The following is a 113,883-nucleotide window of genomic DNA, read 5'->3' on the forward strand; positions in this document are numbered from 1 at the left end:
AACATTACTGTTTCTTCCAGACCCGGTCAAATCGGGCTTTCCGACCCAGCCACCCTGACGCGACTCAGTGACCGAACCTCACACAGAGCGTGTGATTCGGCTCTTAAGACTTGCTAGGGGGTTCGGAGCGTCCGGCCGCTTTCGCGTCCCGCACTCGCTCCAACAAGAAGAACATTACTGACCTTCGCCCGCTCAATGCAAATCGGGGTCCCCGCCTGGATCCGCGTGTTCCGGCGAACCCTCTCGGCGACTCACCACTCACACCAGTCACAGCCGTTCCGAACCCCCGGCTCGCCGTCAAACTCGGCTCCCCCGCGCCGACCGCCAAGATCCACGCGCGCCAGTTCGAGCCACGAACCACCCGGTAGTTGCAACGACGTACACCTGGACAGGCCTCACGTCGTACGGGCCCTAGCTATTCGCTTGTCATCCACCGGCAGGTCGATGCCGTTGGGGATGGGCAGGACCGGCTAACCAGTCCTGCCCATCGGTCCAGCACCGTCCGGCAGACGCCTCTCGGCGAGTGGCCGCTCGTAGCGGCTGAGGTTGAGGCCCGGGGTCATGCTCCGGACGGCATCAGGTGTAACCCGGCTACCGCGCGCACTATTCCCTCGGATCCACCTCGGCTGCCCGGGGGCGATCCGCCGTTCTGCCGCTCCCCTGACGGTTACCGCGAGGGTTGGGGTGCCTCGCAGTCGACCTTCGGGTTGGCGCCGATGTAGTTCAACGGGCCGGCCACGATCGTGACCAACGTTGTCCCCACCTTCGCGCAGGTCGCGTCAGACCCCGCGAAGTAGTTCCTCTGAGCGGCGGCCGCGATGCCGATCAACAACCAGATCAGCACGATCGCCGTGACCACACGTGAGGTGGTCGTGGTAGTTCGAGTGCGCATGTCCCCTCCTCGGTGATGGCGCACCCCCGTGTTCCAATGTGCTCCGACCACCTACCGGTACCCGACTTCTCCGAACCAAAGCACCGCCGGGTGCCCGACCTCGTTAAGCGTCCACGACCTCGTAGTACGGCTTGATCCGTGTGTTGATGAACCGGCCGACGCTCTCCGCCGCCATCAGCTGCTTGTGCACCAACTGCGGCACCTCCAGGTACCGGTACAAGTCCCCACTCACGAACTCCACCTCGAGCGTCCCGGTCTCCAGCTCATACCCCACCGATCGCACACTCGACGACTGCACATACCGCCGCTTCATGCCCCTCCAGTCACTCAGTCGCATCAGTTCCCCGCTGAGAACCCATCCACGAAGCGATCCAGTCCCCCCTCGCCTGACGTCTCAGAGAATCCCTCGCCGATTGTGCCGCCGGTCTGATCGCTACTGAGCTTTCGAGCTAGATAGCGGTGCTCCGAGGCAAGATTTTCGATCGGAGGTTTGAGCAGGAGTTGGTTCTCGTTGGTCACAGCCGATGTTTCCGCCAAGCTGCGAAAGGGTGCAGATGAGCAAGCACTGAACCGGTCGCGGCCAGCGCATTGCCGAAGCTCGCGGCTGTTTCGACGAGCATCTGCTGCAGCTCATCTGAACCGATGATCTCGACACTAGGGTCCGGCACCCAAGCGGTTCTCGAACGACAGAATATTCGCACGTCCTCGTCGCCGGTCGCGTCGAACTCTAGAGTGCGCTCAATGCCTTGAGAATAAAGATCCACTTCTACAGAGCGGCGCGCACGTAGACCGGCGATGAGATCTGGGAGTTGCTCCATGAAGGCCGACATATCGTACTCAATATCCAACCCCCAGTCGCTCTTGCCGAACCCACCGATATGGAAACGGCAGTCCCCGTCGGCGATGACACTGCATGCTTCGATGACCAACGACTCGTAGCTCGCGTCATGTACGAGGCTTGCTGAGGTGGCCGCAGGATGATGGTGCGTTGGTGCGCATGTCAACGACACGGTGAAGCCCATCTAGCTCATCCCTTCTACGGCCCGACAATCGGGAATGCAGTCTTATACAAGTCGCCCTGACCGTGAATGAGCGTAGCTGCTCTCGCTGGAACGACGGTCCCATCCGGCATGATGACTCGCCCAAGACCATCAGGGATTCGAACCGACCTGGGACCGGCACCTGGCACGTGAACGCTCTTCAAGAAGTCGGCAGCGGCTTCGTTGTCGAGCCACTGACCTTGCTGATTGCCGGTGCTGCGGGCACGGTCGGTCAGCTTTCTGGCATTTTTATCTCCGGCGCCATGCGTCTTGAAAGTGTGACCGAATGTGGGCCCGCTCCGCCAACTCCAGTTCGGGTCGCATCCTGAATTGGTGTTGTGCACCAGAACTGGTGTTGCTCCCGCAAGTACGAAATAGGTCGAGAGGTCGTCAACGCTGAGGTTGTAGGCGAGGGCGGATCTTGGCAGATCCGCCTTGAAACGACCCACGACCGCGCTTCGGCCATCTGTCGTGCGGAGCCGATCTCCAGCACGCAAACGATCAGCCCGGCTATACCGCCGGTCGGCTTCGCTCCAGAACGGGTGATCGTCAGTAGTCGTGAGGACATCCCGATTGATCTCCAGGTCGAAGAGGTCGTCTGAGTGGGTCCAGGTAGCCGTGACTATTCGAGCGCCGCTGCTGCCGGTCTCCGGGTCTTCGGCATGGACCTGATCGCCCGCTCTAATCTGGCTGATCGGTTTGGTTGAGCCGTCGGCCATCAGCACCGCTGTGCTGGCCGCGAAGCTGCAGGCCTTCCCGGCGGTACGACCGAAGCCCTTCGCGGTTCGGAGGACCGGCAGACGGCTGGTGATGGCGATCAGTGCGAAATCGGCAATCAGGCGAGAACAGTTCCCCTTCTTCGCGCAGGCTTCCGCGCTGAGGATTCCATCACTTACTCCGGCGATGGTGCCGGTGACCGCGGCTGTGGCGAGTGCGAAGGGAACCAGCGGTGCACAGACGACAGCCACTGTGCAGCCGACAGCGACTAGCAGAGCACCTGTTGAAACCCCGCCACCTATCTTGGACACCTTCGTGAGGATCTCGTCGCGGGACCACATCCCACTGAGATCACTGAAGGACAGTGGATTCCCGAGTCCGTATCCATAGGGCTGGTCGCTGGCGCCTTGGTCTGGGGAGAGGAAGAGGGCGGTGGTGGGGTCGTATTCGCGTTGGCCGAAGAGGTAGGTGCCGCCGGGGAGACGGAGGCCGCCGGCGTAGCCGAGGCCCGCGGCGGCGGGACCACGCGGGGCGCCGTACGGCTCGAAGTCGTGGTGGGTGGTGCCGGTCATCAGGGTGGAGCCGGTTGGGCCGGTCACCATGGGGGTGGCTCGGCCGCCGGCCAGGCTGGCGAGTACTCCTTCGCCGTAGATGTACCGGGTTGGGCCACTGGCCAGGATCTGTGGGGAAAGCGGGTCCCATAGGAAGCGGGTGGCGGTGCCCTTGGTGGTTTGCGCGATCCGGCGGCCGTCGCCTGCGTGCTGGTAGGTCGTCGTGACGCCGTCGCGGATGGACGAGACGGGCTTGCCGGCTGCGCTCCAGGTGTACGTCGTGGTGCCGTCGGAGCGGAGGTTGCCGTCGGCATCGAGTTGGTTGGCGCGCGACTGCGGCCATTCGATCGGGAAACGGCTCGGGAGGCCGATCGAACCAACCGGCTCGCTCCCCCCGCCGAAGCCGAACCACGTCGCGCCCGAAGGGCGTTGTTCCCAGGTGCGGTTGCCGCTGCCGTCGTACGCGTAGCGGATGAAGTCCTTCGTGTCCGGCGCACACTTGTCGACGGCGTAGCAGACCTGGGTCAGGCGGCCCGACGGGTCGTACTCGTAGGCGGCGGTGCCGGCCTTCGAGTCACTCGTGCGGACTACCTGGTTGACGGCGTCGTAGGCGTATTCGAGCTTGCGTAGCGCGGAAGCACCTCGGGTGACAACCGTCGATACGAGGCGGTCGCGTTCGTCGAACCGCTGTAGCTCGGTCATGCCGTCGGCGTGCTGAGTGGTCGCCGTGCCGCGCGGGACGTCGTAGCGGTAGGTGGCCAGTGGTCGCCCGTCCACCTTGACCTGGGACAGGCGGTCGAGCAGGTCCCACGTGTAGGACTCGGTGTGGCCCGCGGCTTTGCGGGAAAGGAGGTTGCCGACGGCGTCCCACTGGTACTCGATGGCGCCGCCCGGACCCTGCGCGGACTGCAGCCGGTCGAACGAGTCGTAGGCGTAGGTCGTTTTGCCCGTGCCGTCGGTCTGCGACGTTCGGCGTCCGAGCTGGTCCCAGGTGAACGAGACCGCGGGTGTCCCGTCGGAGTACGTCACCTTCGAGATGAGCCCGCGGCGATCCAGCGCGAAGCTCGCGGCTTTCCCGGAGGGCAGCGTTGTACGGATGAGACGGCCCGATTTGTCGTAGCCGAACTTCCACGTGCGGCCGCCGTACGTCACCGTCAACGGACGACCGGCGCCGTCGTACGACGTCTGGTGGGCACGTCCGCCAGGATCGACCTGTTTGACCACGCGTCCACTCGGGTCATACGCAATGGTGGCCTCGGGCAAGTTCGCGTCTGGGCCTTGTACAGCGACGACCTGGTCCGCCTCGTCGTACTTCAAGGTGGTGGTTCGGCCCGCCGCGTCGGTGGTGCCGACAAGCCTGCCGCGGCCGTCGTACTGCCGTTGCACCGTCGCGCCGCCTGGGCCCACGATGCGCTCGACCCGGCTCTCCGCGTCATACGAGATCCGCGTGACGGCTCCACGTGGGGACTTGACCGAGGTGATCCGTCCCCAGCCGTCGATCTCGTACGAGGTTTCGAGGCCGGCTGGATCGGTAGTACGGATCAGGTCGCCATCGGTGTTGAAGGCGAACCGGGTCGTACGGCCGAGTGGGTCTCGTACAACGGTGGCGAGCCCGCGAGCGTCGTACGTGGTGGTGACGGTCTTGCCCGCCTGGGTGATGGAGGTGGGATTACCTCGACCGTCATAGCTTGCGGCGATGGGCCGACCGCTTTGATCGACTTCGCTGGTCTGGTCGTTCGTCGCGTTGTAGCCGCGCCGTACGACTCCGCCCGCCGCGGCTACCGATTTCGTCACCCGGCCGCGGACGTCGTACGCCTGGCGCGCGCCATTGCCCTGACCGTCGAGGACGTGCGTGAGGTTGCCCGCCGCGTCGTAGCTGAACCGGACCGCGATACCGGTCGGATCGGTCTGGCCGACGAGCCAGCCACGCTTGTACTCATTCAGCCAACGGGCGCCGGTTGGATCTGTCATAGTCGACGTACCGCTCAGGGCGACGCCACTTTGCACCCAGGACCAGCGCATCGTGTGCCCGTTGCCGTCGGTCTGCGACTCCACCCGGCCGGACGCGTCGTATTTCGTGGTGATCTCCGGTGTGGACCGGTCCCCCGTCATCCGACTGGTGAGTCGGCCGGCCTCGTCGTACCCATAGCGGGTCTTCAGCCCGCCGGGTGACGTGACCTCGGTCAAGCGGCCATCCTGATAGCTGTACCGAACGATGCGCGGGTCCATCCCCGGCGCGGACAGCACGACCGACGTGATCAGACCCGCGGCGTCGTACTGGTACCGCAGAGCGCGTCGCCCGTTGCTGACGGCAACAACCTTGCCGTCGCGTTGATCCACGGTGACGCCTTGGCCGTTGCGGTCGCGGATACCGGTCAATGCCCCGGCCGCCGAGAAGGTCATCGCCATTCGCTCGTACGTCGTGAGAGTGAAGCCGATCGCGGTACGAACCAGGTCGAAGCGGGCCGGGCCACGCTCAATCACGTACGACGGGCCGGCGCCCGCGCGGGTGAAACGGATATTGCGGCCATCCGCGGCGTGGTAGATCAGCGACGCGCCGGCGCGCTCGATCGTGAGGTGATCGGAGTACGACGCACGCCAGCCTTTGCCGTGCACGCCGCTGTCCGGCGCGTTCGAGTTGTACGTGCGGTCGACGGACAGGGCCACACCGAGACCCGGCGCGGCAGCATCGGTGACTACCTCGGTGAGCGCGCCTGTGAGGGTGTTGACCGGATCGGCCTGCATCGCGAAAGGGCCGAACAGTCCGCGGGCCTGCTCGTGCGGAAGCACCCACTCCGGCGCTCCGGCGTAGATCAACGCGTTCCCGGAGGCGGCGCCCTTGCCATTCGTCAGGGAACCACCAAGAAGGCCAGGTGGCGCCGCGACTTCGCAGTCGAGCGGCACCGTCAGGCTCCACGTGAGCGATTGGGTGGCGACCGGTTTCGGCCGGGGATGGTTCTCGCACGGCCAGGCTGGGATCTGCCAGGTGAGGGCGTCGGTAGTGCGCAGGACGCAGTAGTCGGCACTTGCGCGGAACGTTCGAGCCTGGAAGGTGAAGGTGACACCCGTGCCGGCATGACCGAAACCGCCGTCGGACGCGATCATGCTGCCCTCGGAGATCAGCTCACCGTCGGCAAAAACCTTCACGTCCGTGTGGATGCAGGTGTCGACCGCCATCGCCGGAGTGACGCCGACCAGTTGGACGGCGACCATCACCAGCGCGATCAGCGGCGCAACGACACGCATCTGCATAGTTCCCCCGTTGTGTGACGACATCAGAACTGAGTGTGGTCAAACCTGCACCTCAATGTCCATCCCGTTCCACGGACCTGTGGATAACTCAAGCAGCAGATGAGAGGCCGGCCCGTGTACGTGCCGAGCTGATGAGCCGGCTCAACTCTTGCGAATCGATCGTCTCCAGCCTGAGGTGCACTTCTTCGTCGATGGTTCCCGCCGCCGGAAGTGTCAGGGCCAGGCAGGCTCTGGCCAACTCCCGTGCCTGGCGCGCAGGCACGTCACCGGCCAGAACGCGGGCGAATGTCTTCGGGAATCGGTGCCGCAACGCGAGGGCCTCCCCGAGATAGCTTGACGCGTGCTCGTCCCCCGATTCCATATGTGCATCGAATTCCCGGACGCACGCCTCAGGCAGGGCCGGGCAGCCCTCGCCGCCCACCACCGTCATCTTGCCTTTCCCTGGCGGCGGGTCTGGCGTTGCATTGAGATCGGCGTAACGCAAGGCGATCCGGAGGAGCTGTATCTCGGCGGCGGTGGACTCGGCGTACGCGGCTGCGGCGGCAGCGAGGATCTGGTCGGCTCGTGATTTTGTATCGGACATGCTAGTGAATATACGAGCATTCAGAGGCCGATTATTCGTTATCCACAAGGAGATTTTGGCACTGCGCGCCTTCCGGATGGCCTGTGGATAAAGGGCTCGCGCGATCTTGCGGTTGAGGCAGGATGGGAGGTCTACAGAGGAGGAGATGTGATGAGTCAGGTTGTGCCGACTGTTGGGCTGACGCATGGCGCTGAGATGCCGCGGCTGGGGCTGGGGACGTCGCCGATGTCTGACGATGAGGCGGAGCGAGCTGTCACGATCGCTATCGAGGCGGGGTATCGGCTGATCGATACCGCTGAGATGTACCGCAATGAGGTTGGTGTCGGGCGTGGCATCAAAGCCGCGCAAGCGAAGCGGGAAGAGCTGTTTGTCACCTCGAAGTTCAACAACGAGCGGCACAGCGTTTCCGGAGTGCGGGAAGCGTTCGAGGCCAGTGCCGAGCGGTTGGGCCTGGAGTACCTGGACCTCTTTCTGATCCACTGGCCCAATCCCAAGCAGGACCAGTACGTCGACGCCTGGCGTGGGTTGATCGAGCTGCGGGAGGCCGGCTTGGTGCGCGCAATCGGGGTGTCCAACTTCAAGCCGACGCACCTGCGGCGATTGATCGACGAGACCGCGGTGGTTCCCGAGGTCAACCAGATCCAGCTCAGTCCGTATTGGATCAGGAATGACGCTCGCGCTTTCCACGATGAGCACGGGATCGTCACCGAGGGCTGGAGTCCGCTTGGTAAGCGCACCGATCTACTCGAGCATCCGAAGGTCGCGAAGATCGCTGACGCGCATGGCAAGACGCCAGGTCAGGTCATTTTGCGTTGGCACGTTGAGCTCAACGTCGTACCGATTCCCAAGTCGCAGGATCCGCGCAGACTCACGCAGAATCTCGACGTTTTTGACTTCGAGCTCACCGAAGACGAGATCGCTGCCCTGTCGGCTCTCGATGGCTTGGCGACGGAGGTGGTCGACTCCGATTCCTTCGGCCACTAGGCGAAAGCAGCCCCAGGCGACATCAACCGTAGGCAAAGAGCCCTGGACGACATCAGCCCCAGGAGAAAGCTGGATTAGGCGCGATCAGATGGTGGCGATGTAGTAGGTGTTGAAGCTGTCGGCTTCGATGTGCCGAGCCTGGATCGAGGTGAAGCCGGCGTCGCTGAGCATCTGCTGCGCCTTCTGTTCACCCCACACCGTCCCGAGGCCGTCACCGCCGAGGGAGAGCGACACGGTCATGCAGTGCATCGTCGACACGGAATAGAGGAACGTGCCGAACGGATGCTCAACGTTGTCCTCAAGCTGACTCGACGCCTGGATATCGACCATCAGGAAGACGCCACCCGGCCGGAGCGCAGCGGCGATCGCGGACAACACCTCGGCCGGATGCGCCTGGTCGTGGATCGTGTCGAAGGCCGTGATCAGGTCGTACCGGTCGTGCTCGGCCAGCGATGCGACATCCTGAACCACGAATTCGGCATTGCTCAAACCGAGGCGCGCGGCTTCCTCCTTGCCAGCGGCGACGGCCTCCGCGGAGAAGTCGTAACCCACGCAGCGACTGCGCGGGAACTCCTGCGCGATCAGGTTGATCGCATGCCCACTCCCGCAACCGAAATCCGCCACGTCGAGTCCGTCCCGCAATCGCTCGGGCAGACCCGGAACGAGCGGCAGCACCTCGTCCACGAGAGACGCGTCGAAGACGGCACCACTGTCCTCGGCCATCAACCGATGGAACTCGCTGTACGACGAATAGGGCACGCCACCGCCAGTGCGGAAACACTCGGTCAGTTGCGATTCGACGCTCGCGAGCAACGGGATGAACTGCGTCGCCGCCGCGAGGTTGGCCGGACCCGCCGCACGTGTGAGCCAGCCAGCGTGTTCCGCCGGGAGCCGGTACGTGCGCGCGATCGGGTCGTACTCCAGCACCTTCGCCGTAGTCATCGCACCGAGCCACTCGCGCACGTACCGTTCTTGTAGATCGGCCGCACCAGCGATCTCGTGACTAGTTGCCGCCGGCAACTCCGCCAAGGTGTCGAACAGCCCGACCTGGTGTCCGATGCTCATCAGCAGTGCGAGCATGCCGTCGTTCAGCACCTCAGCCATCCGCGCGCCGAACTCCTCCGCACGAACGGCGTCCAAAGCAGACGATGTGCTCATGACGTCTCCTAAAGTCAGGGAAAACTAAGTCCCCCGAGCATCCACTGCCCGGCCGATCCCGAGCATCGGTGAATTCACCTAAATCGAGGCGCGCCGGCGAGTGGCGAAGGCGGCGGCCTCGGCCCGGTTCCGCAGACCGAGTTTCGACAGCACACTGGCGACGTGGTGCTCGACGGTCCGCCGACTCAGGTAGAGCCGGGCAGCGATCTCCGGATTGGACGGCCCATCTGCCAGCAGCTCGAGTACGTCGAGCTCTCGCTTCGTGAGCAGCCCCAAGCCCTTCGGCCCGACCCGCGCCGCCGCGGCTCCGGCCGAGCGCAACCAGCCCGCAGCCGCGTCGGCATCAGTCGCGGCGCCCAGATCCTCGAAGACGGTCAATGCCATCCGTGCCTCGACGATCGCCGGCTCGGGCTCCTCGACGACCAGTGCCGCCGCGAAGGCCATCCGCGTACGAGCGACCTCGAGCGGCATCTCCAGAATCGAGAAGTGTGTTCGAGCCGCAGCGAGGTGAGCGCACGCCTCGGCCAAGTCCATTGCCGCGAGCAAAGCACGGCCGGTCAACCGCTCGGCGCGAGCCGTGATCAGCGCGCTGTCCGAGTGGGTGGCCAGCTCGGCGAGATACCGGCCTTCGCGAAGCGCGCCGTCAACGTCTCCCGCCACCAAACACGCCTCACCAAGCGCCTCGCGAAGCCGCGCCTCCTCCAGGAAACGTCCTTCGACCTCACTCAGCCGCTGCCGCGCGATCGAAACCGCCGTCGAGATCTCGCTCGTAGCCAGATACCCGGCCACCAGCACCGGCAGTACGACCGCGCGGTCCTCGAATCCCGCCAGCAACTGACGAGCCTCTTCCACTCGCCCCTGCGCAAGACGCAAGTCGGCGAGGTACGCAAAGGCCTCAGCCCGTACGGCGGGTAGCGCGTCGCGGGCCAAGTCGACGGCTGCCGCCAACTCTGTCTCTGCCCGCGCCCAGTCCCCGGTCGAGACGAGCACAGCGCCGTACGACGCTCGGCAGGTCGCGTTGAGATAGGGACAGCCGTACCGCTCGATGAAGGTCTCCAGCGAGCGGTTCCACTGGATAACCCGGAGGTAGTCGGCCCCGTGAACGCAGGACCGCATCAGCAGACAGCTCGTGAGAACCACCGTGTCGAGATTCGCGCCCTCGCCACCAAGCGCGCCCGCGAGCGCCTCGTCCAGCAGCATCCCGCCGTCAGCGATCCGGCCGAGGTCGACGTACGCCGAACCGCGCATACTGAGCGCGCAAAGCTCCAAATCGCGATCGCCCGCGCGTACGGCGACCTGGTGCGCGCGCTCTGCCCAGGCGGCTACCTGGAGCGGGTCGTCCTCGGAGCCACATTTCGCGAGCAAGACCCATGCCGAGAGGACCGGCTCTTCCAGGCCTGCGGCGAGCCGGGCCGCTCGAGCCGCCCAAGCGCGTGCGACCGTGCGATTCCCGGCATTCGCCTCGTACAACAGGCTGAGGCCGATGGCGACTCCAACCGCCTGTGCCGGGTCTGACCGGGAGAAGCCGGCGTACGCGCGCTCCCAATAGGAGAACGCCTCGCGGACGTTCCCGAGCCACCAGTGCGCGGTTCCCAGGCCGAAGTGGCCCTCGGCGGTCTGGTCGATGTGCACAGCCTCGCCGAACGCAGTACGCGCCGCCACCCAGTCCCCGTTGGCAAGCGCCGTTCCGCCCGCCTCGAGGAGAGCGGCCGTCTCCGTCACTTTTCGACGGTACTCCCGACTCCGCAACCAGGACAGCCCCGGCCCACCGAAGTGGACCGGGGCTGTCAGGAGCCAGCTAGACCGTCAGCTGCAGCCGGAGGTGCTGCCGCAGCCTTCGCAGACGTAGCAGGAACCGCTGGGGCGCATCTTGGTTCCGCAGGTGAAGCAGAGTGGGGCGTCCACCGAGGTTCCGGTGATCAGCTCGAACATCTCTGCCGTGGTGCGGGCCTCGCCCTTGACCGGCTTGGCGGCTGCCGCGTCGACCGAGGGGTCCGCCGCGGCGTCGGCCTCGACCAGGTCGGTGACCGGCTCGATCGGCTCGACCGCCTTCAGCGAGTCGGCTTCGGACAGCTCGGCCGGGGCCTCGTACGACCCGGTGTCGAGCTGGCGGGACCGCTCATCGGCCGAGTAGATGCCCAGGGCGGCCCGGTCCTCGAAGGGCAGGTAGTCCAGGGCCAGCCGGCGGAAGATGTAGTCCATGATCGACTGCGCCATCCGGACGTCCGGGTCGTCGGTCAGACCGGCCGGCTCGAACTTCAGGTTGGTGAACTTCTGGACGTAGGTCTCCAGCGGCACACCGTGCTGCAGGGCGATCGAGACCGCGATCGAGAAGGCGTCCATCACACCAGCCAGGGTCGAACCCTGCTTGCCCATCTTCAGGAAGATCTCGCCGAGGCCGTCGTCGGGGTAGGACCCGGCAGTCATGTAACCCTCCGCGCCACCGACGCTGAACGAGGTGGTGCGCGACGGGCGGGACTTCGGCAGGCGCTTGCGGGTCGCGCGGTACTCGACGACCTTCTCCACGATCTTCTCGGCCGTGGCGGCGGTGGTGCCGCTGGAGTCCGAGCCGTTGGCCTTCGCGGTCTTCGAGTCCGACAGCGGCTGGCCGACCTTGCAGTTGTCACGGTAGACGGCCAGCGCCTTCAGGCCGAGCTTCCAGCCCTGGAAGTAGACGTCCGCGATCTCCTCGACCGTGGCCGACTCCGGCAGGTTGACCGTCTTCGAGATCGCGCCGGACAGGAACGGCTGAGCCGCCGCCATCATCCGGACGTGACCCATCGGCTTGATCGAGCGCTCGCCCATGGCGGTGTCGAAGATCTCGTAGTGCTCGGTCTTCAGGCCGGGAGCGTCGACGACGTGACCGTGCTCGGCGATGTACTCGACGATGGCCTCGATGGTCTCCTCGGTGTAGCCGTGCAGGCGCAGGGCCCGCGGCACCGTCTGGTTGACGATCTGCATCGAGCCGCCGCCGACCAGCTTCTTGAACTTGACCAGCGAGAAGTCCGGCTCGATACCGGTGGTGTCGCAGTCCATCATGAAACCGATGGTGCCGGTCGGCGCGAGCACCGAGGCCTGCGCGTTACGCCAGCCGTTCTTGGTGCCGATCTTCAGCACGCCCTCCCACTCGCGGGTGGCGTGGGCCTGCACGTCCTTGTCGATCTCGTGCACCGTGCGGATCGCGTCGTTGGCCGCGGCGTGCTTGCGCATCACGCGGGTGTGCGCGTCCTTGTTCCGGGCGAAGCCGTCGTACGGGCCGACAACACCGGCGAGCTCGGCCGAGCGACGGTACGACGTACCGGTCATCAGCGAGGTGATCGCGCCGGCCAGCGCGCGGCCACCGTCGGAGTCGTACGCGTGGCCCGTCGCCATCAGCAGGGCGCCGAGGTTGGCGTAGCCGATGCCGAGCTGACGGTAGGCGCGGGTGGTGTCGCCGATCGCCTCGGTCGGGAAGTCCGCGAAGCAGATCGAGATGTCCATCGCGGTGATGATCAGCTCGACGGCCTTGACGAACTTCTGCGAGTCGAAGCTGTCGTCATCGGACAGGAACTTCATCAGGTTGAGCGACGCCAGGTTGCACGACGAGTTGTCGAGGTGCATGTACTCCGAGCAGGGGTTGGACGCGGTGATCCGGCCCGTCTCGGGCGTGGTGTGCCAGTCGTTGATGGTGTCGTCGTACTGGATGCCGGGGTCGGCGCAGGCCCAGGCGGCGTGGCTGATCTTGTCGAACAGCTCGCGGGCGTCGACGGTCTCGATGATCGAGTTGTCGATCCGGGCCCGCAGGCCGAACTCGCCCTTCTCCTCGACCGCGCGCATGAACTCGTCGGTGACCCGGACCGAGTTGTTGGCGTTCTGGTACTGCACGGAGGTGATGTCGCGGCCGCCGAGGTCCATGTCGTACCCGGCGTCGCGGAGGACGCGGATCTTGTCCTCCTCGCGCATCTTGGTCTCGACGAACTCCTCGATGTCCGGGTGGTCGATGTCCAGCACGACCATCTTGGCCGCACGGCGGGTGGCGCCACCGGACTTGATGGTGCCGGCCGAGGCGTCCGCGCCGCGCATGAAGCTGACCGGGCCGGAGGCGGTACCACCGGAGGACTGCAGCAGTTCCTTCGACGAGCGGATCCGGGACAGGTTCAGGCCGGCACCGGAGCCGCCCTTGAAGATCAGGCCCTCTTCCTTGTACCAGTTGAGGATCGAGTCCATCGAGTCGTCGACGGCGAGGATGAAGCAGGCCGACACCTGCTGCGGGGACGTCGTACCGACGTTGAACCAGACGGGCGAGTTGAAGCTGAAGTACTGGTGCAACAGCATCCAGGTCAGCTCGTGCTCGAAGATCTCGGCGTCGGCGGGAGTGGCGAAGTAGCCGTAGTCCTCACCGGCCTTGCGATAGGTCTTCACGACCCGGTCGAGCAGCTGCTTGAGGCTGAACTCGCGGTTGTCGTGGCCGACCGCGCCACGGAAGTACTTGGTGGTGACGATGGTGGAGGCGTTCACGCTCCAGAAGTCGGGGAACTCGACCCCGCGCTGCTCGAAGACGGTCTCACCGGTCTTCCAGTTCTGCTGCACGACGTCGCGGCGCTCCCACGTCACGTCGTCGTAGGGGTGCACGCCCTCGGTGCTGAAGATGCGCTCGATGGTGAGTCCCGCGGACGCGTTCTTGCGCCCCCGGAACCCGGCCGCCGACCTTTTGGTCGACCCCGAGTGGCCGGTCACCGTCTCTGTCATGGTTGCTCCTCGACTCGTCTGTACTACTGCTGCGGTCTGTCGGGACCGCCCCGTTGGGCATAGCAAGGCACTGCTGTACTGCTGGTACTCCCCGTTAACGTCTGTGGTGTTCTTTGGGTACGGCGCCCGGGCGAGACGCCTGGCGAAGCCCTAGGTGCGGGCCGTTGGCTCCGTACCGGCGGGCTCTTTCTCCGCCCGGAGCAGCGCGATCTCGGTCTCGAAGTCGTCAGCCGACTCGAACTGGCGGTAAACGCTCGCGAAGCGCAGATACGCCACCTCGTCGAGCTCCCGCAACGGGCCGAGAATGGCCAGGCCCACCTCGTGCGCCGGCACCTCCGGCGACCCGGCGCCCTTCAGTGCGTCCTCGACCTGCTGGCCGAGTCGCGCCAGGGCGTTGGTGTCGACCGGACGGCCCTTGCAGGCCTTGCCGACACCCCGGATGACCTTGTCGCGGCTGAACGGCTCGGTCGCACCGGACCGCTTCACCACTGTGAGCTGCATCTGCTCGACCGTGGTGAACCGCTTCTCGCACACCGGGCACTGCCGACGCCGGCGGATCGCTCCACCGTCCTCGGCGACCCGGCTGTCCACCACCCGGGAGTCCGCGTGACGGCAGTAAGGACAGTGCATCGCGAACCACTCCTCCCGAGAGCTGATCGGTCGTCCCACGAAGAGGTCACAACCCGGTGCGGCGCCCCGCTAGCGGTGCCGTCTGGGGATAAACCTGGGGACAACCTGTGTATGGCCTGTGCGTAAGCGACCACAACCTGTGGACTAACTTCACCCGTGTAACTACTACATCTAGGGATACCGTACGCCCGGCCACCGACAGAAGCAAGAAAGCCCCGGAGCCCCGCGTGAGCTCGGCGTGTCGTTACCGAGGCAACATATTCGGGCACGTTCCGAGACCGATTCGGGCTGATTTCGAGACGGGAATACGGCTATCGCGGGCCGTGTTCAACCTGCTACGGCGTATCCCAGCGCGACGCAGGCGGAGCGCATCACCCGGGCGTCGGGCAGTCCCGAATCGGGCGCGCGGAAGAACTCACCGTGCGCCAGGACGTCGCGTCGCCAGGTCCGAAAGCGGCCCGGGAACGGTCGACCGCAGGCCGCCACCATGGACGGCGGTCTCGAAGGCGGGAGCCACGAGTTGCCCGGTGGTCGCATCGAGGTCGTGAAGCAACTCGAAGAGCTCGCCACGGGGTGTCAGCCGAACGAATCCGCTCGGCTGACACCCCAGCTCCACTGCCACGTCACAGGCACGCGCGAAGACGGACTCCTCGTCATCCGGCGACCAGATGCTGATCGACAGATGCGGTGGCTGTGGATGAAGCGCGTCGTTCGTCACTACTTCATGCTGGCCGACCACCAGGCCGTCAGCGGTCGCGAAGCGCCTTTGCCTCGGCGATGATCAGCCGCCGCTGGTCGGCCGCGATCCCCCGCGTGGCGGGAGTTGCGGCATACGTGGCGAGGGCGTCGTACCGGCCGGAGCCGAGCATCGAGGTCATCGTCGCGACGGCGTGCGCGGGCGCCTCCGAGGTGAGGATGAGGTGGGCCAGACCGGTCCGGGTCGCGATCACCTCGAACGAGGACTCAACACCGCCGACCTTGATGACGTGACGACCCGCGGTTTCGTACGCGAGGGCGATCGTTTGGCCGTTGGCGACCGGCTTGCCGTCGAAGGTGATCTCCTGGCCGTCAGCCGCGTCCACCGCGATCGTCACCGTCTGGGCACGATCGAGCTTCGCGCCGGGTGCCGGGCTGAGAACGGTTGCGGCCGGGCGCTGCTTGAAAGCGGCGTTCCAGCCGGCGAGCTCGGCCGGGCGGTTCGTGATGATGCCGTCGACGTCCGCCTCTTCGAGGAACTTCCAGCTGGTCGCGTTGTCGACGGTCCAGACGTTCACCGCGACGCCTGCCGCATGCAGGCCTGCGACGATGCCGGGCTTGGTGCGGAACGCGGTCTCCGACGGGTTGTACGCCGACAGGCCGAGGTCCTTCGCGATGGCGACCGGGTCCGCGTCCAGCGTGCTGCGCAACAGGCCGAGTGGCAGCTCCGGGGCGAGCTCGCGCATCCAGACCAGGTGCTGCGGCTCGAAGCTCTGCACGAACACCCGACTGCTCATGCCCTTCGCACGGATCTCCGCGACGATGCGCTCGACCTGTGCCTTGGTGTGCGAGCCCTTGACCTCCAGCAGCAGGTTGCCGCCTCGGGTCTTCAGGCCTTCGAGCTGGCTCGCCAGGGTCGGGATGCGCTGACCGACGAAGGCCGGGGCGAACCAGGAACCAGCGTCGAGCCCGGCGAGTTGCGCCGCGGTCAGGTTTCGCACCGCACCGGAGCCATCCGTGGTGCGGTCGACCGTGGTGTCGTGCAGGATCACCGGCACGCCGTCCTTGGAGGGCTGGACGTCGTTCTCGATCCACTCGGCGCCGGCGCGGCGGGCCACCTCATCGGAGGCCGCGGTGTTCTCCGGTACGGCGGACGAGGCGCCGCGGTGGGCCCAGATTCGCAGGGTCTCCCCCGGCTTGCGCACGAACGACTCGCGGGCGAGCGGTGTCACCGTCAGGTCGTCGAACGAGACGGTCGAGCCGTTGACGAGCAACGCCTGCACGCCTTGCGGAGTGCGCTGCACCTGCGTCGTACGCAAGGCCTCGCGGCCGTCGACGTACCAGACGCCACGGGTACCGCGGACCTCCACGGCGACGCGGACCTCCTTGCCGGTGCCCACCTGGACCGGGGAGGGAGCCGTGTTGGTGACGTTCCACGCGTTGGCGGTGGTGCGCTGGGCGAACTCAAGACCGTTCGAGGCGGTGGCGTTGTTGCGTAGGGTCGCGATCGACCAGGGCACGACGCCGCTCGGGGCGAGATCGAGGCCGAACGCCGTCCACCGGGCCGCGTCGACGGCCGACTCGAACCGGAGCCGGGCCTCGATCCGGAAGTCGGTCAGCGGCGTACCGAAGGTGATCCGGCTCAGCTGGCTGGAGCTGGTCGACGTACCGATCAGGCGGCCGTTCTCGACCCGCCAGGTTCCTTCGGCGGCGGTCCATCCGGCGGGCAGACCGGGACCGTCGAAGGTCTCACTGACCGTCGGGGCCGTCGCTGCCGCTGCCGCAGGCGCGGTCGCTTCCGCGGGGGCGGTGGGGCTGGCGGTGCCGGTGGCGCTGGCCGTGGCGGCAGGTGAGGCGGCGAGCAGGGTCGTCACGGCGGCGGTGGTGACAAGGAAGGCGGTCGCGGCGCGGACGGGACGGCGCCGGCTCGTGATGGGAGAGGTCATGACGACTGAACGTAGGAAAATCACAACAACAGCGCCAGTGTTCGTCATGAACCAACAGCAAACTGTCCCCTACATGCCACACCCGACCCAACCACCCATCAACGCGACACAACTCAACGCCGGCGCGGCACGGCGCGGCTCAGCGTCTGGTCGGCGCGGCTCAGCGTCAGCTCGGCTGGCCCGACGCGGCTCGGGCTCGGCGGCGACTAGCGGAACAGGGGGACTTGCAGGGTTTCACCCGGGACCACGTCGGTGACGGTCATGATGCCGTTGAGTTCGGCGATCTGCTCGACGACCATGCGCGGGTCTTCGCCCGGGTTGGTCTGCTGCGCGATCGACCAGAGGGACTGACCGGCGCCAACCTGCACCGGGACCATACCGCTCATCTCCGGAACGCCCGTCCAGACCCCGGCGACGCGCAAACCGAGCACTAGCACGGCCGCGCCGAAGATCAGCACCGACACCATCGTCAGCACGACTCGGCCCCGGCGGGTCAGTTGCAGCGCGGCCGGTTCGGCCGTCGGCTGTGGGCCGACCTCGGCCCCGGCGCACGCCCGGGCGGGCATCCGCTCGGTGGTGGACCCGTCGATCGCGCGGCGACGGCGAGCCTGCCGGGCGCCGTCGACCTCCGGCGTCTGCGTAACCAGCGCGAGTGCGCTCATCGGATCCTCCAGACCTCGTTCTGCGGTGTTGATCCCTGTCTATCGGGTGCCACCGACAGTTTTTGCCGGCTGCACCTCGTTCGACCGGCCCGAACACCTGTTCGATCGAACGTGTGTACGAATGATTAACCGAATCCCACCCCGGACGCAACCACCCCGAGGTGAGACACGCCGGCTACAACAAACCCGAAACCCGGATCTATACCCCGACAGTCGAACAGATGGACGAAGCGACACGCCTTCGAACAGATGTTTGAAGAATCTCAGGATTCGGTCTACGTTTTGACTGTCGACAAATCATGGCCGGTGGCGATTTACCGCCGGCCCGATCCGAGGAGGGGCCACGGATGGCCAGGACGCCGAGCGGTTCGAGCAGCGGTTCGCGCAAGGGCGGTCGTGCCGGTGCGAAGGGTGCGGACGACCAGACCGTGACCGAACTGCCGGACGGCCCCGCCGACGCGACCGGGCTGACACCGCGGCAGCGCCGGGTGCTTGACGTCATCCGCGAATCGGTCGACAGCCGCGGCTACCCGCCCTCGATGCGAGAGATCGGCGAGAAGGTGGGACTGACCAGTTCCTCGTCGGTATCGCACCAGCTCCGCGTGCTCGAGCAGAAGGGCCTGCTACGCCGCGATCCGAACCGCCCACGCGCCATCGAGGTCCGTTATCCGAACGAAGTGGCGGACGCGGCCCGTCGCGGTTCGGTCGCCTCAATCCGCCAAACGGCGTACGACGAGACCGACGCCGGCGACGCGCACCCGGCCGCTGCGTATGTGCCGGTGGTCGGCCGGATCGCCGCCGGTGGCCCGATCCTGGCCGAGCAGCACATCGAAGAGGTATTCCCGTTGCCGAGGGCAATGGTCGGTGAGGGCACGCTGTTCATGCTGCGGGTCAAGGGTGAATCGATGATCGAGGCCGCGATCTGCGACGGCGACTGGGTCGTGGTGCGCCAGCAGCCGACCGCCAACAACGGTGACATCGTCGCGGCGATGATCGACGGCGAGGCGACGGTCAAGACCTTCAAGAAGACGAAGAACGAGGTCTGGCTGCTACCACACAACCCGGCGTTCGAGCCGATCGACGGCACCGACGCGACAATCCTCGGAAAGGTCGTAACGGTTCTGCGGCGTGTCTGACATCTCAGACGCCGAGCAGAACCCCGGGAGTTCTGTCACGATAAAATCATGCCGACCGTTTATGACTTCAGCGCCACCCGCATCGAAGGTACCGAACAGTCCCTCGACGAGTATCGCGACCAGGTCATACTGATCGTGAACACTGCGTCGCAGTGCACCTACACCCCTCAGTACGCGGGGCTGCAGAAGCTGTACAAGACGTACCGCAAGCAGGGCTTCACGGTGCTCGGATTCCCTTGCGACCAGTTCGCGCATGAGGAACCAGGTGACGAGAACGAGATCGCGAACTTCTGCTCGACGATCTATCACGTCACCTTCCCCATGTTCGCCAAAATCGACGTTAACGGCTCCCGGGCCCACCCGCTGTACAACTGGCTCAAGCGTGAGCAGGGTGGGCTGCTGGGCGGCCGGATCAAGTGGAACTTCACCAAGTTCCTGATCGGCCGCGACGGCAACGTGATCGGACGCTACGCGCCCTCCAACACCCCGGAGAAGCTCACCGACAAAATCACCGCCGCCCTAGCCATCCAACCCGCGCCCCGCGACTAATACCTCGGTCGCCGGCAGTACCGCAGTCCGCACCACCCACCCGCCTGCGGACTCTTGCTCGACGCGTCCCTTGTCCACCGCGTCCTAATCCCGGCCTCCCACGGCCACGACCCCGGGCCGCCCCCCAACCCACCCAGGTCGCCTTGCCGTTCCCGCAGGCGTTCAGTCCTTCCGGCGGTCCCCCTCCGCCACCCCAGGCGGTCGCCGGGCGATCTGCCCGGCACGCCTCGACGCGCGTATTCAGTATCGACGAGCTGATGCGATCAAGAGCCGATGCCCTGCGTCGACAACGACAACCTCAACCTCGGTGGCGCCACCAAGGTCACTGAGCGGGCCCGCCTGTCGGAACTCACCGGTCACTCAGCGGTCCCTGCGAGCCCGAGCGCCATGAAACATCCCCCGCGCCTCAACCGGCGAGACAGCCAGGCAGGTGTATGCGGGCAACCGATGCAGCGCAGGTGGCCGAGAAGCCAACGGTCTGCAAGTTCCTCGATCACTGGTCCTGCGGATAGTGGTCGAACCATGCCCCCAACTCACCTGGGACTCCCGCAATCCACCCACTTAGCCCATTGCGCCAACTCCGCCCAGGGCATCGTCGCGGTTAGTGGGTCACGGAGGCGGGATCTATGTCGAGGCGGAGTCCTCGCCAGACGGGGTGGCGGAGACGGCCGTCGGCGCCCCAGCCGGAGTAGGCGACTTCGGCGACGAGGATCGGGTCGAGCCAATGGGCGCGGCGGCGGTCGGCTGGGGGGATGGTGGAGGCGGTGAAGGGTGGTTTGGCGATCTCGAGGTCGGCCAGTTCGGCCAGGAGGACCTGGAGGGTGGTGAAGTCGAGGCCGGAACCCACCTTGCCGATCAGAACGAGATCGCCGGACTCGTCGTACGACCCGCAATAAAGGGATCCGATGCTGCCCGAGCGATTGCCTTCGCCGGGATGCCAGCCGCAGAGGATGACGTCTCGCGTCAGGATGTGTTTGACCTTCACCCAGTCGGAACTGCGCTTGCCGGCCAGATACCTCGACGCGCGGCGTTTCGCGACCACGCCTTCGAGGCCGGTATCGCCCGAGACGGCAAGGGCCTGCGGGCCGTCGGTCCAGGTGGGTGGCAGCTCCCAGAACGGGTCGTCCAGGTCCAGTGATTCCAGCAGGCCGCGCCGGTCGTCGTACGTTGCCTCTAGCAACGAGCGGCCGTCCACCGCGAGTACGTCGAACAGGCGCACGGAGACCGGCACCTCGGTGATGAGGTGCACGAGCTGGCGCGGATCGCGCACGTGCATTCGCCTTTGCAGCAAGCCGAATGACGGCGCGCCGGTTTCGTCCAGGGTGACGATCTCGCCGTCGAGCAGCAATCGCTGACCGCTGAGGCCGGCTAGTTCGGGATACCCGCCGGTGATGTCGCGGCCGTTGCGGGACCACAGGCGGCAGCCGTCGGCGTCCACGTCGGCGATCACACGGACGCCGTCCCACTTCATCTCGTACGACCAGCCGGGCCCCTCGGGCAGCACGCCGGGCACTGCCATCATCGGCAGCAGCGGCGGATTCGCGGAGGGCCCGGGCGTCATGTGTCCTGCAGCCTCTTCAACGCGCCGAGGACCTTCTCCCGGTCGGCGGTGGGCCACATCGGCGGCAGCGAGGCCCGCAGGAAGCTGCCGTATCTCGCGGTGACGATGCGGGGGTCCAGGATCGCCACCACGCCACGATCCGTCGTACGCCGGATGAGGCGGCCGGCGCCTTGGGCGAGCAGCAGCGCGGCGTGGGTGGCGGCGACCGCCATGAAGCCGTTGCCACCGGCTTCGTCGACGGCTCGCTGCCGCGCGGCCATCAGCGGCTCGTCCGGCCGCGGGAACGGGACCCGGTCGATGATGACGAGATTGCAGGTGGACCCTGGTACGTCGATGCCCTGCCAGAGCGACAACGTACCGAACAGGGAGACCTCGGGGTCGGAAACGAACTCGCGGGACAACTCCCCCAGCTGCGCGTCACCCTGGCACAGCACCGTCAGGTCCGTCGCCTCGCGGACGGCGGCCGTCGCGGCCTCGGCGGCCCGGCGCGAGGAGAACAACCCGAGCGTGCGCCCACCGGCGGCCGTGATCAGGTCGATGATCTCGGTGAACTGCTTCGTGCCAAGGCCGTCACGATGTGGTGGCGGCAAGTGCTTCGCGATGTAGAGAATGCCCTGCTTCTCGTACGCGAAGGGGGAACCGACGTCGAGCCCTCGCCACGGCAGCGGCCCGGTCGGGGAATCGTCCTCGATCTCGGGCATGTCGTCGTCGGTCTCGATCCGGTCCGCCGGGCGCAGGCCGACCTGGCGGGCGATGGTGTCGAAGTCGCCGCCGAGGGTGAGCGTGGCCGAGGTGAGAACGACGGTTCGATCGTTCAGCAGCAGTTCGCGCAGCAGGCCGGCCACCGTCAGCGGGGCGATCCGCAACTCCCGGCCGAAGCGATCCCGGTCGACCAGCCAGACCACGTCGTGCGAACTCAGCGCAGCCACCCGCTCGGCGACGTCGAAGATCTCCTTGACCGCGCCGCGGCTCTGCCGTTTGGCGCCGTCGGGATCGTCGTCCTTGTCGTCGTTCTTCTTGCCCAGATCCGTGTAGAGCGCGCGGGCGGCATCCCGGACCAGCGCGGCGGCCTCCAGGACCACGCCGTTGGCCGCCTCGATCCGGCCCTCCCGAGTCTCGTCGAGCGCGGCGCGCAAAGCGTCGGACGCATCCTCGAGGTCGTCGGCCTTGTCGTCGTCCACGAAACGCCTCGATCGCTTCGCGGCCCGCTCGACCATCTGCGGCGACAGCTCGGCTCCGGCCGCGCCCGTCACCCGGGCCGGCAGCTCGTGCGCCTCGTCGATCACCACCACGTCGTGCTCGGGCAGCACCGTACGGTTCTCGAAGGCGTCGATCGAGAGCAGCGCGTGGTTCGTGATGACGATGTCGGACTTCCGCGCCTCCTCCTTCGCCTTCTCCGCGAAGCACTCCTGGCCATACGGGCACTTCTGCGCGCCGAGGCACTCCCGCGCGCCGATCGCGACCTGCTGCCAGGCCTGGTACTGGTGGCTGGGCGCGTGGTCCCGATCGCCCGCCTCGCCGTCGAGCAGCTGCTGCTCGGCCCAGTCGCGCAGTTCGATCACCTGCTGGCCGATCGGACCGGCCGGCGGGATGTCGATCAGCATGCCGTCATCGTCGGGAGCGCCCTCGCGGATGCGATGCAGGCACGCGTAGTTGTTGCGGCCCTTCTGGATCGCATACGACGGGCGGCGCGACAGCAGCTTCTCCGTGGCGTCGAGCAGCGCGGGCATGTCCCGGTCGACCAGCTGGGACTGCAGCGTCAGCGTGGCGGTCGAGACGACAACGCGCTTGTTCTCCAGGGAGTGCAGCAAAGCTGGGACCAGGTAGCCGAGCGACTTACCCGTTCCGGTGCCGGCCTGCACCAGCAGGTGCGATCCGTCGGCCATCGAAGCCGTCACGGCCTGGGCCATGGCGACCTGTCCGGGGCGGCTCTGACCCCCCAAGCCCGCGACCGCGGCCTCCAGCAATTCACCCACATCGACTACCACCGGATAACCCTAGCCCGGATCACCGACAGTTCCTGCCAAGCCCCCGACAGCCCTGTGGACAGCGCCTGGAATGACGAAGGGCGAGCCCGGATGGGCTCGCCCTTCGGCGGTTCAGACGACGGCGCCTCGATCTGGGTCGAGGTCGCGGTCGCGCTGCTGGACCTTCACACGGGGCGGCGGAGCCGGGTAACGCTTCTCCAGTTCGATGAACAGCGGGGTCGCCGTCAGGCTGGAGGAGTACGTACCGACCACGATGCCGACCAGCAACGCGAGGGCGAAGTCGGCCAGCGAGTCGCCACCGAGGAACAGCAACGCCGACAGGATGAACAGCGTCGCGATACCGGTGTTGATCGTCCGGGGCAGCACGTTCATGATCGCGGTATCGGCCACGGCGGGCAGCGAATCCGTCGCCCGGGCGCTACGGGTCTCGCGAATCCGGTCGAACACGACCACCGTGTCGTTCACGGTGTAACCGATGATGGTCAGCATCGCGGCCAGGAAGATGCCGTCGACCGGTTTGCCCAGCCAGGCGAACAGACCGATGACCACGGCCACGTTCTGCACGAGGGCCAGTACGGCGCCCGCGCCGTACGTCCAGCGGAAGCGGATCGCCAGGTAGAGCAACTGGGCGAGCAGCGCCACACCGAGCGCGATGAGGGCCTTGGTTCGTAGTTCGTCGCCGAGGCTCGGGCCGATGTTCTCGTTGCGGATCAGTTCGGTACCACCGGCGACCTTGGAGATCTCGGTCCGGATCTTCTCGATCTCGTCACCGCTGATGTCGCTGACCCGGACGGTGATGTCGTCCACGTTGGAGCGCTGCACGACCGCGGCCGGGTAGCCCGCCTTGGCGACGGCCTCACGGGCCTGGTCCGGGCTGATCGTCTGGGTGGTGCTGACCTCGAGGATCCGGCCGCCGGTGAACTCGATGCCGAGGTTGAGCCCTCGAATACCGACACCGGCCAGCGCGATCACGACCGCGGCCAGCGTGATGAGCAGCCAGCGACGGCTGTGGCTCATCAGGTTGGGCCGACGGCTCTCGAGCCAGATACGGACCTTGCCGTGGCCGGCGATACCGGAGAGTGCCGGGCGCTTCTTCACCGCCTTGAGCGACATCAGGAACTCGGACACCACCCGGCTGACCACCAGGGCGGACAGCAGCGAGGCGATCACACCGAGGCTCAGCGTGACACCGAAGCCGCGGACGGGACCGGCGGCCAGGAAGAACAGCAGACCCGCGGCCAGCAAGGTGGTGATGTTGGAGTCGGCGATCGCCGACAACGCGTTGGAGAAACCACTGCGCAGCGAGCGCAGCAGACCCTCGGTCCGGCCCTCGGTGTAGTCCTCCCGGGCTCTTTCGAACACCAGCACGTTCGCGTCGACGGCCATACCGATGGCGAGCACGAAACCGGCCAGACCCGGCAGGGTCAAGGTGGCGCCGAGCGCGACCAGGGCGGCGTACGACATGGCGGCGTAGGCGACCAGCCCGATCACGGCGGCAATGCCGACCAGGCGGTAGGCGAAGATGATGAACAGCGCGGTCAGGCCGACGCCGATGATGCCGGCCCATGCGCTGGCCTGGATCGCGTCCTTACCCAGCGACGGACCGACCGTGCTGGACGACATCTCCTCGACCGGCATCGGCAGCGCGCCGCCCTGGATCAGGGCGGCCAGGTCCTTGGCCTGGGCCTCGGTGAACGAGCCGGTGATGGTGCTGCGGCCGCCGCCGAGACCGATGTTGCAGAGCTGGGTCCCGCCCTGGGGATCGACCTGCGGCGCGGTGATGACGGAGTTGTCCAGCACGATCGCGACCTGGCGCTTCGGCGCGCCGACCGGCTCACAGGCCGCCTTGCCGGTGATCTTCGCCCAGATCTTGCCGCCGTCGTCCTTGAAGTTCATCTCCACGAACCAGCCGGCGCCGAGGTTGTTCTGATCGATCAGGCCGCTCGCGCTGGAGACCTTCTCACCGGTCATCGCGGGCTTGGCCAGCTTCAGTACGCCCTGGCCGTCGTCGCTGGGCAGGTAGATATCGCCCGGAGCGGGTTTGGCCGGCTTGGCCGGCACGATGTCCAGCACCTCGTGGAACGTCAGCTGGGCCTGCTGGCCGATCAGCTTCGCGGCCTCGCGCGGGTCCTCCACACCGGGCAGCTCGACGATGATCCGGCGCTCACCCTGCTGGGTCACGGTGGACTCGGCGATACCGAGCGCGTCGACCCGCCGACTGATCACGTTGACCGCCTTGGCGGTGTTCTCGGCGTTCGCCTTGACCGTCGGGGAGTCTTGGGTCTCCAGGACGATCTGGGCGCCTCCCCGCAGGTCGAGGCCGAGTTGGGGCTCTTTCGTCGTCATGACGAAAGCCGAGGCTCCGAGCACGATCAGTGCGAACAAAGCCCGGAACAAAGACGCGCGGTTCACTAACATCCTCCCGGATGTCGACGGTGGGTCACCCATCGGCAGGCGGGCAGCCGGTACGGGAACGCACAGTGTACGAGGCGCCCGGGCCGCCGCCACAACCCGTTCGATCGCGACGATAAGGCCGGGTGGTGCCAGCGGCACCAGAAGTCATTGACGCGTCAGGCGCGCGAGGCCTAACTTTCCTGCCAGCTCACCGCGTGATCACGCGAGGACTGAGTGTGATCGCCTGTCCGCCCGACAGGCGACCGTTCCCTGAGGAGGAACATGCACCGCCGTATCCGCCTGACCCTGGCCACTGCCATCGCCCCGGCAGTCGCTCTCACCGCCCTCACCGCCGGCACCGCTGCCGCCGGCCCGGTCTCCGACCCGGGTTCCGGCCGCATCATCCTCGTTCAGCCCGCAGCCGCCGAGAAGGGTGTCGCCGCCATCAAGGGCAGCTACATCGTGCAGCTGCGCGAAGGCGCCCGGATGCCGTCGATGAAGGCCGCGCTCGGCATCAAGCCGCAGCACGAGTACACCTCGGCCGTCACCGGCTTCGCCGCGAACCTGACCCCGGGCCAGCTCGCCGCGCTGCAGCGCAACCCGGACGTCGTGGCCATCTCCGAGAACGTCTACATGGAGAAGGTCGTCGACGCCACCCAGGTCAACCCGCCGTCGTGGGGTATCGACCGGATCGACCAGCGCAACCTGCCGCTGTCGGCGTCGTACACCTACACCCGCACCGGTACCGGGGTGCACGCGTACATCATCGACTCCGGTATCGACCCGAACCACCCGCAGTTCGGTGGCCGCGCGTCGTTCGACTTCAACGGCATCGACAGCAACAACACCGACTGCAACAGCCATGGCACCCACGTGGCGGGCACGATCGGCTCGGCGTCCTACGGCGTCGCGAAGAACGTTCGCCTGCACGGGGTCAAGTGGTTGAACTGCAGCGGCGGTGGCACCGCCGCGGCGGCGATCGCGGCCGTCGACTGGGTGACGGCCAACGCCATCAAGCCGGCCGTCGCGAACGCCTCGTGGAACTACAGCGCCAACTCGACGCTGGAGGCGTCACTGCGCAGGATGATCAGCTCCGGCGTCTTCCTGGCCGCCTCGGCCGGTAACACCGGTGCGAACTCCTGCGACCGCCTGCCGCGCAAGATCGAGACCGCGCTCGTCACGGCGTCCTCGACCCGCACGGACGCCCGGGCCTCTTCCTCGAGCACGGGCGCCTGTGTTGACATCTACGCGCCGGGCGACTCGATCGTCTCCACCCTGCCTGGTGGCGGCACTGGCACCAAGAGCGGTACGTCGATGGCGACGCCGCACGTAGCCGGCGTAGCCGCGCTCTACCTGCAGACCAGCCCCAGCGCCACTCCGGCGACCGTCAAGAGCTACATCGAGTCCGCTGCCACCCCGAACAAGGTGACCAACGGCGGTACCGGCGGCACTGTGAACCGCCTGCTGTTCTCTAACGGCCTCTAGTCCGCCAGGCCGTTAGCAGGTGTCTCTTCAGACACCAAGGCCTGTACGCCGGGACCGCCCTCCCGGCGTACAGGCCCGCCGGATTTCCGTCGACAGGTGAGGATCCGTTGTGCACAAGCACCAGGAACCACCGCTCGAGCGACAAACCCGCGCCGGCCAACGGCGCCCGTCTGCCCGCCCCCAGCCATCACCTCAGCCCCGGCCGTTCTGGCGTCAGTTGTTGCCGCCGGCCCCTTCTTCCCGGGTGACCTCGTCCAGGCCGTGCTCGATGGCGTAGCGCACCAGCTCAGCCCGGTTGTGCAACTGGAGTTTGCGCAGCGTGTTCTGGACGTGGTTCTCCACCGTGCGATGGGACAGCACCAGGCGCGCGGCGATCTGCTTCGCGGTCAGGCCGCGCGCCACCAGCCGTAGTACCTCGGTCTCCCGTTCGGTCAGCTGCGGCGCCTTCGGTTCGGCCTCGAGCCGGTGGTACTCCCCCAGCAGCAGTCCGGCCAGGCCCGCGCTGAACACGGCGTCGCCCTCGGCCGTTCGCCGTACGGCGTCGTCGAACTCGTCCAGCGATGCCGACTTGACCAGATAGCCCGAGGCGCCGTTCTTCACCGCCGCGAGCACATCCGCCTGCTCGGCGCTGGCCGACAGTACGAGTACGCGGGTGTCCGGCAGCGCCGCGGTGATCTCCCGGGTGGCGTCCACGCCCGAACCGGTACCGAGCTGGAGGTCCATCACCACCACGTCGGGCCGGGTGGCCAGCGCGATCCGGACCGCGCTCGGCGAGTCGGCGGCGGTCGCGCACACCTCGTAGCCGCGACTGCCCAGATCCCGCGCGACACCTTCGCGCCACATCGGATGGTCGTCCACGATCATCACCCGGGTCATGCCTTGCCCACCTTCATCTCCCACTCGGTTCCTTCGCCGGGCGCGGTCCGGACCTCGGCGGTGCCACCGAGATCCGCGATCCGCCCGCAAATGGACTGACTCACGCCGAGACGGCCTTCGGCGGCGGCCTGCGCGAACCGCTCGGACGTCGTACCGCGGCCGTTGTCGCGGATCGACAGCATCACCTCGCCGGGCAGATCCTCCACCACGATCCAGGCCCGCGCGGCAGGGCCCGCGTGTTCTCGTACGTTGCCGAGGGCTTCGTTGACCACGGCAACCAGCTCGCTCGCGGTGTGCGCGTCCACCAGGACCTGCCCGGCCGGTACCACCACGTCGACGGAGGTTGTGGCCAGCGGCAACAAAAGCGCGCAGAGGTCGACCGTGCCCTGGCTGCTCACGGTCGGCCGCCCGGTCATCAAGGTACGCAGGGCAACTTCCTGCTCGGCCGCCAGGCCGGCCAGCTCGGCACCTTCGCCGCCCATGGCCTTGCCGCGCCGCTGAACCTGCGCGAGCACCTGCAGTACGCCGTCGTGGATCGACCGGCTCAGGCGGATCCGCTCGGCCGCGGCGGCCTCGGCCGCGATGGCCTCAGTCAACCGGATACTCGCGCGCCGGGTGGTTGTAGCGGCGTACCCGACAACAAGTCCCGCAACCAGCAGGAGCTGTACGGCGTTGAGCACCCGGACCCACTGATCCGGCCCGACCAGTAGCACCAGAGCCAGGCAGATCCCCGTAGCGCCGAGCAGGCCGCCATCCCGGCCGCGGGCGATCGCCAGCGCGACGACTGGCCCTGCCACCCAGACCGAGGTGAGAACGGATGCGCCGTTCTGAATGTGCGACAACGGTTGCGCCAGCAAAGTCCCGGCCATACAGGCGATGGTCACCACCAGGTCCAGTACGGCGAACCGGGTGTTGCGGCGGCCCCAGCTGCGGCTGTAGCCGATCGAGACCACCACGGTCCAAGCCGCCATCACCGCCAGCAGGGCGATCGCGCCCGTAGGCCGGTAAAGGCCATCCCAGCGGGTGTAGACGCCCAGACAGGCAAAGAACCAGGTGATGACCCGGAAGACCACCAGTGCGCGCCAGAGCGGTCTCACCAGGTCCGTGGAGGTCATGGCGTCAGTCTGCCGCAGGACGATGGCCGCCACCTGCGTAGGAATACCTGGGTCGGACCGCAAATCCTCCCCTCCGGCAGCGGAACTTTCCTGCGGACAACGGTGGACAGGTTGGGCCGGAGATCTTCAACAGGGCTGTTTTTCGCCGTACTGTGCCGGGAAATAGCACCACGCTCGGGGGATAGCAGCGTCACGGACCGTCACATGGATCGTGACCTCTACGAGCAGGGGAGGCACTGTGCGTAAAGCAGCGGCCGGGCTCTTCAGCCTGGCATTGGCCACTACGGTGGGCATGGGCGTCGGGACCACCGGCGCCGCGGCTCCACCGCAGGACAGCGGACCGGCGGGCGCGGCGGCCCAGAAGGCCGGGCCGGACGAACTGCCCAGTCCGCTCGAGGACAAGCGGCGGGAATTGCGGGAGCGGGCCCTGACCGACCTGCTCAACGGCAAGGGTAAAGCCGAGCGCCGCAACGGCAGCACCGTGATGAAGGTCGGCGTGAAGGCCGGCGGCAAGAACGCCAAGGGCGTGAAGAACCGGGCCGGCCTGGTCGACCAGTACGTCGAGCTGCAGCGGGAGAAGTCCGACCGCATCTTCGTCGTACTGGCCGAATTCGGCAACCAGCGGCACCCGAGCTATCCCGACGTGGACATCGCGCCGGCGATCCCGGGTCCGGCGACGTTCGAGGGACCGCTGCACAACGCGATTCCGGCGCCCGACCGGACGGTGGACAACTCGACCGTCTGGCAGGCCGACTACAACCGCGCGCACTTCGACAAGCTGTACTTCGGCGTCGGCGCCGGCGTCGAGTCGGTCAAGACGTACTACGAGCGGCAGTCCTCCGGCCGGTACACGGTCGACGGCAAGGTCACCGACTGGGTGAAGGTGCCGTACAACGAGGCCCGCTACGGCCGGTCGAACGGGTTCCCCTGCGCGGCCAACGTCTGTAACAACACCTGGTTCCTGGTCCGCGACGCGGTCAACCAGTGGGTCGCCGACCAGAAGGCCGCGGGCCGGACGACGGCGCAGATCACCGCCGAGCTGAAGACCTTCGACCAGTGGGACCGCTACGACCACAACGGCAACGGAAACTTCAACGAGCCCGACGGTTACATCGACCACTTCCAGATCGTGCACGCCGGTGGCGACCAGGCCGACGGCGATCCGTGGCAGGGTGAGGACGCGATCTGGTCCCACCGCTGGTACGTGCAGACCACCCCGATCGGCGGCGGCGGTCCGACCGGCAACCCGCTCGGTGGAACCCAGGCCGGTGACACCGGGCTGTGGGTCGGCGACTACACGATCCAGCCGGAGAACGGCGGCCTCAGCGTTTTCGCGCACGAGTACGGGCACGACCTCGGCCTGCCGGACCACTACGACACCTCCGGCCCGGCAATCGAGAACCACGTCAACTGGTGGACCTTGATGGCTCAGAGCCGGGTCCGTGCCCCGTCCGACGGTGGTCTGGGCGAACGCGCGGCCGACCTCGGCGCGTGGGACAAGCTGCAGCTGGGCTGGCTGGACTACGAGATCGTGCTGGCAGGCCAGAACCGCACGCTGGAGCTGGGCCCGCACGAATACAACACGAAGAAGGCCCAGGGGCTGGTCGTCGTACTGCCGGACAAGCCGGTGACGGAACAGCTCGTCACGCCGTACGCCGGTGCCAAGACGTGGTGGAGCGGCTCCGGCAACTCCTTCACCCACACGATGTCGCGGCAGGTCACGTTGCCCGCGGGCGCGGCGTCCCTGACGTTCCAGGCGAACTGGGACATCGAGGACTGCGGCCCGGACCCGTGTGACTACGCGTACGTCGAGGTGGACTCGGGCTCCGGCTACAAGCCCATCGCCGGCAACATCACCAAGGCCACCGAAGGCCACGGCATCGACGGTACGTCGGCGGGCTGGGTGCCGGCCACCTTCGATCTGTCGGCCTTCGCGGGTAAGACGATCGGCCTGCGGTTCCGGTACGCGACGGACCCGGCGGCCGGCGGCAAGGGCTTCTTCGCCGACGCGATCACGGTGACCGGTAGCGCCGGCCCGGTGTTCACCTCGGGCGCCGAGACCTCGCCGGAGGGCTGGACCCTGAACGGCTTCAGCTCGGTCGGCTCGACCCGGACGTTGCTGTACGACAACTTCTACCTGGCGTCGCACATCAACTACGTGTCGTACGACAAGTACCTGAAGACCGGCCCGTACAACTTCGGCTTCGCGAACAGCAGGCCGGACTGGGTCGAGCACTTCCCGTACCAGGACGGGCTGCTGCTCTGGTACTGGGACACCTCGCAGGAGGACAACAACACCAACGAACACCCGGGCGAGGGCCTGGTCCTGCCGATCGACTCGCACCCGGTGCCGATCAACCGGATCGACGGCACGCTGTGGCGCCCGCGCGTCGGCGGGTACGACGCTCCGTTCGGCCTGGAGAAGGCGGACTCGTTCACGCTGCACTTCAACGGGCAGCCGAGCTACATCCGCGGCCAGGCGGCGGTGCCGACGTTCAACGACAGCCGGCAGTACTGGTTCCCGGAGCAACCGATGGCGGGTGTGAAGATCCCGAACAACGGCGTCAACATCAAGGTGCTCGAGCGCAACGGCACCACGATGAAGGTGCGCGTCTCGTCGCGTAACTGACGTCTGAACGCAGCAACGGCCCCGGGAAAGAGCTTCCCGGGGCCGTTCCTTACGTGCGGTGGATCAGCGCGTCGCGGTGGATCAGTGCGTTGCGGTGACCTCGAAGGGCGCGAGCTCGCCGGCCAGGTCCGCGTGTACCCGGGCGTGGATCAGCGTGCCCTCGCCGGTGTGCTCGAGCTGGTCGACCGTGCCCTCGGAGTGCACCCGCGAGACCAGGTCGCCGCGCTCGTACGGCACCAGCGCCTCGACCGTGACGTCCGGCCGGGGCAGGTTCGCCTCGACCAGCCGCTTCAGCTCCTCGATGCCCTCGCCCGTCCGGGCCGACACCAGGATGCTGTTGCGCTCGCGGTGCTGCAACGGGGCCAGCGCCATCAGGTCGGCGGCGTCGGCCTTGTTGATCACCACGATCTCCCGGACGTCGGCGGCGCCGATCTCGGCGAGCACCTCTCGTACGGCGGCGATCTGGGCCATCGGGTCCGGGTGCGAGCCGTCCACCACGTGCAGCAGCAGATCCGCGTCCGCGACCTCCTCCAGCGTGGAGCGGAAGGCCTCGACGATGTCGTGCGGCAGGTGCCGGACGAACCCGACGGTGTCGGTGAACGTGTAGACCCGCCCGTCCGCGGTCGTCGTACGGCGGGTGGTCGGGTCCAGGGTCGCGAACAGCGCGTCCTCGACCAGCACCCCGGCACCGGTGATGCTGTTCAGCAGGCTCGACTTGCCGGCGTTGGTGTACCCCGCGATGGCCACCGACGGGATCGAGTTGCGGCGTCGTTCCTGCCGCATCGTCGTCCGGGTGCCCTTGAGCGCGGAGAGTTCCTTGCGCAGCTTGGCGATCTTGGTGTTGATCCGGCGCCGATCGGTCTCGATCTTGGTCTCACCGGGACCACGGCCACCGATACCGCCGCCGGCCGCGCCAACGCGTCCACCGGCCTGGCGGGACAGGTTGCCACCCCAACCACGCAGGCGCTGCTTCATGTACTGCAGCTGGGCCAGTTCGACCTGGGCCTTGCCTTCCTTGCTCTTCGCGTGCTGCGCGAAGATGTCCAGGATCAGCGCGGTCCGGTCGACGACCTTGACCTTGAGCTTGTCCTCGAGGTTCCTCAGCTGCGCGGGCGCCAGCTCACCGTCGGCGATGACCGTGTCAGCGCCGAGGGAGGCGACCAGGTTGCGCAGGTCGGCCACCTTGCCACTACCGATGAAGGTCGCGGGGTCCGGCTTCTTGCGGCGCTGGATCACACCGTCGAGCACCTCGGAACCAGCCGTCTCGGCCAGCAACTTGAGCTCGGCGAGCGAGTTCTCCGCGTCCTCCATCGACCCTTCGGTCCAGACGCCGACGAGCACCACGCGCTCGAGCAGCAGCTTGCGGTACTCGACCTCGCTGATGTCGGCGAGTTCGGTGGACATACCCACCACACGCCGAAGTGCCTGCCGCTCCTCGAGCTCCAGGCCCTCGATACCGGGGGCGTCCCGCTCATCCCGGCCGGGGCCACTGCCACCGCCGAAGCCGTCCACGCCGTCGATCCGGCCCGCGTCGTCGTCCTCGTCGAGCTCGTCGTCGAGGTCCACATCCACCTCGGCCCCGGTGTCATCCAGGTCCAGGTCGGTGTCATAAGAGTTCGGTTGCGTCGTCATATACCTTCCATCGTGGCACGGGCCGACCATACGAGCGACCCAATTCCGGGCTACCGCCCAGCAGCCCACCCTCCCACCGCCTCCGCGAAAGCGGAACAGACCGCGCCAGAGCAAGCCCTTCTTCCAACACCCAGTACCCCTCCCCCATTCCCCCACCGCGCCGAGGCGAGGCGGGCGAGGCGGGGCAGGAGGGCGCACCGAGCTGTCGCACGGGCCGATGGCACGCTGAGCGACCGCACTGGGACACCTCGCGGGAGCCGAGCATCCCAAACCGTGTCCGAGCATGGGTAATAACCCCTGCTCAGACACCGTTACCCCTGCTAGGACCCCACTTCCCCTGCCAGGAACCCCGGCACCCCCGCCAGGACCCCGCTTGCGTTGCCAGGACCCGCGTGGCGGGTCCTGGCGGCCTTCTCAGTGGTCCGGTGGAGCCGACCGCGAGGGTGTCAGGGGAGCCAGGTGCGGGAGAAGGTGCCTCGGGCGTGGATGACGGCAGGACCGGTGAGCGTGAGGTGGTTGTCGGAGCGCCAGGAGACGGTTACGGCGCCGCCGGGCACGTTGACGCGATAGGTGGTGGGGGCGGACTGGCCCGCCTGGAGGGTGGCGGCCACGGCGACGGCGCAGGTTCCCGTGCCGCAGGAGCGGGTTTCGCCGACGCCTCGTTCGTGGACTCGCATGGAGACCTCGTTCGGGCCTTGGCGGGTGACGAACTCGATGTTCACGCCGTTCGGATAGGCCTCGGCCGGCGTCCAGCGCGGCGCCTCCGCGAACGGGCCCGGATCCGCGAGGTCGTCGACGAAGGCGACCGCGTGCGGATTGCCCATGTCGACGTGTACGGCGGGCCAGTCGTGGCCGTTGGCGGTGACAACGATGCCCTCGGTACCGGGAATGAGCGGTTCGCCCATGTCGGCGGTGATGGTCTGGTCGTCGTTGTAGACGATCTCCTTCACGCCGGCGCGAGTACCAACGCGTACCGGCTTCGAGCCGACCAGACCGGCTTCGGCGAGGTAACGCGCGAAGACGCGAATGCCGTTGCCGCACATCTCGCCGATCGAGCCGTCGGCGTTGCGGTAGTCCATGAACCAGTCGCCGCCGTCCTCGACGTACGACTGCTTGGCGCCTTCGATCACCCGCAGAACGCCGTCGGCGCCGATGCCCGCGTGGCGGTCGCAGAGGAACCGCACCAGGTCGTCGTCCAGATCACCGTGGACGAAGCCGTCGGGATCGGGAAGCAGGATGAAGTCGTTCTCCGTCCCGTGGCCCTTGAGCCAGGGAAAGGTGTCGGCGCCCATAGGCCGATCCTACGGGCGCCGTCCGACAGCCGAATCACGAGGAGCGACGTCAGTAGTGGCACGACCCGGTGAAGGCGCCACAGCCGTTTGCGTTCGTCGATGAAGGCGTTGACGAGGATGCGATCGGCATGACCAACCGGCCCGTCCGAGCGCCTGACCGTGCCTCGGTGCACGTAAACCTTGGAATACCGGTCGGTGGGGAGATCGGTTGCATCTCGTACCGTTTGGGGCATGAAGGAGGAACTGGTCGCGTATTTCTTCGAGCGCGACGACGCCGACGAGACCGAACGCCGCCTGCGGTCCGACGGTATCTCCGCAGGTCCGGCGCGATCGCTTTCACGGCGAGGACGACGACGAGGACCACCCGTGGACGGTCATCGTCACCCCGCCGGTGAGCGGTACGGCGCGGGTCCGGCTGGAAGAGCTCGCGAGCGAGTACGACGGCTGGCTGGCGGCCCCCGACGAGGAGGCCGCCCCCAGCGAGCAAGCGCCGGCCCTACCGACCGGTCCGCGCCGCTTCAAGAACCCGCGCTGACAGGGCCCGGGCTCAAAACAACGGGCAGAGGTCAGTTCGGCCAGAGCTGCCAGACGGTGCCCGCGGCGCCACCGCCACGGCGTTTCGGTTCGGCCGCCGCGAGGAATCCGCCGTGCGGCAGGAACTCGATCGCCGTCGCGGCGCCGATCTCCGCCGCCGAGGTCAACGCGTCGCCGGCCAGGACGAGGTTGTGCCCGAGCGGCTTCAGCCCCGCGTCGTACTGCTTGATGAAGTCGGGTTCGGCCGTCACGTTCGCGGTGTTGCGCTGCGAGGCGCGCGGCGCGGCGAGCGCGTCCGGCAGGGTCATGCCGAGGTCGACCCGGTTGACGAGGGTCTGCAGCACCGTGGTGATGATGGTCGAACCACCCGGCGAGCCCAGCGCGAGATACGGCTTGCCGTCCTTGAGCACGATCGTCGGGGACATCGAGCTTCGCGGCCGCTTCAACGGCTGGATCCGGTTCGGGTCGGCCGGGTCGTAGACGGCGGTGAAGTCGGTCAGCTCATTGTTCAGCAGGAAGCCCCGGCCCGGCACGGTGATACCCGAACCGCCGGTCTGCTCGATGGTAAGCGTGTAGGCCACCACGTTGCCCCAGCGGTCCGCCGTGGTCAGGTGAGTCGTCGAGAGGCCTTCCACGTCCGGGCGCTTGTCGGCGATGGTGCCGGCGGCGCAAGGCGTGTACGAGCCGTCAGGCGATCCGGCCTTGACCGGCTTGGTCGCCGCCTTGGCCGGGTCGATCAGGCAGGCTCGTTCGGCGCCGAAGCCCTTGGACAGCAGTTCCTTGGTCGGCACGTTCGAGAAGGCAGGGTCACCGACGTACGCCGCGCGGTCCGCGAACGCCAGAGCCGACGCCTCCAGGTAGTGGTGCAACGCCTGCGTCTGCGTCATCTTGCCGAGGTTCTTCGTGGCAAGGATGTTCAAGGCCTCACCGACGGTTGTACCGCCAGAAGAGGACGGGGCCATCCCGTAGACGTCCAGGCCCCGGTACGACATCTTCGTCGGCTCCTGCTTCAAGAGCTTGTACGCCGCAAGGTCGGCCGTAGTCAGGTGACCCGGCATCACCGGCAACGTCGTGCCAGGAGTCTTCGGCGGGTTCTGAACGACGTTCTGCATCTCCTGGGCCAACGGGCCGGAGTAGAACGCCGACAGGCCCTTGGCGCCGAGAAGTCGGTACGTCTTGGCCAAGTCCTTATTGCGGAAGGTGGAGCCCACAACGGGCGCATCACCGTTCGGCAGGAACAACTGGGCCGTCGGAACTACGGCGGCGAACCGGGCCTTGTTGTCGAGAGTCTGGTTGCGGAACGTCTGGTCCACCACGAACCCGTCCTGTGCGAGTTTCGCCGCCGGCGCAAGAGCCCTACCGAGCGAGAGAGTGCCCCAACGCCGAAGGGCCGAGTCCCAGGTCGCCGGAGTGCCTGGGACGCCTACGGAGACTCCTGACGTCACTAGGTCTGGGAAGAACTTGTACGGCTGGCCGGTGGCCGGGTTGATGAACGCGTTCGACGGCATCGCGGCCGGGGCCGTCTCGCGACCGTCGAGCGTGTGCACCTTGCGAGTCTTGGCGTCGTAGTAGACGAAATATCCGCCACCACCGATACCGGCCGAGTACGGCTCGGTGACGCCTAGAGCCGCGGCAGTCGCCACAGCGGCGTCAACCGCGTTTCCACCCTTGCGCAGCACGGACAGACCGACAGCCGTAGCGTCCGGGTCGACCGAGCTGACGGCTCCACCGAAGCCGATCGCGGTCGGGTTTTTAGGGGCGGGTTGCGGCGGTCCGCCAACTGCGGCGGCTCCCGGGCTCAGACCAGCCACCACGAGCGCGCCCGCGCTCAGGGTGGCGGTGACGGTCAACAGGGCGGGTCGACGGATTCGCACCGGATCCTCCACGACATCGGGGACGGGACAGCACCCTGCCTACCCGTTCCCGAGCCGGATATCCAGTCCTAACCAGGCTTACACGACGCCAACAGCCGCTGCAGTACGTCGTCCGACCAGCCGCCGCCGACAGGAACCTGGGCGACAACCCAGCGATCCCCTTGCAGGACCTGACCGATCTGGCGCCCGTTCGGGTAGGTGCCGAGGTGGAAGGTCCTACCGCCGGTTTGGACGACCCGAACCCCCTTCAGGGACTCGGCCTGGTCCGAAACCGACAGCACGAGCTTGGTCGCCGTACTCGAGCTGCTGCTGGTCCGCTCGCTTGAAGGCGCCAGGACGACTCGCTCCGCGTTGGCGGGTTGTTCGACCGTCCAGCCGGCTGGGACCAGGTCACAGCCCAAGCCGGGCCAGGCCTGCTTGTTCGTCACCAGGTCGACCCCGGCCGCGCCGAACATAGTCGTAGCGCTCTCGGTGCTCATGGCCCGGTTCGGCGCGTCCGACGTACTCGCGCCGGGTGTGGCCTGACCAGACTGCGCGTCGGCGGCGACCCCCGCGTCGCCTCGATCCCAGCCACCCACGCTCTCGTTCACCATCAGCGCGACGGCGCTCGCGGCGGCCAGGCACAGTACGCCGGTCGCCCGCCGCCGGGTCTTGATCCGGCGCAGCGCGCGGCGGCCGCGGGCCACGTCGGCGTCGACGTCCACGGGCGGAGCAGCCGCGACCGCCTGGTCCGCGAACTGCTCGAGCAGCTTCTTGACCTCGTCCACTCAGGCACCTCCCGTCGCAGGATCGGTCATCACTTCACGCAGGCGTTTCAGCGCCTTCGCCGTCTGGCTCTTCACGGTTCCCTCCGTACAGTCCAGGATCCGCGCGCAGCTGGCGACGTCGAGATCCTGGAAATAGCGCAATACCAGTACCGCCCGTTGCCGGGGCGCCAGCTCCAGCAGGGCACGCCGGACCGCGAGCGTGTCGGCATGATCGATCTCCCCTGCTGGTCTCGGTTCGAACTCCTCGGCGGTCATCACCTCCGGCCGGCGCACCGCGCGGCGGCGGTCGTCCAGGAAGGCGTTGACCAGGGTGCGATGCGCATACGGCCCGGCGCCCTCGTGGCGAATCCGGTGCCAGTGCACATACACCTTGGTACAGGCGGTCTGGACCAGATCCTCTGCGGTGTAGACGTCGCCCGCGGTGAGCAACATCGCCGTACGCATCAGCCTGGTCCGGTCCGCGAGCAGGTACTCGCGGAATTCGGCCTCGCGATCACCAGGTCGCATCGGTGGTCCCCGAACCCGTCGTCTCGACTACGCTGCGCGGGCCCTCGGGGTTGCCTAGGACTTTCGTGGCCTGCGCCACCAAATCGGGCGCGTCGTACCGCAGCCAGCTGATCCGGTCGTCCTTGCGGAACCAGGAGTCCTGCCGGCGGGCGAACCGCCGGGTGGCCTGGGCGGTTCGCTCCCGCGCCTCGGCCTCGGAGATCTCGCCGTCCAGCAGCGCGATCACCTGGGAGTAGCCGAGCGCGCGATTGGCCGTACGGCCCTCGCGCAGGCCTTCGCCGAGCAGCCGCTCGACCTCCGCGACAAAACCCTGCTCGAACATCCGGTCCACCCGCTGACCGATCCGTACGTCGAGCTCGGGCCGCGGTACGTCGAGCCCGAGTTGCACCGCGCCGGGATAAACGTAGTGGTGCTCGGGCAACGTGGCGACGTACGGCTGGCCGGTGATCTCGATGACCTCCAGCGCGCGCACGATCCGGCGGCCGTTGCTCGGCAGGATCTGCGCGGCCGCGGCCGGGTCGAGGTCGGCCAGGCGGCGGTGCAGTGCGCCCGAGCCGTCGGCGTCGAGCTCGGCCTCCAACCGCTGCCGCACGGCCTCGTCGGTGCCGGGAAAGACGAAGTCGTCCAGAATCGCCCGGACGTACAGCGCGGAGCCGCCCGCGAGCACCGGCACCTTGCCCCGGTCGAGACAGTCGTCGATGGCGGCCCGGGCGAACTGCTGGAACTCGGCCACCGTCGCGGTCTCGGTCACTTCCATGATGTCCAGCAGGTGGTGCGGTACGCCACCGCGCTCCGCGACCGGGATCTTCGCGGTGCCGATGTCCATACCGCGGTAGACCTGCATGGCGTCGACGTTGATCACCTCGCCGTCGAGTCGTTGCCCTAGGGCAACGGCCAGGTCGGATTTGCCGGCCGCCGTGGGACCGACGACCGCGACCACGAGAGGTACCACCATCGGACCAGTGTGACAGTCCCCTGCCGCGATCGGGTCGCGGAGTGTCAACTCCACGTATATGTCGGCAAGCGGCTCTTGTGCACCCGGGCCGGGGTTGGATAGACCCAAGGGGAATCACCTGACCCTGGCGGCCGCGGTCCCGCGGCAGCCCAGTGATGGACAAATCGGGAGGCACCAATGACGAACGAGTTCGACGAAGACCCCACCAAGCCCGGCGAGGGTGGCACCGGCGACTCCGGCGGTGACGTCGAGGGCGGCACCGGCGGCCAGGACAGCGGTGGCGACGTCGAAGGCGGTTCGGGCGGCGGCAGTCAGGACAGCGGCGGCGACGTCGAGTAGTCCCACGCCGCGGTGGGGTCCCACACATTGAGCGTTCGCGGTGGCAGGATGCCAGCGCTAGCTCTCTGTACATGACTCACTACCGAAGGAACGGAGGCCCGCCATGGGCATCTTCGACAAGTTCAAGGACAAGGCCGATGGTCTGAAGGACAAGGCCACTGACCTTGTCGACGGCCACGGCGACAAGGTCGGCGACGGCCTGGACAAGGCCGGCGACTTCGTCGACGAGAAGACCGGCGGCAAGTACGGCGACAAGATCGACCAGGGCGTCGACACCGCCAAGGACCGTCTCGACGGTCTGGACGGCCAGGACGACGACATCAACAACGGTCCGGCTCAGCCGGGTCAGCCCGGTCAGCCGGCCTGATCGCTCCGATCGCGTACCGGCGGCCGTGGGATCAGGTGGTCCCGCGGCCGCCGGCTGCGTTTCCAGGCATCTAGGCCCGCGTTCATTAGGGTGGCCGGGTGGATCGCTTCCAGGTCATTCCGGCCGCCTATGTCATTCTCGTCCGCGACGACCAGGTACTGATGCTGCTGCGTGCCAACACCGGCTACATGGACGGCTACTGGGCCGTGCCTGCCGGGCACGTCGAGCAGGGTGAGCCGGTCGAGCAGGCCGCCGCCCGCGAGGTGCTCGAAGAGGTCGGCGTGGTGATCGACCCGGCCGACCTGCACCCGGTGACCGCGATGCACCGGACCGGCGCGAACGGAGATCCGATCGACGAGCGGGTCGACTTCTTCTTCACCGCGACCAACTGGACCGGCGAACCACGGGTGGTGGAGAACGAGAAGGCCGCCGAGCTCGGCTGGTTCTCCTTCGATGCCCTGCCCGATCCGGTCGTACCGCACGAGGCGCGCGTGCTCGCGCTGCTCCGGTCCGGCTCGGTCCCGCCGGTGATCAGCCACGGGTTTTAGTTCACCTGGGGTTTGGACCGAGGCTTGCGACTGGCCACCATGTAATGACTAAGGTGCGCGGGACTTCTCATCGCCCGGAGGCACCCGCTCATGACCACCCGTCGTACGTTGCTGCAGGCCGGCTTGCTCGGCGCCGGCCTCACCCAAGTCCCCGCCCTCACCGCCTCAGCGTCTCCGGGGACCACGGTTTCGGGCCAGGCTCCGGATGTGAACGACCCGCGCTTCACGTTGGCGGTGATTCCGGACACGCAGTACCTGTTCGATCAGGACCGGGGTGATTCGGCTCCGCTCGTCGCCACGATGAAGTACCTGATCGAGAACCGCCGTAGCGAGAACATCGTGTTCACCGCGCATCTCGGCGACGTGGTGGAGAACGCGCTGGCCTCGGAGTTCGCCCAGGCCGATCCGGTCTTCCGCCTGCTCGACAATCACCGCGCGCCGTACAGCGTGCTGGCCGGTAACCACGACATCGACTCCCGCACGGACGACCGCCGCGGCGATTCGCCGTACCTGCGCACCTTCGGGCCGCGGCGGTTCCGCCGGATGACGACGTACGGCGGCTCGTCGCCGGGTGGGTACAACTCGTTCCACGTGTTCACCGGTGGCGGGCGGCAGTGGTTGCTGCTGGCAATGGACTGGCGTCCGTCGGACCAGGGTTTCGCGTGGGCCCGCAAGGTGATCGCGGACCACCCGCGCCTGCCGGTCATCCTGACCACGCACGACCTGGTGTACGCCGACGCCGGTCCGGCCGAGCTTTCCGAACACGGCAAGCGGATCTGGGCGGAACTTGTCGACGGCAACGACCAGATCTTCCTCACGCTGAACGGCCACTACTGGCCCTCCGGCCGGCTGACCCGTCGCAACGCCGCCGGACATGACGTGCACCTGCACATCACGAACTACCAGGACCGGTACTACGGCGGTGGCGGCATGGTCCGGCTGTACCACTTCGACCTGGCCCGCAACGTGATCGACGTGGAGACCATCTCGCCGTGGGTCCTCGGTCAGCCGGTGGGACGCCGAACCGCCCTGGAACAAGGCGAGATCGAGCTCACCGATGACGTGAATCGCTTCAGTGTGCCGATCGATTTCGAGCAGCGGTTCAGCGGTTTCGCCCCGGTGCCCGCTCGTCCCGCTCGTCCCGCGGCACGACTGGTGGTGCCGGGCACGGTGGCCTACTGGAGGTTCGACGGGTCCGCCTCGGATCGGGTCGTCGACCACTCCGGGCGGGGCAACCACCTCACGCCCGTACTGCTGTCGTCCGACGGCGGGCCGGTCGCGTCGAGTGAGCACCACCCGGACCAGCCGGGACACGGCAGCTGGTTGTTCCGGGGTGGGAAGCGGCCCGCGCGCGGTGGCTACCTACGTACGGCGGACAACGCGCCGTTGAACCGGTTGGCCTTCGAAGGCGGCTACACGATCGAGGCCTTCGTGAAGCTGGCGGACGGGGATCACGCCTGGCAGGGGCTGCTCTCGCGGATGGGCACGGGCGCCAACGCGGGTAAGACCGGCGGCGATCCGGCCGAGCCAGTGGTGAACCTCGGTTTCTCCGGTGGCCTTCAGGCGCAGTGGGCGGTGTTCCCGGCGGATCGCAACGACATCTGGACGAACTGGAGCCACGAACTACGGGCGAACGAGTGGTTCCACCTGGCGGTGGTGAACGACGGCCGGGTCAGCACGATGTACGTCGACTCCTCCCCCGTCCTGCGGAACCCCGCCACCCGGTCCAACGGCCTGAGCACCACCGGCGAGCACTGGCTACTCGGCGCCAACCACTACGACCGGGTGGTCGAACAGGGCTTCGCCGGCTGGATCGGCGACGTCCGCCTGGTCGACCGCCCACTCTCCCCCCGCGAGTTCCTCACCGCCTGAGCTGACCTTTTTTTTGGGGAGGCGTCAGCGGTTGCGGATGAAGGCCTCCACCGCCTCGAGGCGGTCCCGCTCGACCGGGCCCACGGCTGGATCGGCGGCCCGGGCGGCGAGGGCCGCCGGAAGTTCGGGAGTGGGGTCCGGGGCAGCCTCGAGGTACGACGTGAGGCAGTCCCGGACCAGCGCGCTGACAGCCGAATACGCCGGGTCGAAATGAACCTGGCCCAGGATGATCGCGGTGGTGGCGATATCGAATCCCGGTGACCGTTCCGCCGCGTTCCGCCAGTCGATCACCATCGGGCCTGCGCCGGTCAGAATCACGTTCTCGGGATGGAAGTCGCCATGAACCAGCGAGAGGCCCGGTCGACCACTTGGCACGGGGAGGGCGTGCAGGCGGTTCTGCAATTCCGCGAGAAGTTCGCCCACCTCCCGGCTGCCCAATCGTCCGGAAAGCGCCGCCTGTAACAAGGTGGGACCGTCCAGGCGTTGCATCAAGAGATCCGGGCCGTCGGCAACGAACACCTCGGGCACCGGATAGCCATGGGCGGCGGCGTACCGCATCAGCTCGGCCTCGGGCGCGACGTCACCGCCCGCGCGGTACCGGCGCAGGACCCGGTCGGCGCCGACGGCGTACACATCGGCGTCCCGTCCTGAAGCGAAGGGCTCCGCGTCGGCCGGCATGGGTTGCGGTGGGTCAGCCGACCTGGCAGCCGCCGGTGGTGGCGGGGGCCAGGGGCTTGGCGCCGAGGGTGGGCATGCCGAGCATGACGCCGGGGCCGGTGGCGGGTGGGAGGCCCAGGGCGGCTTCCCACGCGTCGCCCGCGCGGGTGCGACGGACGGAGCCGAAGGTATCGGCGACGAGGTGGTGGGGGGCGGCGTACGTGACCTCGACTGAGACCATGTCGCCGGGCCGGGGCTTCTCGACGCCCTCGGGCAGCGCGAAGTGGACCAGCCGGTTGTCCCGGGCACGGCCGGACAAACGGTGCGTCGCCGCGTCCTTGCGCCCTTCGCCCTCGGCGACCAGCACCTCGACCGAACGGCCGACGATCTTCTTCGCCTCAGCCCAGGCCATCTCGTCCTGCAGCGCGACGAGTCGCTCGTACCGCTCTTGGACGACCTCGCGCGGGACCTGCTCCTCCATCGACTCGGCCGGAGTGCCCGGGCGCTTCGAGTACTGGAAGGTGAAGGCCCCGGCGAACCGGGCCTCGCGGACCACGTCGAGCGTGCCCTGGAAATCCTCTTCGGTCTCGCCGGGGAAACCCACGATGATGTCGGTGGTGATCGCGGCGTCGGGCATCGCGGCCCGGACGTCCTCGATGATCTTCAGATAGCGGTCGCGACGGTAGGACCGGCGCATCGTCTTCAGGATCTGGTCCGAACCGGACTGCAGCGGCATGTGCAGCGACGGCATCACGTTCGGCGTCTCGGCCATCGCCTCGATCACGTCCGCGGTGAAGTCACGCGGATGCGGCGAGGTGAACCGGACCCGCTCGAGGCCCTCGATCGAGCCACACGCGCGCAGTAGTTTCGAGAAGGCGTAGCGATCGCCGAACTCGACGCCGTACGAGTTCACGTTCTGGCCGAGCAGGGTGACCTCGAGCACGCCTTCGGCGACCAGCGCCTCGACCTCGGCCAGCACGTCACCCGGGCGGCGGTCCTTCTCCCGGCCGCGCAGCGCCGGCACGATGCAGAACGTGCAGGTGTTGTTACAGCCGACGCTGATCGAGACCCAGGCGGAGTACGGCGACTCGCGGCGGGTGGGCAGCGTGGACGGGAAGACGTCGAGCGACTCGAGGATCTCGACCTGCGACTCCTGCTGGATCCGCGCGCGCTCCAGCAGCACCGGCAGCGCACCGATGTTGTGCGTGCCGAAGACGACGTCCACCCAGGGCGCCTTCTTGGTGATGGTCGCCTTGTCCTTCTGCGCCAGGCAGCCACCGACGGCGATCTGCATACCCGGTTTGCGGGCCTTCACCGGCGCCAGATGGCCGAGATTGCCGTACAGCTTGTTGTCGGCGTTCTCGCGGACCGCGCAGGTGTTGAAGACGACGACGTCGGCCTCGTCACCATCGGGCGCGCGGACATAACCCGCGTCCTCCAGCAGCCCGCGAAGGCGCTCGGAGTCGTGGACGTTCATCTGGCACCCGTAGGTGCGGACCTCGTATGTACGCATAGCAGCTACCAAGAGTACGGGACGTACTCGACGCCCCATCGCGTCTATCCGGTGTAACCCACTACCGGAGGTACTCCCTTGTTGAACGTGCTGCTGGCCACCGCCTTGGTCGCCGCCACTCCTCCCACGCCCATCCACTGGACCGAATCACCGACCGGCGTCGAGTCCGCGGTGCTCTACACGGCGGAAAGAGCCGGTACCGAGCTCTGGAGCGTCGGAATCGAGCTGGAGGCAGGCCAGGAGGGCAGTATCGCCTTCCACCCGCTTGCTCTCCGCTGGACCGGCACCAAGTGGCAGAAGACAAAGTCGGCAGTGCCCGACGGACGCCTCGACGACGTACTGGTGAAGTCCCAGAGCGAGGTGTGGGCGGTAGGCGCCACCGAGCAGGCTGGGCCGCCGTGGCAGCGTCCGGTGCTCCAGCGCTGGAACGGGTCCGCGTGGAAGCGTATTGCCACGCCTCCGCTCGCTGCACACCTAGACGGACAGCTGACCGCCATCGCGCCTAGTCGCAACAACGGCATCCTGGTCGCCGAGTACGCGCAGGACGAGTCAGGCGAAGGATTCCGCACCGTACGGCGCTACGCCGACGGCAAGTGGCAGGCACTTCCCCGGCAGGGTCTGCAGCACGTGGCCTACGTCGACGACCTGCACGAGGTCTCCGCGACGGAGATCTGGGCAGCGGGTATTGGCGGTGTCGCCCGGTACGACGGGAAGAAGTGGACGGAGGTCGAACTGCCCATCAAGATGCAAGAGGGGCGTCAATTCGAGGTAGCGCAGCTGGTAGTCCGTGCACCTAACGACATCTGGGCTGTCGGCGAGAAGCCGAGTGAGACCTTGTGGCGCCAACCGCTCGCACTGCACTACGACGGCACGGCGTGGACCGAAGTGGCCGCACCTGAGATCACGGGCCAGTTCCACGACCTGGAGTTCGTTGACGGCAAGGCGTTTGCGGTCGGCGGTAACCCGAACACGCACGAACCGCTCATCGCGGAGCTAGTGGGTAAGGAGTTCGTCCAGACGACTTCACCCGCGTCTGGTTACCTGCACGGATCGGTCCGCGTCGGGAAGTCCCTGCGGGTGTTCGGCGTAGCCACACCTGGCCCGGGTGAGTTGGCCCGGCCGTTTGCCGGAGTCGGCAAGCTGGGGAGCTAACTCCACCCCTGTTGGGGTCTTGCGCCCACTGATCGGACGGGCGAGCCGCAGAAGACTTCGGTCATGACGAATCAGCCGAAGTCGAGCGGCCTCGCCCGCCGCCAGTTCCTCGCCGCCACCACCGCCGCGGCGGGAGCAGTCGTCGTCACCGGCGGCCCGCTGCTCAACCCGCCCCGCGCCAACGCCACGCTCGCCGGCGCGGCCGGTCGTACCGTCACCGCCTTGATCCACGCGACGGTGATCGACATCGACACCGGCCGCCGCCTGCGCGACCACACGGTGCTGCTCAGCGGCGATCGCATCACCGCCGTCGGCCGCGAGGTCCGGATCCCCCGCGGCGCCCGGGTGATCGACCTGACCGGCAAGTACGTCGTACCGGGCCTGGCCGACATGCACGCGCACGCCCTCTCGACCGAGCGCGTCGACCTTCCGCTACACCTCGCCAACGGCGTCACCACCATTCGGATCATGTCCGGCAATGCCATGGTCTACGACTGGCGCGACCGCGTCGACGCCGGTTCGCTGACCGGCCCGCGCATGGTGGTCGGTTCACAGATCGTGGACGGTGATCCGACCCTGTGGGATCCGAACCTGCTGCCGGCGGTAGTCGTGACGGACGAGGCGTCCGCCCGGGACGCGGTACGAAGGCTCAAGGACGAAGGCGCCGACTTCATCAAGGTGTACTCGCGAGTGAGCCCAGTGGCCCACAGAGCCATCCTGGACGAAGCACGCCGACTAGGGCTGACCGTTGCCGGGCACGCGCCCGACGCTGTGCCCGTAACGACAGTAAGCGACCTCGGGCAGCGCAGCCTGGAACACTTGCATGGAGTCGCCTGGGCGGTCTCCAGCCGCGAACGCGAGGTACGGCGGCTAGTGGAGGCCATCCGGGTCCAGACCGGCGACTACAACTCGTGGTTCCGGCAGATCCACGCGCCCGAATGGCTGGCTGCCAACACGTTCAGCCCTGCTAGAGCCTCTGCCGTCTTCGCGACCCTCAAAGCCAACCGCACCCGCGTCGTACCGACGCTGACGATGCACCGCGTGCTGGACATGCCGGACACAGCTCTTCCTGACCCCTCGCTGCTGAGGTATCAGAGCGCTGACACCACTGGCACCTTCGATTGGGTCCTGGAGAACTTGTACAAGGCGAACCGCCCAGCCGACGAGATCGCGCACCAGCAGCAAATGTGGGAGTACCGGCAACAATTCGCCGGGGAACTCTTCCGCGTCGGTGTACCCGTACTGGCCGGCACCGACACCGGTACGCCGTACTCCGTGCCGGGGTTCGCGCTGCACGAAGAGCTGGCGCTACTCGTCCAATCAGGCGCTACTCCCCTGCAGGCTCTCCAAGCGGCTACACGCGAACCTGCGCGGTTCCTGGGCCAGCAAGCCGGAAAGGTGGCTGCAGGCAAGCTTGCTGACCTCGTCGTCCTGGCCGCCGATCCCTTGGCGGATATCCGCAACACCCGGCGCATCGATTCGGTGATCGCGGCGGGCCGGCTGATCGATTCAGCCGAACGGTTGCGCATGTTGGCTGACGTGGAAGCGGCCGTGCAGGAACCAGGTCAGGCCACGGCTGCCGTCGGTTGTTGCGGAGGGCGTCCAAGTACGCACAAATGAGCTGAATCCTGCGGGCTGTGACCACCTCGTCACAGCCCGCACGGCTTCGCCACAGATCGTTACCACCGTGGAACCGGGTATCGCTACGGCTCACCCCCCGCCTCGGCTAGGTTCCTGCCATGAGCGATTCGGATGCCGTCGGAACAGCTGCGACGACAGGTCTCGTCCAGTTGTCGGACGTGAACAAGCATTTCGGCGACCTGCACGTGCTGAAGGACATCAACCTGTCCATCGGCAAGGGCGAGGTCGTCGTCGTGATCGGCCCGTCCGGTTCCGGCAAGTCGACCCTGTGCCGCGCGATCAACCGGCTCGAGCCGATCGACTCCGGCACCATCACCCTGGACGGTAAGGCGCTGCCCAGTGAGGGCAAGGCCCTGGCCCGGCTCCGCGCCGACGTCGGCATGGTGTTCCAGTCCTTCAACCTCTTCGCCCACAAGACGATCCTGCAGAACGTCACGCTCGGGCCGATGAAGGTCCGCGGGCATTCCAAGGCCGAGGCGGAGAAGAACGCCCGCGCCCTGCTGGAGCGCGTCGGGGTGGGTGTGCAGGCCGACAAGTACCCGGCTCAGCTGTCCGGCGGTCAGCAGCAGCGGGTGGCCATCGCCCGTGCGCTGGCGATGGACCCGAAGGTGATGCTCTTCGACGAGCCGACCTCGGCGCTGGACCCGGAAATGATCAACGAGGTGCTCGACGTGATGGTCGGCCTCGCGAAGCAGAGCATGACGATGGTCGTCGTCACGCACGAGATGGGATTCGCCCGCAAGGCCGCGAACCGTGTCGTGTTCATGGCCGACGGCCAGATCGTCGAAGAGGCCGAGCCGGAGAAGTTCTTCACCGATCCGCAGACCAAGCGGGCGCAGGACTTCCTCTCGAAGATCCTCACCCACTGATCCGCCTTTTCGTTGAACCTGAGCAGTCCCGATATCTGGAGGAAATCACCATGCGACAGCGCAAGATCGCTGCTCTGGGCGCGATCGTCGCCCTGGCAACCACCGGCCTGACGGCCTGTGGTGACGAGTCGGGCGGCGGCGCCGGCTCCGGTGGGGGCGAGAAGATCGTCATCGGCGTCAAGTTCGACCAGCCCGGTCTCGGGCTGAAGGAAGGCGCCAAGAACACCGGCCTCGACGTCGACGTCGCGAAGTACGTCGCGAAGGAGCTCGGCTTCTCCGAGGAGAACGTCGAGTTCAAGGAGGCCCCGTCGGCCCAGCGCGAGGACCTGCTGGCCAACGGCCAGGTCAAGATGATCTTCGCGACCTACTCGATCACGGACAAGCGCAAGGCGAAGGTCGACTTCGCCGGCCCGTACCTGGTCGCCGGTCAGGACCTGCTGGTCAAGGCCGACAACACCGACATCACCGGCCCGGAGACCCTCAACGGCAAGAAGCTGTGCTCGGTCACCGGCTCGACCTCGGCGCAGAAGGTCAAGGACCAGTTCGCCAAGACCGTGCAGCTGCAGGAGTACGACGGTTACTCGAAGTGCGTCGTGGCGCTGGCCGCGGGCGCGATCGACGCCGTCACCACCGACAACACCATTCTGGCCGGATTCGCCGCGCAGCCGGCGAACCAGGGCAAGTTCAAGGTGGTCGGCAAGACCTTCTCCGAGGAGCGCTACGGCGTCGGCCTCAAGAAGGGCGACAAGGAGACCTGCGAGAAGGTCAACGCCGCCCTGAAGAAGATGGTCGACTCCGGTGACTGGCAGAAGGCCTTCGACGCCAACCTCGGCGCCGCCGGCCTGAAGCTCGACCCGGCCCTCAACCCGCCGAAGACGTTCGACGCCTGCGCCTGATCCTGAACCGATGGGGAGGAGCCACGTGCTCCTCCCCATCGTCAGGTCTGCGTCACATTCCCCTGCAGGAGAAGCATGGATCTGATCTCCGAACTGTTCTCCGAGTACGACATTCTCGGGGCGTTCAAGCTGACCATCTACCTGACGCTGCTGTCCGCGGTCGGGTCCCTGGTGATCGGTACCGTCGTCGCGGTCATGCGGGTCTCACCCGTGCGGGTGTTGCGCCTGATCGGTAGCGGCTATGTCAACATCGTGCGGAACACGCCGCTGACCCTGGTGATCGTGTTCTGCAACCTCGGTCTGTTCCTGCAGCTGGGCGTGGCGCTGGCGAACAAGTCGTCGGACACCTTTCTCGTCACCAACAACTTCCGGCTGGCCGTACTCGGCCTGTCGGTGTACCACGCGTCGTTCGTCGCCGAGGCGATCCGCAGTGGCGTCAACACCGTTCCGCTCGGTCAGGCCGAAGCAGCCCGCGCGATCGGCCTGCCGTTCGTGAAGACCCTGTGGTACGTCGTGCTGCCGCAGGCCTTCCGGGGCGCGATCGCGCCGCTGGGCAACGTACTGATCGCCCTGACCAAGAACTCCACCGTCGCCTCGGTGATCGGTGTGACCGAGGCGTCCGCGGTGATGAAGGTGATGATGGAGAACCGGCCCGATGTGCTGTTCGTGGTGTTCGGCGTCTTCGCGGTGGGCTTCGTGATTCTCACCCTGCCGGTCGGCATCCTGTTCACGTCGATGTCGAAGCGCCTGGCGGTGAAGCGATGAGTGCGAGTGTTCTGTTCGACGCCCCCGGACCGCGGGCCAAACGGACCTATCTGGCTGTCGGTATCGCGAGCATCGTCGCCCTGCTGCTGGTGCTGTGGTTCGTACTGATCAAGCTGGACGAGAAGAACCAGCTCGAACCGGAGCTGTGGAAGCCGTTCCTGACCGGCGAGATCTGGACCGCGTACCTGATTCCCGGCCTGATCGGCACGCTCACCGCCGCGGCCATCGCGACGGCGCTCGCGCTGGTGCTGGGCGGTCTGCTCGGTGTCGGCCGGTTGTCGTCCCAGGCGTGGATCCGCTGGCCCTGCGGTGTCATCGTCGAGTTCTTCCGGGCCGTCCCGGTCCTGCTGATGATGCTGTTCGCCTACAAGCTCTACGCGGTCTACAACCTGTTCCCGTCCGACCAGCTCGCGCTGGCCGGCGTGGTGACCGGTCTGACCCTGTACAACGGCTCGGTGGTCGCGGAACTGGTCCGCTCCGGCGTGCACTCGCTGCCGAAGGGCCAGAACGAGGCGGCCCTGGCGGTCGGTCTCACCACCGGCAAGACCATGCGGCTGGTACTGCTGCCGCAGGCGATCACGGCGATGCTGCCGGCGATCGTCGGCCAGCTGGTGGTCATCCTGAAGGACACCGCCCTCGGCTACATCATCACGTACGAGGAACTGCTGCGTAAGGCGGAGCAGATCGGCAACTTCAAGTCCAACCTGGTCCCGGCACTGATCTTCGTCGCCGCGATGTTCATCCTGATCAACTGGGGTGTTTCGGTACTGGCCAACAAGGCCGAACAACGCACCCGCCGTCGCGGTCGCGCCGCCGGCGGCCCGATCGCCCCCGACCAGATCGACCAGGCCGCGGTCGAGGTCTCCAAGGCCAAGGCCAACCAGACCGGCCACGGCGGCATGGGCACCAGCAGCACCTGACCGCCGCGCCGGTATACAACTCATCGGGCGCTTGTGACCCGGCGTGTCGCAGTTCATCGGACCCTTGTGACCATCTCGGTCACAAGGGTCCGCTGCGTTGTCAGCCCAGGAGGTGCGGTACGTCGAAGGTGCCGTCGGGGAAACCGGCCTTGGCGAGAGCGGGCGCCGGGTCGGCCAGAACGCGGCGTACGTCGGGGTGGGCGGGTTTGACGATGTCGCGCAGGTAGGACCAGACCGTGGCCGGGATGGCCTTCTCGTTGTCCAAGGCAACCGCCAGTCCGACGGTCTCGGGATCATCCGGGTAGTGCGCGATGTACCCCGCGGGCTGGCCGTCCACCTGAACGACGTAGAGCCCGTACGGCGTCGTACCGTCGATCGTGGCGAGGAATTCCTGCTCCGCGGGCGATGCCGCCGACGGCAACTCGGCGTACTCCACCGGCTTGAACGCCACCTCGGACGCCGCGACCCGGGTGGCATCGCAGAAGTTGCCGAGGGCAATCTCGACCGGGATGACCCGTGCGGCGGCTTCGTCGAACGACACCCACTCGTACCGGTCGTGCTCGGGGTCCACCAGGTCGATCGTGACGTCAGCCGGTACGTCGCACCCGAACACCACCCATCCCCCGGACAGGTCCACCGGCCACAAGGGAAAACCGGACAACCCGGCCTCCTCCGCGAGCTCCCGCTCGGCCGCGGCGAGTACGGCCTCGCCCGGCTGGCGACAGCCCGCGGGAGCCGTCCAGGCCCAATCGCCCTCGTAGTCGGCACCACGCTGGGCCCGGTGCAGCAGGAGGTACTCGTAGCCGTCGCCACCCGGTCGCCGTACGACGACGGTGGTGCCGCGTGGGTTGTCGCTTGCGATCTCGAGGCCGTCCCAGGTGCGGTCCGTCACCTGAGCGTGCCGAAGGAGTCGCGGAGGATCTCCAGCGCCTCGGTCGTTTCGTCCTCGGTCAACGTCATCGGCGGCGCCATCCGCAGGACGTTGCCGTAGAGACCACCCTTACCGATCAGCAGGCCGCGGTTCTTGGCCTCCTGCTGGAGCTTCGCGGTCTTGGCCGGATCCGGCTTGGCGTCCCCGGCGTTCACGATCTCGGCCGCGAGCATCAGGCCCTTGCCCCGTACGTCGCCGAGCTCCGGGTATTCCTCGGCGATGCCGCGCAGGCCGTCGACCAGCTGCGCGCCGCGCTTGGCCGCGTTGGCCTGCAGGTCGTGATCGAGCAGGTAGTCCAACGTGGCCTTGGCCGCGGTGGTCGAGATCGGGTTACCCCCGAAGGTGGACAGCGAGTTCGCGCTCAGGCTGTCCATCAGGGAGGCGCGGGCAACGACGCCACCGATGGCGAAACCGTTGCCGAGGCCCTTCGCGAACGTCATCGCGTCCGGTACGACGTCGTGGGCCTGGATCCCCCAGAAGTGTTCGCCGGTCCGGCCCCAGCCGGTCTGGACCTCGTCCGAGATGAGCAGGATGCCGTACTCGTCGAGAACCTCCTTGAACGCGGCGTACAACCCGTCGGGCGGGGACGCGAATCCGCCGACACCCTGGATCGGCTCCAGGATCATGCAGGCCACGTCACCGGAGGTGGTGGTCTCGATGACGTTGCGCAGGTCGTCGGTGCAGACCTTGATGTACTCGGCGTCGGGCATATCCCGGAACGGGCTGCGGTACCGGTAGGCGCCCTGCACGTACTGCACGTTGACCGGCGACAGGCTGCTCGCGGACCAGCCCCGGTTACCGGTGATCGCCACGGTGCCGAAGGCCCGGCCGTGGTACGAGTTGCGCATCGCCAGCACCTGGTTGGACCGGCGGTTCTGGGTGGCGAGCAGCAGGGCCGCCTCGTTCGCCTCGGTACCGGAGTTCGCGAAGAAGACCTTCGCGTCGGGAATTCCGGACAGCTCGGCGATCTTCTCGGCCAGCTCGATCTGGCGGCGGATCAGGTACACCGTGGAGGTGTGCGCGATGCCGGAGGCCAGCTGCTCGCGGACCGCGTCGGAGATCTCGGCGATGTCATAGCCGATCGCGTTGGTCAGAATGCCGGCGAAGAAGTCGAGGTACTCCTTGCCCTCGCCGTCGGTGACGCGACGGCCCGAGCCGGACACGATCTCGATCGGCTCGTCGTAGTACAGCGCGAGCCAGTTCGGCATGACGGCCTTGTGACGCTCCCAGAGCTCCGCATGAGTCATGAGGCCAGCTAACAACATGTCCGGGGTTGGGCGGTAGAAGGGCCTATGGTTTTGCCGTGACCACTCCAGGCGTACCCCATGTCGAGATCGAATCCGTCGAGCAGTTCGACAAGATCATCGCGGCCGGTGCGGCGACCATGGCCGGCTGGCGCGTGCAGTCCGTCGATCTGACCGAACGGACGGCTGAGCTGCTCGAGCTGGATCCAGCCGGCTCCTTGTTCCTGGGCGACCGGCTGGAGCCGGAGGCGGAGGACTGGATCCGCGGCGGTGGAGGCCTGATCTTCCCGACCATCCCGTCACTGCCGTTCGACCCGTACCGCGGCCGCCTGTACGACGCCGAAGAGCTGTACGCCGGTATCGACGACAGTTACGAGTCGACGCCCGACGCGCAGATCTACGCCTGGGCCCGGCAGGCCGCGGACAAGGGCGACGTCAGCCAGACCCTCGCGGCGGCCCTGCACGACCACGCGATCGCCGACGCCTTGGAGGAACAGCCCACCGAGAAGCGCTGGATCGGCGTCATGGGCGGCCACGGCATCGCCCGCGGTACGGCGACCTACCGCGACGCCGTACTGCTCGGCCGCGGTCTAGCCCGGCAGGGCCACACCGTGCTCACAGGCGGCGGACCCGGCGCGATGGAGGCCGCGAACCTCGGAGCCTCCCTGGCGGCGTACGACGACCCCGCGCTGGACGACGCGCTCAACCAGCTCGCCACCGTTCCGTCGTTCCGGCCGTCCGTGGCCGACTGGGCCCAGACAGGACTCGCCGTACGTCACCAGTACCCGGGTGACGGCGGTGTGGCCGTTCCTACCTGGTTCTACGGGCACGAGCCGCCGAACGTCTTCGCCGGCTGTATCGCCAAGTACTTCTCCAACGCGCAGCGCGAAGACGTTCTACTGAGCCGGGCTCGTGGCGGCATCATCTACCTGCCAGGAGCCGCCGGAACGGTCCAGGAGATCTTCCAGGCGGTTACCCCGAACTACTACGGCGACGACGCCACCCAGATCCCACTCATCCTCGTAGGCATCGACCACTGGTCCGTCGACCTGCCGGTTTGGAACGTGCTTCAGTGCCTCGCAGCCGACCGCCCAATGGCCCGCGCCGTACACCTGGTCGACTCCATCGAAGAAGCCACCAAGCTCGTCGGCTAGTGCCCTTGTAGCCAGGCTTGCACGGTGTCCAGCCAGGCGTCGACGTCCTCGACGGAATAGCCCTCGCGGAACCGGACGGGCGTGAACTGCACGTTCTGCACGTCCTGCACGGTGATTGGCTGGGAGGTGGGTTGGCCGGTCACGGTGGCCATCACCCGGTCGACGAACTCGTCCACCTCGGCCGGGTCGTAGCCCTCCTGGAACCGGACCAGGTTGAACTGCGGCCGCTGCGGTCCATTCCCCGCGCCCGGGCTGGGAACGACACCCGGTCTTGGAAAAGGGGGATACTCCGCCGGGCGCTGGGCCTGGTCCTTCGGCAGCCAGGCCTCGGCCAAGACCAGGAAATCGTCCACCTGGTCGGCGGCATAGCCCGCACCGAGCAACGGCCGGCCGAAACCGGCGTTCCGAAGCATCCTCACGGTCACGGACGGGCCCGCGCTGCCGTCGATCGTGGCCAGTAGCCGGTCCACCAGCTGGTCGACCTCATCCCGGTTATAACGCTCACCGGTACGACGGACGGCGAATTCGGGGCGGAGCACGGCTCAGTCCCCGGAGGCGGCGAGCTGGCCGCAGGCGCCGTCGATCTCTTGGCCACGGGTGTCCCGGACGGTGGTGGGAATACCGTGCGCCTCGAGCCGCCGGACGAACTCGCGCTCGTCGGCCGGATCGGAGGCGGTCCACTTGGACCCGGGTGTCGGGTTCAGCGGGATGAGATTGACGTGCACCCAGCCCCAGTCGCCGCGGGCGGCCAGCTTCTCACCGAGCAGGTCGGCGCGCCAGGCGTGATCGTTGATGTCGCGGATCATCGCGTACTCGATGGAGACGCGGCGCTTGGTCTGCTGGGCGTAACCCCAGGCGGCGTCGAGGACCTCGTCGACCTTCCACCGGTTGTTGATCGGCACCAGCTCGTCGCGCAGTTCGTCGTCCGGCGCGTGCAGGGACAGCGCCAGCGTGACCGGGATGCCCTCGTTGGCGAGCTGGTTGATCCGCGGCACCAGGCCGACGGTCGACACGGTCACGCCGCGGGCGGAGATGCCCAAGCCCTCCGGCGACGGCGAGGTGAAGCGGCGGACGGCGCCAATGACGGCCTTGTAGTTGGCCATCGGCTCGCCCATGCCCATGAAAACGATGTTGTTGACCCGGCCCGGTCCCCCGGCGATCTCACCGCGGGACAGTGCACGGGCGCCGTCGACGACCTGCTCGACGATCTCGGCGGTGCTCATGTTGCGGGTCAGGCCGGCCTGACCGGTCGCGCAGAACGGGCAGGCCATGCCGCAACCGGCCTGCGAGGACACGCACATCGTGGTGCGGTCCTTGTAGCGCATCAGCACCGACTCGACCAGCGAACCGTCCAGCAGCCGCCACAGCGTCTTGCGGGTGGTGCCGTTGTCGCACTCCAGATCCCGCACGCGGGTGAGCAGCGGCGGCATCAGGTCGGCGACCAGCTTGTCCCGGCTGGCGGCCGGCAGATCGGTCATCTGCGCCGGGTCGTCGGTCAACCGGGCGAAGTAGTGGTTGGACAACTGCTTGGCCCGGAACGCGGGCTCTCCCAGCGCGGTAACGGCGGCCTGGCGCTCCTCGCCGGTGAGGTCGGCCAGGTGCCGCGGCGGCTTCTTGGCACGGCGCGGCTCGTCGAAAACCAGGGGCAGGGAGGTAGTCATCGTTACCGATTGTCCCTGCCCCCGGGTCCGTTCACAAATTCACCTACTCGAATGCGGGAAACGTCACCCTGTTCCAGGTCCGGCCGCTGTCCGTCGTTCGCAGCAGCCGGCCGTCACCGCTGGCGTAACCGACTGAAGACGTCTGGAAGTAGAGCTCCGCGGGCGAGGCCAAGCCGGTGAGCACAATCCCCTGGGTGCTGCCGTCCGCGCGGACCAGGGTCGCTTTACTGGTCGGGCCCGCGTAGTAGATCGCCTCGGTGGCGCTGATCGCGGCAATGTGATTCACGCTGCCCGGCCTCGGCACGTTCGCCGCGACGGTCTTCCAGGTACGACCCGCGTCCGTCGACACCTTCAGCGTGGGAGCCACCGACGCGGAGGTCGGGCACATCAGCCAGATCACGTCGCCCGGTCCCGATGACACCCGGCTCTCGATCGCGTTCGTCTTGCAGCCGGTCATCCGCGGTTTATGGTCGGAGTTGCTGACCGTGACGCCGATCTCGCCGTTCACGTCGCCGACCGCGACGCCGCGGCCCCACAGCGAGTAGTCGTGGACACTGCCCAAGGCCGGCTCGATCCGCTCGAAGAAGTCCCCGGCGGCGTACAGGCGCATGTCCGAGCCGGTTCCGATCTTCATGACCGGCGTACGGCCCTGACCGTAGATCCTGCGGATCACTCCGGGAGCGGTCTTTTTGGTCCACGTCTTGCCGCTGTCATGGGTCGACCAGATCGTCGTCTGCGAACCGCCGGAAACCCACCAGTAGTCCCCCTTCACGCCGAGGTCATGGGCCTGTCCCGGCGCGCTTTCCTCGTACTGGAAGCTCTTTCCGCCGTCGACGCTGACCAGGATCGGATAGCACTCCACGCCGTTGCACTTGCCGCTGCCGACCACCCGGATGGTGTTCGAGCCGTTGGTCGAGGCACCGTGGTACCCGAAATCCGTGACCGTGACGCCACCAACCGGCGGCACGGTCGGCTTCACGCCCGGGGTGGTGGGCGTGCTCGTCGGGCTGGTGGGCGTCGTGTTCGTAGTGGTGGTGGTGTTCGGGGGCGGACTGCCGCCGACGGGTGGGCCGTCCGACGAGCCGCCGGTCGGGGCGGTCGACGGCTTGACCGGCGAGTCGCTGGAGCCGGTCGGGGTGGTGGTCGGGGTGGTGGTGTTGGCGACGACCGGCGGGTTTGCGTCGGTGATGTTGCCGAGGTTCAGCGCCAGCGTCGTGCCGGCGGTGACGACCGCCAGCGTGCTGAGCACGGCCGCGCCGACCCGGCGGCGGTGCAGGCGAACCGCGCCCTTGGCCACCCGGTGCAGCATGACGTCCGATCCGGTCACGTAGTCGCCGTCAGCCTTGTCGTGCAGAACCCGCTTCAGGTCCTTTTCGAGATCACTCATCGCACTTCACCGCCGACCAGGTTCTTGTCGTTCATCAAAGTCCTCAACTTGGCCATCGCCCGGGAGGCCTGGCTCTTCACCGTGCCGACGCTGCAACCCATGGTGGCCGCGATCTGGATCTCACTGAGGTCCTCGTAGTAGCGCAGCACGATCACCGCCCGCTGTTTCACCGGTAACTGCTTGATCGCCTCCCACAAGCCGTCGTCGCGCTCGTTGGATGGTGCCACGGATGCCTTCTCCGGCAGTTGGTCGACCAGCCGTTCCTTGCGGTAGCGGCGCCAGATGCTCACGTTGCGGTTCACCATGATGCGGCGGACATATCCTTCCGGATCGTCCTTCGCGTCGATCCGTGACCAGGCCAGCATGGCCCGTTCCAGCGCGTCCTGGACCAGATCGGCCCCCGAATGGGGATCACCGGTCAGAGCATGCCCGAAGCGCAGCAGCTTCGGCAGCCGCGCGTGCACGAACTCGTTGAACGCAGCGCGCTCCCCGTCGTTCATCCCCACCCCTCTCGATTCCAGCAGACCAAGGACGCCGGTCGGCGCTGGAAGGTTGCCTGGGCGCGGAAATATTTCTGCGGACCCCGTTGTTCAGCACTGGTGAGATGACCAATCCCTGGCACCTGACCGAGCGCCTGCATGTCGACCTGCAGCGCGTGACGAGCGACGCCTGTCGAGGCTGACCGCCTTCGACCCCGTCAAGCTCGCTGTCAGTTCCGCCTGAAAGGTCTTTTTTCGTGTCCACCGCCTCAACTGTCGCGCCCAAGAGGTTCAAACTCGGCTTCGGCGCCCAGATCCTGCTCGGTCTCGCCGCCGGCGTCGTACTCGGCCTGATCGCCCGCGCGGGTGACGTCGGCTGGCTCGCCACCGCGCTCACCACCGTCGGATCGATGTTCGTCCAGTTGCTCAAACTGGCCGTCCCGCCGCTCGTCTTCACCGCGATCGTGGTCTCGATCACAAACCTGCGCGAGGTGAGCAACGCGGCCCGGCTGGCGCTACGCACGCTCGGCTGGTTCCTGATCACCTCGCTGATCGCGGTCCTGATCGGCATCGGGATCGGCCTGGTGGTGAATCCGGGCCGCGGCCTGACCATCGACACCGCGGGCGCCGAACGCCCGGAGAACGTCGGTAGCTGGCTCGACTTCCTCACCGGCATCGTGCCGACCAACCCGGTCGCGGCCTTTGTCGAGGGCAACGTGCTGCAGATCGTGTTCCTGGCCGCTGTGACCGGTGCGGCCGCGCTGGCCGTGGGCAAGGCGGCACAGCCCGTCATCACGCTGTCCACCGCCGTGCTCGAACTGGTGCAGAAGGCGTTGTGGTGGGTCATCCGGCTCGCGCCGATCGGTACGGCCGGTCTGATCGGTAAGGCCGTCTCCAACTACGGCTGGGATCTGCTGTCGCCGCTGGCCAAGTTCTCGGGCGCCATCTACCTCGGCCTCGCGCTGGTGCTGTTCGGCGTCTACCCGGCGCTGCTGGCCTTCGTGGCCCGGCTGAACCCGCTGCGCTTCTTCGCCGGCGCCTGGCCGGCGATCCAGCTCGCGTTCGTCTCCCGCTCGTCCGTCGGCACGATGCCGCTGACCCAGCGCGTGGTGACCGACAACCTCGGCGTTCCCAAGGAGTACGCCGCCTTCAGCGTGCCGTTCGGCGCGACCACCAAGATGGACGGTTGCGCCGCGATCTACCCGGCGATCGCCGCGATCTTCGTGGCTCAGGTGTTCGGGGTGGACCTCGGCCTGAAGGAGTACGTGCTGATCGCGTTCGTCTCGGTGGTCGGTTCCGCCGCGACCGCCGGGCTGACCGGCGCGATCGTGATGCTGACGCTCACCCTGTCCACGCTCGGCCTGCCGCTGGAAGGCGTCGGCCTGCTGCTGGCCATCGACCCGATCCTGGACATGGGCCGGACCGCGGTGAACGTCGCCGGACAGGCGCTGGTCCCGGTGCTGGTCTCCAAGCGCGAGGGCATTCTCGACGAGAACGTGTACAACGCTCACGAGGATCGGGCCGTCGCCGATCGGGTCCCGGTCACCGTCTGATGAGTACGTCGGCGCTGGGCGTTCCGCTGTCGGTCCTGGACCGGTCGCGGACCCGGCAGGGCGAGTCCGAACCGGAGGCCCTGCGGCAGACGGTTCGGTTCGCCCAGCAGGCCGAGGACCTCGGGTACAAGCGCTTCTGGGTGTCGGAACACCACAGCGTGCCCGGGGTCGTGGGCTCGGCGCCGACCGTACTGGCCGCCGCCATCGCCGGTGCCACCTCGCGCATTCGCGTCGGCACCGGCGGGGTGATGCTGCCGAACCACCAGCCACTGGTGGTTGCGGAGCAGTTCGGCGTACTGGAGTCGCTCTACCCGGGCCGGATCGATATGGGCCTCGGCCGGTCCGTCGGATTCACCAACGGCATCCGGCGGGCCCTGGGCGTGGACAAGGACGCGGTGGACGACTTCGCCGCGCAACTCCGCGAACTGCTGGGCTATTTCGACGGCACTCAGCAGGTCCATCCCCAGGTCCACGCGCGCCCCGGGGAAGGCCTGCGCCTCCCGGCGTACGTCATGGCCGTCGGGGAGGGCGCGCTGCTCGCGGCGGAGCTCGGCCTGCCCCTGGTGATCGCCGCCGTCCGTGGCGAGGACGAACTGCTCGGGTGGATCAACCGCTACCGCGCCGGTTTCCGCCCGTCGGCCTGGGGCGACTTGCCGTACGTCGTACTGGCGTCCGCCGTGGCGGTTGCCGACAGCAAGGAAGACGCGCGGCGGTTGTTGTTGCCTGAGGCATGGGCGAGCGCCTACTCGCGTACGCGTGGGGTCTTCCCACCGTTGGAGCCGGTGGACGCGGTACTGGCCCGGGAGATGACCGAGAAGGAGCGGGGGTTCTTCGAGTCGTCCCTGCAGGGGCAGATTTACGGAACGCCTGACGAGGTTGGAACCACCTTGCAGGGCCTGATCGCTCGCATGGGTGCCGACGAACTCTTGGTAACTACGAACAGCTTCGACCGGGCCGAGCTCCTCGCGTCGTACCAGCGGCTTATCGACCTAGCCTGACCTGCAGGCCTTCCCGGACCTTCGGCCACTCGTCGGCCAGGATCGAGAACAACACCAGGTCGCGGAACCTGCCGTCGTAGCAACGCTGGAACCGCCTCAAGACGCCCTCACGGCTCGCGCCGAGCCTGGCCACCGCCGCGAGCGACCTCGTGTTGCGGGCGTCCACCCCGATCGCCACGCGGCCGAACCCGCACTCGTCGAAAACGTGGCTCAGCATCAGCAACTTGGTCGCCGGGTTGAGGCCGCTCCCCCACAACGACGGCCTGAACGCTGTCGCACCCACCTCGATGCTCTCGTTGCGTACGTCGATCTCCGCGAAGCTGGAAGTCCCTACGAGCCGGTTGTCCGCTACCAGGCGGATCGCGTAGATCAGGTGGGTGTCGGCGTACTTGGTCCACTGGTCCCGCATGTGGTCGAGATCCCGAGGCGGACCCGCAATACCGCCGAAGCCCGCCCCGTAGACCTCGGGACGGGCGATCGCGTCGTACAGCTCCGGGATGTCGTCGGTGGTCAGCCTGTCCAAGCGGACGAATCCGTCGGTCAGCATCCTGCCGTCCGGAGCGGTGATGGTCACTTCACCAGGAGGTGCAGGACCAGCCAGACCACCGGCACGGTGGCGAGCAGCGAGTCCAGGCGATCCATGATGCCGCCGTGACCGGGCAGCAGGTTCGACATGTCCTTGATCCCGAGGTCTCGCTTGATCATCGACTCGCCGAGATCGCCGAGCGTGGCGGTACCCACCGCGATCAGGCCGATCAGCACGCCGACCCACCAGTCGCCGTTCAGCAGGATCGTCACCGACAACGTGCCGGCGATGACGCAGCCGAGCGTGGAACCGGCAAAACCCTCCCACGACTTCTTCGGGCTGATCGTTGGTGCCATCGGGTGCTTGCCGAACAGCACGCCCGCGGCGTAACCACCGACGTCACTGGCGATCACGACCAGGAAGAACGTGATCACCCGCTCCGGGCCGTCGTCCGGCCGGACCAGCAGTACGGCGAATCCGGCGAGCATCGGCACGTACCCGACCAGGAACACGCTCGCGCTGGTGTCCCGGACGAAACCCTGCGCACCGCCGGGCATGCGCCAGAAGATGGTGGCCAGGATGGTCACGGCCATCGCGGTCAGCAACACCAGCGGCCCACCGAGATACGCCCCGGCGAGCATCGCGACCGCTCCGGCGAGCACCGGCACCTGGGCGACGGACGCGCCGCCGACCTTCAGGGCCTTGCCCACCTCGTCGACGGCGACCAGCACCACGGCCACCACGAGAACGATGAAGAGCCACTTCTGCCAATAGAGCGAGCCGATGATGGCAGCACCGAGGCCCACCCCGACGGCGATCGCGGCCGGGAGATTACGCCCGGCCCGGCTCGGCGTGGGGGTGCTCTGGTCGAGGCCCATCACACCTCGAGCAGTTCGGCTTCCTTGTGCTTGAGCAGTTCATCGATGGCGTCGACGTTCTTCTTCGTCAACGCATCGAGCCGCTTCTCAGCACTCTTGCCCTCGTCCTCGCCCGCGTCGCCGTCCTTGACGGCCTTGTCGACGGCGTCCTTGGCGTGCCGGCGGATGTTGCGCATCGAGACCTTGGCCTCTTCGGCCTTGGTCTTGGCAAGCTTGATGTACTCCTTGCGGCGATCCTCGGTCAGCTGCGGCATCGAGATCCGGATCACCGAACCGTCGTTGCCCGGGTTGACGCCCAGGTCGGAGTCGCGAATGGCCTTCTCGATCGCGCCCATCGCGCCCTTGTCGTACGGCGAGATGAGCACCGTGCGCGGCTCGGGGATCTGGAACCCGGCGAGCTGCTGGAGCGGGGTCTGCTGGCCGTAGTAGTCCGCGGTGATGTTCGCGAACATCGCCGGGTGCGCCCGGCCGGTCCGGATCGCGGCGAACTCGTCCTTGGCGACCTCCACGGCCTTCGCCATCTTCTGCTCGGCTTCGCGGAGTGCTTCGTCGATCACGACAATCCTCGCTTCCTCGGGGCCGCCTCGGTGCGGCCGCTCCAACCCTATGAACGCAACCGGTGCAACGCCCGGTTATACGCGATGTGCGTGTCGGGACCGTTACCGGCCGGCCGACACGATGGTGCCGATCTTCTCACCCCGGATGACGCGGGCGATGTTGCCCTCCTCCAGACCGAAGATCACGATCGGAAGAGCGTTGTCGCGCGCCAGGCTGATCGCGGTGGCGTCGGCCACCTTGAGACCACGCGCGAGGAAGTCGTCGTAGGACAGGCCGTCGAACTTGACCGCGTCCGGGTTCTTCTTCGGGTCGGAGTCGTAGACCCCGTCCACGCCCTGCTTGCCCATCAGCAGCGCCTCGGCACCGATCTCCAGCGCCCGCTGGGCCGCCACGGTGTCGGTGGAGAAGTACGGCATGCCGGAACCGGCGCCGAAGATCACCACGCGGCCCTTGGACAGGTGCCGATCGGCCTTGCGCGGGATGTACGGCTCGGCGACCTGGCCCATCGTGATGGCGGTCTGTACCCGCGTCTCGATGCCGAGCTTCTCCAGGAAGTCCTGCAGTGCGAGGCAGTTCATCACCGTGCCGAGCATGCCCATGTAGTCGGCGCGGTTGCGCTCCATACCGCGCTGCTGCAGCTCGGCACCGCGGAAGAAGTTGCCGCCGCCGACCACGATCGCGACCTGCACGCCGCCGCGAACCACCTCGGCGATCTGCTTGGCGATCGAGTTGACCACATCGGGGTCGACGCCGAGCTTGCCGCCGCCGAACACCTCGCCGGACAGCTTCAGCAGCACCCGCTGGCGCTTCTCGGTCCCGGCCTGCTGCACCTGGACCTGTCCAGCCGAAGAGGCCGGATTCGTCTCGGTACCTTCGGTTTCCGTCACGACTCCGGCCTCCTCTTTAGGGCTGTGTTGACTGGTTGATCGGGTTGCCGTCAGGCCCCGACCTCGAAGCGCGCGAACCGCTTGACGGTCACGCCGGCCTCGTCGAGAACCGCCTTCACGGTCTTCTTGTTGTCGGTGACCGACGACTGCTCGAGCAGCACGACCTCCTTGAAGTAGCCGTTCACCCGGCCTTCGATGATCTTCGGCAACGCGCCTTCGGGCTTGCCCTCTTCGCGGGCGGTCGCCTCGGCGATGCGGCGCTCGGTCTCGACCGTCTCGGCCGGTACCTCGTCGCGGGTGGTGAACAGCGGACGCATCGCGGCGGCCTGCATGGCAGCGCCACGAGCGGCGTCGATGTTGTCGCCCTCGAACTCGACCAGCACGCCCACCTGGGCGGGCAGGTCGGCGGCACGCTTGTGCATGTACGCCGCGACCTTGCCGTCGAACAGCGCGACCTTGCCGAGCTCGAGCTTCTCGCCGATCACGGCGGCGAGGGACTCGATGTTCTCGGCGACGGTCTTGCCGTCGGCCAGCTTCTCGCTGAGCAGCCCCTCGATGTCGCCCACCTTGCTCGCCGCGGCGTGCGCGACGATGTCGGCGGCGAGCTGCTGGAACTGCTCGTTCTTCGCGACGAAGTCGGTCTCACAGTTCAGCTGGACCATCGCGTTCTCAGCGGCGGCGACGAGGCCGTTGCTGGTGGAACGCTCGGCGCCACGCTTGGCGGCCTTGGCGGCGCCGGTGACACGCAGCACCTCGACGGCCTTGTCGAAGTCGCCGTCGGTCTCGACGAGCGCCTTCTTCGCGTCCATCATGCCCGCGCCGGTGGCGTCGCGGAGCTTCTTAACGTCTGCGGCGGTGAAGTTCGCCATTCCTCGATCTCTCGTTTTGTCGGAGCGTCTGCTGGGTGGACTGGCCTGGGGCCGGACCGGAGCCTGGGGCTGCGGTCCGGCCTCGGGTAGATCAGGCCTTGGCGTCGTCGGCCTTCGGCGCCTCGTCGGCGACGGTCTCGTCGGCCTTCGGGGTCTCCTCGGCCGCGGGCGCCTCGACAGCGGCGTCGGCCTCGACGGCCGGCGCGGCGGGGGCCTCGGTGGCGGCAGGCGCCTCGGTGGACGCGGCAGCGGCGGCGTCGGCCGGGGTGTCAGCGGCGCCCTGCGTCTCCAGCAGCTCGCGCTCCCACGCGGCCAGCGGCTCCTCGGCACCCAGCTCCTCGCCGGCCGCGGCGGCACCCTGGCCACCACGCGACTTGAGGCCGTCGGCGACGGCGTCGGCGACCACGCGGGTCAGCAGGCCGACCGAGCGGATGGCGTCGTCGTTACCCGGAATCGGGAAGTCGACCTCGTCCGGGTCGCAGTTGGTGTCGAGGATGCCGATGATCGGCAGCTTGAGCTTGCGCGCCTCGTCAACGGCGAGGTGCTCCTTCTTGGTGTCGACGATCCAGACAGCGGCCGGAACGCGGGCCATGTCACGAATACCGCCGAGCGTCTTGAGCAGCTTGTCGTGCTCGCGACGCTTCTGCAGCAGCTCCTTCTTCGTCACACCGGAAGCGGCGACGTCGTCGAAGTCGAGCAGCTCGAGCTCCTTCAGACGCTGGAGCCGCTTGTTCACGGTCTGGAAGTTGGTGAGCATGCCACCCAGCCAGCGCTGGTTCACGTAGGGCATGCCGACGCGGGTCGCCTGCTCGGCGATCGCTTCCTGAGCCTGCTTCTTCGTACCGACGAAGAGGATCGCGCCGCCGGAAGCGACGGTGCTGCGCACGAACTCGTAGGCGCGGTCGATGTACGACAGCGACTGCTGGAGGTCGATGATGTAGATGCCGTTGCGCTCGGTGAAGATGAATCGCTTCATCTTCGGGTTCCAGCGACGGGTCTGGTGCCCGAAGTGGACGCCGCTCTCGAGCAGCTGCTTCATGGTCACGACGGCCATGAGGTGTTCCTCCTGTCGCGGCCCGGCTCCGCCGGGCACACCTGTCTCGGTTGTTCACGGCGGACCAGGGCGGTCCGTCGTGCCTGACGCCCACACGCACCAATCCCCTCGACCGAATGACCGGCTTCGAGGACCGAGAGGTGCGTCCGCCGTCCCACACCGAGGTGCGAGCTTTGGTAGGCGGGCGTGCGAAGTCGTCCCGCTCACACGGGACGCCTCCAGAAGTCTACGGGAGCAACCCGGCCCAGGTCGAACCGGCCCCGCCCACCGCCTCATCCGGCGGCGAGTTGTCCACAGAGTTCAACTCGGCCCTGTTCCGGGGTGCGATCAACGGCATCTTCTCCGCATGAGCACCCTCTCCCGGCCCTCCACTTGGCCACGCCCCAGACCACCGTCCCGACTACTGCCGCACTTCGTCCGCTGCAGCCTTTTCCTGCTCGCCGTCTTCTCCGCCCAAGCCACCTCACCGCTGGCACTGGCGGCCTCCGCCGAGGACGTACCGCGGGCTGTCCACGGCTGGCCGCTCACCCCCCGGCCGGAGGTCGTACGCGGCTTCGAACCTCCACCGGCACCATGGCTAGCGGGCCATCGCGGCGTAGATCTAGCGGGTGCGCCAGGACAACCCGTCCTAGCCCCCACCGCCGGCCGAGTCACCTTCGCAGGCGCAATCGCCGGCCGCGGCGTCGTCGTACTCACCCACGGCCGCAGTCGTACGACGTACGAGCCAGTGGTCGCAACAGTCCGCGTCGGCCAACCAGTCACGCCCGGTCAGCCGATCGGCCGACTCTCCGCCGCCGGCAGCCACTGCGCGCCAGCGGTCTGCCTTCACTGGGGCCTGCTCAAAGCCCGCCAGTACGCCGACCCGCTGTCCCTGGTCCGCCACCCCGTCCGCCTACTCCCCCTCCCACCACCAAGCCGACCGCCCACGGGTGCTGACGCCCGCCTGGGTTCGGAAACGCCTACGGGCGGAGGTTCACGCTCAGGCCAAGGACTTTCGGCCGGAGCGGCTGAGCGTGGGCCCGGGCCGGCGGCTGTGGAACGCGGCGTGAGCGCTGGGGGTGGCTCGGAGCGAGGGTTCGGGCATGGCGCTGCGGGAGCGTTGGCGGTTGGGCTCGCCGCGGCGGCGGTCATCGGCGGCGGCCTCGCGATGCGGAGGCACTGACGATGAACCGCCAGATCGCGGTAATCCGCGGCGTTCGAACGCTGAGCCCTCGCGTCGTACGACGGATGAGCGCGGAGGTCTCTCAAGACCACCCCAGGAACTACCCCAGCCCTAACCCGTCGTTCAGCCGAAGGGGCTCAGCTGCCGGGGACGCGGGCTTGCCAGGCGTCGTCGTCGCGGGCGCGGCGTTCGACCGTGGCGGGCAGTTTGCCGGAGCCCAGATCCGCGAGGGTGGTGTTCTCGAGGACGTCGCGCAGACTGTCCCGGGCGGCGATCCACACCCGCTGCAGCACGACGGCACGATCGTTGTAGTTGACGGCTTCGGGCCGGGAACCGGAGATGCTCACGATCGGCCCGTCGACGGCCCGCATCACGTCGGCGACCGAGATCTTGGCCGGGTCCATCGCCATCCGCCAGCCACCGGACTGACCACGCTGGCTGGACAGAATGCCGACCCGGCGCAGATCGGCCAGGATGCCCTGCAGGAACCCGTGCGGAATTCCCTGCGCCCGGCTGAGCTCCTCGGCGGAGATCACGCCGGGATTGTCCTCCGTGGATCGCCTGGTGATCTCGATCAGCGCCCGCAGCGCATAGTCAGACTTCGCCGAAACCCGCATACCGCGCAGTCTGCCGTATGGAAGCACCGCCCACACGCGAGGAGGCACCTCCCTGCCCACGCGTCGCCCAGTCCGGGCGGCCAGTCAGGCGCGCGGGTGGGCCTGGTTGTAGGCGCTGCGCAGGCGATCGCCGGAGACGTGGGTGTAGATCTGGGTGGTCGCGAGCGACGCGTGGCCGAGCATCTCCTGCACGCTGCGCAGATCGGCGCCACCCTCCAGCAGGTGGGTCGCGGCCGTGTGGCGAAGGCCGTGCGGCGACAGTTCAGGCGCTCCTTCGATGGCCGCGACGCGTTCGTGCACCAGACGCCGAACCGTGCGCTGGTCGATCCGCCCACCGCGGGCTCCGAGGAACAGCGCGGGTCCACTTCCGTCCTTGGCCAACATTGCACGCCCGTGGTTCTGCCAGCTTTCGAGGGCCTTCCCCGCCGGTACGCCGTAAGGCACCGACCGCTCCTTGCGCCCCTTGCCGAACACGCGCACGACCCGCCGGCCGGTGTCCACGTCGTCGACATCGAGGCCACACAACTCACCGACGCGGATACCGGTTGCGTACAGCAGTTCGATGATGGCCAGGTCCCGCAGTCCGACAGGACTACCGTCGTCGGCCGCGATCGCGCTGACCTCGAGCAACGCCTTGGTATCGCTCGTACCAAGCACGCCCGGCAGCGTCCGATGCGGTCGCGGACTCGCCAGCAGCGCGCCCGGATCGGCCGGCATCCGCCCGGTTCGCTGGGCCCACGCTGTGAAAACCCTGGCGGCCGTGGCCCGCCGGGCAATCGTGCTGCGCGCCTTTCCGAGGCTCTGCTGCTTCGCCAGCCAGGAGCGAAGTGACCGCAGGTCGAGACTGGTCAGATCGTTATGCCCCAGCCGCGTGAGGTGCTCGAAAAGGTCCGCGATGTCGCCAAGATAGGCCCGAACCGAGTGCGCACTGAGATCACGTTCGGCACTCAAATGCCGTTCGTAGTCATGCAGTAACGTAACGAAAACTCCTGACAAATCAGGGCTTTCCGGTCCCGGGGCGTCGGCCATGTCACGACCATGCGGCAGTGAGCGTGAACAGACAAGGCACCACGCGGTTGATCTGACCGGAGGCCTGGTCCCTGCGCCGGAGAGCGACTACTGTTCGCCCCGATTGCCCAAGTCGCAACGGAGGCACCCCTGACCATGGCCCCCTCGGCGAGCGGACAGACCATAGGCCGGAAACTTCCGGTCGAGTCGGCGTTCACCCGTGTCGAAGACGCACGTCACCGTCTCCCGCGCCTTTTCGGCCGCCGGGACATGGTCGTGCTCGGGCTCGGCGTGATGATCGGTTCCGGCATCTTCAGCCTCAGTGGCAAGAAGGCCGCGACCGTTGCCGGTCCTGCGGTGATCATCTCGTTCGTCGTGGCGGCGATCGTCTGTCTGCTGGCGGCGATGTGTTACGCGGAGCTGTCGTCCACCATTCCCGTATCGGGTAGCGCTTACACCTTCAGCTACGTGACGTTCGGCGAAACGTGGGCCTGGCTGGTCGGCTGGGCCCTCGTGCTCGAGCTGGTGACCGCGGCCGCGATCGTCGCCAGAGTCTGGGGCGCGTATCTGCTGGCCACTTTGGACGGGTTCGGGATAGGCATACCCGCGGCCCTCGCCGAGTTCGCCGGGCCCGAGGCGAAGGTCAACCTGGTCGCCCCGGCGCTGTTACTGCTGCTGACGTTCATGGTCGTGACCGGTACGAAGCTGTCCGCGCGTGTGCTCACGATCGTGGTGAGCGCCAAGGTCGCCGTGATCCTGCTGGTCGTCGTCGTCGGCGCCACGCACGTGAAGGCCGAGAACTACAAGCCCTTCATCCCGCCGGCCAAGGCAGCACCGGCCGAAGCCAGTCCGACTTTGCTGGGCTGGATCCTCGATCTCTCGTTCGGCCCGTTCGGCACCATGGGCATCTTCACCGCCGCCAGTGCGATCGTGTTCGCCTTCATCGGTTTCGACCTGATCGCCACCGCCTCGGAGGACGCGCGCAACCCGCGCAAGACGGTTCCGCAGGGCATGCTGCTCGGCCTCGGCGCCGTCACCGTGCTGTACCTGGCGATGGCCATCGTGCTCGTCGGGCTGCGCCCGTACGCGCAGCTCGGCGGCGACGCGCCCGTTTCGGAGGCGATGGCCTCGGTCGGTGTGGACTGGGCCGCGAACGTGGTCAACCTAGGCGCGCTACTGGCCTTGATGACCGTGATCATGGTGGTTCTGATCGCGCAGAGCCGCGTGCTGTTCAACATGGGCCGTGACGGTCTGCTGCCGAGAGGCCTCGGCCGGGTCAGCCGGGTGTACTCCTCCCCCGCTCGCGCGGCCACCGCCGCCGGTGCCGCGGCGATCGCGCTGACGCTGTACCCGAAGGTGCTGGAGCTCGAGGAACTGCTGGTCATCGGTTCGCTGTTCTGCTTCGCGTTCTGTGCGGTCGGCGTGCTCACGCTGCGCCGGACCGAGCCCAACCTGGAGCGCGGATTCCGGGTGCCGATGGTGCCGGTCGTCCCGCTGCTCTCGCTTGCCGCGACGATCTGGCTGATGCTCAACCTGGCCACCTCGACCTGGATCAAGTTCGCCATCTGGATGACGCTAGGCCTGGCCATCTACGGCTTCTACGGCCGCTGGCACAGCCGCCTGGCCAACGAGGACGAGTGGGACTTCGACACCGCGGACACCGATCCCGGCTCGGGCGGCCTGCGCGTCATCCGCAACGAGAACATCGGCCCCAACGGCAAGCCCCGCGGCCGCCACATGCGCCACTGATCCACCCGCTTTCCGAACCACCGAATCGCCGGCCGCACCTCGTGGCCGGCGATTCGCCTTTCCCGACGGTTGTCCACAGGCTCGAAATCGGCTGCTTCGAATTCCCGCAGATCACGGCATCTTCTCTGCCGGAGGTGGTATTCGATGCGGACCACGAACGCGGTCGGACAGTACGGCGAGGACCTCGCGGCGGGCTATCTCGTCGAGCAGGGGTTCTCGATCCTGGAGCGGAACTGGCGGTGTGACCTCGGCGAGGTGGACATCGTCGCACGCGAGGGGTCATGCCTGGTGATCTGCGAGGTGAAGACCCGGCGGGGCGTCGGCTACGGCAATCCCCTGGAGACGATCACCTATCGCAAACTCGCCCGCCTTCGGCAACTCGCCGGGCGCTGGTTGCAGGAACACGAGGTGCATCCGGAGCAGGTCCGGATCGACGTGATCGGGGTGATCTCGCCGCCGAACGGCGAGGTCGTCGTGGAGCACCTGCGGAGCGTGGCCTGATGTCGCTCGCGAGGACCTGGGCCATCGCGCTCGTCGGCTTGGAGGGCCATCTGGTCGAGGTCGAGGCAGACATCGCCAGCGGATTGCCCAAAACCACACTGATCGGCCTGCCCGACGCGGCTTTGACCGAGGCCCGCGATCGTGTGCGAGCGGCCGTCGTCAACAGCGGCGAGGAGTTTCCCTTCCGGAAGCTCACGATCGGCCTGTCCCCGGCCACGTTGCCCAAGGCCGGTTCCCATTACGACCTGGCCATCGCTTGCGCGCTTCTCGGCGCCGTTGGGGTGCTCCCAGCCGATCGGCTCTACCGAACCGCCCTGATCGGCGAACTCGGCCTCGACGGTCGGGTCCGGGAGATCCGCGGCACCTTGGCGATGACGCTGGCCGCGGCCGGTGCCGGCTTCGAGGCGATCATCGTGCCCGAGCTGAACGCGAATGAGGCCAAGCTGGTGCCGGACATCACCGTGTTCGGGGTGCGTTCGCTTCGCCAGGTCCTCGCGCTGCTGCGTGGCGAGGAGATCCCCGACGAGGAGCCGCCCCGCGCCGAGCCACGTTTGACCTCCGACAGCCTGACTCGTCGCGTGCCCGACCTGGACCTGGCCGACGTCGCCGGACAGAAGGACGGGCGGCTCGCGCTCGAGGTGGCAGCGGCCGGTGGTCATCACCTGTTCCTGCACGGTCCACCCGGCGCGGGCAAGACCATGCTGGCCGAGCGGCTACCCGGGCTGCTGCCCGATCTCGACACCTCCGACGCCCTGGAGGTCTCGGCCGTTCACTCCCTCGCCGGACTGATGTCAGGCGGCGAGGCCCAACTCGTCACCCGTCCGCCGTTCATCGCGCCCCATCACACCGCCTCGCTGGTGAGCCTGGTCGGCGGCGGGTCGGGTATGCCGCGGCCCGGTGCGATCAGTTGCGCTCATCGCGGAGTCTTGTTCCTGGATGAAGCGGCCGAAATGCATCCCCTCACGCTCGACACCCTCCGCCAGCCGCTGGAGTCGGGCATGATCGAGATCCACCGAGCAGTTGCCGTGGGCAAATTTCCCGCCCGGTTCCTGCTCGTGCTGGCGGCCAATCCCTGTGCCTGCGGCATGGCGGGAGTGCCCGGCGGTCTGTGCTCGTGCAGCCAGCACACCATCCGCCGGTACGGCGAACGCATCAGCGGCCCAATCCGCGACCGGATCGACATCGTCCGGGCGGTCATGCCGTCCACGCGCGTCGAACTCGCCGACAGCAAGGAAGACCGCGAGTCGACCGCCACGGTTGCGGCCCGCGTGGCCGAAGCACGGAACCGCCAGCGTCACCGTTTCAAGGGGCATGACTGGCGCCTCAATAGCGAAGTGCCTGGACCGGTTCTCCGTCGAGACCATCCGCCAGACCAGGCAGGGCTGGAGGAACTCGAGGAGAAGTACGCCGCCGGCAAGCTCAGCGCCCGCGGTTTCGATCGGGCCCTCCGCCTCGCCTGGACCCTCGCAGACCTGACCAGTGCCCCTCGCCCCACGAAGGAGACCGTTGCGACGGCCCTCCAGCTCCGCACCGGCGCACCCCTTATCCCGCCAGGCAACCACCGCGACATCCGGAGATCCGCATGACTGCCACAGCGTCCGACACCACCGATACCGCCGCAGCCACCGATGAGGGGCGCGAGGCGGAACGGATCGCCAGGGCCGGGCTGTCCCGCGTGATCGAGCCAGGTGATCCGGCCGCGCTGGCCACCTTCGACGGTATGGGCCCGGTCGAGATCTGGCATCGACTTCAATCGGGGGGTCCCGACGTCGAGCGGTGGTCCGCCCGAGTCGCCGAAGCTCGCCCGGAGGACGAACTTCGGCACGCCCTGAAGGCGCACTACCGATTCGTCATCCCTGGCGACGACGAATGGCCCGACCAGATCGAGGTGCTGGCGGATGCCGGGCAGTTGAGCCGCCGCGGAGGCGTTCCGTTCGGGCTCTGGGTGCGTGGTTCGGCCGACCTGCGCAAGTTGCTCGAGCAGTCCATCGCCGTGGTCGGAGCCCGCGCCTGTACGCCGTACGGCGAGCACGTCGCGGGCGAACTCTCGGCTGGTCTGGCCGACAAGGGCATGACCGTCGTATCCGGCGGCGCGTACGGCATCGACGCGGCGGCCCATCGCGGAACGCTCGCCGCCTCGGGTACGACGATCGCCGTGCTCGCCTGCGGGGTGAACGTGAGCTATCCGAAGGGCAATCACGCCTTGTTCGACCGGATTCTCGAAAAAGGCCTGATCGTGAGCGAACTACCTCCGGGCTGCTCCCCCACCAGGCTCAGGTTCCTCGCACGGAACCGGCTGATCGCCTCGCTCAGCCTGGGCACGGTCATCACCGAGGCCGCCGTCCGCAGCGGCGCCCTGAACACGGCGGGTTGGGCCGAGCAGTGCGGTAGACCAGTGCTCGCCGTGCCGGGGCCGATCACCTCCGCGAAGTCCGAGGGGAGTCATCTCCTGGTCCGCGAACGGAACGCCCTCCTCGTCACCAGCGCCTCGGACATTCTGGAAGCCGTCGCGCCATACGGATCGCACCTGGCCGAACCGCGGCGTGGTCCCCAACGCCCCTCCGACGGCCTCACCCCGGACGAACTGCGGGTGCTCGACGCCGTACCTGTCGTGGTCCCCGCCACGCTCACCAGCATCAGCCGAACGGCAGGCCTGGAACCACAAGTAGTGAAAATCGCCCTCACCCACCTCGCCACCGCCAACCTGGTCGAACCCCTAGCCGACCGCTGGCGCCTCTCCAAATCCCACAGGACAAACCAATGACCACCAGCACGAAACCCATCCACGCCACCACCGAACCAACCCGCACGGCCTCCGAACCATCGGTCGCCACACATCCAGCGACCACCGGACACCTCAGACCGGACTGCCGGGCCGGAATCGGACAGGACGGTGGCAGCGCGCGGCGGGAGGCGAGCGGGCACGCTGCGGGCGGCGCACTCCCTCAGCTAGACGGAACGGCCGGGGCCGGTGCTGGGCGGCGGTTTGTGCTTGACCGGTTGGTGGATGTGTCGAGGGTGAGCGGGGTGGGGTGGGTCGCCGAAGGCGTCGAGTTCAGCGATGGCTCGGTGGCGTTGCGGTGGCCCGGGGATACACCCTGCACCGCGGTCTTTCCCGAGATCGAAGCGGTGATCCGGGTCCACGGGCACGGGGGCAAGACCGTAGTCCGCTGGCTCGACCCACCTCACGCCGTCATTGACCGCGTCGAGGCCTCCGAGAGCCACCAAGACCCCAGCACCGCAGCGGCAGCGGGCGGAGACAGAGCCGCAGCTGCCGACGGAGCCGCAGCCGCCTGAACGTGGCAGCTGCGGACTCCGGGTTGGGTTAGCGGCCGAAGTCGGAGTCTTTGGGGACTTCCAGGTCGGACTTCGAGAGCTCCTCGATATTGACGTCCCGGAAGGTGACCACCTTCGCGTTCTTGACGAAGCGCGCTGAGCGGTAGACGTCCCAGACCCAGGCGTCGGCCATCGTCACCTCGAAGTAGACGTCACCGCCCTCGGTCCGGACCTTCAGGTCGACGGCGTTGCACAGGTAGAAGCGCCGTTCGGTCTCCACGACGTACTTGAAGATCCCGACGACGTCCTTGTACTCCCGATAGAGCTGCAGCTCCATATCGGTCTCGTACTTCTCGAGGTCGTCAGCACTCATCGGCTCTCCACTCCGGCGGGACTGCCCACATTCTGTCCCATATCGGGCCGCAGGCTGCGGCGGACATTCTCGAACCGCCGACGATGTTCTGGACACGGACCGTGTTCGTCCAGCGCGGCCTGGTGTTCAGGCGTGCAATATCCCTTGTGGATGTCGAAGTCGTAGCGCGGGTAAAGCTCGTGCATCTGGGCCATCACCCGGTCACGCGTCACCTTCGCGATGACGGAGGCGGCGGCGATACAGGCGGCGACGCGGTCGCCCTTCCAGACGGCCAGGCCGGGAACACCGAGGCCGTCGACGCTGAAACCATCGGTCAGCACGTACGACGGACGGGTGTCGAGGCGGAACAAGGCCCGGCGCAGGGCCTCGACGTTGGCGACGTGCATGCCGAGGCGGTCGCACTCGGCGGCCTCGATCGAAACGACCGACCAGGCCAGTGCGCGCTTGCGGACCTCCTCGTAGACCCGGTCACGGGCCTTCGCGGTGAGCAGCTTGGAGTCGGCCAGACCGGGGATCTGACCGCGTTTGCCGTCCGGCAGGATCACCGCGGCCGCGACCAGTGGACCGGCGCAGGCGCCACGGCCCGCCTCGTCGACACCGGCGATCGGGTCGAGTCCGGCGCGGCGCAGGGCGCGCTCGTAGCCGTAGATGCCGGCATCGCGCCGGATCGTGCTGCCGCGTGGCATCACGGTCATCGCCGTCCTCCGAACGCCTCGTTCCTCCGACGCTGCCTTCCACCGCCCAGTGTGCCCACCACGGGACCCACTATCCCCCGCCGGTGAACCACCGTGCCGATCCAACCCACTGTGCAAACCCGACCAATCGCGCCGAATTGACCAGCCATGCCGACCCGACGAGCAGCGCCGACCCGACTGACCCGGCCAAGCGCGGCGACCCGGCTGACCCTGCCAACCCGACGAACCGCGTCGAGCTGGCTCACTGTGCCGACGATGGGAATCACTTTGGTGGCGGGGTGAGCGCGATGACGGGTTTGGCGGGGGCTGGGCCGACCGCGGGGGGCACGTTCTTGAAGGTGTCGGGCCGGCCGAGTTTCGAGAAGTTGCTCGCGGGCCAGACCACCAGGACAGCGCGGCCGGTGATCTTGTCGAACGGTACGAACGCCGCGTCGCCGGGCGTCGTACCCTCCGCGCCGGTGTCGGTCAGGTGCACCCGGGAGTCGCCCGAAGCGGAACGGTGGTCGCCCATGACGAACACCTTGCCCGCCGGAACCGTGACCTGAAACTCCATCGCGGACGGCGCGTCACCCGGGAACAGGTAGCTGGACTCTTCCAGGGGCTGACCGTTGACCATCAGACGGCCCTGCTTGTCGCAGCAGACGACCTTGTCGCCGGGCATCCCGATCAGGCGCTTGATCAGGTGACCGTGGCTCGAGTCGGGCAGCAGGCCGACCACCTCGAAGAAACGGCCGACCGAACCTCGCTTCTGACCGCTTTCCTCGGCGCCGAGCCAGCCGCCCGGATCCTCGAAGACGATCACGTCACCGCGTTCGGCTTCGGTGATCTTCTCCACCACGACGCGGTCGCCGATGACGAGGGTGTTCTGCATCGACTCACTGGGAATGATGAACATCTGGCCGACGAAGGCCCGGAGAATCGAGGAGACGATCAGCGCCCCGACCACGATCAGCACGAATTCACGGGCGGCGGCCGCGAGCCCCGAGCGGGGTGAATTGGCCGGTTCTTTGATCGCCGTCTCAGTCACTTCTTCAGCCCCGGGTTCTCGAAGGTTTCCGGAGGACGCAGCTTCGTCATCCGGTCAGAGGGCCAGATTACGCAACAGGCCCGGCCAACCACGTCGTCGACGGGAACGAATCCCCCGCCGGGACCGCCCAGATGCGAACGCGAGTCCGCCGAGGCGCTCCTGTTGTCACCCATCAGCCACAGCGTCTTCGGCGGCAGGCGCACGTCGAAGCGCTGCGTGGACGGCTTCGCGCCCTCGGCGAGATAGGACTCCTCGTCGAGCGGAATGCCGTTCACGGTGATCCGGCCCTTCAGGTCGCAGCAGATCACCCGGTCGCCACCGATACCGATGACCCGCTTGACCAGGTGCCCGGTGCCGCTTCGGGGCAGGATGCCGACGAATTCGCCGACCTTGCGCAGCGGCCCGGGCTCCGGCTGCTGCTCGTTGAGCCAGTTGCCGGGATCGGCGAACACGACGATGTCGCCGCGTTCGACGTCGCGGTGCAGATAGCTGATCTTCTCCGCCAGGATGCGGTCATCCTTGGTGAGCGTGCCGTACATCGACTCCGAGGGCACGTAGAAGGCCTCCGCGACAAAAAGCCGCAGGCCGACGGTGATGGCCAGCGCGAGGACCGTGACGGTGAGCGTCTCGATCACAAAGCTGAGCAACCGGCCATGACGCGAGCGCCGGCGCGCTCGCCGGTGCCTGCCCCTGCCGGTCGCCGCCGGGCTGGTCCCGGCGTGCGACGACATGCTGGGTTCGTCGACCGCGATCAGGAGGCGGGAATGTCCCGCTTCTCCTTGATCTTGGCAGCCTTGCCGCGCAGCTCACGCAGGTAGTACAGCTTGGCGCGACGGACGTCACCGCGGGTGACGACCTCGACCTTCTCGACGATCGGGGTGTGGATCGGGAAGGTGCGCTCGACGCCGACGCCGAAGCTGACCTTGCGGACCGTGAAGGTCTCCTGCAGGCCACCGTTCTGCCGACGGATCACAACACCCTTGAAGACCTGGACGCGGGACCGGCTGCCCTCGACGACCTTGACGTGCACGTTGACCGTGTCACCGGGACGGAAGTCGGGAATGTCGTCGCGCTTGCTCGCGTTGTCGAGCTCGTTCAGGACGTTGGTCATCAGGTGTCTCTTTCTCGCGCGTGCCACAGGTCACCCACGAAATGCTCGGTGGTGAGAAGTCTCAAGGACGTGCCGTCCGGTGGTCACCCCCTGTGGCAGGAGCACCTTTCGGCAACAGCGACCAAGTTTGCCACACCGGCCCAGGCGCGGCGAAATCAGCGCCGGCGGCGACGTTTGGCCAGGTGGACCATTTCCACCAGCGGGGTCTGCGCTTCGCGACCGGTCTCCCGGTACCCCGCCTTGGCGTAGAGCCGCAGATTGCTCTCGCTGCGCGCTCCAGTGAACAGCTTGTACGTCGTCACCGAGGCGGGCGCAGCGTCTTCAGCGAGCTTGAGCAGCCGCTTGCCGACTCCCCGGCCCTGCCAGTCCGGAGCCACCATCAGGCGGTTGATCTCGGCAGACTCGCCGTCATCGGCTACAACCACGTAGACGACCCCGACGATCCTCGTGCCCGCGACGGCCTTCCAAGCGGCACTACTCGCCAGACGCGCCTCAACCTCCGCTACGCCGTCCAGCAGCGGCGGGATGCCCAGTTCGCCGTACACCTGGGCCTCTTGGACGTAGCAGGCGCGCTGGAGCGTCAGGAGTTCCCCAGCGTCATCAGCGGTCGCCGGGAGGATCCGAACCTCGTCCGCCGAGCTGGCGGCACTACCCCAGGCCGCCAGGAGATCCGGTCGGCGCTCGGCTGTACGACGTACGGACTCGTCGTGGCGCCAGGAGGCGATGGCGGCGTGGTTCCCCGACAGGAGAATGTCGGGTACGGCGTACCCGCGCCAGGCGGGGGGCTTCGTGTAGACGGGGTATTCCAGCAGGCCGCCGCCCGAGTGGGACTCCTCGGCCAGGGACTCGGGATTACCGATCACCCCGGGCAGGAGCCGCGCGATGGCCTCGACCATGACCAGCACGGCCACCTCGCCACCGTTGAGCACGTAGTCACCGATGGAGACCTCGTCGACCTGCATCCGGTCAGCCGCGTACGACGCCACGCGCGCGTCGATACCCTCGTACCGACCGCAGGCGAACGCCAGCCACGGTTCGGCGGCCAGCTCGTACGCCAGCTCCTGGGTGAACGGACGGCCCGCGGGCGTCGGCACGATCAGCCGCGGCTGCGACGGGCCTTCGGCGGGAGCGATGGCGTCCAGGGCCTCACCCCACGGCTCGGGCTTCATCACCATTCCGGCGCCACCGCCGTACGGCGAGTCGTCCACGGTCCGGTGACGGTCATGCGTCCACTCGCGCAGGTCATGCACCCGGACGTCCAGCAGGCCGGATTTCGCCGCCTTGCCGACCAGGCTGATGTCTAGCGCCGTCAGGTACTCCGGGAAGATCGAGACGACGTCCAGCCTCACGACGAGGCCCCCGGGTCCGTCGGTACTACCTCCGCGCCTTCGGGGTCGAGCAGGCCCGGGCGGTCCGCGACGATGACGTAGCCCTCAGTCGGTCCAAGCGTGGTCACGATCTCGGGCACCAGCTCGGCGACCAGCGGCACCAGCACGGTCTGGCCGCTCGGACGGCGGATCTCCAGCAGGTCCTGCGACGGCAGGTGCACGACGGTGGTCACCACGCCGGCCTGCTCGCCCTCGGTGGTCCGCACCGGCAGGCCGACCAGGTCGCGGTCGTAGAACTCCTCCGGGTCCTCCGGCTGCTCACCCTCGGGCGTCTCCGCCAGCACCATCACGTTGCGCAGCTGCTCGGCGGCGGTCCGGTCGGGCACGCCCTCGAACCGCACCAGCAGGCGCTCGCCGTGCCAGCGGAAGGCCTCCACCGTGAGAGTCCGCGGCGGCTTGGTCTCCGTGGTCAGCCGTGCGCCGACGGCGAACCGCCGCTCCGGCTCGTCGGTCCGGACCTCGATCCCGACCTCACCCTTGAGCCCGTGCGCCCGGCCGATCCGGCCGACAGTCACCTGCACCGCTGGTCCCACTCTCTACCTAGTCACAAAAACACTGAACGCACAAAACGCTGGAGGCACAAAACGCTGAAGAAGAATCGGCTGAGGGCCGCACCCGCCGGAGCGGGTGCGGCCCTCAGTGTGAAGCTGGCCGAGATCAGCGGCGCGGACGCCGGTTGAACTCGTCGACGAAGTCGATCCGCACGGACGACTCACTGCTGAGCGCGCCCACCACGGTCCGGATGGCGGTCGCCGTCCGGCCGTTGCGGCCGATCACCTTGCCGATGTCGTCCGGATGCACGTGCACCTCGAGGGTGCGTCCGCGCCGCAGATTGCGGGCCCGGACCGAAACATCGTCGGGATTGTCGACGATGCCACGCACCAGGTGCTCGAGCGCCTCGGTCTCCACCACGGTCAGGCCTTGGCCTCGTCCGCGGTCGCCTCAGCGGCGGGAGCCTCGGTAGCCGGAGCCTCGGCAGCCGGGGTCTCCTCGGCAGCGGGAGCCTCGTCAGCCTTGGCGGCGTCGGCCTTCTTCTTGGCCGGGGCCTTCTTCGCGGTGACGGCCTCGGTCTTCGCGGTGCCGTGCGCCTCGGCGAGGGCCTCGTTGAAGATCTCCAGCTTGTCCCGCTTCGGCTCCTTGACCCGCAGCGGCGCCGGGGCCTCGAGGCCCTTGAACTTCTGCCAGTCGCCGCTCGCCTTGAAGATCGCGGTAACGGCCTCGGTCGGCTGCGCGCCGACGCTCAGCCAGTACTGCGCCCGGTCGGACTCGACGTAGATGAACGACGGCTCGGCCTTCGGGTTGTACTTGCCGATCTCCTCGATGGCGCGACCGTCCCGCTTGTTGCGGGCGTCCATCACGACGATGCGGTAGAACGGCGCACGCTTCTTGCCGACGCGCTTCAAACGGATCTTGACTGCCACGTTTGTGGGGTCTCCCTTGGAATACTGTCTGAGTGAGCGGCGTGGGCATCGTGGGGACAACACCAGGACCGCTCGATGGGCCGGCCGGCATGTGGAGTTAGAGGGCTGCACAAGATCCGGACGGACTCAGCCCGACATTCTGCCAGACCACCCGCCAACTGGCCAACTTGCCACCGAAGCCCGCAGCGCGCCAGACCAGCCAGCCCCGGAGCGCCGGAGCAGCTAGTCCGGAGCGCCGGAGCAGCCGGCCCGGCAAGCGTTGGACCGAAGAGCTCAGAGCCGGAACGCGCCCAGCTCCCGATGATGCCCGGCGTACGCCGACAGCAGCGAGCCCGCGGCGGTCACCGAGTCGATCAGCGGGTGATGCGCGAAGGCCCGGATCGCCGCCGTACGGGATCCGGTCGTGGCGGCCTCGATCGTCGACCGCTCGACCGACTTGATCGCGCAGACCAGGCCCGCCTGGTGGTCCGTCAGCTGAGTCCCGCCGACCGGCGTCGGGCGGGCACCGTTGGCGTCCACCACACACGGGATCTCCACCACCGCGTCGTCGTCGAGGTGCTTCAGCACGCCCCGGTTGCGCACGTTCAGGATCAGCGAGGCCCGTTCGTTGTGGGCGATGGCCCGCATCAGACTCAGCGCGACCTGCTCGTAACCACCCGCCGACATGTCCCGCTCGTCGCGTTCACCCGCGTCGGCCACCTCGCGACTCTCCACCATGTACGTCGACTCGCGCTCGGCCCGGGTTCGCTGCCAGGCCTCCAGCGCCAGCTCGGGATGCCGACCGGCCTCCGCGTAGAACGCCGACTGCTGGTCCTGCAGAAAGGCCCCGCGGGTCTGCTTGCTTCCGGCAACGGCCGCGAGGGTCTCCCGGGCGAAGTAGTAATAGTGCAGGTACTCGTTCGGGATGGCACCAAGGCTCCGCAGCCACTCCGGCCCGAACAACCGCCCCTCTTCGAACGACCCCAGCCGCTCGTCAGAGGCCAGCAACTCGGGCAACCGGTCCACGCCGTCGAAGTACAGTCCGCGCAGCCAGCCGAGGTGGTTCAGCCCCGCGTAGTCGTAGTAGACCTGCGACGGATCCAGCTCCAGCGCCTGCGCCGCGCGACGGCCAAGGCCGGAAGGCGAGTCGCAGATACCGATCACCCGGTCACCGAGGTACGGCAACATGGCCTCGGTGACCATGCCGGCCGGGTTCGTGAAGTTGATCGTCCACGCTCCCGGTGCGAGCGCCGCGATCCGCTGCGCGACGGCCGTCGCCACCGGCAGGGTCCGCAATCCGTAGGCAATACCGCCCGCGCCGACGGTCTCCTGGCCAAGTACGCCGAGGTCCAGCGCGACCCGTTCGTCGATGGTCCGGCCTTCCAAACCGCCCACGCGGATCGCCGAGAAGACGAAGTCCGCGCCGCGTAGCGCCTCGTCCAGCGACGTCGTCTCCGTCACGACGGGCGGTTTCTCCACACCGGCGGCTCGCGCCTGTTGCCGAAGCACCGCGCCAATCGCGGACAGGCGCGCGCGATCGGCGTCGTACAGCACGACCTCGGTCACCCGGCCTTCACCGCGATCCGACAGCAACGCCTGATACACCAGTGGCACGCGGAATCCCCCGCCGCCGAGAATCGTCAACCTCACGCCAGCACCACCTCCACACCCGCTTCGGTCCAGTGCGCGCGGGTCGTCTCGTCGGCGCTGGGTTCGGTCACCACCATGGTCAGCTCGCCGGGTTCGCACACCTTGGCCACACCGTGCCCCGGGAACTTCGTCGCGTCCGCCAGCAGCACCACCCGGTCCGCGGCCCGGATCATCGCGCGCTTGACCGGCACCTCGATCATCGTGCTGTCCATCACCCGCCCGTCGGGCCGGATCCCGCTGGTACCGAGGAACAGCCAGTCGACGTGGATGTGCTTGAGGCACTCCTCGGTGAGGAACCCGACCAGCGATCGGTAGCTGCGCCGCACGAATCCGCCCAGCACGATCAGCTCGATCGCGTCGTCGTGCTGCAACTCCTCCAGCACGGCCAGATTGCTGGTCACCACGGTGATCGGCTTGCCGTGCAGGTGCTGCGCGAGCCGCAGGGCCGTCGTACCGATGTCGAGCAGCACGGAATCGCCGTCGGCCACCAGTTCGGCGGCCCGCGCCGCGATCCGGTCCTTCTCCGCGGCATGCACCACGGCGACCTCGGCGAACGGGTCATCCCCGTCGTCGACCGCGAGCGCGCCGCCGTACACCCGGGTGAGCCGGCCTTGTTCGTGCAGTTGCTCGAGGTCACGGCGAATCGTCGCCTCACTGACCCCGAGCTTGGCCGCGAGCACCTTGACACCGCCCGCGCCATCGGTCCGGAGCGCGCGCACGATCTGATCCTGCCGTTGCTGTGGCAACACAGAGAGACCGTACCACGCAAACTCCGTCATATTCGATCAGAGATCTGCGTGGGTATTGCGTAGTTTGCTCATCCACTTCAGACTGACCGCAAGAGTTTGATCAACTATGCGAGAGCTTGAAGCGATGACTCAACCCGCCGTCACGGTCTCCGGACTGCTGTTCCACGACCTGGTCTTCGGCCTGCCGACCGCTCCCAAGCCCGGCACCGAGGTCTGGGCCACGCAGTACGCCGAAAGCCCGGGCGGCATCGCCAACTTCGCGGTCGCTCTCGCCCGCCTCGGCATCAGCACGGGTCTCGCCGCCTGTTTCGGCGCCGACGACCATGGCGACCGACTCTGGCACACGCTGCAGGACGACGAGGGCATCGACCTCAGCCGCTCCGCGCGGGTGGACGGCTGGGCCACTCCGCTGACGGTGGCCCTCGCGTACGACGAAGACCGGGCCCTCGTCACCCATGGCGGCGCTCCCCCGCTGTCGGGCGACGACCTGCTGGCCGCTCCGCCGTACGGCGAGGCCGTGGCGGCGCACATCGGGCCGTGGCCGAACGAGTGGTTGCCGAAGGCAAGGGCCAACGGCAGCCTGGTGTTCGCCGATGTCGGCTGGGATCCGAGCGAGCGCTGGGATCCGGCCGTACTGGCTCAACTCGAACACGTCGACGTCTTCGTGCCGAACGCGGACGAGGCGATGCACTACACCGGTACGACGACTCCGGCTCAAGCCCTCGAACGGCTGGCCGAGCGCGTACCGATGGCGGTCATCTCGGACGGACGGCGCGGCGCTCTCGCGATCGACGCCGGCACCGGCGAGCGCGTCGACGTACCGGCGGTGCGGGTGGCGGCCGTCGACACCACCGGCGCGGGCGACGTGTTCGCGGCCGGTTTCATCGCGGCGACGCTTTGGCGGCTTCCGCTGACCGAGCGGGTGTTGTTCGCCAATCTCGTCGCCGCGCTCTCGGTCACCCGACTGGGCGGGGCCGACGCGGCTCCACGCCGGGGCGAGGTCGCGGCCTGGAGGCGCGACAGCACCGACGAGCGGTACGCATTCCTCGAACGGCTCGGAGACCACCTCGGTCAACCAGGCCAGAAAGAAGGCAGAGCATGACACTTTCGCGTCGCACGTTCATCGGGGCAATGGCGGCCGTTCTCGGCGGCGGCTCACTCGTGGGTTGCTCGTCCAGCATGGGCGGCGGTACCACGCAGAAGAACGCCACCGGCTCACTCGCGTTGTGGTGCTGGCCGGGCGGCCTGAGCAAGACCGTGCTCGGCGAGACCGTTCAGCACTTCCCGGACGCCGGTATCAAGGCGTCGGAGATCGGCGGTGACTTCAAGCAGAAGCTGATCACCACCTTCAGCGGCGGTACGAACATTCCGGACATCACCGGGCTGAAGGGCGAGGACATCGCGGCGTTCCTGCCGCAGGCGGAGCGCTTTGTCGACCTGAACACGCTCGGCGCCGGCGACGTGATCGGGAACTACCTGGAGTGGAAGGTCAAGCAGGCCACCACGCTGGACGGCAAGCTGCTCGGCCTGCCGATCGACATCGGCCCGACCGCCCTGTTCTATCGCGAGGACGTCTTCGCCAAGGGCGGGCTGCCGTCCGACCCAGCCAAGGTCGCGGCGGAACTCGGCACCTGGGAGGACTACCTGGCCGCGGGGCTCGAGCTGAAGAAGGCGAATCCGAAGGCCCTGATCGTCTCCGATGCCGCCGATCTCTACAGCCTGATCGTTGGCCAGGGCAAGGATCGCTACATCGACAAGGACAACAAGTTCATCGGCGACGGCGACCACATCAAGCGCGCCTGGGACCTGGCCACGAAGGCCATCACCACCAAGGTGGACGCCCGCACCGCCGGCGGCTCCCCCGACTGGAACGCGGGTCTCGACCAGGGCACGGTCCCGTCGATCATCGGCGCCGCCTGGCTGTCGCTCGACCTCAAGGCGGCCGCGAAGACCAGCGCCGGTAAGTGGCGGCTCGCGGCGACACCGGACGGCCCTGCCAACTACGGCGGCTCGTTCCTCGCGATCACAAAGCAGGCGGCCGATCCGGCGAAGGCCTTCGAGGTGATCAAGTACCTGCTCAGCCCGGACAACCAGGCGAAGGCCTACGCGGACGCGACGATCTTCCCCGCGGCCCCGGCGGCGTACGAGAAGGCGCAGCTCAAGGCGGCGGACCCGTTCTTCGGCGGCCAGGTCCCGATCGAGGTGTTCGGGCCGGCCGCGAAGGACATCCCGGTCGCGTACGAGGCCCCGGCCGACGCGGCGCTCGCGGCGGCGTACGGCGATGCCCTGAAGACCGTGCAGGTGGGCAAGAAGACGCCGGACCAGGGCTGGCAGGAGGCCGTCGCCAAAGCGAAGCAGATCGCCAAACGACAGGGCGTGCAGTGACGGTCCAGGCCGGACGCGGGGTCTGGTCGTACTGGCGGTTCTACCTGGCGTTGTCGCCGTTCTACCTGCTGTTCGGGGTGTTCGGGCTTTATCCGGTGGCCTCGACGATCCTGCTGGCGTTCCAGAAGTGGGACGGGTTCGGGCCACGGCAGATGGTCGGCCTGGACAATTTCCGGTTCCTGCTGGCGGACAGCACGTTCTGGCTGTCGCTGTGGAACACGGTCGTGCTGTTCGTGATGTCGACCGTGCCGACGCTGTCGATCGCGCTGGTACTGGCGGTGATGCTGCACTCGGCCGTGCGGTTCAAGGGCGTCTACCGGATCGCCTACTTCATTCCGAACATCACCTCGCTGGTGGCGATGGCGATCTTCTTCGCGGCCGTCTTCAGCACGAACTTCGGCCTGGTGAACGGCGTACTGCGCTCGCTGGGGCTACCGACCGAGGACTGGCTCGGGCAGCCGTGGGGCATCCGGATCGCGATCACCACGATGATCGTGTGGCAGTGGACCGGCTACAACACGATCATCTACCTGGCCGGACTGCAGGCGATTCCCACCGAGCAGTACGAGGCGGCCAAGGTCGACGGCGCCGGGCCGATCCGTACCTTCTGCTCGATCACGTTGCCGCAGCTGCGGCCGATCGTGCTGTTCACGGTGATCCTGTCGACCATCGGCGGTTTGCAGACCTTCACCGAACCGCAGGTCATGGTCGGCAACACCGGCGGTCCTGGGCAGACCGGCCTGACCGCGGTCATGTACTTCTACCGGTCGGCGTTCCTGGAGAACGACTACGGCTATGCAGCGGCCATCGCGCTCAGCATCTTCATGCTCGTGTTGTTGTTCACGGCAATCAACTGGCGCCTCGTGCGCGGCAGGGCGGTGCGATGAGCAGGCAACGAGTTCGCGGTATCACCCTGCATCTGTTGTTGCTGGCGGCCCTGATCATCAGCCTGTTCCCGTTCTACTGGACGTTGGTGATGGCAACCAACACCACGGCGGACATCTACCGGTTCCCGCCCAAGCTCAGCTTCGGTTCGCAGTTCGACGACAACGTGCGGCATGTGCTGGACAACGTGGCGTTCTTCCAGTCGATGGGCAACACCCTGATCGTGGCCGTGTCGACCACCGTGCTGGTGCTGTTCTTCGACTCGCTGGCGGCCTTCGTGTTCGCGAAGTTCCGCTTCCCCGGCCGGAACGCGCTGTTCGTGATCCTGCTGGCCACGATGCTGCTGCCGGCTCAACTGGCGGTGATCCCGCAGTTCCAGACGATGGCCTTGTTCGGCTGGGTGGGTTCACTGAAGGCGCTCATCATCCCGGGTGCCGCGAACGCGTTCGGCATCTTCTGGCTGCGGCAGTACTTCCAGAACTCGATCCACGACGAACTGGTCGAAGCCGCCACCCTGGACGGCTGCGGGTTCCTCGGCGTCTACCGGCACGTGGCGTTGCCGTCGGCTCGCCCGGCACTGGCCTTCCTCGGCATCTTCACGTTCGTCGCTTCCTGGAACGACTACATGTGGCCGTTGATCGTGTTGACGAACCCGGACCACCTGACCCTGCAGGTCGCGTTGTCCCAGCTGAACCGCAGCCACGGTGTCGACTACAGCATGCTGATGACCGGTGCACTGATGGCGATGATCCCGCTGGTGATCGTTTTCGTCGCGTTCGCCCGGCAGTTCATCAAGGGAGCCACCGAAGGCGCCGTTCGCGGCTGAGCGGAACTGTCCCAACCACCCGATAGGCTGCGGGAACTGTTGTGGGGTGGGTTGCGTCGGAGGGACGTTGATGGTCGGGAAGCGTGGGCGGGTGATCGGGCGGATCGCGCCCGGACAGGTCGGTGAGGTGATGCTGCCGGTGCGCGGTGCCACCGAGGCCTTCTACGCTTACCCGGCGGTCGACGAGGTGATCGAGGTGGGCACGGCCATCGTGGTCGTGGAGTACAACCCGCCACGCACCGTTTATGTCGCTCGCGCAATCTGATCTGTGCTTCGTAAAGCCTGGAGGGGCCCGAAATGCTCTGGACGTACATCGGTGTGGGCGCTGCCGCGTTCCTGCTACTCATTCTGTTGTTCCGGCTGGTCTGGCGGGTGGCGGAGCCCAACGAGGCGCTGATCATCTCGGGTCTGGGCGCGCATTCCAGCCTGGAGCAGATCAACGAGACGCTCGGCTTCAAGATCGTGGTCGGCCGCGGCACGGCGGTGCTGCCCGGTTTCCAGACCGTGCGGCGGCTGCCGCTCGACATCCGCGCCACCCCGCTGACCGTCACCTGCGTGTCCAGCCAGGGCATTCCGCTGCACATCAAGGGCGTCACGGCGTACAAGGTCGGTGACGACTACGGCTCGATCGCGAACGCCGCCCGCCGCTTCCTGGAGCAGAGCGACCAGCAGGTGATGAACACGATTCACGAGCTCTTCGCCGGTCACCTGCGCGCGATCGTCGGTTCCACCACGGTCGAGGAGATGCTGCACGACCGCGAGACGCTGACCACCAACATCCGTGGCTCGCTGGCCGGCGACATGGAAAAGCTCGGCCTGGTGGTCGACTCGCTGCAGATCCAGGAGATCGACGACGAGTCCGGCTACATCAAGAACCTGGGCCGTCCGCAGGCCGCCGCCGTCGAGGCCGCGGCCCGGATCGCGCAGGCCGAGCGGGACCGCGAGGCCACCGAGCGCGAGCAGGTCGCCGCCGCCGCGAAGGCCGCCGCCGTGCGGGAGAGCTCGATCGCCCAGGCCGGTTACCAGGCCGAGGTCGACCAGGCGAACTCGAAGGCCGGCCAGTCCGGCCCGCTGGCCGAGGCCCTGGCCCGCCAGGAGGTCGTCATCGCCGAGACCGAGACCGCGAAGCTGAACGCCTCGCTGGCGGAAAAGCAGTTCGAGTCCACCGTGCTGAAGCCGGCCGACGCCGAGGCGTACAAGCAGCGCACGCTGGCGGCCGCGGCTCGCGACGCCCAGATCGCCGCCGCCGAGGCGAACGCCCGTGAGGTCCAGTTGCGCGGTGAGGCCGAGGCGAAGGCGACCGAGCTGACCGGTCGCGCCGAGGCCGCCGCCATCGAGGCGAAGGCCCGGGCCGAGGCCGCCGGTATCAAGGCGCGCGCCGAGGCGCTGGCCACCAACACCGACGCGGTTGTCGCCCAGCAGCTGGCCGAGGCCTACCCGGATATCGTTCGCGCCGCCGCCAGCTCGTTCGAGAAGGTCGGCAACATGGTCGTGCTGAACGGTGCCCAGGGCATCGAGGACACCCTGGTGAAGACGATCACGATGGGCGGTTCCGGCTTCGCCCTGGCCAAGCAGCTGATCGACTCGCTCAACACCAAAGAGGCGGACGTGAAGCCGCTGACGCCGGTGCAGGACGAGGCGTAGTTTTCCCTGCAGAGCAAAGGGAAACGCCTGCCACGGTAGAAACCTACCCGGTACAAAAGAAGACGGTTCCTAAGTCACGAGCGGTGCGCTAGCTTGCTTCCACTATCACTGTGGGAGTCGCGGGCGTCACCGCTCGTGACCGTTGCCCAAGGGACTGATCACCGTGCCGCTCAGACGTTTCATCACCCTGCTGGCCACACTCGCCGTCGGCGCCGCCACCTTGGTGGCCCTGCCGACCGCGGCTCAGGCCGCGCCCAACTTCAAAGCGCCCTTCGGCTGTAACCAGCGCTGGACCTACAGCCATCACTCGGCGGAGGTCCGCCGGGCGCTCGACTTCATCCGCTCCGACGGCGGTACGACGAACGGCGCGCCGGTCGTCGCGTCCGCCGCCGGAACGGCCACTCGCCATTACCAGGGCGGTGGCGCCGGCAACTACGTGGTGATCGACCACGGCGGCGGCTGGAAGACGTACTACTTCCACCTGTCGAGCTTCTCCATCTCGAACGGCCAGTCCGTCGCACAGGGCCAACGGATCGGCACCACCGGTTCGACGGGTGGCTCGACCGGTCCCCACATCCACTACGAGCAGCTCTACAACGGCGTCGGCCAGAACATCCGCATCAACGGCACCGCGCTCGCGTACCCCGGCTCCTACGGCTCGTACCACCTGACGAGCGACAACTGCGGCGGAAGTGGTACCACGAACTTCACCACCTGGGGCTCCGGCATCAACGTGCGCTCCGACGCGCGACTCTCCGCCTCGGTCGTCACCACGCTGGCCGGTCCGACGCCGGTCTTCGTGCAATGCCAGAAGCAGGGCGATACCGTGAACGCCGAAGGCACCAGCAACAACTGGTGGTCGAAGCTGCGCGACCAGAACGGCTACATCAGCAACATCTACATCGATCATCCAGCCGCACAACTACCCGGCGTACCCATCTGTGGCGCGGGTGTGCAGTTCCAGACCTGGGGATCGAGCGTGAACGTGCGGGCCGACGCGAGGACCTCCGCGGCCATCGTCACCACGCTCACCGGGCCGACCACGGTTTGGGTGCTCTGCCAGAAACAAGGCGACACCGTCACCGCGGAAGGTGTCACGAACAACTGGTGGGCAAAGCTGCGCGATCAGAACGGCTTCATGACCAACATCTATATCGATCATCCGGACAACCAACTGCCCGGCGTACCCAATTGCTGAACCGCTCTCGCTGAAAGTGAATTGCTGAAACCGCCGGCGTCCGGCGAGCCTGTGGCACCAGGGCTCTCCGGACGCCGACGGCCGTCAGGCGGTCACACGGTCAGGCAGTGTGCAGGGCGAGTCCATAGGCGTTCAGGATCTCGTTGACCGGCTGGAACCAGGTCTGGCCACCGCTGCTGCAGTTGCCCCAGCCGCCGGAGGTGACGCCCTGGGCCTGGTCACCGGTGATGAACGAACCGCCCGAGTCGCCGCCTTCCGCGCACACGCTGGTCTTGGTGGCGCCGTAGAAGAGCTGGCCGTTGCCGTAGTTCACCGTCTCGTTCTTGGCCAGGATGTGCCCGCAGTGCCAGTGCGTGGTCGATCCGGAGCGGCAGACCGACGTACCCACCGGCGCCTCCCAGGACCCGCGAACCAGCTGGTCGTTCACCTGGCCCCAGCCGAGCACGACCGGTACGGTCCACCAGCCGTAGCCGGTTTGCACCCAGGCATAGTCGTTGCCGGGGAACGACGAGCCGCGGAACGTGCCCATCCGCGACCGGTCCCAGCCGTACACGGCGGCGCCGACGCCCGAGCAGTGCCCGGCCGTGACGAAGCCGCCGTGCACCGAGAATCCGATCGAGCAGCGGACGTTGCCCGTGTAGTACGGGTCGCCGCCAACGGTTCCGGCCGCGAAGGTCCGCGGGGCCTTGGCATCAACCTCACGTACGACGACCGGCCCGGCCTTGCTCACCTTGGCCACGAAGGCATCGACGACCTCGGAACGCTTACCAGCCTGGACGTTGATCACGACGCTGCCAGTACGCGGATCCGCCGCCCAGCCGCTGACGGCGCGTGGAACGCTCGTGCCCGCCAGCTTGTCGACCGAGGCCTTCTGCTTGTCCAGAGCGGCTGCCGTCGTCTTGACGAGCACTACGTCGGCTCCAGCCGCTCGAACCTCGTCAGCCTTGCTCTGGTCGGTCACGCCGACTACGAGCTTCTGCTTGGCCTCGTCGTACCAGAGGCCGCCGAAGGCCGTACCGGCCGCTCGTTGAGCCTTGGGCGCCGCCTTGATGGCTACGCCCTCGATCCGGAGGCGTTGCTCGGCTTGAGCCTTGGTGAGGCCGAGATCCTGCTGCAGAGCGTCGAGCTGCCTGGGCGCGGCTAGAGCCGGCCCTGGCTCTGGGCTGGTGGCGGCGGATGCTTGGGTGGCCAGAACCAGGGCGGGGCTCATGACCAGGACGGCGGACACGACGATCCGCAGACTGCGTTTGGTGCGCATTCGGACTCTCCTTCACCTACGGGCGGGGGCGATGAGAGCGCTCTCTGGACACAGAGTGGTGTACCGGACACAGCTCGTCAAGGGCTGGATGGCTGACGTTGTCAGTTCCGGAACCAGGAAATCGCTTCCCGTTTTCGGTGCGGGCCTACAACCCGAGATGCGCCAGTACGGCGAGCACGCGGCGATGCCCAGTGCTCACCGGCAGATCCAGCTTGAGGAACACGTTGCCGACATGCTTGTGCACCGCGCCTTCGCTCACCACCAGCCGCTCGGCGATCTCGGTATTGCCCAGCCCTTCGGCCATCAGCCCGAGCACTTCGCGTTCGCGCGGCGTGAGCCGCTCCAGCGGACTGCTCCGGCGAACCATCAACTGGCTTACGACTTCCGGATCGAGCACGGTGCCACCCGCCGCCACGCGCCGTACGGCGTCGAGGAACTCGTCCACGCGGGAGACCCGGTCCTTGAGCAAATACCCGACGCCTTCGCTGCCGGCGGCCAGCAGTTCGGAGGCGTACACCTCCTCGACGTACTGCGAGAAGACCAGGACGGGTAGACCCGGGTGCTGCCGGCGGGCCTCGATCGCCGCCCGGAGGCCCTCGTCGGTGAAGGTGGGTGGCAGCCGAACGTCGACCACGGTCACGTCCGGGTGGTGTTCGGCCACGGCCTTGGCGAACTCGGCCGTCTCGGTCGCGACGGCCGCCACCTCGAATCCGGAACTACCGAGCAGCAGGCTGAGGCCTTCCGCCAGGATCGGGTTGTCCTCCAGGATCACTACTCGCACGGCATGATCACCTCGATCGTCGTCGGGCCACCGATGGGACTGGCCAGTTCCAGGTGGCCGTCGATCGCCTGGACCCGGTGCCGCATCCCGTTCAGGCCGCTGCCGCGGGCGCCGTCGGTTGCGGCCTGCGGGCCGAAGGCGGCACCGCCGATACCGTCGTCGGTAACGGCCAGGTAGAGCTCGTGCCCGCGCCGTTCGAGTCGTACGTCGACGTGTCCGGCGGCGGCGTGTTTCGTCACGTTAGTGAGGGATTCGGCCACCACGAAGTAGGCGGCGGCCTCCACCGGAGCCGGCACCACCCCGAGTTCGCCGAGGCGCAGCTGGGTAGGCACCGGGCAGCGCGCGGCCAGTGCCGAGACGGCCCCGGCCAGCCCCCGGTCGGCCAGGATCGGCGGGTACATCGTGCGCAGTACGCCGCGCAGTTCCGTCATCGCCTGCTCCGCGCCGTCCCGGGCGTCGTCGAGCATCGCCGCCGCCTTCTCCGGATCGCTGAGCATGGTCTGCTTCGCGATACCGATCCGCATCGCCAGGGAGACGAGCTGCGCCTGCGTGCCGTCGTGCAGGTCCCGCTCGATCCGGCGCAGTTCGGCGCCATGGGCACCAACCGCGCCGGCCCTGGTCCGGGTCAGCTCCTCGACCCGGGCGGTCAGACGCGCCGCCTCCAGGTCGGCCGAGTTCGGCGCGAGTACGGCGACCGTCAGCTTGGCGTGCGCCTTCGCGATGGCCGGAGTGAACCAGCCGAGCAGCAACAGGCCGACCAGGATCTGGCCAGGCCCAAGCGTGAAAGCCTCCAGCCAGCTGTCGACGCCGACACCGAGCAGCGTGAAGTTGCCCGGATCGATCCACCACAGGCACATGCCGATCACCGAACCCGGCACCGCCAGCGCGCCGGACAGGCCGAGCAAGACGGCCGGAATACCGAGGACAGCGATCGGCAACACCGCCAGCGCTCGCCGTACCGACCGGTCGTGGGTGATACCGCGGAGGTCACCGAACCCGCGGCCCGTCGCGGACGGCAATGCCGCACCCACCGGACGGCCGAGGTACGCGGCGGCGCGAGACCGTTCCGCGTTCGCCACGCGCACCACCAGCGCCCGGGCCTCGGGAATCGCCCAGCCGAACAGCAGTAACAGCGGCAAGGGGGCGAGCACGGCCAGGCCGAGGGCGAACCTGCCCACCAGGTACCGGCAGGCCCGCAGGCCCTTGGTCAGGATCGTGGTCAACATGGCTCGATCCTCCCGTGACGTCCCTGCCCGGCGCAGTACAGCAGGCTCCACCTTTTGCAGACCCGCAGACAGGATCGTAGCCACCCCAGAAACGGCTACTGGCCGACTCGCGGAGCGCGAGCCGGCCAGTGCACGTACTTTCGCCTCAGCAGTCGGCGAGACCAGCGATCTTCGGGTTGGCGCCGCTGACGTAGTGGTTACTGACGTAGCCACCGGCCTGGAGCTTGGCCCACCAGCTGTTGACGACGCCGTTGATGGTGACCGATTGGCCGGCCGCCTGGCACACCGCCACCTGGGTGGTCGCGCCCGGCAGGACGCGCAACACCGTCGAGGCCGTGGTGGGCTCCGATCGCACGTTCACGTTCGTACCGGTCGTATTGATCGTCTGACCGGTGCCGCACACCGGCACGCCGGGTAGCTGCGCATCCGGGTGGTCGATGTAGATGTTGGTCATGTAGCCGTTCTGGTCGCGCAGCTTGGACCACCAGCGGTTCGTGGTGCCCTCGGCGGTGACGGCGTCACCCTCCTTCTGGCAGACGACGAAAACGCGGGTCGGGCCGGGCAGCGTGGTGACGATCGAGGCGGTCACCTTGGCGTCGGAGCGCACGTTCACGCCGGAGCCGTAGGTGGTGAAGTTGTACTCCGGCTCGGGGTTGCCGCCGCCACCGTTGACCAGCTGCATGTAGTAGTTCCAGTTCCAGTGCGGACCCGGGTCGGTGTGATCGTTGCCCGGCACCTCGACGTGACCGACGATGTGCGTGCGGTCCTTCGGAATGCCCCGGCGCTCGGCGATGTTCTTGGTCAGCGCCGCCGACGCCCGGTACATCGCGTCGGTGTACCAGGACGGGTTGTCGACGAAGCCCTCGTGCTCGATGCCGATCGACCGGCTGTTCGCGTTGCGCACGTGCCAGGCGACGTCCTTCTCCCGGACCATCTGGGTGATCTGGCCGTCGCTGGAACGGATCACGTAGTGCGCGCTCACCTTCGAGCGCGAGTCCTTGAACCAGCTGATGGTGCCGGCGTACGAGCCCTGGGTGGTGTGCACGACGATCCGGTCGATCGCGCTGCTGGTGGGCCGGTTGGCGACCGTGTAGTTGCTGCTGAGCGCGGCGTTCCAGATGGCGCCCGGGTAGTCGACGGCCATGGTGCCCATCGAGGAGGCGGTCGCGTACTTGCCGCGCTCCGGGTCGACCTTCGCCGGGGCGACGGTGATGCCCGCGCCCTCGCCGGTCCGGACGGTCAGGCCCGCGCCGAGCAGGCGGTAGACCTCGTCGGCGTACAGCTTGCCGGTGGCCAGGTCGGCGGAGTGCGAGTACTGCGCGATCACCTGGTACCAGTGGTCGACGTCGTCGCGCTGCGCCTCGGTCAGGCCCGCCTGGTCGGCGTACGAGTCGAGCACGGCGGCGGCGCCCGCGATGTTCGCGGCGGAGTCCTTGGCCACCCGCTCGGTCGGCAGACCGGTCAGCTTGGTCGCCTCGGACAGCGTCCGGTTGTTCGGGTTGCTGACCAGGTGCATCATTCCGTAGCCGCCGGCCTGGCTCGGGCGGCCCTTGTGACCGTCCAGGTGGGACTCGGCATAACCGAGCGCGACCAGCAGATCGCGCGGTACGTCGTAGTGGTCGGCGGCCGCGGCAAAGGCCTTCGCCAGCTCGCCCCCGGGCACGACGGGTGATTGGGATGGCGGTGGTGCCGCCGTGGTGGGCAACATGCCACTGAAGGCGATCACGCCTGCGGCTGCGGCTGCGAGCACCGCGGTCATTCTGGGCAGTCGGGCGGTCTTACCCATGGGATTCCTTCCCTTACGGCTGAGGGGCTTGCCGCGACGATAGGGCAAAAACTTCCGATACTGCCAGTAGTTAAGTGAATTTTTTCCGTTAGTTCGCCGAATCGAGGGTGCTTTTGCACCTCAGTCGAAAAGGTCCCGCCTCAGGCGACCACTCGGCCGCGCAAGATGATGCGCTTCGGATGCGCGAGCACCTTCGCGTCCCGCCGCGGATCCGCGTCGTACACGACGATATCTGCCGGAGAGCCCACGGCCAGGTCGCCGGGAACGCCCAGCCACTCGCGCGCCGCCCAGGAACCGGCCGCGACGGCCTGTGCAGAGCTCATGCCGATGGTCGTGAGTTGGGCGACCTCCGCGGCCACCAGGCCGTGCGACAGCACTCCCCCGGCGTCGGTTCCGGCGAACACCGGCACGCCCGCCTCGACCGCGGCTTGCAGGGTCGGGATCCGGCGGTTGTACAAGTCGCGCATGTGCGCCGCGTACCCCGGGAACTTGCCTTCGGCCTGTTCGGCGTACGTCGGGAAGCTTTCCAGCTGCAGCAGGGTCGGGACCAGGGCGGTGCCGTTCGCGGCCATCAGGTCGATCAGGTCCGGCGAGAGACCCGTGCCGTGCTCGATGCAGTCGATACCCGCCGCGAGCAGATCCGGCATCGCGTGCTCGCCGAAGACGTGGGCGGTGACCCGGGCACCCAGTTCGTGCGCCCGCGCGATCGCCGCGGACAGGGCCTCGGCCGGCCAGCACGGGGTCAGATCGCCCGCCTCCCGGTCGATCCAGTCGCCGACCAGCTTGACCCAGCCGTCACTGCGGCGGGCCTCCTGTTCGACATACGCGACAAGCTCGGCGGGTTCGATCTCCCAGCCGTAGTTGCGGATGTAGCGCTTGGAGCGCGCGATGTGCCGGCCGGCCCGAATGATCTTGGGCAGGTCCTCCCGGTCGTCGATCCATCGGGTATCGGCGGGTGACCCCGCGTCCCGGACGAGCAGAGCGCCCGCGGCGCGGTCCTGGAGCGCCTGCTGCTCCTGGGTTTCGGCGTCCACAGCGCCGTGCTGGTCCAGGCCGATATGGCAGTGGGCGTCGACCAGGCCGGGCAGGATCCAGCCGCCCTCGCTGACGGTGGTGACGTCGGCACCACTACCGGCGGCGGGCCGGTCGATGACCAGCCCGCCGCTGAGATAGAGCTCCTGCTGAACACCTGACGGCAGAACGACGCCGGTGAGCCTGACTACTGAGGTCATGCTCAGACCGTAGCCGTTCGGCTCGTCAGTACTCGAGCAGGTCGTGACCGCCGGTGGCCGGAGTGGCCGCCGCCGGTTCACCGTGAGCCGTGGTTCCCGCGGTCTGCGGGCACGGGCTCGGGTCGTTCTCCTGCGTCGCCGTGCCCGCCGGGCAGGGTTGCGCCGAGGCGGGGGTATGGCTGGGGGTCGGGTCCTGCGTGGGGTTCTCGGTCGGAGTTGTGGACGGGGTGGGGGTCGGCGTCGGCGTCGGCGTGGGAGTCGGCGTCGGCGTCGGGGTCGGGGTGGGAGTCGGCGTCGGGGTCGGCGTCGGCTTGGTCGGGCGAATCGTCGGCAGCGTCGGCGTCGCGGTCGGCGGCGTCGGCCTGGTCGGCCGGTCGGTGGTCGGAATGGGATCCGGCGTCAGCGTCGGCTTCGACGGGGTGGGCAGGGTCGGCTGGGTGCTGGTGGTCGGCGTGGCTGTCGGCTTCGGCGTGGCCGTCGTCTGGACCTTGTCGTCCTCGATCTCCGGCACGACGGTCGGATCCACCTTGCGCTCGGCATTGCCAGAACGCTTGGCCGTCGGCACCTCGCCGGTCTTGTTCGGGATCAGCACGGCCGAGCGGGTGTAGACCCGCATCCAGCGCAGCACGGTGGCGACGAAGTCCTTGGAGTGGTGATACCTCAGCAGGGACTTCACCAGGTCGTGCGGGTTCTTCAGGTCGTCGTTCTCGGCGCAGAGGTAGATCGCGACGGCGGTGACGGCGTCGTACACGTTGTTGGGGTTGTCGAACCCGTCGCCGTTGCCGTCAACGCCGTACTCCTCCCAGACGGAGGGAATGATCTGCATCGGGCCGACGGCCCGGTCGTAGAAGGTGTCCCGGTCGAACCGGCCCTTGTCGGTGTCGAGCACCAACGGCGTACCGCCCTTGCCACTCAGAACGGGGCCGAGGATCCGGCCGCGGGTGGTGCCGGCGATATCGACTCGGCCACCGGCGGCGTGGGCGGACTCCACCTTGCCGATCCCGGCCAGCAAGGGCCAGGTCAAACCACAGTTGGGGCGAATCACGCCGAGATTGGCGGTCGCGCGGCGGTAGGCGGGGAAGACCCCGCGGGGGATTCCGTTGATCGCGTCGGGACGGCCGGGGCGGACAACGGAACGGCCATCGGTGGCGCCCTGGACGGGGACGTCAGCTCGAGCCGGTTTGTCAGATCCAATCCTGCCGTCCACTCCGGGACGTTGCGGGACGATCATGGTCAGTTCGTCGAACTCACCGCTGTTGAGGCCGGCACCGGGTGAAGGGGCGACCGGACGGTCGACCGAGAGCAATCCGGTCGGACCGGACCCTCCTGAGGCCACTGTCACGACCGCACCCACGAGGAGCGGTGCCACACACAATGAAGCGATGATTATTTTGACCCGACGGTTTCCACTACGGGTTAGGCGCATAGAACCACCAACGATCCAGGCGCCAGAAAGTTACCTGAAATCGACGCAAAGTTACCTGAGGTGATAGCTCATCTCCGGCCCGCGACCGCCCCAGGCGGTCAGGGTAGGGCCTGATCGGCCTGGCGGTCACATTGCGTGTGGATTACCGTCTCAATAGCTGGGCAAGGCCGCGCGGAGTAGCTTCCGCGACAGCGTCGCGGCATAGCCGGTGCGCTATGACCGAAAGGTCAGGAGCCGGGCTTGCCCGCGTCGCCGGAGGGGGCTTCGGCGGCGCCGGCGCCGTTCGCATCGCCCGTGCCGGTGGCGTCCGGGGCGCACGACGGTGGCACGGTCGGCGCAATCGTCGGGGTGACCGGAGGCGGCGGTGAAAGCTGCGATACCGGAGCGGGCACCGTCTTTTCACACGCCTCCGCCGTCGTGGCGGTCGGCGTGGAGTCAGTCGTCGTGGCCGGCGGGGTCCCAGTGGTCGTCCCGGTGGTCGTCGCAGTCGTCGTGGCCGGCGTCGTGCCGTTCGTGGTGGCCGGCGGCGTCTCGGACGTCGTGGCGGGCGGCGTCTCGGTCGTGGTGGCCGGCGGGGTTGTCACTGGCGGCGGCGTGGTGGCCGACGGCGGGGTGACGGGCGGCGGGGTGGTGGTGTCCGGCGGCGGCGTGGTGGTCGTCGGCGTGGACGGCGTCGTCGTCGGGGTGGACGGGTCCGGGGTGGTCGGCGTCCGGGTCGGGTCGGTCGTCGGCGTCGAGGGCTCCTCGGTCGGGTTCGTCGAGGGGTCCTTGGTCGGCGTCGAGGACGTTGGCCTGGACGGCCGCGGCAGGGAGATCGTTGGCAGCGTCGGCTGCGGCGACGGCACCGTGGTTGGCGTCGTCGTGGTGGCCGGCGGCGAAGGCGTCACGCTCGGGTGTGGCGTGGTCGGCGCGGTCGTCGGCGGGATGACCGGCGCGGTGGTGGTCGCCGTCGCGGACGGCTGCGGGGTCGGCGTCGCGACGGTCTGCGTCACCGCGGCCCGGTTGACCGGGTCGTTGTCGTCGACCACGGGCGGGGTCTCGTCATGCTCGACGTTGCCGTCCTGGTCCACCGACGGAGGCGGTACGACGCCATCGCGGTCGGGCACCTGCACACCCGCTGAGCTGTACGTCTGCATCCAGCGCAACACGGTGGACACGTAGTCCATCGAGTGGTTGTAGCGCAGTACGGCGGCAACGAGCCCGCGCGGATCCTTCAGATTGGCGCCACCGGAGCACAGGTACTCCCCCGCGGCCCGGGCGGCGTCGTAGATGTTGTGCGGGTTCTTCACGCCATCGGCGTTCCCGTCCGCGCCGAACATGGCCCAGGTACCAGGAATGAACTGCATCGGGCCGACCGCGCGGTCCCACTGGGTGTTGCCGTCGAACTTGCCCTGGTCGGTGTCCTTGATGGCGGCAATCCCGGGCCCACCGTCCAGTAGCGGGCCGAGGATCTCGCCGCGCGTCGTACCGGTCTGGTCGACGCGGCCACCGCTCGCGTGGGCGGATTCCACCTTGCCGATACCGGCCAGCAGGGGCCAGGTGAGTCCGCAGTTGGGCTGGGCGGCCGCGATTTCCTGCGCGACGCGCTGGTAGGCGGGCAGCACGCTGCTCGGAATACCCGCGACGGAGCCAGGCAGCGCCGTACCCACATCTGCCTGGCCGTCGACCGTGCCGGTGATGGGGATCTCGACGTCGGACGGCTTCTCGCTGCCGAGGCGGCCGTTGGCGCCCGGGCTGGGGCCGACGTCCTTGGCGAGATCGTCGAACACCGAGTCCTGGCGATTGGCGCCCGCGAGCGCGGCACTGTCGACGATGAACAGGTTGGACGGGCCGCCGCTACCGGCGACCACCACTCCGACCATGGCCAGCGGAGGCGCGACCCAGATCCAGGTGGCGGTGATTCTCCCCCGCCAACTGTTGGTGCCGCTCAGTTTCTGCCTCACTGCCGTCTCACGTCCTCGCAGTTCGCTGATCGTGCTTCGGGCGCACCGACGATCTTAACCGCGGACTTCGACAACACAACCGGTTCGGCGTGGTCCGAAACGTCACCGAGACCGGAGGACTACAGCGAGGCGTCGCGCTACTTCGGGCTGTCGCCGCCCAGCAGGCCCTTCAGCTCGTCGGGCAGCTGGAAGTTGCCACCGGCGGCACCGCCACCACCGAATGCGGCGGGCAGCTCGCCGGGCGCAGGCTGCTGCGGAGCCGCCGCGGCCGGGTTTCCGCGCTTGGCCGGGTTGCCCGAAACACGCTTGGCCTTGCCCTTTTTGGCCTGCTGCTTCGCCTTCTTGCCGCCGCCCATGCCAGGCATCCCGGGCATCCCGGGCATTCCCGGCATGCCCTTGCCGGAGGCCATCGCGGACATCATCTTGCGGGCCTCGAAGAAGCGCTCGACCAGACCGCTGACGGCGGCCACCTCGGTACCCGAACCCTTCGCGATCCGGGCCCGGCGGGAGCCGTTGATCAGGTGCGGATCGTTGCGCTCGGCGGGCGTCATCGAGTGGATGATCGCTTCGATCCGGTCGATTTCGCGCTCGTCGAAGTTCTCCAGCTGGTCCTTGAACTGGGCCGCGCCGGGCAGCATGCCGAAGATCTTGGTCAGCGGGCCCATCTTGCGCACGGACTGCATCTGGGCGAGGAAGTCGTCCAGGGTGAAGTCCTTGCCGCCCTTCTTCTGCAGCTTGGCGGCGGTCTTGGCCGCCTCACCCGCGTCGAAGCTCTGCTCGGCCTTCTCGATCAAGCTCAGCACGTCACCCATGCCGAGGATGCGCGAGGCCATCCGATCGGGGTGGAAGACGTCGAAGTCCTCGAGCTTCTCGCCGTTCGACGCGAACATCACCTGGCGGCCGGTGATCTGCGCGATGGACAGCGCGGCACCACCGCGGGCGTCACCGTCCAGCTTGGACAGCACCACGCCGTCGAAACCGACGCCGTCGAGGAATGCCTGCGCGGTGACGACCGCGTCCTGGCCGATCATCGCGTCGACCACGAACAGGATCTCGTCGGGGGTGACCGCGTCCCGGATGTCGGCGGCCTGCTTCATCAGCTCGTCGTCGACACCCAACCGGCCGGCGGTGTCGACGATGACGACGCTGTACTGCTTGGTGCGCGCCTCTTCCATCGCCTGCCGCGCGACCGACACCGGATCACCGACGCCGTTACCGGGCTCGGGAGCGAACACCGGCACGCCGGCCCGCTCACCGACCACCTGGAGCTGGGTGACAGCGTTCGGCCGCTGCAGGTCGGCCGCGACCAGCATCGGCGTCTGGTGCTTGCTCTCCTTCATCCACTTGGCGAGCTTGCCGGCCAGGGTCGTCTTACCCGCACCCTGCAGACCGGCCAGCATGATCACCGTCGGCGGCCGCTTGGCGAACCGGATCTCCCGGGTTTCACCACCGAGGATCTTGACCAGCTCGTCGTTGACGATCTTGATCACCTGCTGCGCCGGGTTCAGCCCGCCGCGCACCTCGGCACCCGCCGCGCGCTGCTTCACCGCCGCGATGAAGTCCTTCACCACCGGCAGCGCGACATCCGCCTCCAGCAACGCGATCCGGATCTCCCGGGTCGTCGCGTCGATATCGGCGTCGGTCAGCTTGCCCTTGCCACGAAGATTCTTGAACGTGGCGGAAAGGCGATCGGAGAGCGTGTCGAACACGAGTGATCCGTTCCAGTCGAGGTGCCCCATACAACCCCGCCGAGTCTACCGGCCCCACGCACACCCACCCGACGCCCTCTCCCACCCACTAAAGTCCCGCCCGGAGGTAGACATGCGGCCAACGGACTTCAACTGCCGCTACTCGGCGGCCAAGGACAAGCTCCGTGACAGCTCGTCCCGCCACCTCCCAGTGGGACCTCGCCGACCCGCCGAAGTTCTCAGATAGCTGATGACCGGTCGCCCGGTCAGCCGGTAGTGATGCTGGGACGCGATCGCGGATCACTTCGTTAGGATCCGTCTCGATGCCGTCGTACCGGCTGATGCCGTTCACCGCTAGTCTCATGCGATGGCTGGGGCAACGTCGGTGGCGGAGTTCGACAAGGCGTACATCCTGGCTCGTGGTCGGGTGATGGCCCAGGGTGGAGCGACCATCGCGGACGAGCAGTCCGCTCTACAGGATTTGGCAGCGGGCCTCACGACAGATGCGGACCGGCAATGGGCGGCCAGCATGATCGAAAGTCTCAGCGTTGTCGCTCCGGCCTCCGCCGCGCCTGCTCCGAGTCCGCTCGTTCTCGAGGCCTCCGCCGTCCAGCGAGCGGCCTTGGCGGCGGATGGCACCGAAGCGGAACGTATCGAGGCCCTCGCCGAGGCCCGGCACAAGATCTTCGAGCTTGCCAGTAAGGCCGACGCACGGGAGGCGTCGCAGATCCGGGGTCTCGCGCGCGTTCTCGAACATCTCGAAGAGGGCATGCGGAATTCACCATGGGATGAGGGTCCCTCCGCCTCGCCGAGTAGCTGAACTTGGCTGACGAGCGGCTGGTCGCTCCGGCCAATCCCGGCCATCGCTCGATTCCAGTCGTTCACGAGTAACGAGGTGGCGCGACGAACGCGCGGGCCTGTGGATGACGGGCACGCGTTGCGCTGGACAGCCGCTAGCCTGGCGGGATGGCTGGGGAAACGACGGTAGCGGCGTTCAACAACGCCTACTTGCACGCTCGCGATCGGGTCGAGGCAGACGGCGGACGAACGCTCGCCGCCGAGCAGGAGGTCCTGCGCAGGCTCGTTCCCGGCTTGGCGAAGGAGTCCGAGCGGCAATGGGCTGAGCGGATGATCGCGAGCCTGGCTACCGCGCCGCAACCTGAACCGGAGCCAGGGCCGTTGTACCTGGAGGCTTCGGCGATTCAGGGCCAGGCGTTCTCCGGTGAGGGCACGACCGAGCAACGGATCGAGGCACTGGTCGAGGCGCGGCGCCAGATCTTCGAACTGGCGAGCCATGCTCCAGCGGACGAGGCCCCGCACATCCGTGGACTGGCTCGAGTTCTGGAACATCTGGAAGACGCCCTGCGGAATCCGGCATGGTATGAAGAGCCGCGTCCTCCCCAGGGCGGCTGACGATGAACGATGTGCCGATTCCCCGGGATTCACCGGCCTACCAGGAGTTCAAACGGCTGCACGACCTGGCCCACCAGATGCGGCCCGGGTCGGCCGACCGCTGGAACGGTGACCTCTACGCCAGTTCCAACCCCACGCGGTTCGGCGCGCTCGATCCTCAGGGCAACATGCGGTTGTCCCAGACGCTCGTACTGGACCATCTTTCCGGTGCCACCGATCCGTCCCGCCGGGCCGAGCAGGCGCAAGCCATCGCCACCGTGCTGCACGAGTCGTTGCATTCGCGCGTGCCTATGGACGACCCGGGGAATCCGGATGCGCAAAGGAATCTTCAGTCCCGCGCGTTGGACGAGGGCCTGACGGAGTACCAGACGGTCTCGAACTTCCAGGCGTTCGCGGATTTGGCCGGCTACCAGGATCTGCCGACGCCTCCGGCGCAGTACGACTCGGCGTACGTCGCCACCACCCGAGTGCTCGACTACGCGGCAGGCCCGGACACCTCGCGGCGTAAGCTGGCCGACCGGGCGCTCGACGCACCAGTGTCGATGCGGTTCAACGCACTAGCCGACGAAATCGTGCGCACGCGGCTCGACGGCGTCGTACCGCCGGAGCCGCAGCATCAGCAAGCCGCCCGGGCCGAGGTCAGCACGGCCCTTGCGGACATGTCCTGGCAGGGCCTTGCCCACTCCGGCGCTGGTCTCGGCGGCGGCGTAGCGCGGGAGAGTATTGAGCGGGTCGAACGGGCTGTTGGGCGGATCGAGCAGCATTATCAGCAATCGCCTGATCGGCCGTACGGCGCTGCGCCCGCGGCGGGGTCTGGGCAAGGCCTTGGCGGTGAGCAGCAGCGTCTCGCTGGAACGGCCGAAGGAGTAGCGGCTGGCCCACCTCAGCAGGCGGGACCAGGGCAGGGCGGCCCCGCGCAAGGTGAGCGAGGGCCGGTTGATTTGGCGCAGTTGCCGCCGGCGGAGGCCGCTGCTCGGCTGGAGGGAGTAGCTGCGCAGGGTGCTCAGGTGCATGGCTGGCAGGAGCAAGGTCCGCCCGTGCAAGGTCAGCAGGGGCAAGGGCAGGCCATGCCGGGGCAGATGACGGCTGGACAGCCGGGGCAGGTGGCGGCTGGGCAGCGGGTGCCGGTGGAGATGCGGGCGGCGTTTAGTGGGCAGGCGCCTGCCGCGGGGGCGGTGCAGAGTGCGCCGAAGCTTGGGGATGGGTCGCGCGGGAGTTCTGGGGCGGAGGCTACGGCTGGGCGTTCGGTCGGGCCGCGGAACGAGCCGACTGGTCGCGATCGGGATTAGCCCCAGCCGACGGAATCCTCGCGACGTCCGGCGCGAAGTTGGTTGACACCGGCGTTGGGCTAACCGATGGTGGGGCTTTATCGGTTAGGGAGGTTGGGGTGCGCGAGGTTGTTGTGGTGGATGCGCCGACGAATTTGGGGTTGCGGCCGCCAGCGGACGGGGTGGTGCCCGGGTGTTACAAGTTGGCGGGCGCTCTGCGGGACCGAGGGCTGGTAGGCAGGATCGGCGCGACTGATGGTGGGTACGTCGTTCCGCCCAGGTATGACCGGGCCGGGTGGCGGCCCGGGGATGGCGTGTTCAACGCGGCGGCGATCGCGGCGTACAGCCGGAAGGTGGCGGAACGCCTTCAGCCGATCCTGGCGGACGGGAAGTTCCCGGTGGTGCTCGGTGGCGAGTGCAGCCTGCTGCTCGGGCCTACCCTGGCGCTGAAGCGGCGCGGGCGGTTCGGCGTCGCGTATCTGGACGGGCATTCGGACTTCCGGCATACCGGCAACAGCCCGTACGTCGGAGCCGCGGGTGGCGAGGCGCTCGCGCTGGTCACCGGTCGCGGCCAGGCCGATCTCGTGGACCTGGACGGCCTCGCGCCGTACGTGCGGGACAACGACGCCGTGTCGCTGGGGATTCGCGCGGACGACGAGGATCACGACGAAATGGTCGCGGCGGGCATTCTCGTCCGCTCCGCGCAGACCATCGCGGCGGACCCCGCCAAGGCCGCGGCGGAAGCCCTTGCTCGGCTGGAGTCGCTCGACGGGTTCTGGGTGCACCTCGACGTGGACATTCTCGACGCCTCGGTGATGCCAGCGGTGGACAGCCCGGACCCGGGTGGCATCGACCATGACGAGCTGATCGCGTTGCTGCAACCGCTGATCCGTTCGCCCAAATGCGCCGGGATCGACATCGGGATCTTCGACCCAGACCTCGATCCCGATGGCACCCTGGCGGCCGAACTCACCACCACGCTGGTCGCGGCCCTGACCTAGACCTCCCAGGCCACCGGTACGCCGTGCGGCGCGGCCACGCCAAGGATCCGCCGTTCGCCATCGGGCCAAACCCGTGCCGTCACCAGGAACTCATGCGACGACGACGGCGTACGACGCCCCGGCTCCAACGACAGCTGCGCGACCGGCGCCGAGGCGGAGGCTTGTGCGCCGAGGGCCTCGATCGCCGCCGTACCCGCCTCCTGGTCGGACGGCGACAGGTACTGCCACATCACCGAGTGCCAGACCACCGTCAGGTGCTCCGGCACGGGCTCGATCGCGCGCAGGAACGAGACCGCGTCCTCCCGCCGGATATCCGCCGGAACCTCGCGGGCCACTTCGAGCGCTCCGCGCAGACGGGCCAGCCGTTCGGTCATGTCCGGCCAGACGTACGACGTCAGCGTGAGCCGGCCTTGTTCGCTCAACGGGTCCACCGGCGCGATATCGCTGCCCACCCGCTCAACAATCCGCAGGCCGGTTGCCGTGAGCAACGACCCGAGGGGCCACGCGTCAGCAATGCGCACGGGGCTGTCCGGCCGGCCGTACGACGAGCCGTCGGCCAGGTCGTACCGGTAATGGTCCGCGCGCAGGGTCAACCCGGCGCTCGACCCGATCTCGAACAGCCGCACCGGCAGATCGCCCGAAATCCGGAGCAGGCCGCCGTAGAGCGCAGCGGCCCGGCCGACCTCGTTGGTCTGCGGCGGCTGGTTCAGCAGCGAGCGCACCTCGCCGCCATGCGAATGCAGGACCTGCTCGAACGCCTCCCAACCGAGCACCGGGTCCCACTCGCCACCCACGCTCGGGTAGAACACGGCCAGCTCCGGCACCTCCCCCGCCAGCACCAGCCGGTGCACGCTGCCGAGCAGGCGAAGCGCCAACGCCGAAGGGCCCGAGTCGTTCTCGTGGCCGGCCAGTACGGCGGTGGAGACGCCGCCGCGTTCGTAGTCGTCGACCAGCCTGCGCAGTAGTTCCCCGTACAAGGGCGAGCCCAACTCGTCACAGGCCCGCGCCTGGGCCTGGAACGTCTCGACGATCTTCACGCCCCGACTGTATTAAGAAGGCGGCGACAACCGATTGAGCACGGTCTTCGCCAAGGTGCGCGCGTCCTCTTCCTCCAGCGGGGAACCGTTGCTGTCGGTTAGGTAGAACACGTCCACGCATTCGGCGCCAAGCGTGCTGACGTGGGCCGAACGGATGTCGGCGCCCGCGGCCGCGATAGCCGCGGTCACGTCGTACAGCAGGGCCGGACGGTCGTGCGCGCGGACCTGCAGGACCGTGGCGGTTTCGGACGCCCCGGGCAACAGGTCGACCCGGCTCGGCTGGTGCCGGGCGGATGGCGCGTCCCGGGCCGTGAGGCGTCGTACCAGGTCGGTGTCGTCGCGAAGCGCCACAGCCAGCCGATCCCGGAGGCGAACCGCATCAGGCACAGAACCCGACACAGACCACTGGGAGATGCCTAACTCGTCCGAAGACGTTATGACGGCTGAACGAGCCGCGAGCCGCTCTACCGCCATTACCCCGGCAACAGTCGCAAGCGAGCCCACCTGGTCCGGTACGGCCACTACAACTCGTAGATCCCCGTGGTGATCCGATACGGCGACACCAACCGACCCAATGCCTACAACCTGGTGCAGCGGCGGAATCGGGATAGGCGGCGCATCAGTCCACAGAGAGCTGCCACCGCCCGCAAGCTCGGCCCGAACGCGTCGAGCCAGTTCACCCACTAGGCGCATCCGCCAAGGCGAGGCGGCCGCCGGACCGGCTGCACGCGCGTCGGCGTACGTAAGGGCCTCCAAGAGGTCCAACGTGTCCGTGTCGCCAACGATCCCTGCAATCAGGTCAACCGTCATTGGGTCGTCTAGGTCGCGTCTAGTGGCTACCTGCGACAGCGTGAGGTGTTGCCGCACAAGCAGGGCCACAGTCTGTACGTCGGCTTCGTTGAACCCGAGCCGCCTACAGATCCCTACAGCCATCTCGGCGCCGGTAACGCTGTGGTCGCCCTCAACCCCCTTGCCGAGGTCATGCACGAGTGCAGCCACGAAAAGCAGGTCCGGCCGACGTACGTCGCGCACGAGCTTCGACGCCTCGACACAGGTCTCCAGGAGGTGCCGATCCACTGTGAAGCGGTGTACGGCGGACTGCGGCGGGCGGAACCGTACGGCGTCCCAGTCGGGCAGGATCCGCGAAACGTAGCCAGCCTGGTCCAGGGCCTCCCAAACCTCCAGTAGGCCTTGCCCAGCGCCGAGAAGTGCGCAGAAGAGTCGACGGGCCTCCCCCGGCCAAGGGGTCGGCAGGTCCAGGGAATGCCGGGCCAACCGGCCACAGACGGCTGGTGACAGCACGAGTCCACGGTCGGCGGCTACGGCGGCTGCGCGCAGGCCGATGATCGCATCGCGCTCGGGCCGCGCGTCAGGCATCAGGACGACTTCACCCTCGTGCTGCCCGACACCTTCGTCCAGCGCCAGCAGCAACGGCCCACCACTGGTACGGCGCCGACGGGCTCGCGCGGGCTTCGCGGCGAGGCTCTCGACCCGGCGCCAGGACACGTCGCACACGTGGGCAAGGGCCCGGCCGGTCGCGTACACGTGGCGGAGCAACGCCTCGCGGTCGGGCATACCCAGCCCACGGGCCACATCGCCCGTGACGTCGGCCACGAGCCTGTCAGTGGCCCGGCCGGCTACGGCGTGCAACTCGTCCCGTACGTCCAGCAGGTCGCGCCGGGCGCGTTCCACCACCGGATGCGGGACATCGATCAACCAAGAGGCCACCAGGGCCCGGAGTACGACGGCGTCGCGGAGCCCGCCGTACGCCTCCTTGAGGTCTGGTTCGGCTAGGTGAGCCACCTCGCCGACAGTGCGGGCCCGGTCCCGGCAGGCCTCTGCGAGCGCGGGCAGCCGCGTTTTCGCCGTACGGCGCCAGTCGGCCATCAGGACCGAGCGAAGTTCGAGAGTCAGGTGAGAGTCGCCCGCCACGTGCCGGGCGTCCAGCAGCCCAAGGGCGACACGTACGTCGTCGGCCGCCGCGGCGCGGGCCTCCGCGATCGTGCGCACGCTGTGGTCGAGCCTGGTCCGCGAATCCCACAGCGGATACCAGATCTGGGACGCGAGTTCGTCCACCCGGGGATAGTCGTCGACGTGCACCAGCATCACGTCGAGATCGCTGTACGGGGAGAGTTCCTCCCGGCCGTAACCGCCTACCGCGACCAGGGCGACGCCCTCGGCGGGAAGACCGAGGGCGTCGCAAGCCTTGGCGAGCAGCAGGTACAGCAGCGCGTCGGCCTCTTCGGCACGCGCGCGCCGCTGTTCTGCTCGATCCGTCATCGAAGGGCACTCATTTAGAGGGCGTCTCCGTCGCGTTCACCGGTGCGGACCCGGACGATCGTCTCGACCGGGGTCACCCACACCTTGCCGTCGCCGATCTTGCCGGTCTGGGCGGCCTTGACCACCACGTCGAGCACCTGAGCGGCGTCGCCGTCCTCGATCACGACCTCCAGCCGGACCTTCGGTACCAGGTCGACCTCGTACTCGGCGCCGCGGTAGACCTCGGTGTGGCCCTTCTGCCGGCCGTAGCCGCTGGCCTCGGTCACCGTCATACCGGTCACACCGAAGGTCTCGAGCGCCGCGCGGACGTCGTCCAGCTTGTGCGGCTTCACCACCGCGGTGATGAGCTTCATGCGTTCGCCTCTTCCTTGTCGGACTTACCCACAGTCTCGTCGGTCACAGTCTCAGGCCTGGGCTCGGCCCGGACCAGCGAGTGACCGCGCATGCCGCCACCGGAGGTGAACTCGTACGCCGTCTCCGCGTGCTCCACCTGGTCGATACCGGTGAGCTCGTCGTCCTCCTTGAGCCGGAAACCGATGGTGAGATCGATGACCTTGGCCAGTACGAAGGCGACCACGAAGGAGTAGACACCAACGATCAGGTTGGCCAGCACCTGCCGGCCGAGCTGACCGGCGCCACCGCCGTAGAACAGGCCGTCCACCGCCGCCGGGGCCGCCGCGCTACCGAGGAAGCCGATCGCGATCGAGCCGACCAGACCGCCGACCAGGTGCACGCCGACCACGTCGAGGGAGTCGTCGAAGCCGAGCTTGTACTTGAGCGAGACCGCGAAGGCGCAGATACCACCGGCGACCAGGCCGAGAATGATCGCGCCCATCGGCGTCACCGCGGCACAGGCCGGGGTGATCGCGACCAGACCGGCAACGGCACCCGAGGCCAGACCCAGCGTGGTGGCCTTGCCGTGCCGGATGCGCTCGACGATGAGCCAGCCGATCACCGCGGCGGCCGTGGCCACCTGGGTGTTCACGAACGTGACCGCCGCGGTCGAACCCGCGGACAGCGCCGAACCGGCGTTGAAGCCGAACCAGCCGAACCACAGCAGACCGGCGCCGAGCAGAACCAGCGGCAGGCTGTGCGGGCGCATCGGGTCCTTGCGCCAGCCGACCCGGCGGCCGAGCACGATGGCCAGGGCCAGCGCGGCCGCACCGGCGTTCACGTGCACCGCGGTACCACCGGCGAAGTCGAGCGCCTTGATCCCGGCACCGATGAAGCCGCCGCCACCGTCGGCGTCGAAGAACCAGACCGAGTGCGCGACCGGGAAGTAGACCAGGCTGGTCCACAGCGCCACGAACACGATCCAGCCGCGGAACGTGGCCCGGTCGGCGATCGCACCCGAGATCAGGGCCGGCGTGATGATGGCGAACATCAGCTGGAAGGCCACGAAGGCGAGCGTGGGAATCGCGTGGCCCTCGGCACCGGTCACGGACTCCGGCGCGAGCAGGCCCTTCAGCCCGGCGGCCGAGAAGTTACCGATCACCCCGCCGTTGTCACCACCGAACGTCAGCGAGTAGCCGACCACCACCCACAAAATAGTGACGACGGCGATGGTGATGGCGCTCATCATCATCATGTTGAGCACGCTCTTCACGCGCACCATACCGCCGTAGAAGAAAGCCAGCCCTGGTGTCATCAGGAACACCAGCGCAGCACTGATCAAGACCCAGGCGGTATCGCCGGCGTTGATCTCCATCGTGGTCCCTTCGTCGATCACGAACTGGGCCGTCGTCCTCAATCGGTCGCTCCACGACAGCGGGGAGCCCGCGCGGCCACATGGCAAACGTTGGCGGGGACCCGTTTCAACCGATCGCGGCATTTGTTTCGCGGATGTGACAAAGCGTGCCGCCAGGTGACATCCGGATGACGGATCGCCCGCCGAGTGGCACTCTTGCTGCACCACACGGCCGCAGCCGCGCCACTGCGACCGTCCGAGCCGAGAGCAGTCGAAATGGAGACGAACAACGGGGAACGGCCACGTCGTGGCCGGCCGCGGGATCCTGAGGCGGAACCGCGGATCCGCAGGCACGCCATCCAGTTGTTGCTGGAGCGCGGCTTCGACGGTATGACCGTCGATGACGTGGCCGAGGCAGCTGGGGTGGGCAAGGCAACGATCTACCGTCGCTGGGCCAGTAAGGAAGATCTGGCCCATGACGCGATGACGCAGGTCTTCAGTATCGAAATACCCGATCCGGACACCGGATCGATCGTCGGCGACCTGACTCAGGTTTATGCCGACGCGGTCGTATTCGCGGGTAGCAAAGAGGGTGTGGCTCTGATCCGGCTCGCCCTGAGTGAGATCAACCGGGATCCGCAGACGGCCGCGCTGTACCGGAACTTCCTCCAGCATCGGGTGGCCCTCACCGCCGCCGCGGTGGATCGGGCCCGCGCCCGTGGGGAGAAGATCCGGCCCGACGCGGACGTACCGGTGATGGTCCAGTGGCTCGCCGGCCTACTGATCGTGCGAGCCGTCACCGGTGAGCCGATGCCAGGGCCGGACGATGTCGAGGACCTGGTCCGGATGACCTTGTTCGGGATTTGCGGGGACCCGGCAACTACTGTGCGAGACCGATCAGCAGCAGAGAGATAGCAGCAGCGGCCACTACCGCGACCGACAACCAAAAACCGGTACGACGCCTGCGCCGGCCGATCGCCGCACCGGCGGCCCAGGCGTCGTCCGCGAGACCAGGTGAGAGGATTCCGTCCACCGCCTGGTCCAGCGTGATGCGCACGTCCGGCAGCCGGCTGGACGACGTACCGAGTTCTGCCTGCAGGCGGCTCAGACCGGCCTGCAGCTGTTCCCGCACGGCGATATGCGAGATGTCGAGCAGGTCCCCGGTCTCGACGACCGTGAGCTCCTCGTACGCCACTAGAACCAGTACTGCCCGTTGCAACGGGGTGAGCGTGCCCAGCGCACGTAGGACCTCCCCCGGTGCTGCGGCGGTCTCCTGTTGCCAGGGCAGCCTGCGCCGCACAATCCGCTCGTAGAGCAGGCGAAGCGCGTAGGCGTCCGGATCGTCCTCCCGCCCCCACCGCATCGCCAAGCGGGCCAACGCCGCCTGCAAAGCCGAACCGGCCTTAACCGGGTCCAGACAGACCAGCGTCGCCCCACGCAGCCACCTGTCCTGACGGGTGTCAACGTAAACCGCGAACTCCTGGTCGACGTACTCGCGCATCATGCCTCCCTGCCATGGCGATGGTTACATCGCCGCGGTGGCGCAAGAGTTACACGAGACAGCCCCCGGGAACAGACCCCGTGAGCCAGGCTGTCAGGTCAGGAGGGCGTTGAGTTCGCTGTAGTCCATCCCGTCCTCCAGCTGGCGGTAGGTACCGGCGCCGAGGACTTCTCGGGCGGCGGCTGCCGCGAGGCCGTACGACGCTTGGGCGATGCCGGAACCCAGGCTGATCCGGGCCACCCCGAGGTCGATCAGTTCGGAGACGCCGAGTGCGCCCGGGTGCACCATCACGTTGAGCGGAAGTGGTCCGGTGACGAGCACCTTGATCAGGTCGACGCCAACCGCCTTCGCCGTTTCCCTTGCCGTGCGCAACCGTTCGGCCTGCTCCGGCTTTCCCAGCAGCGGCTCCGATGGGCGGAGCCCCTGGGCCCAGGAGATGCGCGCGCTGGTGGTCGCGATCGCCTTGGCGCCGGCCGCTTCGATCGCCGCCGCCGAACCGGCGTCCCACGCGTTCGGTAGTACCAGCGGGCCTTCTCGATGAAGATCTTGCAGTGCTGTCGCGTTATCCGTCACGTGCTCCAGCGTGACCCAACCGAGCGAGCACGTCTGGCCATATTCGGACCTGATCAGGTCGCGAGGGCATCGACCACGGCGGTGCGGGCGGCTTCGTCGGTGAGGCCTAGTTCGCGGAGGACCTTGGCGGCGACGCCACCGGAGTCGCGGTAGAAGGCGAGCAGGATGTGCTCGGTGCCGATGTAGTTGTGGCCGAGTTCGAGGGCTTCGGCGACGGCGCCCTGCAGTACGTGCGAGGCCCTCGGCGTCAGCGGCGGCTCGCCCTCCACCGGGTTCGCGCCGGGCGGGACCACCGCGGTGATGGCCTGACCCAGTGCCTCCTCGGTGATACCGGCGGCGGCGAGCAGCTTGACCGCGAGACAGGCCGGCTCGGTGAAGAAGCCGAGCAGCAGGTGCTCGGTGCCGACGTAGTTGTGGTTCGAGGCCGCGGCGATTCGCGGTGCCGCCTCCACCGCCCGGCGGGTGCGCCCGGTATAGCGGTCGAAGGCCGGGCGGGTGGTCCAGGAGACGGCGAACCGCTTGTGCGCCGCCTGCTTGCTCACGCCGAGCACGGCGCTGATCTCGAGCCAGGACTTACCGGCCGCGCGAGCGCGGTCCACGAAGTACCCCAGGGCCGCGTCGCTGGTCGCGGTCAGTTCGTTGATCTCGGTCGCGGCCGTGGCGAGCTGGGCCAGCTCGTCATCGCTGTCCGCGTCCTGGCGGATCGTATCGATGAGTTCCTGCAGATTCGGTCCAGGCGTCATGTCGTCAACCCTAGGTTGACAATCCTCGGCCGTCAACCTCGAGTTGACAAACCCGGGCCGACGGTCACAGACAGTTGCCGAGGGCAACCGTCTCGAAGGTCGGAACAAGTAGCCCAGGTTGTCCTTCTCCACAAGGACTGTCAACGCCTGGCGGCGAGTCTGAACGAATCTCCAGCAGAACGTCACCACACCTTGACGATCACTGTGGGTTAGTGCTCGTATCGATACCGCTCGGGGCCGGAAAACGACTTGGGATGTGGATACTTCGTGGTGAACGACAGGCAGGCTCCACAAAGCGACTACGCCGCGGTGGGCGGCGCGCCGGCCATCGCGTCGGTGGTGGACCTCTTCTACCAGCGGGTGCTGGCCGACCCGCAGCTGGTCGGGTACTTCGCGTCGACCGATCTGACCCGGCTCAAGCGGCACCAGGTTCAGCTGGTGTCGCAGGTGATGGGCGGCCCGGTCAGCTACGAGGGCCCGGAACTGGCCGCCGCGCACGCCGGGCGGGAGATCACCGAGCAGGACTTCGGCCGGGTGGTCGAGCACCTGATCACCTCGTTGCACGCGCACGAGGTTCGCAAGGACATCATCGACCGGGTCGTGGAGGCACTCGCGACGACCCGGGACGACGTCGTCACGCACTGACCCGGAATGGATCCGGACGCACTGAAGAACAGCTGGGCGGTGGTCGCCAAGTCCGGTGACGAGGTCCCCCTGTTCTTCTACTCCCACTTGTTCCTCAGCCATCCCGAACTCCGGGAGATGTTCCCGGTCTCGATGGCGGCCCAGCGCGACAAGCTGGTGGCCGCGCTCGGTGCCGTGGTCAGCAATGCCGACCAACTCGATCAGGTCACGCCCGTGCTGGCGCAGCTCGGGCGTGACCATCGCCGGTTCGCGGTGGTGGCCGAGCACTACTCCCACGTCGGCGCCTCGCTGCTGGCGACGCTGCAGCACTTCCTCGGTCCCGCGTGGACGCCGGAACTGGCGTCCGACTGGGCCACGGCGTACGGCCTGGTCGCGGCGGTGATGGTCGACGCGGCGGATGAGTCGGCCGATATCAGCCCGGCTTGGTGGCCCGCCGAGGTCATCGGCGTCGAACGGCGCACGATGGACGTCAGCGTGGCGCACGTCCGGCCGGCGGAACCACTGCCGTACCGGCCCGGGCAGTCCGTCGCGGTGGAGTTTCCGCAACGCCCGCGCCGCTGGCGGTACTTCAGCCCGGCCAACGCGCCCAGGTCGGACGGCTCGATCGAGCTGCACATCCAGCTCGTACCGGGTGGCCAGGTCAGCAGCGCCGCGGTCCGGTCGCTGCGCCAGGGCGACACCCTCCGGCTGGGTTCGCCGGTGGGTGAACAGCTGGCCCTACCCGACGACGGCCGCGACCTGCTGATGGTGGCCGGCGGTACCGGGCTCGCGCCGTTGCGGGCGATGCTGGAGCAACTCGACCAGGGCTGGCGCGGCACCACGCCGAAGGTGCACCTGTTCCACGGCGCCCGGATGCCGTGGAACCTGTACGAGCACACTCAGCTGACCCGGCTCACCCGGCGGCCGTGGTTCGACTACACCCCGGCCGTCTCCGACGACGGGTCGTATCCCGGTCAGCGCGGGCTGATCGGCTCGATCGCCGCGGCCCATGGCCCCTGGACCGATCGCCTCGCGCTGGTCTGCGGTTCGCCCGCGATGGTGGCGCACACCGTCGGCGAGCTCACCGCGGCCGGTCTACCGACGGCGAACATCCGCTCCGAACAGTTCGTTGGGGGACCCCAGTGACAAGCGAAGACGCCTTCTCCCGGAGACCCGCGCAGTCTCCGAACACCATTCGCCACCACGTGTTCAGCACCCGCATGCGCGGTTACGACCAGGCGGAGGTGAGCGACTTCCTCGCCGATCTGGCCGATCAGGTGGAGTACGCCGATGCCGATCGGGCCGCGCTGCGGGCGGAGCTGGAGCGGATCCGCGCCCGCAGCACCGACGACGAGGAGCGGGCGCACATCACCGCGCACGCGGTCGGGCTGCTCAGCCAGGCGCAGCAGATCGCGGACAACCTGGTCGCCGAGGCCGAGCAGTACGCGCGCGACCTGGTCGAGGCGGCCCGGGACCAGCATCGCGACGTACTGAAGAAGGCGCACGAGTCGGTCGAGACTGCCGTGCGCGCGGCCGAGGGCCCGTTCCCGCCCAACGCCGAGCTGGAGTACGTACGGACCTTCACCCAGGTCGCGCACGTGCAGCTGCGCTCGGTGCTGGACGCGCTGGCGGAACAGGTCGAGCGGCTCGGCCGGCTACCGGAGCTGCCCCGGCCACCCGAGCCCGATCTCGGCGAGATCGAGTGGTGGGGCGACCTGTCCACCAAGAACTAGGCGCTGCTGGTTCTAGTCGAGCAGGGCGTCGACGAACTGCTCCGCGTCGAACGGAGCCAGGTCGTCGGCGCCTTCGCCGAGGCCGACCAGCTTGACCGGTACGCCCAGCTCGCGCTGCACCGCGATCACGATGCCGCCCTTGGCCGTGCCGTCGAGTTTGGTCAGCACGATGCCGGTCACGTTGATCA

The 113,883-nt window shown here is 67.8% G+C and carries 106 protein-coding genes (1 of these 106 only partly in view); 40 read left to right on the plus strand and 66 right to left on the minus strand.

Features of this window, described 5'->3' with window-relative positions:
* Positions 1-667: 667 nt before the first annotated feature.
* The 5 genes from ACFFGN_RS29925 to ACFFGN_RS29945 form a co-directional block, all read right to left on the minus strand.
* Positions 668-892 (minus strand): hypothetical protein, encoded by a 225-nt coding sequence (locus ACFFGN_RS29925; protein WP_380054405.1) that lies wholly within the window; start codon positions 890-892, stop codon positions 668-670.
* 103 nt (positions 893-995) lie between these two features.
* Positions 996-1,205, minus strand: a complete 210-nt coding sequence (locus ACFFGN_RS29930; RefSeq protein ID WP_380054407.1) for a KTSC domain-containing protein — start codon at positions 1,203-1,205, stop codon at positions 996-998.
* A gap of 202 nt (positions 1,206-1,407) precedes the next feature.
* Positions 1,408-1,914, minus strand: coding sequence for a hypothetical protein (locus ACFFGN_RS29935; protein ID WP_380054410.1), 507 nt, complete (start codon positions 1,912-1,914; stop codon positions 1,408-1,410).
* Between the two features lie 14 nt (positions 1,915-1,928).
* Positions 1,929-6,446 carry a polymorphic toxin-type HINT domain-containing protein gene (locus ACFFGN_RS29940; protein WP_380054413.1) on the minus strand — a complete coding sequence of 1,506 codons (4,518 nt, stop codon included), beginning with the start codon at positions 6,444-6,446 and terminating at the stop codon, positions 1,929-1,931.
* Between the two features lie 94 nt (positions 6,447-6,540).
* Entirely contained in the window at positions 6,541-7,035 is a 495-nt protein-coding gene (locus ACFFGN_RS29945; RefSeq protein ID WP_380054416.1) for a hypothetical protein, read from the minus strand.
* A 195-nt stretch (positions 7,036-7,230) separates the two neighbouring features.
* Here ACFFGN_RS29945 and ACFFGN_RS29950 point away from each other — a divergent pair, with 195 nt between their 5' ends.
* Positions 7,231-8,019, plus strand: a complete 789-nt coding sequence (locus ACFFGN_RS29950) for an aldo/keto reductase (RefSeq protein WP_380055095.1) — start codon at positions 7,231-7,233, stop codon at positions 8,017-8,019.
* Positions 8,020-8,103: 84 nt separating this feature from the next.
* Here the strand turns inward: ACFFGN_RS29950 and ACFFGN_RS29955 are convergent, their stop codons facing one another.
* The 7 genes from ACFFGN_RS29955 to ACFFGN_RS29985 all read right to left on the minus strand — a co-directional run bounded on the left by ACFFGN_RS29955 (position 8,104) and on the right by ACFFGN_RS29985 (position 17,839).
* On the minus strand, positions 8,104-9,177 hold the full coding sequence (locus tag ACFFGN_RS29955; RefSeq protein ID WP_380054419.1) for a class I SAM-dependent methyltransferase: 1,074 nt from the start codon (positions 9,175-9,177) through the stop codon (positions 8,104-8,106).
* 78 nt (positions 9,178-9,255) lie between these two features.
* Positions 9,256-10,899, minus strand: a complete 1,644-nt coding sequence (locus ACFFGN_RS29960) for a helix-turn-helix transcriptional regulator (protein ID WP_380054421.1) — start codon at positions 10,897-10,899, stop codon at positions 9,256-9,258.
* An 84-nt stretch (positions 10,900-10,983) separates the two neighbouring features.
* Positions 10,984-13,905, minus strand: a complete 2,922-nt coding sequence (locus ACFFGN_RS29965) for a vitamin B12-dependent ribonucleotide reductase (protein ID WP_380054424.1) — start codon at positions 13,903-13,905, stop codon at positions 10,984-10,986.
* 150 nt (positions 13,906-14,055) lie between these two features.
* Positions 14,056-14,535 carry a transcriptional regulator NrdR gene (gene nrdR / locus ACFFGN_RS29970; protein ID WP_380054428.1) on the minus strand — a complete coding sequence of 160 codons (480 nt, stop codon included), beginning with the start codon at positions 14,533-14,535 and terminating at the stop codon, positions 14,056-14,058.
* A gap of 415 nt (positions 14,536-14,950) precedes the next feature.
* Positions 14,951-15,253 carry a hypothetical protein gene (locus ACFFGN_RS29975; RefSeq protein ID WP_380054431.1) on the minus strand — a complete coding sequence of 101 codons (303 nt, stop codon included), beginning with the start codon at positions 15,251-15,253 and terminating at the stop codon, positions 14,951-14,953.
* Between the two features lie 28 nt (positions 15,254-15,281).
* Entirely contained in the window at positions 15,282-17,177 is a 1,896-nt protein-coding gene (locus tag ACFFGN_RS29980; RefSeq protein WP_380054436.1) for a glycerophosphodiester phosphodiesterase, read from the minus strand.
* A 206-nt stretch (positions 17,178-17,383) separates the two neighbouring features.
* Positions 17,384-17,839: a LysM peptidoglycan-binding domain-containing protein gene (locus ACFFGN_RS29985; RefSeq protein ID WP_380054438.1), complete on the minus strand. Its 456-nt coding sequence runs from the start codon at positions 17,837-17,839 to the stop codon at positions 17,384-17,386.
* Positions 17,840-18,186: 347 nt separating this feature from the next.
* On the opposite strand from ACFFGN_RS29985, the gene lexA reads away from it, so the two are divergent.
* Positions 18,187-18,975 (plus strand): transcriptional repressor LexA, encoded by a 789-nt coding sequence (gene lexA, locus ACFFGN_RS29990; RefSeq protein WP_380054442.1) that lies wholly within the window; start codon positions 18,187-18,189, stop codon positions 18,973-18,975.
* A 48-nt stretch (positions 18,976-19,023) separates the two neighbouring features.
* Positions 19,024-19,524, plus strand: a complete 501-nt coding sequence (locus ACFFGN_RS29995) for a glutathione peroxidase (RefSeq protein ID WP_380054445.1) — start codon at positions 19,024-19,026, stop codon at positions 19,522-19,524.
* Between the two features lie 601 nt (positions 19,525-20,125).
* Here ACFFGN_RS29995 and ligD read toward each other — a convergent pair.
* From ligD to secD, 3 genes are all read right to left on the minus strand, one after another.
* Positions 20,126-21,085 carry a non-homologous end-joining DNA ligase gene (gene ligD / locus ACFFGN_RS30000; protein ID WP_380054448.1) on the minus strand — a complete coding sequence of 320 codons (960 nt, stop codon included), beginning with the start codon at positions 21,083-21,085 and terminating at the stop codon, positions 20,126-20,128.
* Positions 21,082-22,995, minus strand: coding sequence for an ATP-dependent DNA helicase (locus tag ACFFGN_RS30005; RefSeq protein ID WP_380055098.1), 1,914 nt, complete (start codon positions 22,993-22,995; stop codon positions 21,082-21,084). Before ACFFGN_RS30005 ends, ligD begins: the two co-directional genes overlap by 4 nt.
* A gap of 189 nt (positions 22,996-23,184) precedes the next feature.
* The gene (gene secD / locus ACFFGN_RS30010) at positions 23,185-25,521 is read right to left on the minus strand and encodes a protein translocase subunit SecD (RefSeq protein WP_380054451.1); all 2,337 of its coding nucleotides are present in this window, start codon (positions 25,519-25,521) and stop codon (positions 23,185-23,187) included.
* 228 nt (positions 25,522-25,749) lie between these two features.
* Here secD and ACFFGN_RS30015 point away from each other — a divergent pair, with 228 nt between their 5' ends.
* Positions 25,750-26,952, plus strand: coding sequence for a S8 family peptidase (locus ACFFGN_RS30015; protein WP_380054454.1), 1,203 nt, complete (start codon positions 25,750-25,752; stop codon positions 26,950-26,952).
* A 213-nt stretch (positions 26,953-27,165) separates the two neighbouring features.
* Here ACFFGN_RS30015 and ACFFGN_RS30020 read toward each other — a convergent pair whose 3' ends face one another.
* Both ACFFGN_RS30020 and macS read right to left on the minus strand, forming a co-directional pair.
* Complete coding sequence (locus ACFFGN_RS30020; RefSeq protein ID WP_380054456.1) at positions 27,166-27,828, minus strand: response regulator; 663 nt, start codon at positions 27,826-27,828, stop codon at positions 27,166-27,168.
* A complete protein-coding gene (macS, locus tag ACFFGN_RS30025) occupies positions 27,825-28,943 on the minus strand; it encodes a MacS family sensor histidine kinase (RefSeq protein WP_380054458.1) in 1,119 nt (372 codons plus the stop codon). Before macS ends, ACFFGN_RS30020 begins: the two co-directional genes overlap by 4 nt.
* A gap of 238 nt (positions 28,944-29,181) precedes the next feature.
* Here macS and ACFFGN_RS30030 point away from each other — a divergent pair, with 238 nt between their 5' ends.
* A complete protein-coding gene (locus ACFFGN_RS30030; protein ID WP_380054460.1) occupies positions 29,182-31,572 on the plus strand; it encodes an immune inhibitor A domain-containing protein in 2,391 nt (796 codons plus the stop codon).
* 81 nt (positions 31,573-31,653) lie between these two features.
* Here the strand turns inward: ACFFGN_RS30030 and hflX are convergent, their stop codons facing one another.
* Positions 31,654-33,204, minus strand: coding sequence for a GTPase HflX (gene hflX / locus ACFFGN_RS30035; RefSeq protein WP_380054463.1), 1,551 nt, complete (start codon positions 33,202-33,204; stop codon positions 31,654-31,656).
* 446 nt (positions 33,205-33,650) lie between these two features.
* Complete coding sequence (gene dapF / locus ACFFGN_RS30040; protein ID WP_380054466.1) at positions 33,651-34,496, minus strand: diaminopimelate epimerase; 846 nt, start codon at positions 34,494-34,496, stop codon at positions 33,651-33,653.
* Positions 34,497-34,887: 391 nt separating this feature from the next.
* On the opposite strand from dapF, the gene ACFFGN_RS30045 reads away from it, so the two are divergent.
* Positions 34,888-35,031, plus strand: a complete 144-nt coding sequence (locus ACFFGN_RS30045) for a hypothetical protein (RefSeq protein WP_380054469.1) — start codon at positions 34,888-34,890, stop codon at positions 35,029-35,031.
* A gap of 31 nt (positions 35,032-35,062) precedes the next feature.
* Here ACFFGN_RS30045 and ggt read toward each other — a convergent pair whose 3' ends face one another.
* From ggt to miaA, 4 genes are all read right to left on the minus strand, one after another.
* Positions 35,063-36,904: a gamma-glutamyltransferase gene (gene ggt, locus ACFFGN_RS30050; protein ID WP_380054472.1), complete on the minus strand. Its 1,842-nt coding sequence runs from the start codon at positions 36,902-36,904 to the stop codon at positions 35,063-35,065.
* 68 nt (positions 36,905-36,972) lie between these two features.
* A complete protein-coding gene (locus ACFFGN_RS30055) occupies positions 36,973-37,671 on the minus strand; it encodes a hypothetical protein (RefSeq protein ID WP_380054474.1) in 699 nt (232 codons plus the stop codon).
* The gene (locus ACFFGN_RS30060) at positions 37,672-38,178 is read right to left on the minus strand and encodes a SigE family RNA polymerase sigma factor (protein ID WP_380054477.1); all 507 of its coding nucleotides are present in this window, start codon (positions 38,176-38,178) and stop codon (positions 37,672-37,674) included.
* Complete coding sequence (gene miaA / locus ACFFGN_RS30065; RefSeq protein ID WP_380054480.1) at positions 38,165-39,133, minus strand: tRNA (adenosine(37)-N6)-dimethylallyltransferase MiaA; 969 nt, start codon at positions 39,131-39,133, stop codon at positions 38,165-38,167. Before miaA ends, ACFFGN_RS30060 begins: the two co-directional genes overlap by 14 nt.
* Positions 39,134-39,310: 177 nt before the next feature.
* On the opposite strand from miaA, the gene ACFFGN_RS30070 reads away from it, so the two are divergent.
* From ACFFGN_RS30070 to ACFFGN_RS30085, 4 genes are all read left to right on the plus strand, one after another.
* A complete protein-coding gene (locus tag ACFFGN_RS30070) occupies positions 39,311-39,472 on the plus strand; it encodes a hypothetical protein (protein WP_380054482.1) in 162 nt (53 codons plus the stop codon).
* A 103-nt stretch (positions 39,473-39,575) separates the two neighbouring features.
* Positions 39,576-39,839 (plus strand): antitoxin, encoded by a 264-nt coding sequence (locus ACFFGN_RS30075; protein WP_380054485.1) that lies wholly within the window; start codon positions 39,576-39,578, stop codon positions 39,837-39,839.
* Between the two features lie 98 nt (positions 39,840-39,937).
* Positions 39,938-40,387, plus strand: a complete 450-nt coding sequence (locus ACFFGN_RS30080) for an NUDIX hydrolase (protein ID WP_380054488.1) — start codon at positions 39,938-39,940, stop codon at positions 40,385-40,387.
* A gap of 90 nt (positions 40,388-40,477) precedes the next feature.
* A complete protein-coding gene (locus tag ACFFGN_RS30085; RefSeq protein ID WP_380054491.1) occupies positions 40,478-42,259 on the plus strand; it encodes a LamG-like jellyroll fold domain-containing protein in 1,782 nt (593 codons plus the stop codon).
* 24 nt (positions 42,260-42,283) lie between these two features.
* On the opposite strand, the gene ACFFGN_RS30090 is transcribed toward ACFFGN_RS30085, so the two are convergent.
* Both ACFFGN_RS30090 and miaB read right to left on the minus strand, forming a co-directional pair.
* Entirely contained in the window at positions 42,284-42,937 is a 654-nt protein-coding gene (locus tag ACFFGN_RS30090) for a phosphotransferase (RefSeq protein WP_380054494.1), read from the minus strand.
* A 13-nt stretch (positions 42,938-42,950) separates the two neighbouring features.
* Complete coding sequence (gene miaB / locus ACFFGN_RS30095; RefSeq protein ID WP_380054497.1) at positions 42,951-44,429, minus strand: tRNA (N6-isopentenyl adenosine(37)-C2)-methylthiotransferase MiaB; 1,479 nt, start codon at positions 44,427-44,429, stop codon at positions 42,951-42,953.
* A gap of 78 nt (positions 44,430-44,507) precedes the next feature.
* Between miaB and ACFFGN_RS30100 the strand changes: the two genes are divergently transcribed.
* The 6 genes from ACFFGN_RS30100 to ACFFGN_RS30125 all read left to right on the plus strand — a co-directional run bounded on the left by ACFFGN_RS30100 (position 44,508) and on the right by ACFFGN_RS30125 (position 50,672).
* Entirely contained in the window at positions 44,508-45,581 is a 1,074-nt protein-coding gene (locus tag ACFFGN_RS30100) for a hypothetical protein (RefSeq protein ID WP_380054499.1), read from the plus strand.
* Positions 45,582-45,644: 63 nt separating this feature from the next.
* Positions 45,645-47,201: an amidohydrolase family protein gene (locus ACFFGN_RS30105; protein WP_380054502.1), complete on the plus strand. Its 1,557-nt coding sequence runs from the start codon at positions 45,645-45,647 to the stop codon at positions 47,199-47,201.
* A 119-nt stretch (positions 47,202-47,320) separates the two neighbouring features.
* On the plus strand, positions 47,321-48,091 hold the full coding sequence (locus tag ACFFGN_RS30110) for an amino acid ABC transporter ATP-binding protein (RefSeq protein WP_380054505.1): 771 nt from the start codon (positions 47,321-47,323) through the stop codon (positions 48,089-48,091).
* A 50-nt stretch (positions 48,092-48,141) separates the two neighbouring features.
* Positions 48,142-48,987, plus strand: a complete 846-nt coding sequence (locus ACFFGN_RS30115) for a glutamate ABC transporter substrate-binding protein (RefSeq protein WP_380054508.1) — start codon at positions 48,142-48,144, stop codon at positions 48,985-48,987.
* 75 nt (positions 48,988-49,062) lie between these two features.
* Positions 49,063-49,752, plus strand: a complete 690-nt coding sequence (locus ACFFGN_RS30120) for an amino acid ABC transporter permease (RefSeq protein WP_380054510.1) — start codon at positions 49,063-49,065, stop codon at positions 49,750-49,752.
* Positions 49,749-50,672, plus strand: a complete 924-nt coding sequence (locus tag ACFFGN_RS30125; protein WP_380054513.1) for an amino acid ABC transporter permease — start codon at positions 49,749-49,751, stop codon at positions 50,670-50,672. Before ACFFGN_RS30120 ends, ACFFGN_RS30125 begins: the two co-directional genes overlap by 4 nt.
* 100 nt (positions 50,673-50,772) lie before the next feature.
* Here ACFFGN_RS30125 and ACFFGN_RS30130 read toward each other — a convergent pair whose 3' ends face one another.
* Both ACFFGN_RS30130 and ACFFGN_RS30135 read right to left on the minus strand, forming a co-directional pair.
* Positions 50,773-51,564, minus strand: coding sequence for an NUDIX domain-containing protein (locus ACFFGN_RS30130; protein WP_380054515.1), 792 nt, complete (start codon positions 51,562-51,564; stop codon positions 50,773-50,775).
* A complete protein-coding gene (locus ACFFGN_RS30135; RefSeq protein WP_380054518.1) occupies positions 51,561-52,850 on the minus strand; it encodes an aspartate aminotransferase family protein in 1,290 nt (429 codons plus the stop codon). Before ACFFGN_RS30135 ends, ACFFGN_RS30130 begins: the two co-directional genes overlap by 4 nt.
* A 56-nt stretch (positions 52,851-52,906) precedes the next feature.
* On the opposite strand from ACFFGN_RS30135, the gene ACFFGN_RS30140 reads away from it, so the two are divergent.
* The gene (locus ACFFGN_RS30140; RefSeq protein WP_380054522.1) at positions 52,907-54,001 is read left to right on the plus strand and encodes an LOG family protein; all 1,095 of its coding nucleotides are present in this window, start codon (positions 52,907-52,909) and stop codon (positions 53,999-54,001) included.
* On the opposite strand, the gene ACFFGN_RS30145 is transcribed toward ACFFGN_RS30140, so the two are convergent.
* The 4 genes from ACFFGN_RS30145 to ACFFGN_RS30160 are packed head-to-tail and all read right to left on the minus strand — an operon-like array spanning position 53,998 to position 57,549.
* Entirely contained in the window at positions 53,998-54,540 is a 543-nt protein-coding gene (locus tag ACFFGN_RS30145; protein ID WP_380054525.1) for a DivIVA domain-containing protein, read from the minus strand. The two genes, ACFFGN_RS30140 and ACFFGN_RS30145, sit on opposite strands and share 4 nt — an antisense overlap.
* A 3-nt stretch (positions 54,541-54,543) precedes the next feature.
* A complete protein-coding gene (rlmN, locus tag ACFFGN_RS30150) occupies positions 54,544-55,662 on the minus strand; it encodes a dual-specificity RNA methyltransferase RlmN (RefSeq protein WP_380054528.1) in 1,119 nt (372 codons plus the stop codon).
* A 43-nt stretch (positions 55,663-55,705) separates the two neighbouring features.
* Complete coding sequence (locus ACFFGN_RS30155; protein WP_380054531.1) at positions 55,706-57,049, minus strand: WD40/YVTN/BNR-like repeat-containing protein; 1,344 nt, start codon at positions 57,047-57,049, stop codon at positions 55,706-55,708.
* On the minus strand, positions 57,046-57,549 hold the full coding sequence (locus ACFFGN_RS30160) for a SigE family RNA polymerase sigma factor (protein WP_380054534.1): 504 nt from the start codon (positions 57,547-57,549) through the stop codon (positions 57,046-57,048). Before ACFFGN_RS30160 ends, ACFFGN_RS30155 begins: the two co-directional genes overlap by 4 nt.
* Before the next feature lie 236 nt (positions 57,550-57,785).
* Between ACFFGN_RS30160 and ACFFGN_RS30165 the strand changes: the two genes are divergently transcribed.
* Both ACFFGN_RS30165 and ACFFGN_RS30170 read left to right on the plus strand, forming a co-directional pair.
* Positions 57,786-59,081 (plus strand): dicarboxylate/amino acid:cation symporter, encoded by a 1,296-nt coding sequence (locus ACFFGN_RS30165; protein WP_380054537.1) that lies wholly within the window; start codon positions 57,786-57,788, stop codon positions 59,079-59,081.
* Positions 59,081-60,079, plus strand: coding sequence for an LLM class flavin-dependent oxidoreductase (locus tag ACFFGN_RS30170; protein WP_380054540.1), 999 nt, complete (start codon positions 59,081-59,083; stop codon positions 60,077-60,079). Before ACFFGN_RS30165 ends, ACFFGN_RS30170 begins: the two co-directional genes overlap by 1 nt.
* On the opposite strand, the gene ACFFGN_RS30175 is transcribed toward ACFFGN_RS30170, so the two are convergent.
* The 6 genes from ACFFGN_RS30175 to rpsB all read right to left on the minus strand — a co-directional run bounded on the left by ACFFGN_RS30175 (position 60,063) and on the right by rpsB (position 64,851).
* Positions 60,063-60,653, minus strand: a complete 591-nt coding sequence (locus ACFFGN_RS30175) for a GNAT family N-acetyltransferase (protein ID WP_380054542.1) — start codon at positions 60,651-60,653, stop codon at positions 60,063-60,065. The genes ACFFGN_RS30170 and ACFFGN_RS30175 overlap by 17 nt on opposite strands.
* The gene (locus tag ACFFGN_RS30180) at positions 60,650-61,483 is read right to left on the minus strand and encodes a phosphatidate cytidylyltransferase (protein WP_380054545.1); all 834 of its coding nucleotides are present in this window, start codon (positions 61,481-61,483) and stop codon (positions 60,650-60,652) included. Before ACFFGN_RS30180 ends, ACFFGN_RS30175 begins: the two co-directional genes overlap by 4 nt.
* Positions 61,483-62,037, minus strand: coding sequence for a ribosome recycling factor (gene frr / locus ACFFGN_RS30185; RefSeq protein WP_380055101.1), 555 nt, complete (start codon positions 62,035-62,037; stop codon positions 61,483-61,485). Before frr ends, ACFFGN_RS30180 begins: the two co-directional genes overlap by 1 nt.
* A gap of 105 nt (positions 62,038-62,142) precedes the next feature.
* Positions 62,143-62,871: a UMP kinase gene (pyrH, locus tag ACFFGN_RS30190; protein ID WP_380055104.1), complete on the minus strand. Its 729-nt coding sequence runs from the start codon at positions 62,869-62,871 to the stop codon at positions 62,143-62,145.
* Between the two features lie 107 nt (positions 62,872-62,978).
* Positions 62,979-63,797: a translation elongation factor Ts gene (tsf, locus tag ACFFGN_RS30195; RefSeq protein ID WP_380054547.1), complete on the minus strand. Its 819-nt coding sequence runs from the start codon at positions 63,795-63,797 to the stop codon at positions 62,979-62,981.
* 91 nt (positions 63,798-63,888) lie between these two features.
* Entirely contained in the window at positions 63,889-64,851 is a 963-nt protein-coding gene (rpsB, locus tag ACFFGN_RS30200; RefSeq protein WP_380054550.1) for a 30S ribosomal protein S2, read from the minus strand.
* 346 nt (positions 64,852-65,197) lie between these two features.
* On the opposite strand from rpsB, the gene ACFFGN_RS30205 reads away from it, so the two are divergent.
* Entirely contained in the window at positions 65,198-66,013 is an 816-nt protein-coding gene (locus ACFFGN_RS30205; protein ID WP_380054552.1) for a M23 family metallopeptidase, read from the plus strand.
* Positions 66,014-66,150: 137 nt separating this feature from the next.
* On the opposite strand, the gene ACFFGN_RS30210 is transcribed toward ACFFGN_RS30205, so the two are convergent.
* Both ACFFGN_RS30210 and ACFFGN_RS30215 read right to left on the minus strand, forming a co-directional pair.
* Entirely contained in the window at positions 66,151-66,630 is a 480-nt protein-coding gene (locus ACFFGN_RS30210) for an RrF2 family transcriptional regulator (protein ID WP_380054555.1), read from the minus strand.
* Positions 66,631-66,714: 84 nt separating this feature from the next.
* Entirely contained in the window at positions 66,715-67,659 is a 945-nt protein-coding gene (locus tag ACFFGN_RS30215; protein ID WP_380054558.1) for a tyrosine recombinase XerC, read from the minus strand.
* A gap of 249 nt (positions 67,660-67,908) precedes the next feature.
* Here ACFFGN_RS30215 and ACFFGN_RS30220 point away from each other — a divergent pair, with 249 nt between their 5' ends.
* The 5 genes from ACFFGN_RS30220 to ACFFGN_RS36120 all read left to right on the plus strand — a co-directional run bounded on the left by ACFFGN_RS30220 (position 67,909) and on the right by ACFFGN_RS36120 (position 73,185).
* Positions 67,909-69,387, plus strand: a complete 1,479-nt coding sequence (locus ACFFGN_RS30220) for an APC family permease (protein ID WP_380054561.1) — start codon at positions 67,909-67,911, stop codon at positions 69,385-69,387.
* Positions 69,388-69,531: 144 nt separating this feature from the next.
* Entirely contained in the window at positions 69,532-69,888 is a 357-nt protein-coding gene (locus ACFFGN_RS30225; RefSeq protein WP_380054564.1) for a YraN family protein, read from the plus strand.
* Entirely contained in the window at positions 69,888-71,474 is a 1,587-nt protein-coding gene (locus ACFFGN_RS30230) for a YifB family Mg chelatase-like AAA ATPase (protein WP_380054567.1), read from the plus strand. The genes ACFFGN_RS30225 and ACFFGN_RS30230 overlap by 1 nt, the downstream gene beginning before the upstream one ends.
* Complete coding sequence (gene dprA / locus ACFFGN_RS30235; RefSeq protein ID WP_380054569.1) at positions 71,471-72,652, plus strand: DNA-processing protein DprA; 1,182 nt, start codon at positions 71,471-71,473, stop codon at positions 72,650-72,652. The genes ACFFGN_RS30230 and dprA overlap by 4 nt, the downstream gene beginning before the upstream one ends.
* Positions 72,649-73,185 (plus strand): hypothetical protein, encoded by a 537-nt coding sequence (locus tag ACFFGN_RS36120; protein ID WP_512700337.1) that lies wholly within the window; start codon positions 72,649-72,651, stop codon positions 73,183-73,185. Before dprA ends, ACFFGN_RS36120 begins: the two co-directional genes overlap by 4 nt.
* Positions 73,186-73,213: 28 nt before the next feature.
* On the opposite strand, the gene ACFFGN_RS30240 is transcribed toward ACFFGN_RS36120, so the two are convergent.
* The 11 genes from ACFFGN_RS30240 to ACFFGN_RS30290 form a co-directional block, all read right to left on the minus strand.
* Positions 73,214-73,537, minus strand: coding sequence for a DUF2469 domain-containing protein (locus ACFFGN_RS30240; protein ID WP_328992506.1), 324 nt, complete (start codon positions 73,535-73,537; stop codon positions 73,214-73,216).
* Positions 73,534-74,232, minus strand: coding sequence for a ribonuclease HII (locus ACFFGN_RS30245; protein WP_380054573.1), 699 nt, complete (start codon positions 74,230-74,232; stop codon positions 73,534-73,536). The genes ACFFGN_RS30240 and ACFFGN_RS30245 overlap by 4 nt, the downstream gene beginning before the upstream one ends.
* A gap of 262 nt (positions 74,233-74,494) precedes the next feature.
* A complete protein-coding gene (gene lepB / locus ACFFGN_RS30250) occupies positions 74,495-75,259 on the minus strand; it encodes a signal peptidase I (RefSeq protein WP_380054575.1) in 765 nt (254 codons plus the stop codon).
* The gene (gene lepB, locus ACFFGN_RS30255) at positions 75,256-75,894 is read right to left on the minus strand and encodes a signal peptidase I (RefSeq protein WP_380054578.1); all 639 of its coding nucleotides are present in this window, start codon (positions 75,892-75,894) and stop codon (positions 75,256-75,258) included. Before lepB (ACFFGN_RS30255) ends, lepB (ACFFGN_RS30250) begins: the two co-directional genes overlap by 4 nt.
* 116 nt (positions 75,895-76,010) lie before the next feature.
* Positions 76,011-76,370: a 50S ribosomal protein L19 gene (rplS, locus tag ACFFGN_RS30260; RefSeq protein WP_380054580.1), complete on the minus strand. Its 360-nt coding sequence runs from the start codon at positions 76,368-76,370 to the stop codon at positions 76,011-76,013.
* A 155-nt stretch (positions 76,371-76,525) separates the two neighbouring features.
* Positions 76,526-77,719 carry a tRNA (guanosine(37)-N1)-methyltransferase TrmD gene (gene trmD, locus ACFFGN_RS30265; protein WP_380054582.1) on the minus strand — a complete coding sequence of 398 codons (1,194 nt, stop codon included), beginning with the start codon at positions 77,717-77,719 and terminating at the stop codon, positions 76,526-76,528.
* Positions 77,716-78,279, minus strand: a complete 564-nt coding sequence (rimM, locus tag ACFFGN_RS30270) for a ribosome maturation factor RimM (protein ID WP_380054585.1) — start codon at positions 78,277-78,279, stop codon at positions 77,716-77,718. Before rimM ends, trmD begins: the two co-directional genes overlap by 4 nt.
* A 136-nt stretch (positions 78,280-78,415) precedes the next feature.
* Positions 78,416-78,667 carry an RNA-binding protein gene (locus ACFFGN_RS30275; protein WP_380055107.1) on the minus strand — a complete coding sequence of 84 codons (252 nt, stop codon included), beginning with the start codon at positions 78,665-78,667 and terminating at the stop codon, positions 78,416-78,418.
* 5 nt (positions 78,668-78,672) lie between these two features.
* Positions 78,673-79,179: a 30S ribosomal protein S16 gene (rpsP, locus tag ACFFGN_RS30280; RefSeq protein ID WP_380054588.1), complete on the minus strand. Its 507-nt coding sequence runs from the start codon at positions 79,177-79,179 to the stop codon at positions 78,673-78,675.
* A gap of 273 nt (positions 79,180-79,452) precedes the next feature.
* Positions 79,453-80,808, minus strand: a complete 1,356-nt coding sequence (locus ACFFGN_RS30285) for a 6-phospho-beta-glucosidase (RefSeq protein ID WP_380054591.1) — start codon at positions 80,806-80,808, stop codon at positions 79,453-79,455.
* Positions 80,805-81,587, minus strand: coding sequence for a DeoR/GlpR family DNA-binding transcription regulator (locus tag ACFFGN_RS30290; RefSeq protein ID WP_380054594.1), 783 nt, complete (start codon positions 81,585-81,587; stop codon positions 80,805-80,807). The genes ACFFGN_RS30285 and ACFFGN_RS30290 overlap by 4 nt, the downstream gene beginning before the upstream one ends.
* A gap of 94 nt (positions 81,588-81,681) precedes the next feature.
* Between ACFFGN_RS30290 and ACFFGN_RS30295 the strand changes: the two genes are divergently transcribed.
* The 7 genes from ACFFGN_RS30295 (at position 81,682) to ACFFGN_RS30325 (ending at position 88,495) form a co-directional block, all read left to right on the plus strand.
* Positions 81,682-82,659, plus strand: coding sequence for a carbohydrate kinase family protein (locus ACFFGN_RS30295; protein ID WP_380054597.1), 978 nt, complete (start codon positions 81,682-81,684; stop codon positions 82,657-82,659).
* Positions 82,656-83,942 carry an ABC transporter substrate-binding protein gene (locus ACFFGN_RS30300; RefSeq protein ID WP_380054602.1) on the plus strand — a complete coding sequence of 429 codons (1,287 nt, stop codon included), beginning with the start codon at positions 82,656-82,658 and terminating at the stop codon, positions 83,940-83,942. The genes ACFFGN_RS30295 and ACFFGN_RS30300 overlap by 4 nt, the downstream gene beginning before the upstream one ends.
* Positions 83,939-84,829: a carbohydrate ABC transporter permease gene (locus tag ACFFGN_RS30305; protein ID WP_380054606.1), complete on the plus strand. Its 891-nt coding sequence runs from the start codon at positions 83,939-83,941 to the stop codon at positions 84,827-84,829. The genes ACFFGN_RS30300 and ACFFGN_RS30305 overlap by 4 nt, the downstream gene beginning before the upstream one ends.
* The gene (locus ACFFGN_RS30310; protein ID WP_380054610.1) at positions 84,826-85,653 is read left to right on the plus strand and encodes a carbohydrate ABC transporter permease; all 828 of its coding nucleotides are present in this window, start codon (positions 84,826-84,828) and stop codon (positions 85,651-85,653) included. The genes ACFFGN_RS30305 and ACFFGN_RS30310 overlap by 4 nt, the downstream gene beginning before the upstream one ends.
* A 70-nt stretch (positions 85,654-85,723) precedes the next feature.
* Positions 85,724-85,918 (plus strand): NfeD C-terminal domain-containing protein, encoded by a 195-nt coding sequence (locus tag ACFFGN_RS30315; protein ID WP_380054614.1) that lies wholly within the window; start codon positions 85,724-85,726, stop codon positions 85,916-85,918.
* Between the two features lie 32 nt (positions 85,919-85,950).
* The gene (locus tag ACFFGN_RS30320) at positions 85,951-87,297 is read left to right on the plus strand and encodes an SPFH domain-containing protein (RefSeq protein ID WP_380054618.1); all 1,347 of its coding nucleotides are present in this window, start codon (positions 85,951-85,953) and stop codon (positions 87,295-87,297) included.
* Between the two features lie 163 nt (positions 87,298-87,460).
* Positions 87,461-88,495, plus strand: coding sequence for a peptidoglycan DD-metalloendopeptidase family protein (locus tag ACFFGN_RS30325; protein WP_380054621.1), 1,035 nt, complete (start codon positions 87,461-87,463; stop codon positions 88,493-88,495).
* 100 nt (positions 88,496-88,595) lie between these two features.
* Here the strand turns inward: ACFFGN_RS30325 and ACFFGN_RS30330 are convergent, their stop codons facing one another.
* From ACFFGN_RS30330 to ffh, 8 genes are all read right to left on the minus strand, one after another.
* Complete coding sequence (locus ACFFGN_RS30330; RefSeq protein WP_380054624.1) at positions 88,596-89,753, minus strand: S1 family peptidase; 1,158 nt, start codon at positions 89,751-89,753, stop codon at positions 88,596-88,598.
* A 145-nt stretch (positions 89,754-89,898) separates the two neighbouring features.
* Entirely contained in the window at positions 89,899-90,534 is a 636-nt protein-coding gene (locus ACFFGN_RS30335) for a response regulator (protein ID WP_380054628.1), read from the minus strand.
* The gene (locus ACFFGN_RS30340) at positions 90,525-91,760 is read right to left on the minus strand and encodes a sensor histidine kinase (RefSeq protein WP_380054631.1); all 1,236 of its coding nucleotides are present in this window, start codon (positions 91,758-91,760) and stop codon (positions 90,525-90,527) included. The genes ACFFGN_RS30335 and ACFFGN_RS30340 overlap by 10 nt, the downstream gene beginning before the upstream one ends.
* Before the next feature lie 145 nt (positions 91,761-91,905).
* Complete coding sequence (locus ACFFGN_RS30345; protein WP_380054634.1) at positions 91,906-93,546, minus strand: N-acetylmuramoyl-L-alanine amidase; 1,641 nt, start codon at positions 93,544-93,546, stop codon at positions 91,906-91,908.
* A 140-nt stretch (positions 93,547-93,686) separates the two neighbouring features.
* Entirely contained in the window at positions 93,687-94,778 is a 1,092-nt protein-coding gene (locus tag ACFFGN_RS30350) for an amidohydrolase family protein (RefSeq protein WP_380054636.1), read from the minus strand.
* Positions 94,779-94,803: 25 nt separating this feature from the next.
* On the minus strand, positions 94,804-95,985 hold the full coding sequence (locus ACFFGN_RS30355; RefSeq protein ID WP_380054640.1) for a lytic transglycosylase domain-containing protein: 1,182 nt from the start codon (positions 95,983-95,985) through the stop codon (positions 94,804-94,806).
* A 446-nt stretch (positions 95,986-96,431) separates the two neighbouring features.
* Complete coding sequence (locus tag ACFFGN_RS30360) at positions 96,432-98,147, minus strand: lytic transglycosylase domain-containing protein (RefSeq protein ID WP_380054643.1); 1,716 nt, start codon at positions 98,145-98,147, stop codon at positions 96,432-96,434.
* Positions 98,148-98,284: 137 nt separating this feature from the next.
* The gene (gene ffh / locus ACFFGN_RS30365; protein WP_380054645.1) at positions 98,285-99,856 is read right to left on the minus strand and encodes a signal recognition particle protein; all 1,572 of its coding nucleotides are present in this window, start codon (positions 99,854-99,856) and stop codon (positions 98,285-98,287) included.
* A gap of 346 nt (positions 99,857-100,202) precedes the next feature.
* On the opposite strand from ffh, the gene ACFFGN_RS30370 reads away from it, so the two are divergent.
* The 4 genes from ACFFGN_RS30370 (at position 100,203) to ACFFGN_RS30385 (ending at position 103,517) form a co-directional block, all read left to right on the plus strand.
* Positions 100,203-100,655: a hypothetical protein gene (locus tag ACFFGN_RS30370; RefSeq protein ID WP_380054648.1), complete on the plus strand. Its 453-nt coding sequence runs from the start codon at positions 100,203-100,205 to the stop codon at positions 100,653-100,655.
* 146 nt (positions 100,656-100,801) lie between these two features.
* Complete coding sequence (locus ACFFGN_RS30375; RefSeq protein WP_380054651.1) at positions 100,802-101,248, plus strand: hypothetical protein; 447 nt, start codon at positions 100,802-100,804, stop codon at positions 101,246-101,248.
* 2 nt (positions 101,249-101,250) lie between these two features.
* A complete protein-coding gene (locus ACFFGN_RS30380) occupies positions 101,251-102,537 on the plus strand; it encodes a hypothetical protein (protein ID WP_380054654.1) in 1,287 nt (428 codons plus the stop codon).
* Between the two features lie 98 nt (positions 102,538-102,635).
* Complete coding sequence (locus ACFFGN_RS30385) at positions 102,636-103,517, plus strand: arginase family protein (protein WP_380054657.1); 882 nt, start codon at positions 102,636-102,638, stop codon at positions 103,515-103,517.
* On the opposite strand, the gene ACFFGN_RS30390 is transcribed toward ACFFGN_RS30385, so the two are convergent.
* The 4 genes from ACFFGN_RS30390 to ACFFGN_RS30405 are packed head-to-tail and all read right to left on the minus strand — an operon-like array spanning position 103,514 to position 108,542.
* Positions 103,514-104,554, minus strand: a complete 1,041-nt coding sequence (locus tag ACFFGN_RS30390; RefSeq protein WP_380054659.1) for a DUF2332 domain-containing protein — start codon at positions 104,552-104,554, stop codon at positions 103,514-103,516. The two genes, ACFFGN_RS30385 and ACFFGN_RS30390, sit on opposite strands and share 4 nt — an antisense overlap.
* A gap of 12 nt (positions 104,555-104,566) precedes the next feature.
* Positions 104,567-106,834, minus strand: coding sequence for a [protein-PII] uridylyltransferase (locus ACFFGN_RS30395; RefSeq protein WP_380054662.1), 2,268 nt, complete (start codon positions 106,832-106,834; stop codon positions 104,567-104,569).
* 14 nt (positions 106,835-106,848) lie between these two features.
* Positions 106,849-107,187: a P-II family nitrogen regulator gene (locus tag ACFFGN_RS30400; protein WP_380054665.1), complete on the minus strand. Its 339-nt coding sequence runs from the start codon at positions 107,185-107,187 to the stop codon at positions 106,849-106,851.
* Positions 107,184-108,542, minus strand: a complete 1,359-nt coding sequence (locus tag ACFFGN_RS30405; RefSeq protein WP_380055109.1) for an ammonium transporter — start codon at positions 108,540-108,542, stop codon at positions 107,184-107,186. The genes ACFFGN_RS30400 and ACFFGN_RS30405 overlap by 4 nt, the downstream gene beginning before the upstream one ends.
* Positions 108,543-108,797: 255 nt before the next feature.
* On the opposite strand from ACFFGN_RS30405, the gene ACFFGN_RS30410 reads away from it, so the two are divergent.
* Positions 108,798-109,436, plus strand: coding sequence for a TetR/AcrR family transcriptional regulator (locus ACFFGN_RS30410; RefSeq protein WP_380054668.1), 639 nt, complete (start codon positions 108,798-108,800; stop codon positions 109,434-109,436).
* Here the strand turns inward: ACFFGN_RS30410 and ACFFGN_RS30415 are convergent.
* The 3 genes from ACFFGN_RS30415 to ACFFGN_RS30425 all read right to left on the minus strand — a co-directional run bounded on the left by ACFFGN_RS30415 (position 109,402) and on the right by ACFFGN_RS30425 (position 111,338).
* A complete protein-coding gene (locus tag ACFFGN_RS30415) occupies positions 109,402-110,022 on the minus strand; it encodes an RNA polymerase sigma factor (protein ID WP_380054672.1) in 621 nt (206 codons plus the stop codon). The genes ACFFGN_RS30410 and ACFFGN_RS30415 overlap by 35 nt on opposite strands.
* Before the next feature lie 93 nt (positions 110,023-110,115).
* The gene (locus ACFFGN_RS30420; RefSeq protein WP_380054675.1) at positions 110,116-110,595 is read right to left on the minus strand and encodes an isocitrate lyase/phosphoenolpyruvate mutase family protein; all 480 of its coding nucleotides are present in this window, start codon (positions 110,593-110,595) and stop codon (positions 110,116-110,118) included.
* Positions 110,596-110,648: 53 nt separating this feature from the next.
* Positions 110,649-111,338, minus strand: coding sequence for a Clp protease N-terminal domain-containing protein (locus ACFFGN_RS30425; protein WP_380054677.1), 690 nt, complete (start codon positions 111,336-111,338; stop codon positions 110,649-110,651).
* A 267-nt stretch (positions 111,339-111,605) separates the two neighbouring features.
* Here ACFFGN_RS30425 and ACFFGN_RS30430 point away from each other — a divergent pair, with 267 nt between their 5' ends.
* The 3 genes from ACFFGN_RS30430 to ACFFGN_RS30440 are packed head-to-tail and all read left to right on the plus strand — an operon-like array spanning position 111,606 to position 113,695.
* Positions 111,606-111,983: a group I truncated hemoglobin gene (locus ACFFGN_RS30430; protein WP_380054680.1), complete on the plus strand. Its 378-nt coding sequence runs from the start codon at positions 111,606-111,608 to the stop codon at positions 111,981-111,983.
* A gap of 6 nt (positions 111,984-111,989) precedes the next feature.
* Entirely contained in the window at positions 111,990-113,108 is a 1,119-nt protein-coding gene (locus ACFFGN_RS30435; RefSeq protein WP_380054683.1) for a globin domain-containing protein, read from the plus strand.
* A gap of 59 nt (positions 113,109-113,167) precedes the next feature.
* Positions 113,168-113,695 carry a DivIVA domain-containing protein gene (locus ACFFGN_RS30440; RefSeq protein ID WP_380054686.1) on the plus strand — a complete coding sequence of 176 codons (528 nt, stop codon included), beginning with the start codon at positions 113,168-113,170 and terminating at the stop codon, positions 113,693-113,695.
* Positions 113,696-113,707: 12 nt separating this feature from the next.
* Here the strand turns inward: ACFFGN_RS30440 and ftsY are convergent, their stop codons facing one another.
* A protein-coding gene (ftsY, locus tag ACFFGN_RS30445) for a signal recognition particle-docking protein FtsY (RefSeq protein WP_380054689.1) crosses the window boundary here: on the minus strand, positions 113,708-113,883 show its end. The gene runs 1,000 nt beyond the window's last position; the window shows 176 of its 1,176 coding nt (coding positions 1,001-1,176); its start codon lies beyond the right edge, outside the window; its stop codon occupies positions 113,708-113,710.

It is taken from the genome of Kribbella deserti (genome assembly GCF_042434725.1).
In the GTDB taxonomy this organism is placed as follows: Bacteria; Actinomycetota; Actinomycetes; order Propionibacteriales; family Kribbellaceae; genus Kribbella; species Kribbella deserti.

What these genes read in the sequence shown, in the direction of transcription:
- ACFFGN_RS29925 (WP_380054405.1), bottom strand. Translation starts at nt 892, where the DNA reads ATGCGCACTCGAACTACCACGACCACCTCACGTGTGGTCACGGCGATC.
- ACFFGN_RS29930 (WP_380054407.1), bottom strand. Translation starts at nt 1,205, where the DNA reads ATGAAGCGGCGGTATGTGCAGTCGTCGAGTGTGCGATCGGTGGGGTAT.
- ACFFGN_RS29935 (WP_380054410.1), bottom strand. Translation starts at nt 1,914, where the DNA reads ATGGGCTTCACCGTGTCGTTGACATGCGCACCAACGCACCATCATCCT.
- ACFFGN_RS29940 (WP_380054413.1), bottom strand. Translation starts at nt 6,446, where the DNA reads ATGCGTGTCGTTGCGCCGCTGATCGCGCTGGTGATGGTCGCCGTCCAA.
- ACFFGN_RS29945 (WP_380054416.1), bottom strand. Translation starts at nt 7,035, where the DNA reads ATGTCCGATACAAAATCACGAGCCGACCAGATCCTCGCTGCCGCCGCA.
- ACFFGN_RS29950 (WP_380055095.1), top strand. Translation starts at nt 7,231, where the DNA reads ATGCCGCGGCTGGGGCTGGGGACGTCGCCGATGTCTGACGATGAGGCG.
- ACFFGN_RS29955 (WP_380054419.1), bottom strand. Translation starts at nt 9,177, where the DNA reads ATGAGCACATCGTCTGCTTTGGACGCCGTTCGTGCGGAGGAGTTCGGC.
- ACFFGN_RS29965 (WP_380054424.1), bottom strand. Translation starts at nt 13,905, where the DNA reads ATGACAGAGACGGTGACCGGCCACTCGGGGTCGACCAAAAGGTCGGCG.
- nrdR (WP_380054428.1), bottom strand. Translation starts at nt 14,535, where the DNA reads ATGCACTGTCCTTACTGCCGTCACGCGGACTCCCGGGTGGTGGACAGC.
- ACFFGN_RS29980 (WP_380054436.1), bottom strand. Translation starts at nt 17,177, where the DNA reads ATGACCTCTCCCATCACGAGCCGGCGCCGTCCCGTCCGCGCCGCGACC.
- ACFFGN_RS29985 (WP_380054438.1), bottom strand. Translation starts at nt 17,839, where the DNA reads ATGAGCGCACTCGCGCTGGTTACGCAGACGCCGGAGGTCGACGGCGCC.
- lexA (WP_380054442.1), top strand. Translation starts at nt 18,187, where the DNA reads ATGGCCAGGACGCCGAGCGGTTCGAGCAGCGGTTCGCGCAAGGGCGGT.
- ACFFGN_RS29995 (WP_380054445.1), top strand. Translation starts at nt 19,024, where the DNA reads ATGCCGACCGTTTATGACTTCAGCGCCACCCGCATCGAAGGTACCGAA.
- ligD (WP_380054448.1), bottom strand. Translation starts at nt 21,085, where the DNA reads ATGACGCCCGGGCCCTCCGCGAATCCGCCGCTGCTGCCGATGATGGCA.
- ACFFGN_RS30005 (WP_380055098.1), bottom strand. Translation starts at nt 22,995, where the DNA reads ATGGCCCAGGCCGTGACGGCTTCGATGGCCGACGGATCGCACCTGCTG.
- secD (WP_380054451.1), bottom strand. Translation starts at nt 25,521, where the DNA reads ATGGGTGACCCACCGTCGACATCCGGGAGGATGTTAGTGAACCGCGCG.
- ACFFGN_RS30015 (WP_380054454.1), top strand. Translation starts at nt 25,750, where the DNA reads ATGCACCGCCGTATCCGCCTGACCCTGGCCACTGCCATCGCCCCGGCA.
- ACFFGN_RS30020 (WP_380054456.1), bottom strand. Translation starts at nt 27,828, where the DNA reads ATGACCCGGGTGATGATCGTGGACGACCATCCGATGTGGCGCGAAGGT.
- macS (WP_380054458.1), bottom strand. Translation starts at nt 28,943, where the DNA reads ATGACCTCCACGGACCTGGTGAGACCGCTCTGGCGCGCACTGGTGGTC.
- hflX (WP_380054463.1), bottom strand. Translation starts at nt 33,204, where the DNA reads ATGACGACGCAACCGAACTCTTATGACACCGACCTGGACCTGGATGAC.
- dapF (WP_380054466.1), bottom strand. Translation starts at nt 34,496, where the DNA reads ATGGGCGCCGACACCTTTCCCTGGCTCAAGGGCCACGGGACGGAGAAC.
- ACFFGN_RS30060 (WP_380054477.1), bottom strand. Translation starts at nt 38,178, where the DNA reads ATGCGACCTGGTGATCGCGAGGCCGAATTCCGCGAGTACCTGCTCGCG.
- miaA (WP_380054480.1), bottom strand. Translation starts at nt 39,133, where the DNA reads ATGGTGGTACCTCTCGTGGTCGCGGTCGTCGGTCCCACGGCGGCCGGC.
- ACFFGN_RS30070 (WP_380054482.1), top strand. Translation starts at nt 39,311, where the DNA reads ATGACGAACGAGTTCGACGAAGACCCCACCAAGCCCGGCGAGGGTGGC.
- ACFFGN_RS30075 (WP_380054485.1), top strand. Translation starts at nt 39,576, where the DNA reads ATGGGCATCTTCGACAAGTTCAAGGACAAGGCCGATGGTCTGAAGGAC.
- ACFFGN_RS30085 (WP_380054491.1), top strand. Translation starts at nt 40,478, where the DNA reads ATGACCACCCGTCGTACGTTGCTGCAGGCCGGCTTGCTCGGCGCCGGC.
- ACFFGN_RS30090 (WP_380054494.1), bottom strand. Translation starts at nt 42,937, where the DNA reads ATGCCGGCCGACGCGGAGCCCTTCGCTTCAGGACGGGACGCCGATGTG.
- miaB (WP_380054497.1), bottom strand. Translation starts at nt 44,429, where the DNA reads ATGCGTACATACGAGGTCCGCACCTACGGGTGCCAGATGAACGTCCAC.
- ACFFGN_RS30105 (WP_380054502.1), top strand. Translation starts at nt 45,645, where the DNA reads ATGACGAATCAGCCGAAGTCGAGCGGCCTCGCCCGCCGCCAGTTCCTC.
- ACFFGN_RS30110 (WP_380054505.1), top strand. Translation starts at nt 47,321, where the DNA reads ATGAGCGATTCGGATGCCGTCGGAACAGCTGCGACGACAGGTCTCGTC.
- ACFFGN_RS30115 (WP_380054508.1), top strand. Translation starts at nt 48,142, where the DNA reads ATGCGACAGCGCAAGATCGCTGCTCTGGGCGCGATCGTCGCCCTGGCA.
- ACFFGN_RS30120 (WP_380054510.1), top strand. Translation starts at nt 49,063, where the DNA reads ATGGATCTGATCTCCGAACTGTTCTCCGAGTACGACATTCTCGGGGCG.
- ACFFGN_RS30125 (WP_380054513.1), top strand. Translation starts at nt 49,749, where the DNA reads ATGAGTGCGAGTGTTCTGTTCGACGCCCCCGGACCGCGGGCCAAACGG.
- ACFFGN_RS30135 (WP_380054518.1), bottom strand. Translation starts at nt 52,850, where the DNA reads ATGACTCATGCGGAGCTCTGGGAGCGTCACAAGGCCGTCATGCCGAAC.
- rlmN (WP_380054528.1), bottom strand. Translation starts at nt 55,662, where the DNA reads ATGACTACCTCCCTGCCCCTGGTTTTCGACGAGCCGCGCCGTGCCAAG.
- ACFFGN_RS30155 (WP_380054531.1), bottom strand. Translation starts at nt 57,049, where the DNA reads ATGAGTGATCTCGAAAAGGACCTGAAGCGGGTTCTGCACGACAAGGCT.
- ACFFGN_RS30160 (WP_380054534.1), bottom strand. Translation starts at nt 57,549, where the DNA reads ATGAACGACGGGGAGCGCGCTGCGTTCAACGAGTTCGTGCACGCGCGG.
- ACFFGN_RS30170 (WP_380054540.1), top strand. Translation starts at nt 59,081, where the DNA reads ATGAGTACGTCGGCGCTGGGCGTTCCGCTGTCGGTCCTGGACCGGTCG.
- ACFFGN_RS30180 (WP_380054545.1), bottom strand. Translation starts at nt 61,483, where the DNA reads ATGGGCCTCGACCAGAGCACCCCCACGCCGAGCCGGGCCGGGCGTAAT.
- tsf (WP_380054547.1), bottom strand. Translation starts at nt 63,797, where the DNA reads ATGGCGAACTTCACCGCCGCAGACGTTAAGAAGCTCCGCGACGCCACC.
- rpsB (WP_380054550.1), bottom strand. Translation starts at nt 64,851, where the DNA reads ATGGCCGTCGTGACCATGAAGCAGCTGCTCGAGAGCGGCGTCCACTTC.
- ACFFGN_RS30205 (WP_380054552.1), top strand. Translation starts at nt 65,198, where the DNA reads ATGAGCACCCTCTCCCGGCCCTCCACTTGGCCACGCCCCAGACCACCG.
- ACFFGN_RS30210 (WP_380054555.1), bottom strand. Translation starts at nt 66,630, where the DNA reads ATGCGGGTTTCGGCGAAGTCTGACTATGCGCTGCGGGCGCTGATCGAG.
- ACFFGN_RS30215 (WP_380054558.1), bottom strand. Translation starts at nt 67,659, where the DNA reads ATGGCCGACGCCCCGGGACCGGAAAGCCCTGATTTGTCAGGAGTTTTC.
- ACFFGN_RS30220 (WP_380054561.1), top strand. Translation starts at nt 67,909, where the DNA reads ATGGTCGTGCTCGGGCTCGGCGTGATGATCGGTTCCGGCATCTTCAGC.
- ACFFGN_RS30225 (WP_380054564.1), top strand. Translation starts at nt 69,532, where the DNA reads ATGCGGACCACGAACGCGGTCGGACAGTACGGCGAGGACCTCGCGGCG.
- ACFFGN_RS30230 (WP_380054567.1), top strand. Translation starts at nt 69,888, where the DNA reads ATGTCGCTCGCGAGGACCTGGGCCATCGCGCTCGTCGGCTTGGAGGGC.
- dprA (WP_380054569.1), top strand. Translation starts at nt 71,471, where the DNA reads ATGACTGCCACAGCGTCCGACACCACCGATACCGCCGCAGCCACCGAT.
- ACFFGN_RS36120 (WP_512700337.1), top strand. Translation starts at nt 72,649, where the DNA reads ATGACCACCAGCACGAAACCCATCCACGCCACCACCGAACCAACCCGC.
- ACFFGN_RS30240 (WP_328992506.1), bottom strand. Translation starts at nt 73,537, where the DNA reads ATGAGTGCTGACGACCTCGAGAAGTACGAGACCGATATGGAGCTGCAG.
- ACFFGN_RS30245 (WP_380054573.1), bottom strand. Translation starts at nt 74,232, where the DNA reads ATGACCGTGATGCCACGCGGCAGCACGATCCGGCGCGATGCCGGCATC.
- rplS (WP_380054580.1), bottom strand. Translation starts at nt 76,370, where the DNA reads ATGACCAACGTCCTGAACGAGCTCGACAACGCGAGCAAGCGCGACGAC.
- ACFFGN_RS30290 (WP_380054594.1), bottom strand. Translation starts at nt 81,587, where the DNA reads ATGACGGAGTTTGCGTGGTACGGTCTCTCTGTGTTGCCACAGCAACGG.
- ACFFGN_RS30295 (WP_380054597.1), top strand. Translation starts at nt 81,682, where the DNA reads ATGACTCAACCCGCCGTCACGGTCTCCGGACTGCTGTTCCACGACCTG.
- ACFFGN_RS30300 (WP_380054602.1), top strand. Translation starts at nt 82,656, where the DNA reads ATGACACTTTCGCGTCGCACGTTCATCGGGGCAATGGCGGCCGTTCTC.
- ACFFGN_RS30310 (WP_380054610.1), top strand. Translation starts at nt 84,826, where the DNA reads ATGAGCAGGCAACGAGTTCGCGGTATCACCCTGCATCTGTTGTTGCTG.
- ACFFGN_RS30315 (WP_380054614.1), top strand. Translation starts at nt 85,724, where the DNA reads ATGGTCGGGAAGCGTGGGCGGGTGATCGGGCGGATCGCGCCCGGACAG.
- ACFFGN_RS30320 (WP_380054618.1), top strand. Translation starts at nt 85,951, where the DNA reads ATGCTCTGGACGTACATCGGTGTGGGCGCTGCCGCGTTCCTGCTACTC.
- ACFFGN_RS30330 (WP_380054624.1), bottom strand. Translation starts at nt 89,753, where the DNA reads ATGCGCACCAAACGCAGTCTGCGGATCGTCGTGTCCGCCGTCCTGGTC.
- ACFFGN_RS30340 (WP_380054631.1), bottom strand. Translation starts at nt 91,760, where the DNA reads ATGTTGACCACGATCCTGACCAAGGGCCTGCGGGCCTGCCGGTACCTG.
- ACFFGN_RS30345 (WP_380054634.1), bottom strand. Translation starts at nt 93,546, where the DNA reads ATGGGTAAGACCGCCCGACTGCCCAGAATGACCGCGGTGCTCGCAGCC.
- ACFFGN_RS30350 (WP_380054636.1), bottom strand. Translation starts at nt 94,778, where the DNA reads ATGACCTCAGTAGTCAGGCTCACCGGCGTCGTTCTGCCGTCAGGTGTT.
- ACFFGN_RS30370 (WP_380054648.1), top strand. Translation starts at nt 100,203, where the DNA reads ATGGCTGGGGCAACGTCGGTGGCGGAGTTCGACAAGGCGTACATCCTG.
- ACFFGN_RS30375 (WP_380054651.1), top strand. Translation starts at nt 100,802, where the DNA reads ATGGCTGGGGAAACGACGGTAGCGGCGTTCAACAACGCCTACTTGCAC.
- ACFFGN_RS30380 (WP_380054654.1), top strand. Translation starts at nt 101,251, where the DNA reads ATGAACGATGTGCCGATTCCCCGGGATTCACCGGCCTACCAGGAGTTC.
- ACFFGN_RS30395 (WP_380054662.1), bottom strand. Translation starts at nt 106,834, where the DNA reads ATGACGGATCGAGCAGAACAGCGGCGCGCGCGTGCCGAAGAGGCCGAC.
- ACFFGN_RS30400 (WP_380054665.1), bottom strand. Translation starts at nt 107,187, where the DNA reads ATGAAGCTCATCACCGCGGTGGTGAAGCCGCACAAGCTGGACGACGTC.
- ACFFGN_RS30405 (WP_380055109.1), bottom strand. Translation starts at nt 108,542, where the DNA reads ATGGAGATCAACGCCGGCGATACCGCCTGGGTCTTGATCAGTGCTGCG.
- ACFFGN_RS30410 (WP_380054668.1), top strand. Translation starts at nt 108,798, where the DNA reads ATGGAGACGAACAACGGGGAACGGCCACGTCGTGGCCGGCCGCGGGAT.
- ACFFGN_RS30415 (WP_380054672.1), bottom strand. Translation starts at nt 110,022, where the DNA reads ATGCGCGAGTACGTCGACCAGGAGTTCGCGGTTTACGTTGACACCCGT.
- ACFFGN_RS30425 (WP_380054677.1), bottom strand. Translation starts at nt 111,338, where the DNA reads ATGACGCCTGGACCGAATCTGCAGGAACTCATCGATACGATCCGCCAG.
- ACFFGN_RS30435 (WP_380054683.1), top strand. Translation starts at nt 111,990, where the DNA reads ATGGATCCGGACGCACTGAAGAACAGCTGGGCGGTGGTCGCCAAGTCC.